The sequence below is a fragment of the Bradyrhizobium sp. CCGUVB14 genome, assembly GCF_024199935.1.
Classification (GTDB): Bacteria; Pseudomonadota; Alphaproteobacteria; order Rhizobiales; family Xanthobacteraceae; genus Bradyrhizobium.
In genome coordinates, this window is record NZ_JANADS010000001.1 from 8048286 (window position 1) to 8160992 (window position 112707).

Genomic DNA, 112707 nt, shown 5'->3' on the forward strand with positions numbered 1-112707 from the left:
GCACCACGCTCGACATGCTTGCTGATCGAGCCGCCGGCCACCATCGAGTTCTTCAGCGCCATGCCGCCGAACGCAAGCACGATCTCGGTTTCGGTCGCGATCTGCTCCCAGGTGACGTTGCGCTTGGTGATGTCCTCGTAGCCCGCCATGATCTGCGGCAGCAGCACCGAGGACGCGCCCGAGGAATAGGAATTCACCGAGCGGACGTAGCCGCCCATCGCGATGTTGAGGAAGCGGTGCACCTGGCTCTGCGCGTGATGCAGGCGGCCTGCGCTCGACCAGCCGTAAGAACCGCCGAACACGGCGCCTGGGCCGCGCGTGTCGCGGATGCGCATCAGCTCGTCGCCGAGCAGATCCAGCGCCTTCTCCCAGCTGACGGAGACGAATTCGTCGCGGCCGCGCCGGTCATCCGGCCCGGGCCCGCGCTCGAGCCAGCCGCGGCGAATCGCGGGCTGGGCGATGCGCGCCTGGTGGCGCAAGGCGCCGGGAAAATTGTCGATGATGCCGTTCGGATCGGGATCGCCCGCATAGGCCCTCACCTCCAGCCCGGCTGCGCCGTTGCGTGCGGAAAACACGCCCCAATGCGAGGTGTGCGGCTTGAATCCGTCCGACAGGTCGAGACCGGGGTCGGGGAAACCAATCGTATCATCCATCGCGTGGCCCTCATCGCGGGACACGCCGTGCAGGCGGCCCCGGTCGCAATCATCGCACCAATATAATGAGGCCAGCGCGCGGGGGGCAACGGATTACCGATGCCTGGAACCGCGCGCATGGCCGCATCCCGCGGATCGCACGGCGGCCTGCGGCGCGTTTCTCCTTCAAGCGGTCATCCCAGGCCGCGCCTTGCTCAGCCCTGGGCGTCGACCTGGCTCGTCCGATCGGATGACGCTGCCTGCTGCGCGGCATAGGCGGACGTGGCCTGTGATGCCGGCGAATATTGCGCGAAGGACTCGGTGAGCTCTTCGGCCGCCTCGGTGAGCTCCTTCATCACGGCGGCACTGTCCGATGCCTGATTGCCGGAAGAATGAATGACCTCGAACGAGAACCCGTTCGGGAGATCGACATGAATCTTGTCGATTCCGACGGTGTCGGGAGTGTCGTTGTTCTGTGTTTGGCCGGTCTCGGAGGACGAACTTCCCGGTATCTGCTGGCTTGCGAAATGCTGGACGAAATCCTCGATGGATTTTAGCGCACTGCTGTCGAAGCCGCCGCCGCCGAAATGGACGATACCGACCGACATTCCGTTCGGCAGGTTCACCTTGACCTCGTCGTAAGGCGTGCCGTCGTGCATCAGCGAGGCGAAGGTCGAGCCGTCTCCCTGCGAACCGTCAGTCGATTTCGAAGGGCTGGTGGACGACGACGAACTCGTCGCGCTTCCACCACTGATGCTGCTCATGCTGCCGACGCTCATACGCGAACTCCACTGTCATTGCGAACGCACGTTCCGCGTGCAATGGGCGTGCCAGACAAGAGCATCTTTGCCATCAAGCACTTATCGCGAGTTCATGCCGGCAGCTTCGTCACGCCGGCAAAACCGTCCCGGCAGAAGCTGCCCACTCACGCCATTCTCGCGAGCGCGTCGAAGAGCGCAAGGTTGAGCCGTTTGGTGTCGTTGCAAACGGCGACCGGCTGCGACGAGAATTTTGCGACGACCATCTCGGCGCCAGGATCGACGTAGAGCCATTGGCCGTGAATGCCGAGAGCAAAGAACGCGTCGCTATCGGAGCGCCTCTGGTACCATTTGTTTCGATAGCATCCGCCCGGCAGCCATTCGGCGAGCTTGCCTGCGCTCCACGTTCCGGCAGGGGTGCCAGTCGCAGTGTCGCGCACCCATTCCGGCGAGACGATGTTTCGCCCATTGGCGACGCCGCCCAGTCGCATCATCTCGCCGACACGCGCAAGATCGCGCGGCCTCATGCAGATGCCGCCACCGGACCGGGCCGAGCCGGCCGCGTCGACCGTGACATAGGCATCCTGCCTTGCTCCGAGCGGTTGCCAAAGACGCGTCGTGACGAGATCCGCAAAACGCTCGCCGGATGCGCGTTCGACGACCAGGCCCAGAACGTCGGAATTCGGGGACGCGTAGTGGAAGGAGCCATCGTGGTCCCCCGGACCCTTCTTCAACGAGGACAGGAATTCAATGAGCGTTTCCGCGGCTTGTCCGGGCGCGACGGGCTCCAGCAAGCCGGCGCGGCGATAACGCGCGAAATCGCCGCGCGGGTCCTGATATGTCTCTTCGAAATCGAGGCTGACCCGCATGTCGAGAACGTCGCGGATGCGCGCATCCGCATAGGCGGATGATTTCAGCTCCGGCACGTAGTGCGGCACCCGCTGGTCAAGATCGAGCAGGCCGTCGCCGTGCAGGACCCCTGCAACGATTGAAGTCACCGACTTGCTTGCGGAGAAGAGAATATGACGCGATTGCAGCGTGAAGTTCGGCGCATGGATGTCAGCAACGATGCCACCGGACTTCATCACGACGAGCGCGTCGGTCGACGTTCTCTGGAGAATATCTGCGACAGTCGTTCTTTCGCCTCCGACCGAGAACTCCTCACCGAGCAGGCTCTCGGCATCAACGGGCGGCTCCTCGACGAGACCCGGCGTCGCCGAGATGCGCGCGGTCGGAATCAGCTCGCAGACATGGCGGAACGACCAGACGTTCCAGGGCGCCTGACGCCAGTTGGACAGTCGGACATCGCTACGGGGGAAACCATATCTGGTCTCGAAGGCAGATGACGACATGATCCGTGGAAGCTCCGTCGAGGGTCAGTCAATATGCTGGAGGAAGTCGCGAAATCGCTCGCTCGGGGGCGCCGACAGCAACGCGGCGGGATTGCCGTCGTGAACGAGGTGCCCTCCATCCAGAAACAACAACCGCGAGCCGACCCTCTTGGCGAAACTCATCTCGTGGGTCACGACCACCATGGTCATGCCCTCGGTCGCCAGGGTCTGCATGACCTTGAGCACCTCCTGCCGCAATTCCGGATCGAGCGCCGACGTCGGCTCATCGAACAGCATCACCTTCGGCGCGACAGCGAGCGCACCCGCGATCGCCACGCGTTGCTGCTGACCGCCGGAAAGCTGCGAGGGATAATGGTCCATGCGCTCGGCAAGCCCGACCTTTTGTAGCAGGACCGCCGCGATCTCGCGCGCCTCGGCCTTGGTACGGCCGCGCGCCCGGATCGGCCCGAACATGACGTTCTGGATCGCGGTCAGATTTGGAAACAGGTTGAACTGCTGGAACACCATGCCGGCCTCGAGCCGGATGCGCCTGATGTCGCGCGACGCGCCGAGCACGCTGATATCATCGACGCGGAGATCACCGCCGCTGATCGTCTCCAGAACGTTGATGCAACGGAGCATGGTCGATTTTCCGGATCCCGACGGTCCGACGATGACGGCGACCTCGCCGCTCTCGATATCGAGATTGAGCGGGTGCAGAACGGTGTGCGCTCCAAATCGCTTGATCGCCTGCCTGAATTCGATCATGCTCATGGCAGGCGCGATCTCCGTTCGATGAAGCGAAGGCTGTAGGCGAGCAGACTGATCACGACGAGATAGATCAGCGCCACTGCGGTCCAAATCTCAACCGCCCGAAAATTCTCTGACATGATCTCCTGACCTCGCCGGGTCAGCTCGCCGACGCCGATGACGAGGAAGATCGAGGTGTCCTTGACCACGGCCACGACCTGATTGCCCATCGCGGGCAGTGCACGGCGAAACGCGATCGGCGCGATCACGTAAGCCAGGACCTTGCGGAAGCTCAGGCCCATGGCAAGGCCAGCCTCGCGAAGCCCGGCAGGGACGCTGTCCAGCGCGCCCCGCACGATCTCGGCAGTGTAGGCCCCCGAATTCACGATCAGCGTGATGATCGCCGCGCTGGTCGAGCTCAAGCGGATGCCCAGCATGATCGGCAGGGCAAAATAGACGAACATCACCTGGACGACGATGGGCGTGCCGCGAATGAAGGCGACGTAGGCCTGTGCCGGCGCGGTGACCAGCCAGTTCCCATAATTGAGACCAACCGCAGTCACGACGCCGACGATCGTGCCGCCGATCAGACCTGCGATCGCGATCAGGATGGTGAGCTCGAGGCCCTCCAGCAATTCGGGCAAGGCGGCCGTGATCGCGGTCCAATCGAACGACATGGCAAGGGATCCGGCGCCTTAGGTCGATTCCGGCCCGAACCATTTTTCGCGCAGCGCCTTCAGGCGTCCGTCGGCCTTCATGGCAGCGAGCGACGCATTCGCCGTCGCAACCAGAGGACTGCCCTTCTGGAAGCCAATGCCGACGTCGCGACCTTCCAGCTTCGGCTGGAGCACCCTGACTTTGCCCTTGCCGGCGTTGTTGGCGTAGTACATCAGCGCCGGCGCGTCATAGACGACAGCATCCGTCCGCCCCGCCTCGAGCGCCAGCAATGCATTGTTGATGGTCGGCATCTGCTCGATGCTCGCGCCCTTGATGTGCTCGCGGATAAAGTCGACGGCGACCGTTCCCGTTTCGGTGCCGATCGACTTGCCCGTGAGATCGTCGGGCGTCTTGATCGCGTTATTGCCGGCTCCGGTGATGGCAACCAAGCCGCTCTGATAGTAGGGCTCCGAGAAGTCGATCACCTTCTGACGCTCCGGCTTGATGAACAGCTGGGAGACGATCGCGTCGATGTTCTTCGTCTGCAACGCGGGGATCAACGCGCCGAACTGCATCGGCTGCACATGCCATTTGCGGTTCAGCCCCTTCGCTACCTCGGCCCAGACTTCGATGTCGAAGCCCGAATAGCCGTCGCCATCCTTGAAGGCAAAGGGCGGGCTGCCGACATTGGAGCCGACGATAAGCTCGGCATCTTCGGCTCTGGCCGGCCAGGACATCGAGATTGCGGGGGCGGCAATCAAACCAAGCTTGATAAAATCGCGTCGTTTCACCTTCATCTCCATGGCACGGGTGGGTTCTGGGTTCGGCTCGTCAGGTCGAAATTTTCTCGCATTCGGTCGGCTGTACGACGCCGGAGAGCCAGCAGCCGTCGATGCGCCCATCATCGAGATTGAAGCGGACCTGGATTTCAGACGGACGCTTCATCGCGCGCCCCTGGCGGACCGTGATCGCGCGATCGGAGGCTTCGACCAAACCGTTGGACAGCAGGCCGAACGACAAGGCGGATGCCGCGATGCCGGTCGCTGCATCTTCCGGATACCCCGACGAGCGCGGAAACTGACGCGCGTCGACGACCTGCCGCTCCCGGTCGGAGATCGCGTAGGGATAGAGTCCGGTGGAGGCGATGCGGGAACACAGCCGCTCGATCCTGTCGAAGTTCGGGTTCAAACCGTCGAGCACCGATACCGATCGCAGCGGAATGAGAGTCTTCACGCGGCTGGTCCGCGCATTCTGGATCGGCAGCGGCGCGATGTCGTCGGAACGGATGCCAAGCACCTCGACAATGTCGGCTCTCACCTGATCGGTATCGGAAAGCGGCTCGACATGGCCTGCGGGCTGCGAGACCTCCACGCAGACGTCCTGTCCTGCCGCCCGCCGGATCCGCGCTTCGACGCGGCCGCTCTTGGTCGAGATCTTCAAGTGATCGCCCGACACTCGGCCGAGCTGCGCGAGCAGCCAGACGGCGCCCACCGTCGCATGTCCGCACATCGACATTTCGTGGTTGGGGACCCAGAAGCGAAATTCGAAATCGCAATCCGACGCCAAAGGCGCCGGCAGGACGAATCCGCTTTCATGGCCGTAGGAGCTCGCCACCTCCTGCATCTGCGCATCCGACATTCCGGCCGCGTCGACGACGATCGGCGCCGGATTGCCGCCGTCGGGCCCCGCGGCGAACACGCGGACGAATCGAACCTGATGTCTTGACCTGTTCATCACCCATCCCGGAGCGCGAGGCTCTGACGAGCCGTCACGCAGAATTCACGCCGGTCAAATTATGACCGCCGCCGGCGGGATGCGTGTCCGAACGGGACCTAAGGTTTGATTGATCGGGCCATGCGCTTGCGGACCTCGCTGGGCGAGCGGCCGTCGGCCCGACGCATCGCATGAGCGAGAGCGGCACCGCTGTCGAATCCGACCCGGAACGCGATCTCCCCGATGGGAAGATCAGTTCCCGCGAGCAGCTCACAGGCCCTGTCGAGACGCGCCCGCTGCTGGAATTCCCCGATCGACAGACCGGTGAATTCCCGGAACAAGCGGCTCATATGACGCCGCGACACGCCAAAACGTGCTTCGAGCGTGTCGAGCGGAATGGTCCGGTCGACATGCCGGGTCAGGTATTGCTTCACGTCCTCGATCAACATCATGCCGTGCTCGCGATGCGAGGTGCCGGACACGACCTCGCCCGCCATGACTTCGGCGATGCATTGAACCAGCAGCGCCGAGGACAGGCCATGGCGAATGCGCGATTGGCCGTAAGCCTCTCCTTCGCCCCGAGCCGATAGTTCGTGCAAGGCGCGCAGCCTTGAGGTGCAGCGGAAGAAGCTGGTCGTACGGGTTCGCCTCCGGAATTCGCTCAGCGAGCCGATCTCTCTCTCAAACCTCTCGAGGATCGGTCCGGTGACATAGAGGGCGATGTGGCTGTGCGCTCCGATGCCGGCCCTGGTTTCGTGGGCGCGGTCGGGCGGCACGACCGCGAAGCGATCCTGAGACAGCCACGTCCCCGCGCGCTGGCCTTCGTGCTTGAGCTCGATCGTTCCGCGGTTCGGCAGGATGAACATCAGGCAATCATGCCAGTGCCACGGCATGGCGTATTCGCCGCTGCCGACCAGGGCCGCGTACTCATTGTCAGCAGCAACCAGGCGACCTGGATCTGCCGTTCCGCGGAGCTGATCAAATGATCTCAGCATGTCGATGCCCAAATTTGACGGCCGGAGCCTAGCAGTCTTTGACCTGCATGCCCACCGCCTGCGTCATCTTTGACGCCACGGGGCCCTAAATCCTGGGCTACAGTGCATGTAAATTGCATGGCCGGCGGCGACTTTTCTTCTGAGAGGTGGAGGTCATCTGATGGACGACAAGGACATCCGCGGCCTGGTGGCCGAGGTGCAGCAGGGCACGCTCTCGCGACGCGCGTTCATCCGGACCATGGCTGCGGTCGGGATCGCAGCTCCGCTCGCGAGCCAGATCCTGCTCTGGAACGACGTGGCGATGGCGGATGCCACGCTGGCCTACAAGCCGACCAAGGCCGGCGGCGGCGGTCCGCTCAAGCTCCTGCTCTGGCAGGCTCCAACGCTGCTCAATCCGCATTTCGCGCTCGGCACCAAGGACCAGGTCGCCTCGCGCGTCTTCTTCGAGCCGCTGGCCGGCTGGGACAAGGAAGGCAACCTGATCCCCTGCCTCGCCGCCGAGGTGCCGACCAAGGCGAATGGCGGTCTCTCCACCGACGGCACCACCGTGATCTGGAAACTGAAGCAGGGCGTGCGATGGCATGACGGCAAGCCCTTCACCGCCGACGATGTTGTCTTCACCTGGCAATACGCCGCGGATCTCGCCACTGCCGCCTACACCACGGGCTCCTATCAGAACATCACGGTCGAGAAGATCGACGATCACACCGTCAAGGTCACCTTCAAGGCTCCGACCCCGTTCTGGGCCGACCCCTTCGTCGGCTCGGTCGGCCAGATCCTGCCGAAGCATCATTTCGGCGAATATATCGGCGCGAAATCCCGCGATGCACCGGGTAATCTGAAGCCGGTCGGCACCGGTCCGTACAAATTCGTCGAGTTCAAGCCGGGCGATCTGGTCCGGGCCGAACGCAATCCCGACTATCACGTGAAGAACCAGCCGTATTTCGATACGTTCGAGATCAAGGGTGGCGGCGATGCGGTCTCCGCGGCGCGCGCCGTGCTGCAGACCGGAGAATACGACTACGCCTGGAACCTGCTGGTGGAGGACGAGATCCTCAAGCGCATGGAGACCGGCGGCAAAGGCAAGGTGGAGTTCACAATATCCGGCGGCGTCGAGTTCATCATCCTCAACACGACCGACCCGTGGACCGAGGTCGACAGCGAACGCTCCAGCGCCAAGACCAAGCATCCGACGCTGTCCGATCCGGCGGTGCGCCGGGCGCTCAATCTGCTGATCGACCGCGACGGGATCCAGAAATTCATCTACGGTCGCGGTGCCGTCGCAACCGCAAGCTTCGTCAACCAGCCGGGTCGGTTCAAGTCGAGCAAGCTGAACTTCGAGTTCAATATCGACAAGGCGAACAAGATCCTCGACGAGGCCGGCTGGAAGATGGGCGCGGACGGCATCCGCGAGAAGGACGGCAAGAAGCTCAAATACGTATTCCAGACCTCGATCAACGCGCCACGGCAAAAGACCCAGGCCATCATCAAGCAGGCTTGCCAGAAGGCCGGCATCGAGATCGAGCTCAAATCGGTCACCGCGTCGGTGTTCTTCTCCTCCGACGTCGGCAACCCCGACACCTATTCGAAATTCTATTGCGACATCGAGATGTACAACACGACGATGCCGCAGCCCGATCCGGAGCGGTTCCTGAACCAGTGCGTCTCCTGGGAGATCGCCAACAAGGACAACAAATGGCTCGGTCGCAACGTCTCGCGCTGGTCCGATCCCGAGGCCGACAAGGCTTACAAGGCCGCGCAACAGGAGCTCGACCCGGTCAAGCGCGCCGCGCTGCTGATCAAGGTCAATGAGATCTTCTGCGAGGCCAACGTGTTCCTGCCGCTGCTCTCGCGCTACATCGTCGGTGGCGCCGTCAACAACCTCATGACCGACATCTCGGGGTGGGACGTCACGACGTGGAATGTGGCGAGCTGGTATCGGAGCTGACCGCGACCGGCTGGGCACCCGGCTCCATTCTCAGCGCGCCGGGTCGCATGCCGTATTTGCGCATGATGGCTTTGCTGAGGGCGCTCTCGGACGCGTACCCGATTTCATCCGCGATCTTCGCGATCGGATCGGACGTGCCGGCCAGCCGTTTGCGCGCGATCGCCAGTCGCAGATCGGACAGGAACGTCATCGGCGCGACGCCCGCGCGCTTCTGAAAGGCCCGCACCAGCGTTGCGCGCGAGGCGATGGCCACCGCCGCCATCTCGTCGAGCGTCCAGTCGCGGGCGAGATCACCGAGGATCGCCAGCACGACGCGGGCCGTCGTACGGTCCTGCAGAAGCGAAAGCGTCCCATGGCTGGAAGCCTGCTCCGTCAGATGGTCGCGGAGCATCATGACGAACAGGGCTCTGGCGAGATCAGCCGCGACCATCTCCGATCCGGCCTTTGCTGCGTCGAGCTCTTCGCGGATGTCGAGCAACAGGCGCCGAAACCTTTCCAGCAACGGCTCTCCTGCGGTGCGCAGGATGATCTCGTCGGGAAGAGCCGCGATCAGCGGATTCTCGAGCGAGGTTTCGAACAGGAAGCGGCCGCAGAGCAGCTCGGTATCGACCGCAGCGTCCACCATCGTGCGCTGGCGGATACCGTTTCGAGTCTCGGTCGAAACCCGCCCTGCAGCGCCCCTCACTTCGCTTCGCATCAGATGACTATCACCGTGCGGCAGCAGGAGAATATCGCCGGCCTCCAGCCTCTGCGGACCCAGCCCTGGCCTCTCAACCACGCAGGCGCCGCGCGTCACCATATGGAATTGCGCCCATCCCCGGCCGTTCGGCGCGTGCAGTGACTCCCAGCTGCCACCGAACCTGCAGGAATCGTCGATCACGGGGCGGATCCTGAACAGCGGCACCATCGCATTCAACAATTCGGCTGCTCCAGCCTCCGACATTCGCACTCCTTGATCCGCCCGGACATATGTTCGAGCCGCCCGGCCATGTCCCGGCGCGGCAAGCGCGGGCACTCTAGCGGACAGAACACCGATGGAGGTTAACATGGCCATGCTCGACTGGAACACCTACCGCCGCCAGGTCGTCGCCGGCGTCGGCGAGATTGGAAAGCTGTCCCCGGAGACGGTCAAGGGCTACGCGACGCTGAGCGGCGCGGGCGCCAAGACCGCTCACCTCGACGCAAAGACGCGCGAGCTGATCGCGCTCGCCGTCGCCATCAGCCTGCGCTGCGACGGCTGTATCACCGTCCATGCCGCCGAAGCGAAGAAGCACGGCGCGACCGAAGGCGAGCTGGCCGAAGCGCTCGGCACCGCGATCTCGGTCAATGCCGGCGCAGCACTCGTCTATTCGACCCGTGCGCACGAGGCCTTCAAGGAAGCTTGAACAGCCGACAGGAGTGAGCGCGCCAACGCTCACTCCTTCTAACACAACCTAACATGCAATCGTCGCGGCCTGCGGTAAATCTCGCCGCGTGATCGCGATCGGGATTTCCAAAAAACACGATTATCGATGGGAGATCATATGACGTCCAAGACGCCAATCGAGTTGTTGTCCCGGCCTGCGAACATGTCGCGCCGTGGCTTCGTCGGAGGTTTGTCGGCGGGCATTTTGAGCGTAGCGGCGACCGAAGCGGCCAATGCGGAAACGCTGGCCGACGTTCCCGATCGCGGCCCAGGCGCTGATCTCAGCGCACACAGCGAGCGCTCCCGCTTCGCCAAGATCGACCGTATCCCGGAAGCGACGCCGGGCAAGCGTAACATCGATCCCAGCGATGCCATTAATTCCAAGACGCCGCATCAGAAGCTGGTCGGCAACATCACACCGACCGATCTGCATTACGAGCGCAGCCATTCCGGCGTGCCCGATATCGATCCCGCGCAACACCGGCTACTGATCCACGGCATGGTCGGCAAGCCGCTGATCTTCAGCGTCGACGATCTCAAGCGGATGCCGTCGATCTCGCGCGTGGTCTTCATCGAATGCACGGGCAACGGCTGGGAGAACTGGAAGAAGGCCGATCCGGACTTGACGGTGCAGAACACGCACGGCCTGGTCAGCACCAACGAATGGACCGGCGTACCGCTCAAATTCCTGATCGACCTCGTCGCCAAGGACAAGGGCTCGACCTGGATGCTGGCCGAAGGCGGCGACGGCGCAGGCGTCGACCGCAGCATTCCCCTCACCGACGAGATCGTGAACGAGGCCTTCGTCGCCTACGGCCAGAACGGCGAGCCGCTCAGGCCCGCGCATGGCTTTCCGATGCGGCTGGTGATGCCGGGTTTCGAAGGCAACCTCAACATCAAATGGCTGCGCCGCCTCAAGTTCGGCAGCGCGCCCTGGATGACGCGCTGGGAGACTGCGCGCTATACGCAGCTGCTCGCCGACGGCAAGGCGCGGCAATTCCAGCTGCGGATGGACACCAACTCCGTCATCACCCAGCCCTCGGGCATGATGCAGATCCAGCCGGGCTACAATCGCATCTCGGGCTTGGCCTGGAGCGGCCATGGCAAGATCGCTGAGGTCGAGATCTCGACCGACGGCGGCAAGACCTGGACCCAGGCGCAATTGAGCCTGCCGGTGCTGTCCAAGGCCCAGGTCCGTTTCCAGATGGATTGGGTCTGGGACGGCAAGCCGACCACGATCGTGAGCCGTTCGACCGACGAGCAGGGCAACGTTCAGCCGGACCGAAACTCCTTCATCGCGGCGATGGGGACCAACGCACTGTTTCACTACAACGCCCAGCAGACCTGGAGCATCGACGAGGCCGGGAGGGTTCGCAATGTCCTCGCATAAGCGACTTATCACGGGCGTGCTCGCGATCGGCCTGCTCGCTTCCCCCGCCTTTGCGTTCGACTTCGGTCGTCCGGCAACGCCGGATGAGATCAAGCTGTGGGACATCGATGTCGGGCCTGACGGCAAGGGCCTGCCTGACGGCAGCGGCACAGTCGTGCAAGGCAAGCAGGTGTTTTCGGATTATTGCTCGGCTTGTCACGGCGAGAACGGCCAGGGCGGCATCAAGGATCGTCTGGCCGGCGGACAGGGCACGCTCGCCTCCAATATGCCGATCAAGACTGTCGGCAGCTTCTGGCCCTACGCAACGACGCTGTTCGATTACATCCATCGCGCGATGCCATATCCGACGCCGGGATCGCTCAGCACCGATGAGACCTATGCCGTTACCGCCTACATCCTGAGCCTCAACGGCATCATTCCCGCCGACGGCAGGGTCGACAAGGACAGTCTGCCGAAGATCAGGATGCCCAATCGCGACGGCTTCGTTCCGGAACCGGAATTCGACCCGGCCCGATTGTTCCACAAGAAGTGAGCGCGCGATCATGAGGCTTTCCGCGCTGGTCAAAATCATCGCGCTGGTTGCAGCGATATGTTCATGGGAGACACAGGCCATGGCTACGGACGGACTCATCACCATCAAGAGCAATTTTGGCCCCGCGGACACGATGAAGCGGCTCGAGGCCGAGGTGAAGGCCAAAGGCCTCACCGTGTTTGCCCATGTCGATCACGCCGCCGGTGCGGCCGCCGTCGACCTGAAGCTACGGCCGACTGATCTTCTCATCTTCGGCAACGCCAAGGGTGGGACGCCGTTGATGCAACAGGCGCAGACCGTCGGCATCGACCTGCCGCTGAAGGCGCTGGTTTGGCAGGACGAGCAAGGCGCGACCTGGCTGTCCTACAACGATCCGGCCTATCTCGCCGGCCGTCATGGCGTTGGCGAGGCGGCCAAGGCGGCCGTCACCGCGATGACGGGAGCGCTGCATGCCATCGCGACCAAGGCCACCACGCCATAGCACGGCCGCCGCCGCTGCCCTCGCGCTCCAGGAGAGGCCCATGACCGGCACAGACAATCAGCCGACCGCACCATCCAGCCCCGGAGGCGGCAAGCTCGCCAGATGGGTCGTCATCGCGGTGCTGTCCGCACTGCTCATCGCCGCTTGCATTCTCGGTTATGTCGGCTGGACCAGCACGGACACCAAGGTGCCGGAGGCCGGTTACGTCGCGCTGGTGTTCGGCGTCGTGTTCTCGCTGGTCGTCGGCGCCGGCCTGATGGCACTGGTGTTCTACAGCAGTCGCAAGGGCTACGATGAGCCGGTGGTGCTGATCCAGGAATCGGAGGGCGAACCGGAGGACGAACGCGGGCCGCGCTGACAACACATGATCGCCGCGCGGAACTGGGCTGCGCTGCCGTCTCTTGGACTTCAGCCGTTGGACAGGCTAATTCTGGCCTGATCCGGAATGCTGAGAAGGCCTCGGTGTCAATCGAGGCCTTTTTTCGTGCCCGGGGGTGTCCCCGCTGCAATTGTCTGAAATGAAGCCATACGACAACAGAGCCTGGTTCCTGGTGCTTCCTGCCCTGGTCATCGTGACCTTCGTCGGAATCCTCCCTTTGATCGCCGTCACCAATTACTCTTTCCAGGACCTGTTCAGCCTGAGCAATCCCTATTGGATCGGCGTCGACTGGTACCGGAACATCGTCACCTCCGAGCGCTTCTATGCCAGCCTCGGGCGCAGCTTCCTGTTCTCGGCCATCGTGCTGTCGATCCAGCTGCCGCTCGGCATCTGGATTGCGCTCTTGCTGCAGCGATCGCATCGCTTCGTCGTCAGCACCGTCCTCGTTCTGATCACCGTGCCACTGGTGGTGCCCTGGAACATGATCCCGGTGATCTGGCTCAACTTCATCAATCCCAATATCGGTCTCGCCGGCCGGACGCTGGCCTGGCTGGGCGTCGGCTTCGACTACAAGTTCAACGCCCTGCACACCTGGATCGTACTGGTGGTGATGGACACCTGGCACTGGCTGGGGCTCGTCGTCGTGCTGGCCTATGCAGGCATCTCCAGCATTCCGCCCGCCTACTATCAGGCCGCGGCGATCGACGCCGCGTCGCTATGGCAGGTGTTTCGCTTCATTCAGCTTCCGAAGATGAAGACCGTGCTGTCGATGGCCGTTCTGCTCCGCTTCATGGACAGCTTCATGATCTATATCGAGGCGTTCCGCATCAATGCCGGCGGCCCCGATAGCGCGACCGCATTCCTCAGCCTCGACCTCGGCGAGGAGATCCAGTCCTTCAACTATGGACCGTCCGCCGCCCGCTCGATCGTCTACTTCCTGATCGTCCTGACGGTCGCCTGGGCCTTCAAGGCGGCAACGAGCACGCGAGCGCAGGTCGCCATGGAGCCTGCCAAGTGAAGTCGCTGTCATCCTTGGGACGGACCGCGCTGTTCGCAACGGTCGGTGCCTTCGTCCTGGTGCCGCTGGCGCAGACGATCATCACGAGCTTCGTGTCGACGCTGCCCAGAGCCGGGATCGCGGAAGGGCATTTCAGCCTCGTCAACTACCTGAACATCCTTCACTCACCGGTTCTGAAGGAAGCGATCCTCAACTCCATCATCTACGTCGTGCTCAACGTCGCGCTCTGCCTTGGCGTCGGACTGCCGGCCGCCTATGCGTTCGCCCGCTACAGCTTCGTCGGCGACCGGCAGCTGTTCTTCCTGCTGCTGGTGTTCCGCATCACCCCAACCGTCGTGCTGTCGCTGCCGATCTTCGTCCTGTTCGCGCAAATCGGCCTGGAGAACACCCCGGTCGGCATCGCGCTGGTTCACTGCGTCTTCAACATCCCGATCTCGATCTGGATATTGGAGGGATTTATCGGGTCAGTGCCGCGTGAGTTCGACGAGACGGCCTTTCTGGACGGCCATTCGCTTCCCAGCTTCTTCTTCCGCCATCTGGTTCCTGCGATCGCGCCGGGCATCGGCGTGACCGCGTTCTTCTGCTTCATCTTCTCCTGGGTGGAGGTGGTGCTGGCGCGCATCCTGACAACGACCGGCGGCAAGCCGATCACCATGGCCATCAACGCGCTGTTCGGCTTTCGAACCGATTTCGGCCTCGTCATGGCGATGACCGTGCTCGCGCTCGTGCCGGGGGTGGCGATGATCTATTTCGTGCGGAATCACCTCGCCAAGGGGTTTGTGATCCGGACGTAAGCACACTCGCCCCCCCCTCGTTATTGCGAGCGCAGCGACTTGTCCGCCGAAGCCTTGGCGAAGGCGGAAGCAATCCAGTCTGCCGCCGCGGAGGTCTCTGACTGGCTTCGCTACGCTCGCAACAACCGCGTATGAGGCAGCACTGGCGTAGAATGCGTAGAGCGAAGCGAAATCCATCGCGCGCTGTCAACTCGGCGATAATGGATTTCGCAAGTGCTCTACTACGCACTCAAGCCCCCCGGCTCACCCCAACTCAAACGCCCCCCGCGCCGCCTTCACCGATGATGCGATGAAGCGGTGTACCTCCTGGACCCGGCGCGTTCCGTGGGTGTCGGGATGTGAGGTCAGCCAGTAGTTTCGCACGAAGCGGATGTCGGGCAGCAGCCGGCGCAGTTCGGGATAGCGGCTTGCCGCGTAGTCATGCAGGATGCCGATGCCGTGTCCGGCACGCACCGCCTCGATCTGGGCGACGATGCTGCCGCATTCGTAGCGGCGGGACATCAGGCGGCCGAGGGCCGCGGCGTAGTCGAGGGCGCGGCTGTAGGCGAAATCCTCGATGTGGGTGACGAAGAGGCGGCCTGCGAGATCGGCTTGCGCGTCGATCGGGCCCTCGCGCTCGAGATAACTTTCCGAACCGTAGACGCTCAGCGTGTAGTCGGTCAGCTTTGAGAGGATGAGCCGGCCCTGCTTCGGCCGGTCCAGCGTGATTGCGATATCCGCCTCGCGGCGCGACAGCGAGAACGTGCGGGGCAGCGGCACGAGCTGGATGATCAGTCCCGGGTGGCGCGCGGCCAAGGCGCCGAGATGCTCCGCGAGGAAGAAGTTGCCAAGCCCATCCGGTGCGCCGACGCGCACCGTGCCGCTGATGGTGTCCGCGCTGCCGCCGATGCTGGCGCCCACTTTCAGAAACTCGCTTTCGGCGCGCTCGGCCGCCTGGACCAGGGCCTCGCCCGCGGCCGTCAGCGTGCAGCCGGACGTATGCCGCTCGAGCAGCTTCGCCTTCAGGCTCCTTTCCAACGCGGTGAGCTGACGCGCGACCGTCGTATGGTTCAGCCGCAGGTTCTTCGACGCCTTGAGGATCTGCCCCGCGCGCGCGACCTCCAGAAATATCCTCACCCGCTCCCAATCCATCGACGACTTCCTTCTGGAGTTGACTATATTTTTTGCACAATGGAGACGAAATACCGTTCATTGATGTGCAATTTTATGCGCCGTAAATCATCCGGGATCAAGCATCCAGCGCAGGTCGATACGACCTGCCGAACGATCGAGGTGATCCATGCGCCGGTCCTGTCATCTAGCCCTGTTTCTGATCTCCAGTTTCGCCGCGGCGACGCCAGCCGTCTCGGCGGAGCAACCGACGCCCGACCAGATGGTCGACGCCCTCAACGGTGTCTTCGGCCAGCATCATGCGCGCGCCGTTCACGCCAAGGGCGTCATCCTCGAAGGCAGCTTTACGCCATCGGCGACGGCGTCGCGCATCAGCAAGGCGCCGCATCTGCAACAGACATCCGTGCCCGTGGTCGTTCGCTTCTCGAACTTCGCCGGTGTCCCCTCAATTCCGGACAACGATCCGCTCGCCAGCCCGCACGGCATGGCCATCAAGTTCAAGCTGCCCGACGGGAGCGAAACCGATCTCGTCACGCACTCGTTCAACGGCTTTCCGTCGGCAACCGTCGCCGACTTCCGCGATCTCCTGATTGCATTGGGACGTTCCGGGCCGAAAGCTGCAAAGCCGACGCCGCTCGACACCTACCTGGCCGGGCATCCGCGGGCCAAGGCATTTCTGACCGCACCCAAGCCCGCGCCTGAGAGTTTTGCGACGCTTCCCTATTTCGGCGTCAATGCATTCAAATTCACCAGTGCTGCAGGTCAGACGACTTTCGGACGCTACCAGCTGCAGCCGGTCGCCGGTTCGAAGTATCTCGCGGACGACGCCGCGGCCAAGGCGCAGCCGGATTATCTGATCGCAGAAATCAGGCAGCGCATGGCGAAGGAGCCCGTGAAGTTTCGCCTTGTGCTGCAACTCGCAGGGACAGGCGACAAGGTGAATGATCCCTCGATCGCCTGGCCCGACAGCCGCGAGACCACGGAACTCGGCACGATCACGCTGACGCGCCTCGTTGCGGACGAGGCCGCCGACAAGTCGCTGCTGTTCCTCCCGAACGCGTTGGCGTCCGGAATCGAAGCCGCCGATCCAATGATCGACGCGCGTGGAGCGGCCTACCCGGTGTCGTTCGGCCGCCGTCAGTAACCCGATCTCTCAAAACCAGAAAGGAACCAGGCAATGCCCCTGCTTCGCTTCAACATGTTCGAAGGCCGAACCGACGCCGAGATCGCGACGCTGCTCGATACGGCTCATGCCGCGGTGGTTGCCGCGTTTCACGTGCCCGATGGCGACCGCTATCAGCTCGTCTCGGAATATCGTCCGGGACGTATGATCGCGCTCGATACCGGTCTTGGCATTGCGCGAACCAACAAGGTCGTCCTGATCGAGGTCAGATCCCGAAACAGGCCGCAGGAGCAGAAGCTGCACTTCTACGAGTTGCTGTGCCAGATGCTGAAGGACGCCTGCAATCTCGACAGCTCGGACGTCATCGTGTCCTTTGTCGAGAATGGCGATGCCGACTGGTCATTCGGATTGGGCCGCGCCCAGTTCGTGACAGGCGAGCTTGCGTGACGGGAGGCTTGGTAGCGGGGGGCGCTACCACCTTTCCCCACACCAGCAAAATTTGCGATATTTTCTCCAGTGGTCCCGTCCGGTTCGTAGCCGCTTCAAAATCATCCACCGACTCGACATCGGCAGCGTCAGAGGCGTATGAGCGAAGCTACGTGGCTTTCGCGTCAACAATGACATTCGGAGTATTTCCGGTCGTGGACACCAGCGGTTTGATGTCGGTCGATCTGGGGTTACGGGGCGCCGTCGTCGCACTGTGCCTGCTGATCGCAGCCATGGCGCTGCGCGATCGCCGCGACAGCACGGCCGCGCTGCTGGGAGCCGCGCTCGCGATCGGCGCCGCGGCTTCGATGATCTGCACGGCGCCGACGTTCCCGCGGCCATTTGCGTGGTGGGGCCTGTTGCTGCTGGCGTTGTCCGGCGCGAACAGTGTCGTGTTCTGGCTATGGGCACGTGCCGCCTTCGATGACGATTTCGTGCCGCGGCTCTGGCATGGCGTCTTGTGGGCGGCCGTCGCCGTCGCGCAATGGCTGGACGCCAGCGGCATGACACGATCGGCCGCGCTCGAGCTTGCGATCGAACGCACGCTGTCGTTCGCCTCTCTCGGCCTGGCGTTGTTGGCAGTGGCGCAAACGCTTCTCACCTGGCGGGCGGACATGGTGCAGGGCCGGCGTCGGCTCCGGCTGGTCGTCTTGATCGGGGCATCGGCCCAAATCGTTCTCAGCTCTTACGTGAGCTTCTTGCAGCAGCCCCCGACTCCCACTTTTTCCGTGGCTAGCGTCGCTAACGCCTTTGCTCTGTTCACGTTGGTCGGCTTGAGCGCATGGAATCTGCTGGAAGCGGGTACGCGGAAAGGTTCGATCCTTCTGCCTGCGACAAACGTCCCCTTAGGCAAGCCAGCCAAGGCGTCTGACGATCAGGGCAAGCCTGCCGCGATTGAATCGGCTCTCTTGCGCCGGTTGGAACAGCTGATGACCGTCGAGCGCATCTACCGGCGTGAGAGGTTGACCATTGGATTGCTATCCGCCGAACTTGGCGCGCCGGAATACCGGCTGCGGCAGCTCATCAATGAGGGCCTCGGTTACCGCAATTTCAATGCGTTCATCAATCATTACCGGATCGGGGAAGCCAAGGCAGCGCTGGTCGACCCCGAACAAGTGGAAGTCCCGGTGCTGACAATTGCGATGGACACAGGTTTCCAGTCGATCGGGCCGTTCAACCGCGCCTTCAAGGCCGCGACAGATTTGACCCCAACCGAATTCCGCCGTCTTGCAATGGCGGGAAATGCAGCCCCTGGGAACGGCCGACCAAAAGTCGGCCAGTCGAGTTGAGGAATCGGCCAGCCGGATTGCGGGAATCGGCGAGAACGGCATCGAAAAAATTTGACAGACTGTTGGCGATCCTTCCTCGCAATAGCTGCGACAACGGGGCTGCCCATGCGATATCAGCGATTTGCCGTTTCATTGACCGCGCTGGCGGCACTTACGCTCTGTCTGGCGGGTGTGGCGCTTGCCGACGATTTGCAGATCGTCGGCGATCCGGACAGTCTCGGCTTTTCGGCGAAACGGCTGGCGCGCATCACCTCTTGGTTTGAGGCGCAGACCAAAAAAGGCGATCCCTCCGGTTTTGTCGTTGGGATCGCCCGAGGCGGAAAGCTCGCCTATTTGCAGCCCACCGGTTTTGAGGACCACGACAAGAAAATTCCGATGCGGCCGGATTCGATCTTTCGCATTGGATCGATGTCCAAGCAGATCACCAGCGTTGCCACCATGATGCTGGTCGATGAAGGCAAGCTCGAGCTTGATGCGCCCGTGGCGCAATATTTGCCGGAGCTCAAGGACATGCAGGTCGTCAAGACCGATCCGGCCACAGGAGACGCGATCCTCCTGGAGCTTGAACCGGCCAAGCGGGCGATGACCATCCGGGACCTTCTGCGCAACACCTCCGGTCTGGTCTATGCGTCCCCCGACTATGCCGATCCAGGATTTGGCAATGCCGCGATTCACGCACTCTACGGCGCCAGGGCGCCGTTCCGACGCGACAAGCCCATCGCCTCCTTCGTCGCGAACCTCGGCACCCTCCCACTTCTGCACCAACCGGGCGAAGTCTGGGAATATTCCATAGGCTACGACGTTCTCGGACGGGTCATCGAAGTCGTATCGGGTCAAACTTTCGATCATTTTCTGCAAAGCCGGCTGTTCGCGCCGCTCCATATGGTCGACAGCGGCTTCTCGGTGCCGGAGGATAAACTCGCCCGTCTCGTCGCTGTGCCGGGCGGGCAGCCCGCAGCTCTTTCCGATGGGGACGTCACGAAGCCGCAGACGTTCTTTTCAGGGGGAGGCGGGATCGTTTCGACGGCCCCCGACGTTCTGCGCTTCTGCCAGATGCTGCTCAACGACGGCGAGCTTGACGGGGTGCGGATCCTGAAGCCGGAAACCGTCCGGCTGATGACGACAAATTCGATGCCGCCCGGCATCCACTTCGCGGGGCATGAAGCCGGTCCGGCTTTTGGAACGGGCTGGGGACTTGGCTTCGCCGTCCGCACCGATCCGGATTTCAGTCTGATCCCAGGCGCCGTCGGAAGCTTCAACTGGCAGGGAAGCTGGGGCACATTTTTCTCGGTCGACCCAGTTCAGAAGCTGATCCTTGTCATGATGATGCAGAGGTCGCAGTACAGTGAGAACGGTTTCTATTTTAATGCCATCCGCCGTCTGCCGTATGCGGCGTTGAAGGTTCCTGAAGTGCCTGCGCCCGTCGCCTCGGGGCAGTTGAATGCAGGCGCTCTCACCGACTACGTCGGGCGTTACGATTTCGGTGGGTCCGCAAGTTCGCTGGACAGACAGATGTTGGTTGCCGACGGCAACGGCTGGACCGGCCTTGCGTCCGTTGTCGCTGGCACGGACGGCCTCGGGGTGATCAAACCGGCCGAGGGAGGCCCCGCCGCGCGGGCGGGCGTTTTGGCGGGAGACCTCATCACGGCGATCGGCGAGCAGTCGACGAAGGGCCTGACCCTGGAAGCGGCATTTCGCCGGATTTCAGGTCCGGTCAACGCCGCGATCAAGCTCAAAATCACCCGGCAGGGACAGACCGATCCGCTCGTTGTTGCCTTTGCCCGGGAGGCGGTCCCCTCGCACAGCGTCGCGCTTCAAGTCCGTGTCGCGGACGGCAAGCTCGTCGTTGAAGCAACAGGCAGCTGGTCGATCCTTGATTTTGACAAGGGGCAGCCGACGCCCGTGACGGTTCTTTCGAAGGATGAATTCTACGTCGACAGTGGCGATCATACGCGGATCGCTTTCACGCGCGACGCCGCCGGCAAAGTCAACCGCGCGGTTCTCAATCCGGGACCCTGGGAGCAACGCGGCGCACGCGCCCAATAGGGCACACTGACAGCTGATGAAATGGAGGAAGCCTGCGCGGCCCGAACATTAAGGTGTCCGACGGTCGCCCAATGTGGGGCGGTCTCGACTTGGCGCGCCATTCAGAATAAAGCCACGAACTCATACATATTTGAAATTGCTCGTGATTTTCTTCGCTCCAATGATTCGGCCGTCGGCACCGATTGGGCCCGCCCGCTGCCGTAGAGAATTTCGGCACGCCTCACGACAGCGTGCGCCTTTCACTCCGGGATCGTAGTATTGTCGTCGGAAGCCGCCGACGCACGAGACTGAGGATTTTGCGTATCCACTCGATCGCGGCGCTCGACGAGATGCACTCCAGAACTAGGCTGAGGATCGCGACTGCGATCGGACGGCGCGGCAAATGGAGGACATTATGGCGTGGCGTGACGACAAGGCCCGGGCAACCCTGATCCGCGATGCAGCGGGCAGCGTACCGCCGGGCAAGAGCCCCCGGGCCTTTGCCGAGCCGTTATTCGGCTACAGCAATATCGAGGATCTCGCCAACTACGACGCCGCTTCGCTTGCCCTCCTCGCGGAGCAAGCCTGGGAGCACGTGCAGCGGCGCACGGCCGGCAGCGCTGATATCCGCGTCGTCAATCCGACGTTGCCGAACGGGCGCGAGATTTCCGTGCTCGAGATTCTCAACGAAAACATGCCCTTCCTGTTCGATTCCACCATGGCGGAGCTCGCCGAGCAGGGCATCGAAGTCACCCTCGTCGCTCACCCGATCATCGCCGTGGAGCGCGATGATCAAGGTAACCTGCTGCGGTTCTACGGCGAAGCGCTACCGGAGGGGGCCACGGGCGCGCGCGAAAGCCTGATTCATCTCCACATCACCCGCCTGGACGTCGATGCCGACCGCCAGAAGCTGGTCGCCGGTCTGACCAGGACGTTGAACAATGTCCGCGCCTGCGTCACCGATTGGCGCGCCATGCGTGACCGCGTCGAGGAAGCGATCAAGACGTTCGCGGCCAATCCGCCGCCGCTGCCGATCGAGGAGGTCGCCGAAGCCAATCAGTTCCTGCAATGGCTCTGCGCGGACAATTTCACCTTCCTCGGCGTGCGCGAATATCGCTTCTCGCCCGACAGCGATGCGTCCGACGACATCACGACCGGCAAAGGCCTCGGCATCCTGCGCGACCCCGACGTGAAGGTGCTGCGCCGCGGCAGCGAAATGGTGGTGATGACATCGGAAATCCGCGAGTTCATGCACGAGCCGACGCTGCTGATCGTCATCAAGGCCAATGTCAGCAGCCTCGTCCATCGCCGCATCCGGATGGATTATGTGGGCATCAAGCTCTATGCGCCCGACGGCCGGCTCGAGGGCGAGCTGCGCGTCGTCGGCCTGTTCACCTCGGGCGCCTACACCCGCTCGGTACGGCAGATCCCCTATGTCCGCCATAAGGTTTCGCGGGTGCTTCAGCGCGCCGGCTTCGATCCGAACGGCCATTCCGGCAAGGCGCTGATGCATATTCTCGAAGATTATCCGCGCGACGAGCTGTTCCAGATCGATGTCGACACGCTCTACAATTTCGTCATCGAGGTCCTGATCCTCTACGAGCGCCCGCGCGTTCGCGCGCTGGCGCGGGTCGACAAGTTCGATCGCTTCGTCTCCATCCTGACCTTCATTCCACGCGACAAATACGACACCGACGTCCGCACGCGCGTCGGCGCCTTCCTTGCGCAGGCCTACAAGGGGACCCTGTCCGCCTCCTACGTATCATTCCCTGAAGGCGCGCTTGCACGCGTTCATTTCATCATCGGGCGCTATGAAGGAAAAACGCCCGTCGTCGAGCACTCCGTGCTCGAAGCCGGGATCAGCGCCATTGCCGCGACCTGGGCCGACAAGCTGAAAGCTGCGCTTAACGCGTCGACCGATGGCATGCGGGCGCGCATGCTCACCAACCGATATGCCCGTGCCTTTAGCGGCGGCTATACCGAGGTGTTCGGCGCGCAACAGGCCATTGCCGATATCGCGACCGTCGAAAAGCTCACGCCGGCCCGTCCGGTGACGATTTCGGTTTACCGCATCGAAGGCGACGATCCGAAGCGCTTCGGCCTGAAGGTGTTTTCGGACGCCGCACCGCTGTCGCTGTCTTACCGCGTGCCGGTGATCGAAAATCATGGTCTGCGCGTGGTCAACGAACGCACCTACCAGATCGTGCCCGGTAACAGGCCTGAGCCGGTCTGGCTGCACGACATGACGATCGAGACCAGCGACGGCAAGCCGATCGAGATCAGCCCGGAATTGAGCCATCGCCTGGAAGCCTCGATCATGGCGGTGGTCACCGATCGCGCTGAATCCGACGGATATAATGCCTTGATCCTGCGCACAGCCCTGGGCTGGCGGGAAGTCTCGAGCCTCCGGGCGCTGTCCCGCTATTTGCACCAGATCCGCGCGCCGTTCACCCAGGACTATATGTGGGAGACCTTGCGCAGGAATGGCGCGATCACCGCCAACCTCGTCGCGTTGTTCCAGGCCCGCCTCGATCCGCGCCTCACCCTGACCGACGCCGAGCGTTCGGCGCGCCAGACGGACCTCCTTGCCGAGATCGAGGAGCAGCTCAAATCCGTCGCCTCGCTCGACGAAGACCGCATCCTGCGCCGCTTCATCAATCTGGTGCAGGCAACCATCCGCACCAATTTGTGGCAGGTCGGCCAGGATGGACATCCGCGTCCGGTTATCTCCTTCAAATTCGACGCGCGCCGGGTCGACGACCTGCCCGCTCCACGACCTCTCTACGAGATCTTCGTCTATTCACCTCGTGTCGAAGGTATTCACCTGCGCTTCGGCAAGGTTGCGCGCGGGGGCCTACGCTGGTCCGATCGGCCGCAGGATTTCCGCACCGAGATCCTGGGCCTCGTCAAGGCGCAGCAGGTCAAGAACGCCGTGATCGTGCCGGTCGGAGCCAAAGGCGGCTTCGTGCCCAAGCGCCTGCCGCCGCCTTCCAATCGCGACGCCTGGCTCGCGGAAGGCACCGAAGCCTATCGCATCTTCGTTCGCTCGCTGCTCGAACTCACGGACAACCTCGACGGCGACGACATCGTGCCGCCCGACGCCACCGTGCGGCATGACGGCGACGATCCGTACCTCGTCGTCGCCGCCGACAAGGGCACCGCCACCTTCTCCGACGTCGCCAACGCGATCTCGGCCGAGAAGCACCATTGGCTCGGCGATGCCTTCGCCTCCGGCGGCAGCCAGGGCTACGACCACAAGAAGATGGGGATCACCGCGCGCGGCGCCTGGGAGGCGGTCAAGCGCCACTTCCGCGAGCTCGGCACCGACATTCAGACCATGCCGTTCACCGTGACCGGCGTCGGCGACATGTCTGGCGACGTCTTCGGCAATGGCATGCTGCTCTCGCCGACGACAAGGCTTGTGGCGGCTTTCGATCACCGCGACATTTTCATCGATCCCTCGCCCGATCCGGCGACCAGCTTCGCCGAGCGCAAGCGCCTGTTCGACCTGCCGCGATCGAGCTGGCAGGACTATGCCAAGTCGCTGATCTCCCAAGGCGGCGGTGTGTTCTCGCGGCAGCTCAAGGCGATCCCGCTCGCGCCGGAAGTGCGTGCCCTGCTCGATCTCGACAAGCCGCAAGCCACGCCGTTCGAGGTGATGACGGCGATCCTGAAAGCGCGCACGGACTTGCTGTGGTTCGGCGGCATCGGCACCTATATCCGCGCATCGGCAGAGAGCGACGATCAGGCCGGCGACCGCGCAAACGATCCGATCCGCATCACCGGCACCGATGTCCGCGCCCGGGTGATCGGCGAAGGCGCCAATCTCGGCGTCACCCAGCGCGGCCGCATCGAAGCGGCGCGGAAGGGCGTCAAGCTCAACACCGACGCCATCGACAATTCGGCCGGCGTCAACACCTCCGACGTCGAGGTCAATATCAAGGTCGCGCTGGCGCGCCCCGAACGCGAGGGACGCCTCAGCTTCGCCGACCGCAACAGCCTGCTTGCCGCGATGACCGATGAGGTCGGCACGCTGGTGCTGCGCAACAACTATCTGCAAACGCTGGCGCTCTCGCTCGCCGAGCGCAAGGGCGTGGCCGAGACCGGCTTCCTCACCCGCCTGATGCAGTCGCTCGAGCAGCGCGCCCTGCTCAGCCGCGCCGTGGAGTTCCTGCCCGACGACGCAGCGCTCACCGAGTTGACACGGCGCGGCCAGGCCCTCACGCGGCCCGAGCTTGCCGTGCTGCTCGCGTACGCCAAACTGACGCTCTACGAGGACCTGCTCGCCACCAGCGTGCCGGACGATCCTTATCTCGCCCGCAGACTGTCCCTGTATTTTCCGCGCGAAGTTCTCGATAAATTCCCGACCGCGGTCGAGCTCCATCGCCTCCGGCGCGAGATCATCGCAACCAGTCTCGTCAATGCCGTGATCAACCGCGGCGGCCCGGCGTGTGTCGTGCGCCTGACCGACGAGACCGACGCCGATATCCCGACCATCGTCATGGCGCAGGTGGCGGTGGACGCGATCTACGAGCTCAGGCGGCTCAATGACGCGATCGACGCGCTCGACACCCGCATCGACGGCCAGGTGCAGCTCGGCCTCTACGCGACGGTCCAGGACCTCCTGATCTCCCGCATGGTCTGGTACGTGCGCAATGTCGATTTCAAGGACGGCCTCGAGGCGGTGATCGGACGTTTTGGCCCGGGTATCCGCGAGATCGCGGCCTCCCTCGACACCACCCTGCCGCCGGACCTGCAGGCCGCGCGCGGCAAGCGGCGCCAGGAACTCGCCGATGCCGGCGTCCCGGCCGGCCTCGCCGGCGAGCTCGCCGATCTCGACGCGCTGATTGCGGCTCCCGACATCGTGACGATCGCCGAGCGCACCACGCGCCCGATCGGCGATGCCGCGGCGACCTTCTACGCCGCCGAAGCGAATTTCCGTCTCGACCGTATCATCGCCGCCGCGCGCGGCGTGCCGGCCAATGATTATTTTGAACGCATCGCCGTCGATCGCGCCGTTGAACAGATCGCCGGCGCCGAACGAAGACTGGCCGCGGATATGCTGGCAACTGGCCAATGCGGCCAGCAGGCGGTCGAGACCTGGCTCGCGGCTCACCCCGAAGCGACGCGCACCCGCCGCTCGGTCGAGCAAATTGCGGCCAGCGGCCTGACTCTCGCCAAGCTGACGGTGGCGGCAAACCTGCTGGGGGACCTGGTCAAAGCCTGAGGGCGTGCGAGGCCGCGATGTGAAACCTAGCCGGCGAACGGAGGACTCCCATGATCCACGCCACTTGCCACACCGCCGACAATGTCCGCTGCATCGAGTTCGATGCCACACCGTGGTTCAGCGAGGCCGACGCGCCGAGCATTGTCGATCTGGCCCAACGAGGATGGACCAGCACGGCGATTGCAGAGTCCCTCGAGCACCGACGAGGATACGAAGGCCTGCACGACCTCGTCGAGTATGCGGCGAAGCGATTGCAATCGGAATCCCTGGAGGACCCAACCTGGGAAACCTTCGCGTGCGTCGTCGATGGCCCCGAGGCCGTTGCCTGGCTCAAGAAGAACCGGCCCAACGTTGTGGCAGGGATTTCGTAAGCCACGGGAAAATCGGCGGCATCGCAAACGAAGCCGGAATGGCGCGCCGCGGGCGGATTTGCCCACCGACCCGATTGCGGCATTCAACGGCGACGCCTATGCTGACGTCCGGCAATCACGCGGCCGCCCATCGTGCGGCGGAGGCAGCCTCACGGTGGATGGTTCACATATCCATCCGAAAGGCCATGCCATGACCATAGCCCCCACGCTCCACCGATACCTGGCTGCCGAGAACATCCAGTATGCCGAGATCCCGCACGTTTTCACCATGTCATCGGCGCGCACGGCGCAGGCCTGCCACGTCTCGGGCGATCATTTCGCCAAGGCCGTCGTGCTGCGGCATGACGGCGGCTTTATGCTCGCGATCGTACCGGCATCGCACCATCTCAACCTGCCGGAGTTGAAGGAGAGGCTCGGCGCGGATCTCGCGATGGCGAACGAAACCGAGATCAACCGGCTGTTCGCGGACTGCGCGCATGGCGCCGTTCCGGCGATAGGCCGGTGCTACGGGCTCGATCTCATCGTCGATGACAGCATCCGGGCGCAGCCCAAGATCTATGTCGAAGCCGGCGACCACGAGACGCTGCTCCAGCTGACGCAAGCGCAGTTCGAACGGCTGACGGCCAATGCGCCGCATGGACGCTTCAGCATGCGCGATTGACCAGCATGGCGCCGGGATAATCTCCGGACGCCTTGTCGCGGCGCGCGTGCGGTCGCGCCCGGTTCGTAGTATAGTCGCGTCACGGGGGCTGCGTTCGCAACGGAGGTCCTCCATGAAGGTCAAGGACGTGATGCACAAGGGCGTCGATTGGGTCAGCCCCGACACCCCGATCACCGAGATCGCGAAGTTGATGCAAGGGCACGACATCGGCTGCATTCCGATCGGCGATGACGACCACCTGATCGGGATGGTGACCGATCGCGACATCGTCTGCAAAGGCCTCGCGAGCAAGAGCTTCAACGCCGCGCGCATGACGGCGCGGGACGTGATGACCGAAGGAATCCATTGCTGCCGCGAAGACGACGATCTGGCGAAAGCCGTGCATCACATGGAGACGCTGAAAATCCGCAGGCTACCCGTGATCAACAAGAGCAAGCGGATGGTCGGCATGATCAGCCTGGGTGACGTCGGCCAATTCGCCTCCGTTGATTTGTTGACCCAATGCGTCAAGGGCGTGTCGGCCCATCATTGATGGCAACCGCCACCCTGGCGTTGGAACTTCGTCGCATGGCTCGCGGGCCCCGCTGCCGGCGAACGCGGACGCCTTGCCCCCGACCTGCGACGAGGCTGCTTCGCCGTCTTCTCGCCCCCATTGTCATTCAGGGAGCTAGCCGGGGCGGCGGTATGGTGGGCAAAGTTCCCAAAGGTTCCGTGTGATCGTCCGACATCCTCTGCAACGCAATTCTCATCATTCTCTTTCGCGCCGCGCGCTCCTGGGCGGGCTCGTGTCGGCAGGCAGCGCTCTCGCGCTCGGCGGATGCGCAGGCCTGGGCGCGACCGGCGCGCGCTACGACGCGTCGTCACTCTCCGCTGACCCCACATTGCTCATCACCACCACGCGCAAGCCCGTGAAGGGTGGTCGCGCGAAACCCTGGTTCGGGCCGGAGCGCGCCACCACAATGACGGTTGCGCGGGCAAAGCTGGTGGCGCCGGACGAGAGCCGACTTTCTCTCGCCTCGGTCGGGCTGGCCGATTGGCGCCTCGATCAGGTCGAACCGGTGCAGGCCGACATCGGCGATCTCCTTGCGCAGGGCGGCGGGGGAGGAGACGTGCTGATCTATGTGCACGGCTTCAAGCAGACATTCGAGACGGCCGTGCTCGATGCCGCCCATCTCTCCGATGGGATCAAGTTCCGCGGCCGGACCATGGTGTTCTCCTGGCCCTCCAAGGCGGGGCTGTTCGACTATGCCTACGACCGCGACAGTGCGATGTGGTCTCGCGACGATTTCGAACGCGTGCTCTCTTCCCTCGTGACGACTTCAGGCGGCGGCCGCGTGCACATCGTTGCGCACAGCATGGGAACCATGCTGACGCTCGAGAGCCTGCGTCAGCTCTATGCGAGATATGGCGACACTGTCACGAGCAAGATCGGCACGGTCGTGTTTGCCGCGCCCGACATCGACATGGACGTGTTCACGTCGGCGATCCACCGCCTCGGTCCCCTTGCCGGCAAGATCACCGTGATCGCCGCGACGAACGATCGAGCTCTCGCTCTATCGGGACAGCTCGCAGGCGGGATGACCAGGGTCGGCGCCGCCGAGAAGGCTGTCATCCAGCAACTCGGCGTGCGCGTGGTCGATGCTTCCCAGGAAGGCTGGAGCATCATCAATCACGATCTGTTTCTATCGAGCGCGGAAGTGCAGCGGGAGATCCGCCGCTCGATCAACGGTACGACCGCGTAAGAGCGAGAGCGCGCAACTAATTCCTGAACTGGTTCTTGAACTAGTTCTTGGCGTTCCGCATCTTGCTCGCACCCCTGAGCGGGGTCGCCGGTGGGCGATCCGAATTCGCCCAGCCGGCCATCTGCAGACAGGTGAGCAGGTCGACATAGCTTTGTATTCCCGCTGCCGCAGCCTCGCCTTCGCAACTTTCGCGCGCGGGACCCGGAACAGTCAGCCAGGCCGAACTCAGCTGTTGCTGGGCAAGCGTCTCGTCACGCGTGCACTCACCGGCGTCCTGCGCCAGGGCGAGCCCTGACGCCTTGTCGTCGGCGGAAACGTCCCTGCACATGGCTTCCACGTTGAAGACGGGCACGCGATCTGAAACCGGCATCGCGGGCAGGCCAAGAAGCGACAGTGCCAAAAGCGCTGCTTTCATGGGATCCTCCCTCAAATCGGGTTAGCAACCCGGGGGAGGCTAGGTCTGGTTTGTTTCCGGCTGGCTTCGTCCGGCCACCAAAAGGTTTCGTCCTTGCCGCGGCGCGCAGCGGGCACGGTCGACGACAGGCCGCGCCCACGGTCGGCACCTTGTCGGCACAATCGAGCAGGATCGACTTCGCCATATCGATCGCCTCCGGTCCGATAGGTGAAGGTTGCTGCCCACTCGCCTTCCGCAACCGCGCGGATGCCGCCGGCTGGCCCGGGCAAGCCGTCAGTCCCGAGGATCTTCACCTGATCGAGCTTGCCGGCGCCCTTGGCCGCGAGGCGCGCACCGGCGGCGCAATGGTCCTTTTTCGTCATCCCTTCAAGGTCGCACCTCCAGCATCGGCCCGCAAAGGATGTAACCGCATCCGAACGGATGTAGCCGATGTTACGTCTGCCAGACGAAGCGCCATATCCGAACTGACGACTGGGCATTCGACCTTTCCAGGATGACATTCTGTCCGGAGTGCAGAACCCGTCCGATCACGCGGAGCGATCGCGATGAGGGAGGCTACGATGGATCTTTCGCGGATGTCGGATGGAATCCGGCTGCATCACGCCTCTCATCACAACGATGGGTATGATGGCGAGGACGAACCGGGCCCTGCGCCGAGTGCCCCGTTCGTGGCTGACGCGCTGATCCGCGGTCCCGGCCCGTTTACAGATCCTGGAGCGCGCCCCGCGAGCGCGAATAGCCAGCATCATGACTCCGACCCGGTTCAATCCGAACATCTCGCATCGGCGATCGGCACGATCGGCCACCCCGGCAACCACGCTGCGGCGGGCCCGGATGTTTCCTCCACGAAGCCTGCTGCCGGCGCATCCGATCCCGGGATGGCCATTGCTTCGGTCGAGAGTGGGGCAAACTTGGCCGGGAACGGCGGGGATGGCCACTTCTACGGAGGTATCATTCACGCGTCCCTGTTGATCTATGAACCGGTCAACATCTCGGTGAGCCTGGGATACGGCTCGGTCGCCCTGGCCAGCCAGTCCAACAATTTGAATGTCGATCAATCCGCTTTTCAGATGGCCGGCGTCGGCGGCCATGGCGGCAATGACAACATCGCTTCGGGAGCGAGCGTCAGCACGTCCTTGGACGCCGGCATGATCGCGAGTGGTGACAACAGCGCCGGAAACGGCGGCAGCGGCTATTTCTCGGGCGCGATCGTGGACGCTCCCGTGGTGATCTATCATCCGATCAATATTGCGGTGGCGGGCTCGGGCGGCACTGCGCACGCAAGTCAATCCAACACGGTCGAGATCGATCAATCGGCCACCCAGATCGCGGGCGTCGGCGGAAACGGCGGAAATGCCAATGTCAGCGCCGGCGGCAGTGTCGTCACGCTCGACCCAAGTTGGGGATCAAGCAACGCAGGCGGCGTCTCGGACGTTCAAACGGGCGGGAGCCAGGTCGGCAATGGCGGCGACGGCGCCTTCTACGGCGGGCTCGTCCATACGTCCTTCGTACTGTACGACCCGATCAACATCGCAGTCGCGGGCTACGGCTCGAACGCTCATTCGGTCCAGACAAATGACGCCTACGTGGATCAATCCACGGTTCAGATCGCCGGCATCGGCGGGTACGGCGGCAACGGCAATGCCGCCGCGGGCGGCCATGCAAGCCTTCTCTCCCACGGCCTGTGGGGCGGCTCCGACGCGATCGCGACCGGTTCGAATGGCGCAGGCAATGGCGGCAACGGCTATTTTGCCGGCAGCCTGATCGACGTCAGCGTCGCGATCTATGCACCCATCAATATCGCAATCGCAGGTTCGCATTCGACGGCCGTAGCCGATCAGGTCAACAACGTGCATATCGACCAGAGTGCGGTGCAGATCGCCGGACTTGGCGGCGACGGCGGCCACGGCAATCTCGCGCTGGGTGGCGATCTTTCCGCCCATCTTCTGTCGGATCTTCACCTGCTGGGATAGCGACATGTGTGCCGCTCGCACAAGCCCGATCGCGGACCGCGTCGACGCTCCGCGCATGCAAGCTCGTCGTGCGCCCCCCCCGACGTATCGAGCTCCGGTGTTGCGCGACGAATGTCATACTTTCGTACGTAGGTCGACCAAGCCGGATGGTGTCCGATTTGACATCTATCGCCGTCGCGCGTGGCCGGATCAGACTTGCCGCGCGCGTCCGCCTGATCGGGACGGATGATGCGCGAAAGCCAACAGAGCGAGGGAGGCACACATGATGCCCAAAGCGATCCACATCTCGGACTCGATCGAATTCAAATCGATCAGCACCGGCGGTCAAAGTGTCGGAAATGGCGGCGACGGCACCTTCAAGGGAGCCATCATCAGCAAGCCGACCCTCAACTTTGATCCGACCAACAAGGCGGTCGGTGCCGACGTGCATGTGAACACCGGCGACAACGTCAAGCAGACGGCAGATTGGGATGCCGGCGGTGCCAACGCGAAGGCTTCGGTGTTTTCGAAGGCCCATGGCGGCGACGCCGAATCGAACGGAAGCCAGAAATCCTACAGCGGTTACGACACCTCCAAGGTCTACGCCAATACGGACGCGAGCCAGATCAACAAGGTCTCGGTTGACCAGCACCAGGACGTCGTGGCCGGCATCGGCGGCAATGGCGGAGACGGCAACGCCGCGTTGGGCGGAGAGGTGGACTTCCATCTCGATACGTTCTGATCACCGGCTCGTCCGACTGGCAGGACCGGTGGCCGCCGTCACCGGTCCTGACGTTCAAGCCAATACCCTGCCGATATCGCCGGCAGATGACGTTAGCCATCGGTCAAGTGCGTCAGACCTCGATTTCAGGCGGTGACGATCATGCTGATGCCGCCCATTCGGTTGCCTATCCTGCCGCAGATCCGGACGCCACTGCACGCAGCCCTCCGGTCCTGCGTGGGACCGCTCGGTCTCGTATTCGCGTATAGCTGCAGCTACAACCTGCTTCTGTTCGCGCCCTCCATCTATCTTCTCCAGATCTATGACCGGGTGTTGTCGAGTCGCAGCGGCGACACGTTGCTCCTGCTCACGCTCATCGTCGCGATCACGGTGGTCGTCGGCGGCGTGTTCGATGCATTGCGGCGCGCCGTGCTTGGACGCCTTGGCGCATGGCTCGACGATCGCCTTCGTCCTTGCGTGCTTTCGGCCGGCCTCGAATCGGCATTTCGCAGCGATTGGACGCAAGCGTCCGGCGCATATCGCGATCTCACCGTGCTGCGCCAGTTCGTCGAGTCCGGCGCATGTACGTTGCTGTTCGACGCGCTCTGGGCGCCTTTGTTCCTCCTCGTCCTCTTTCTGATCCATCCCCTGCTTGGCCTGGTGGGCGCCTGCTGCGTCGCCCTCCTGTTCGCGCTCACGATCACCGGAGAGCTGGTCACGGAAGATGTTCTGCTCAGATCCGGCGCCGCGCTGTCCCGAAGCTGCGGCCGCCTCCAGACTGCCGCGGGCAACATCCACATGATCCGCGCCATGGGAATGTTCGATAGCGCCGCACGCATGATCCACCGTGACGCGCAGCACGCGCGCAGAGAGCACGATGTGGCACTCCGGCTCGGCGAGATGGTCATGCTGGCCACCAAGCCGGTCCGCGCGCTGTCGCAGGTTTTGATCATGGGGGCTGCCGCGTGGCTCGTCCTCGATCACGGAAAGAGTCCGGCAATCATCTTTGCTTCGACACTGATGTTCAGCCGGGCGCTCGCCCCGGTCGAAAGTGCCGTCGCAGGCTGGAAATCACTCGTGGCGGCCATGAGCGCCTGTCAGCGACTCGGCGCACTTCTCGCCGCATTCCCCGCCGCCAGGCAGCAGAGCGCGGAGGTTTCTCCGCCGCAGGCGCAAAGCGGCCTCGTCGTCGACAATGTCAGCGTGAGGCTGGCGGGCACGGACCATCTTCTGCTGAACGGCGTCTCGTTCAGCCTCATGCCCGGAGAATGCCTCGGCATTATCGGTCCGTCCGGGTCAGGCAAATCCTTGCTCGGCCAGGTGATCGCCGGGCTGTCGATGCCAACATATGGCCGTGTCCTCCTCGACGATACCGTCGTCTCGCTGCTTCGCGAGGGCCAAAGCGGCGACCGCCTCGGATATCTCCCCCAGGACATCAACCTGCTCGGCGACACCATCAACGACATCATCGCACGCCTTGAAGATGCCGACCGGCGGAAGGTCGTCGAAGCGGCCAAGCTCGTCGGAATCCATGGGGCGATCATGCGCCTGCCGCTGGGCTACGACACGGTGATTCACAGTGAAACAGCCCTCTCACGCGGGTATCGGCAGCGCCTTGGTCTTGCCCGCGCTTTCTTCGGCAGTCCACGCCTCGTCGTTCTCGACGAACCTAACGCCAGCCTCGACTACGGGGGCGAGCGAATGCTCCTGGATGCCATCGAGCGCATGAAGCTCGCAGGCGTCATCCTCGTCGTCGTCACGCACAGGATGGGTCTCCTCGCCGCCACGGACAAGATTGCCATCATGGAAGACGGGGCGGTCGCCGCGTTCGGCGACAGCGAGGAGATCTTTGAACGGCACCTGAGCCGCCCCCAGGTTACCTCGCAGATTGCGCCATGATCCGGAACGCTCTCACCATCCGGTTGCTTCCCGTCGTCTCGAGACTTCCCATGATTTGGGACCAGCTCGTGCGAGCGCCGGCGAGCCCCCCGCCCGCCCGACGATCTGGCGTCGTGGTGACCGCGATCGACGATTTCGAGCCTCTGGAGTTTCCATGGTGCTCGACGCCAACGCCGACCTCTCCGCGTGGAAGGCTTCGCGGTATCACCCTGGCGGGCAATCTGCTGGTACTCTGCTTCATGCTGGGGCTCGGTACATGGGCGAGCCTCGCGCCCCTCGAGAGCGCCGCGATCGCGTCCGGCGTCGTGGAATCGGAATCGAGCCGCAAGACGATTCAGCATCTGGAGGGCGGTATCGTCAGGAAGATCCTGGTTTCGGATGGCGATATCGTGCGAAGCGGACAAACGCTGATCGCGCTGGACGACACCCGGGCCGCCTCGGAGGCGCAAAGCCTTCAAGGCCAGTTGTGGGATGCAGCTGCACGTGCCGCACGGCTTCAGGCCGAGCAACAGAGATCTGAGCGGATCGCAATTCCGGACGCGCTGGAACAGGACAGCAAGCAGAACGGAATGGCCGCCGCTGCGGTGTCGGCGCAGCAATTCATCTTTCAGACACGCCTGCAGGTTCACGAGTCGCAGCTTGCGGTCGTTCGCGAACGAAGGCGTCAGGTCGAGAAGGAGATCGAAGGCCTCAAGGCTCAGGAGAGCGCCACCGGGCAGCGGGTCGACATCGTCCGGGAGGAACTGGATATGGTCGCGAGCCTCGTCAACAAGGGGCTCGAACGGCGGCCGCGGCTTCTGAACCTGCAGCGGGAGCTGGCCGACGTTGAGGGCCGCCGCGGCGAGATCGCCGCGCAGATTTCCCGCGCCGGCCAGGTCATCAGCGAACAGCAGGCCACATTGTTCAAGCTCGAGAGCGAGAGGCAGAACGAGATCGCACAGTCGCTTCGTGAAGCACAGAACCAGATATTCCAGCTCCGCGAGCGGTTGCTTGCGGCCAGGGATCAGCTATCGCGAACAGAGGTCAAGGCGCCCGAGGACGGCGTGATTACCGATCTGCGGATTCATACGGCCGGCGGCGTCATCGGAGCGGGTGCTCCGCTCATGGACCTGGTGCCGCGGCAAGACCGCCTCATCGTAACTGCGCGCCTAAGGCCCGAGGACATCGATGTGGTCCATCCCGGCCTCAATGCCGAGGTTCACCTCGTCCCGTACAATCAGCGTCGCGTGCCTCGCCTGAAGGGAAACGTCGTGCAGGTATCCGCAGATCGGCTCCTCGACAAGCGTACCGACCAGCCATACTACGCGACCAGGATCCGGATCGACGACGCGCAGATCGCCGCAAACGACATCCAGATCGTCCCCGGCATGCCGGTTCAAGTGTACATCACGACAGGGCGCGGTACCGTGGCCCTCTACGCGCTCAGGCCCCTGCTCGACAGCTTCCGTGGTGCATTCAGAGAGGACTAAAGCGCGATGCGCGTGGGATGAATCGTCATCGCGTTCCGGGGCAGGCCCCAGGTCTCCTCGCTAGGTCTCCTGCATTGGAGCTGCGCCGGGGTCGTGATCGCGCCCCCGCGCGGGCAACCGGCCGCGCCAGCGGAGGACGGCTTCCGTGCGATTGTGCGCATCACATTTCCTCATGATATGCTGGATGTGCATTTTGACTGTGCTTTCCGAGAGGTTCAATTTGGCGGCGATCAGCTTGTTGGGCAGGCCGAGCTCCATTTCCGCCAGAACCTGTTGCTCACGAGGCGTGAGACCGATCAGGCTTCTGTCAATGGCCACTCCGGCTCCCTCGTTCATCAGGAATGCGGGCGCAAGCCCGCGCGCATCCGAGGTCTCGAAAGCCGATATCCTGTTCATCCCGGCCATGGGCAACGGCCTGTAGACGCCGCCGACGAGAACAAGGCGCAGTCCAGCTATGACGATCTCGATCGGCAACGAGGTGGAAAGAAAGCCGCGCACGCCCCGCTGCATCGCAGCCTGCACTGTCGGCTCGTCATCATGGTTCGACAGGACTGCAATTGCTGCGCCGGGACACCACTCCACGACGACGGCGAGATCGTCCTCAACCGAGGGATCGTCGATGGGCTTGTCCGCAATACTCAGCACCACCAGACGAACATCGCGGGCCGACGTGCAATCAAGGCCCTGGACCGAAGCCATGTCGAGGATATCGAGTTCGTCCAGTTCCCGCCTGAGGACGTTCAGAATGCATGTGCGAGGCAACAGGAGCGGCTCGATGATCACCAGAACAGGCAAGTGGAGCGAGTCATTCAGCCGCTTCGCGGTATTGGTTATGTCGTGCATGATTTCCTCGAGATGAAAAGAATTTCCGCGATATTCCCATTCCGTATTGCGTCCCCTGCCGCTGCATTCGTCCTGAATGCATCATCACGGGAGCGGCACAGTGCCGCCGTTGGTGCCGCATCCACTGTGGGATCACCTGGCGCCTGGGTGGAAATTCTTTCCGCTCAAATTACTTGGGTGCGTACTGCGCGATGACGCAGTCGACGCGTCCTCTAATTGCAGATATTTCGATACGCCGTTGACGCCGCCGACCCCGACTTGCCGTCGACGACATATGCTTCGTCCTCCTTCACGAGATAAAGAAACGGTCTCTCTCCGGTCTCACCGCCTGACGCGGTTCTTCCCTTCACGCGCCCGCAAATCGTATCCACGGGGCGTCCAAGCGTGTTCTTTCGCATGGTGTGCTTCATATCGGTGAATTCGGCCGATCCTGGATCCTCCATCTTCGTCGCAATGGCGACCTTCGCCTTGTCCAGGACGGGATCTGATGCTTCCGCAGGCCGTTTGGATGCCGTGACGTTGATCCTCGTCCGCGGGGACGCCGCTTTGGCCAGATCGGCCGATCCGCGTTTCTTCAGAGATGATGTCTTGCCGGACCTTCCCAGGGCTTCGGAATTCGGTTTGACGATCGCAGGATTCGACGCCAATGCCGTCGGCATTGGTTGCGCGGGTTGGGCGACTGCAACCCTGTCGAAACAGGGGCGTGACGCGCAGCCGAGGAAATACCCTCGGGAGGGCGCAAACCAGCCAAAGCCGATCAGGACTCCTGCCAGCACTCCGACAAAAAGCAGTCCCATCCGATTCCCCTCCTCGGGAGCTCGGCTCACACTTGTAACTAGGACTAATTCCGCGCTGGTGATCTATCTGTTGCGCAAAAGCGTTAAACGCCCATTAAGCGCGCGCGGTCGGGATCGGCGGATTCGGGCTCCAGACCCATGGCGAGATGACGCAGAGGGCCAACCGTGAAAGCAATCACGGCCGATCGGCCAATTGGGAGCGCCGCACCGGCTTCGCACCAGAAACGGCCTGCCGCAACGCGCTTACAGTCTCACCGGCGGCCCCGCTGAATCAGCGGCGCGCGGTCGACGCCGGGCAATCAAGATCACCGACTGTGACGGCATCGGCGCCCTCTGGACGGGGATCGCGCCGATCGATACGCGACCTTAAGACACGAATGAGATGCCCGCGCGGTCGTCCTGTCGCCACACCAAGCGACAATCGAACGATGTTCGAAAGCCGTCAAATGACAATCGGAAGTCGGTCGATAGGATCGGGGTATTTTTCGTCCTCACACAGGCGCCGAGGACGGAGAGGTTCAACATCTCGCAGGGCGTGATCGTCACTTCGTCTGGAAAAGAAAGCATAACAATCTGTTCGAGACTCTTGCGTGCGACGCGTCGCCGTTCAATACCCGTCCATTCGAGAGACACTTTCGGTCACCTCAAGGTTCGTAGCAAGGCGGGGTCGCCGCCCGAGAAAACGGCCGCCCCTCGCCGCGAAGCATCGTTACGCGAAACAAAGACGACTTCGCGACTGCATCGAGCATCGGCTTCACGTTCAGGGAGCGCAATGAGATATGGTCGTTACGGTTACTTCAACGGCTTCGTGACCGCTGAACCCTGCGCCGTTGCCTTATGCGAGGTGATCGCCTGCACCTTCTCCAACGTTTCCAAAAATTCGGACCGGAGAAGCTGTTCGTGCTTCGCGTCTGTCGGCTCCGAGAGGAATGCGACCTTCACGATGAAGCGGTTCAATATCGATGCGACGAGAAGGTCGTCCGAGTGTTGCGAGCGTAGGGCCGTGAGCTGCCGACGCATCTCAATGAGATCGATGTTCTCGCGGTCTGACTGCTTGATCAAATAAAGCTCGCGCCACTGTTCTACAGCCAAACGAAGCCGACGCGCCGAGTATATTGGCGCGACGGCTTCGCCACTGGGGACCCGGACCAAAGGGCAATGTCCGGTGCAGAGACGCTATCGCACTGTCGCCCCGGTGCAATCGAAGTCGCGGATTAAGCTTGATGTCCCCGCGGCGCGTTAATTCCGGAACTGCCTGCCACGCGTTAGCATCCCGCTTGCTGCGGGACGTCGCCCGCATTTCCAACCGCAACGGAAGTCGCGCCGCATCCGGCCATCCTCAAGCGATATGAGGCACAACTCGGCCGGCTTGAAGAGACCTCGCAAAGGGTGTCAGTGCCGCGACGGCGAAGCCGCCGAAGCCATGAGAGATCTGGTCGAGACGGTCACCGTCTTCCGGGCGCTTGGGTGGTGTGACCGTGGAGATAGCAGGCCGGTTAAACGCTCTGCTGGGGAAGAGCTTTTCCCAACCGCGTCAAAGGCGTGCGGGGAAGCGTTTGGTAGCGGGAGAGGGACTCGAACCCCCGACCCCAGGATTATGATTCCCGTGCTCTAACCAGCTGAGCTACCCCGCCACAGGGTCGCGAACGGCTGATACCGCCGATCTCGCGAACGCGCGGCATATAAGGAAGGGGGCGGCGGGAAGTCAAGCTAAGTGCGCCTGATTTTGGCGCCGGAATCGACCGCTTCCGGCGTGGACTCGCGGAGAGTCCCCTCACCCGGAATCCGCGCTTGGGCGCGGATTCCGGCCTCTCCCCGACGGGGGAGAGGCGAAGGAAGGGTGCAGCGAGATTCGCTATTTCGGCCGGACCGTTGGGTCCCCGCCAGGGCTGCCGGGAGGCGGGATCACGGGCATGGCCCCATCCGTGCTCGGTGCGGGGGCGTGCATGTCGGGGTCGACGCCGGAGGGCGGGCAGAGCACGCCGTCGGATTTCGCCAGCTTGTCGCCGAGCGGTTCCCGGGCCTGGCCGGTGGTGGTGCCGTCGGGCGCGGCGGCGCGATTCGGGCGGTCCTGCGGCACGCAGTTCGCCGTGTGCGTCGGGGATGGCGGCGCGGTCGCTTGCGGCGGCGTCGCCGGGGCGGGCGGGGCCTGCGCGATCGCGGCGCCAGAGGCTGCGATCACGAGGCCCGCAAGGATGATGTTTGATGTCGTGCGCATGAGGAGGAAACGCCCGGGTCGGCCCCGATGTTCCAGCCTCTGAACATTACGATTTGTGGTAGCGGATCAGCGAAAAGTGGCCCATCGGCGGCATCGGGCGGCGCTCGGCCAGCGTGACGCCGCCGTGCTTCGAGGCCCAGTTCACCAGGCGCTGCCACGGGAATTCCGGGCGCCAGCCGAGGCGGCGGGCGAGCGGCGCAAACGCGAGCTCGGAGAGTTTGCGAAAACCTTTTTCGGCGCCGATGTGGTTGACCAGGATCAGCTCGCCGCCGGGCTTGAGCACGCGCACGAATTCGTCGAGCGTGCCTTCGGGATCGGGCACGGCGGTGATGACATATTGCGCGACCACCGCATCGAAGGCGGCGTCGGGGAACGCCAGGTTCTTCGCATCCATCACCGAGAGCACTTCGACGTTGCTCAAGCGGAGCGCGCGCACGCGTTGTTGCGCCTTGCGCAGCATCGGCTCGGAAATATCGACGCCGCAGATTTTTGTGGTGCGCGAATAATCGGAGAGCGAAAGCCCGGTGCCGACACCGACGTCGAGGATGCGGCCGCCAATGCGATCGGCCTCGGCGATGGTCGACTGCCGGCCGGCATCGAACACCTTGCCGAACACGAGATCGTAGACCGGCGCCCAGCGGCCATAGGCCTTCTCGACCCCGGCCCGCGAGATATCTGCTGCCATGCCCCCTGCCCCGGTATTAGCTTTTTGTCTTGCGCATGATCTGGTCGGAAAACCGCTTCACACTTTTCCGGATCATGCGCTTAGCCGCGAACCGCCTCAGCGAGCGGCCTCGCCGTGCTGCTCGTCGCTGCCTTCGCCGCGGCGCTCTGGATGAAGCCGCCGCCGAGCACGCGTGCCTGCCCACCGGGCGCGTCGTAGAACACGCAGGCTTGTCCCGGCGAGACGCCCTCTTCGCCGGCGACGAGCTCGACCTCGTAATGGCCGTTCGCGCCGCGCAGCCAAGCCGGCTGCGGCGCGCGGGTCGAGCGCACGCGGACGAACAGCTCGAGGCCAGAACCGATCGCGCGGTCGATGTCGCCGCCGCCGATCCAGTTGACGTCGCGCAAGGTGATGCGGTGCATCTTCAGCGCATCGCGCGGGCCGACGACGACGCGGCGGTTGGCGGCCTCGAGCCGCACCACATACAGTGGCGCGGCGGCCGCGATGCCAAGGCCGCGGCGCTGGCCGATGGTGAAATTGGCGATGCCGTGATGCTGGCCGAGCACGCGGCCATCGAGATCGACGATGTCGCCGGGGTCCATCGCATTCGGACGCAGCCGGGTGATGATGTCGGTGTAGCGGCCCGTCGGCACGAAGCAGATGTCCTGGCTGTCGTGCTTGTCGGCGACGGAGAGACCAAAGCGGCGCGCAAGCTCGCGCGTCTCGGGCTTGGTCATGTCGCCGAGCGGGAAGCGCAGGAAGTCGAGCTGTGACTGCGTGGTCGCGAACAGGAAATAGCTCTGATCGCGGTCGCTGTCGGCCGCGCAGACCAGCGCACGCGAACCGTCGTCGCGACGGCGCGAGGCGACGTAGTGGCCGGTGGCGAGCGCCTGCGCGCCGAGCTCGCGCGCGGTCTTCAGCAGGTCGCGGAATTTGACGGAGCGGTTGCACTCGATGCACGGCACCGGCGTCTCGCCGAGCGCGTAGCTGTCGGCGAAATTGTCGATGACGGACTCGCGGAAACGGTCCTCGTAGTCGAGCACGTAATGGGGAATGCCAAGCTTGGCCGCGACGTCACGGGCGTCGTGGATGTCCTGGCCGGCGCAGCAGGCGCCCTTGCGGTGGGTCGCCGCGCCATGATCGTAGAGCTGCAGCGTGATGCCGACGACGTCGTAGCCCTCGGCCTTCAACAGCGCAGCTGTCGTCGAGGAATCGACGCCGCCCGACATGGCAACGACGACCCTGGTGTCCTCAGGACGGCCTTCGAGATCCAGACTGTTGAGCATGGGCCTTAAGCGATTGTAACGGCGGCGATCCGCGATTGCTGATGCGGTGTCCCGGTCTCTTGGACCGGGACACCGGCGGTCCCCGGGAACCTGGGTTCCCGAAGGGCACTGGCTGGCCCGGTCGAAAGCGGCTGAGAGCACCCTTTAATATAGGCGGCATTCCGGTGAAGCAATCGCGGCCGCCGCAAGCTTAGGGCAATTCTTGCCGGGGCGGCAGAAATGACGGGGTTTTCGGGGAGCCGGCTGCGGCCACCCCGATTCGACAAGATATTGATATCAATAGATAAAACGGCAATTCAAGGGATTGGCCCGCTCCTTGCTGACCTCCTGGTCCGAAGATGTTTTCAAGGGGTCGCCTGTGGTTGGTGTCACGTCAGACGTAGCGGCAAGCGCGCAGGTCTCCAGCGCGCAACAAAAGCCTGCCCGGTCGCAGAGCACCAAGGACACCACGCCGAGCGACTCCTTCGGGTCGCTGGTCGACAGCAACACCCAGGCCATCAGCAACAGCGCCTCGTCCTCGAGCCAGGACACCGGGCCGCGGCGGACCGACTCGTCGTCGTCGTCCTCCTCGTCCGACCGCAGCACGCGCGACTCGTCCTCGACCGATCAGTCCTCGCAGAGCAAGGCGAGCGACAGCACGGATTCCTCGACGCAGGCGGCGAGCGACACGACGACCGATCCGACCAAGGCTCCCGACAAGACCAAGGACAAGAGCGACACCTCTTCCACCAAGGCGAGCGACAAGTCGCAGGACTCCAAGGACGGCAAGAGCGACAAGACCGACGCCACCACCGACGGCCTCGCCGCCGCAGTCGACGCCTCTGCCGCGGCACAAGCCGCCGCAGCGCCGGTAGCGACGCCCGATCCGACCGCCGTCCCCGTCGCCGCGCCCGTGGTGCCGGTCGATCCGAACGCGGCGGCCAACCAGGCCGCCAACACCGCCTCCTCGCCGCTGACGATCGCAGCCGCCGGCATCGCCGCCAGCGCCTCGACCGCAGCGCAGATCGCCGGCGCCAAGACCGACGCGACCGGCAAGACCGCGAAGACCGGCGATGCCAAGACCACCGACGCGAAGGTCGCGGTGGCCGACGCGGCGACCACGGATGCGACCGCAACCGATGTCACCGCGAACGCCGCGCAGGTGATCGCCGTCGATCCGGGCACGCCAAAGACCTCGTTCAAGGCCGCCGCGACCGCGCAGGGCCAGACCGACGTCTCCAACATCGGCCAGGACGCGGGCAAGACCGCGCAGACCGCGGCCACCGCACAAAATCCCGCGACCGCGACGACGGCCAACGCCGCCGCGCATCCGCAGGCCGCCAAGCCGCAAGCTGACGCGGCTGCCGCCGATGCGAAGGCTGACGCGACTAATCGCACCGCCGATGCGACGCCGGCCGCGCCGACCACGCACGCGCATGCCGACACGCAAGCCGCAGCTAGCGCGACAACCGACGCCAGCACGCAAGCGGCCAACGCCGTGCAGGCGCCGCTGACCAATACGACGTCCACGGCCACCGCCTCCACCGCAACGCTGACCGCGACCGCAGCTAATCCGACCGCGGTGCCGATCAGCGGCATCCCGGTCGAGATCGCGGCCGCCGCGCGCGCCGGTAAGACGCGCTTCGACATCAGCCTCGATCCGGGCGATCTCGGCCGCATCGACGTCCGCATCAATGTCGACCGCAACGGCCAGGTCACCTCGCATCTCACCGTCGAAAAGCCGGAGACGCTGCAGATGCTGCGTCAGGACGCACCGCAATTGCAACGCGCGCTCGACGATGCCGGCCTCAAGACCGGCGGCAACGGGCTCTCCTTCAGCCTGCGCGACCAGAATTCATCGGGACAGAACTCCGGCCAGAACAACGACAATGGTAACAATTCCCGCCGCCTGATCATCAGCGAGGATGACCAGGCCGCGAGCGCCCCCGTCAGCCGCAGCTATGGCCGCATGCTCGGATCGAGCAGCGGCGTCGATATCAGAGTGTGAGGAGTATTCGCCAATGACCACCACGAATGCCGCCACCGCGCCGTCAGTCGTCTCCGGCACCACGCAGACGTCGTCATCGTCCTCGTCGAGCTCGAGCCTGGGCTCGTCCACGGGCGCGACGCTCGCCGGCAACTTCCAGACCTTTTTGACGCTGCTGACCACGCAGCTGCAGAACCAGAACCCGCTCGATCCGCTCGACACCAACCAGTTCACCCAGCAGCTGGTGCAGTTCGCCGGCGTCGAGCAACAGCTCAAGACCAACGACTCGCTGTCGCAGCTCGTCACCCTGCAGCAGACCACGCAGGCGACCCAGGCGCTGGATTACGTCGGCAAGACCGCCGTGGTCGACGGCACCACCGCGACCATGTCGCAGTCGTCGGCGACCTGGCACCTCAACGTGCCCTCCAGCGCGACGGTCAATATCTCTATCGCCAATTCCACCGGACAGACCGTGTTCAGCGGCCAATACACCGCCGGCGCCGGCAGCGACATTCCCTTCACCTGGAACGGCCAGGGCAATGACGGCACGCAATGGCCCGACGGCAAATACACGATCACGGCGACCGGCAAGGACGCCGCGGGCAACAATGTCGGCGTCGCCGCGCAGGTGCAGGGCACGGTGAGCTCCGTCGACCTGACCCAGTCGCCGCCGCTGCTCACCATCGACGGCAACAGCTACACGCTGAGCCAGGTGAAGAGCGTGGTGGCGAGCAGCAGCAGCTCCGGCAGCTAAGGCGGCGCGCTGACGCTACGCATACGGTGTCATCCCGGCGAAAGCCGGGATCCATAGCCACAGGGAGCAGTTTGGCGAAGACCGGTGGTTAGGAATTCTGTCTTGGTACTGCCACCTGCGTGTCATCGATAGATCACGCGATATGGGTCCCGGCGTTCGCCGGGACGACATTCAAAGGCCCCGGCAAGCATCACTGCGGGCCTCGTTCGTTAGTAAAGTATTTACGAAGACCCCCGCTCCGCCCGCTGAAATCGCGCTTTCAGCCCGCCGGGCCGGTCGTGTTCCCGCAAGTTTCAAGGAGAATTGTATTGAAGCCTTAGGCTTAGCGGATTTTTAAGCCCGCGTGCGTAGGGTTGTGAAGTGAGTTCAGTGGTTGAGAGTTTGTGAGTACGCCATGACAGAACCCCATCGCCCGAGGGTAAAATACGTCATCGGGCCGGACGGCAGTCCGCTGACGATCGCAGATCTGCCCGCACCCGGCACCAAACGCTGGGTCATCCGCCGCAAGGCCGAAGTCGTCGCTGCTGTGCGCGGCGGACTTCTCTCGCTCGAGGAAGCCTGCAGCCGGTACACCCTGACGGTCGACGAATTCCTCTCCTGGCAGTTTTCCATCGACCAGCATGGTCTGGCGGGTCTTCGCACCACCCGCATTCAGCAATATCGCCAGTAAGCGATCCGGAAATCTGCTGCTTTTGATGAAAATCGGCCCCGCTCTGCGAGGCCGATTTTTTTCATGTTTCGTTTTGGCGCTACTTTTGTCCGAGCTCTTAACCTTCGTTAACCATATCGAAACCATCACCTAGGCAATAATTGCCCACTCGACCGCTCAGTTGCGGGTCGAAGCTTCGGGGCGGTTGCTTGCAAGGTCTTGCGGACTTCTTAAAAGGTATCGGCGCCGCCCGCTTCGGGGCGATGATCGCGGTCACCGCCGCGCTCATCGGCTTCTTTGCCTTCGTCATCATGCGCGTCACCACGCCCCAGATGACGACCCTGTTCACCGACCTCTCGGTTGAAGATTCTTCCAGCATTATCAAGGACCTGGAACGCCAGGGCATCCAGTTCGAGCTGCGCAATGAAGGCACCATCATCATGGTGCCCAAGGACAAGGTCACCCGGCTCCGCATGAAGCTCGCCGAGGGCGGCCTGCCCAAGGGCGGCGGCATCGGCTACGAAGTGTTCGACAAATCGGACGCGCTCGGCACCACCTCTTTCGTCCAGAATATCAATCACTTGCGTGCGCTGGAGGGCGAGCTCGCCCGTACCATCCGCGCCATCGACCGGATTCAGGCCGCCCGCGTCCACCTCGTGCTGCCCGAGCGTCCGCTGTTCGCGCGCGAGGCGCCGGAGCCGTCGGCCTCGATCGTGGTCCGGGTCCGCGGCTCGCTCGAAGCCCAGCAGATCCGCGCGATCCGCCACCTCGTCGCGTCCGCCGTCAACGGGTTGAAGCCGCAACGGGTCTCGATCGTCGACGAAGCCGGCCAGCTGCTCGCCGACGGTGCCGCCACCGATCCGGAGCAGGCGCTCGGCGACGAGCGCCGCACCGCCTTCGAGAAGCGGATGCGCAAGCAGGTCGAGGACATCGTCTCCTCGGTGGTCGGTTCGGGCCGCGCCCGCGTCCAGCTCTCAGCCGATTTCGACTTCAACAAGATCACCCAGACCTCGGACAAGTTCGATCCCGAAGGCCGCGTGCTGCGCTCGAGCCAGACCCGCGAAGAGCAGAGCATGACCGCCGACAATAACGGCCAGGTCACGGTCAACAACGAGCTCCCCGGCCAGCAGCAGAACAGCGGCCCGGCGGCGAAGGACCAGAGCAAGAAGACCGAAGAGACCAACAATTACGAGATCTCCCGCACCACCAAGACCGAAGTGACCGAGGCCGGCCGGGTCAACCGCATCTCGGTCGCGGTGCTGGTCGACGGCATCTACGCCAAGAACGACAAGGGCGAGCTCGCCTACACCGACCGCAGCAAGGAGCAGCTCGACCGCATCGCCACCCTGGTGCGCTCGGCGATCGGCTTCGACCAGAAGCGCGGCGACCAGGTCGAGGTCGTCAATCTGCGCTTTGCCGACGCGCCCTCCACCGCCCCGATCACCGAGCCCTCCGGCTTCCTCGGCATGCTGCAGTTCACCAAGGACGACGTCATGTACTTCGTCGAGCTCGGCGTGATGATGCTGCTCGGCCTGGTCGTGATGTTCATGGTGATCCGTCCGCTGGTGAAGCGCATCCTCGCCTCCGACGAAGTCGCCGCCGCCATCTCCGGCGTCCTCACCGGCCCCGCAGCGTCCGAAGAGGGCGCGACCGCGGCGGCAGGCTCCGGCGGCCAGGCCCTGATCCCGGGCGGCGCCGCCAGCGCCATCGACGTCGCCACCATCCAGGGCCAGGTCCACGCCCAGTCCGTTCATCGCGTCGGCGAGCTCGCCGAGCGCAATCCCAACGAAACCGTCGCCATCATCCGTCAATGGCTGACCGAACCCACGAAATGATCGAGTGAACTGACATGGCCGGCACTCTGCAGAACGCCAACTCGAACGACATCACCAGTGTGATCTCCACGCTCGGCCAGCGCGCCGGCAGCCGCACGGGCGCCAAGGTCGAAGCGGTGGCCGGACCGAAGCGCGCCGCGATCCTGATGCTGGCGCTCGGCGAGCAATATGGTGGCAAGATCTGGTCGCTGCTCGACGACGACGAGGTGCGCCAGCTCTCGCTGGAAATGTCGACGCTCGGCACCGTCGAGGTCGACACGGTCGAGGACATGCTGCTCGAATTCGTCTCGCGCATGTCGGCCTCCGGCGCGCTGATGGGCAATTTCGACGCCACCGAGCGTCTGCTGCAGCAATATCTGGCGCCGGAGCGCGTCAACGGCATCATGGACGAGATCCGCGGCCCCGCGGGCCGCAACATGTGGGAGAAGCTGTCCAACGTGCAGGAAGAGGTTCTCGCCAACTACCTCAAGAACGAATATCCGCAGACCATCGCGGTGGTGTTGTCGAAGCTGAAGCCTGAGCACGCCGCGCGCGTGCTCGGCATCTTCCCCGAGGACCTCGCGCTCGACGTCGTCAACCGCATGCTGAAGATGGAAGCGGTGCAGAAGGAGGTGATCGAGAGCGTGGAGAAGACGCTGCGCACCGAATTCATGTCCAACCTGTCGCAGACCCGCCGCCGCGATGCCCACGAGGTGATGGCGGAGATCTTCAACAATTTCGACCGCCAGACCGAAACCCGCTTCATCACCTCGCTCGAAGAAGAGAACCGCGAATCCGCCGAGCGCATCAAGGCGCTGATGTTCACCTTCGACGACCTCGTGAAGCTCGATTCCGGCTCGGCCCAGACCCTGATGCGCAACGTCGACAAGGACAAGCTCGGCGTAGCGCTGAAGAGCGCCAACGAGGATGTCCGCAACTTCTTCTTCGGCAACATGTCCTCGCGCGCGGCCAAGATGTTGCAGGACGACATGGCGGCGATGGGTCCGGTGCGCCTGCGCGACGTCGACGAGGCCCAGGCGCTGCTGGTCAACCTCGCAAAAGACCTCGCCGCCAAGGGCGAGATCATGCTGACCAAGAACCGCGCTGACGACGAGCTGGTGTATTGATGGGCGCTCCGGCCAAATTCCTGTTCGACACCGACTTCGCCGCGCCCGACCGGACGCGCGAGAAGGCGGCGACCGCGGCCGAGATCGCGCAGAAGGTCGCGGAAGCCGAAGCGCGCGCTTATCAGGACGGCTTTGCCGCGGGCCAGCGCGAGGCCAAGGCCGAGAGCGACCGCCGCGTCGCGCTCGCCATGGAAGAGATCAACATCGCGATCCGGGGCATCGCCGCAGGGATCGGCAACATCGAGAGCAAGATGGAGACCGAGGCGGTCGACGTCGCGGTCGCGGTCGCACGAAAGCTGTGTGCCGACCTGGTCGCCGCCGAGCCGCTCGGCGAGATCATGGGTCTGGTCAAGGACTGCTTCTCGCATCTGGTCGCGACGCCGCATCTCGTCGTTCGCATCAACGACGCGCTCTACGACAGCGCGCGCGAGAAGATCGAACGGCTGGCCAAGCAGAGCGGCTTCGAAGGACGGCTGGTGATCCTGGCCGAACCCGAAATTGCCACCGGCGACTGCCGGATCGAATGGGCCGATGGCGGCGTCGTACTGGAGCGCCACGCCATCGCGGCCAAGATCGACGACATGGTCGGACGCTATATCGCGTCCCGCAGGGGGAATTAAGCCATGAGCGACAACGACGGACAGGTCCCGCTGCCCGACCTCAACGGCCCATTGCCGCCGACCGGCGCCGATGTGAGCTACAATGAGGACGAATATGCCTCGCGCGTCGCCGCCGACCTCGAGGCCGTCTTCGACGTGCCGGTACAGGTCTCGGCCGTGCTCGGCCGCTCCAAGATGGACGTCGGCGAGCTGTTGAAGCTCGGGCCCGGCACCGTGTTGGAGCTCGACCGGCGCGTCGGCGAGGCCATCGATATCTATGTCAACAACAAGCTCGTCGCCCGCGGCGAGGTGGTGCTGGTCGAGGACAAGCTCGGCGTGACCATGACGGAAATCATCAGGACTGAACGCGGCTAGCGCCAAACAGGGAATGACGCGCGGCAGCGCGAACAGACGGACAGGAGACTGACATGCGGCTTCTCATCGTTGGCACATTGAAGGGCCAGCTCACCACCGCCACCAAGATCGCGATGGAGAACGGCGCCACCGTGACCCACGCCGAGGATCACGAGCAGGCGATGCGCGTGCTGCGCGGCGGCAAGGGCGCCGACCTCTTGCTGGTCGACGTCGCCCTCGATATCCGCGACCTCGTGATGCGGCTCGAGGCCGAGCACATCCACGCCCCGATCGTCGCCTGCGGCATCACCAACGACGCCCGCGCCGCGGTGGCCGCGATCCACGCCGGGGCCAAGGAATACATCCCGCTGCCGCCGGATCCGGAACTGATCGCAGCGGTGCTGGCCGCGGTGGCCAACGATTCCCGCGAGCTGGTCTATCGCGACGAAGCCATGGCGCGCGTCATCAAGCTCGCCCAGCAGATCGCCGGCTCCGACGCCTCGGTGATGATCACCGGCGAATCCGGCACGGGCAAGGAAGTTCTGGCGCGCTACGTCCACACCCGCTCGGCCCGCGCCAAGCGCCCGTTCATCTCGATCAACTGCGCCGCGATCCCCGAGCATCTCCTGGAATCCGAGCTGTTCGGCCATGAGAAGGGTGCCTTCACCGGCGCGATCGCCCGCCGCATCGGCAAGTTCGAGGAAGCGACCGGCGGCACGCTGCTGCTGGACGAAATCTCCGAGATGGACGTCCGCCTGCAATCAAAGCTGCTCCGCGCCATCCAGGAGCGCGTGATCGATCGCGTCGGCGGCACCAAGCCGGTGCCGGTCGATATCCGCATCATCGCGACCTCGAACCGTAACCTGGCGGAAGCCGTGCGCGAAGGCACGTTCCGCGAGGACCTGCTGTTCCGCCTCAACGTCGTGAATCTGAAGATCCCGCCGCTGCGCGAGCGTCCCGCCGACATCATGGAGCTCGCCCAGCACTTCGTGAAGAAATATGCCGAGGCCAATGGCGTGCCGATGCGCCCCATCTCGGCCGAAGCCAAGCGCGTGCTCTCCACCAATCGTTGGCAGGGTAACGTCCGCGAGCTCGAGAACACCATGCACCGCGCGGTGCTGATGGCGCAGGGCGACGAGATCGGGCCCGACGCGATCCTGACCCCGGACGGCGACCGCCTCGACCTCGCCAAGACGGCACCGGCCGTGGCGCACGCCACCATGGCTGCCGAGCAAGTCACGCGCGCCCTCGTCGGCCGCACCGTCGCCGACGTCGAACGCGATTTGATCCTGGAGACGCTCAAGCACTGCCTCGGCAACCGGACCCATGCCGCGAACATCCTCGGCATCTCGATCCGCACGCTGCGCAACAAGCTCAACGAATACGCCGACGGCGGCATCCCGATCACGCCGGCCGGCACGCCGGGTGAGTATCCGCGGATGCCGATGATGGGAGCGTAGGCAACCAGCTTGCCGGTCTCGTGACGCCCGACCCCGGGCCTCACGGCCGGGACGACCCGACCGTGAGTGTTTGGCCAAGCGGCCACTACGCTCGTGTCAGATTACTTGCCTGGCGGTACGTACACACTTGCAAGCTTCGCGGCCTTTTCCGCGACAGCTTTAAATTCACTCATCTTCCAGGCGCGCACCGTCTCGATCTTGGCAATGGCGCCGCTTGCAGCGGCGGCCATTGCAATGGCGACGGCATCCGCTCCATCGGGAAATTCCGTGACGAGCAGCGCGTCATGTGGACCGGTGGTCATGAAGGCTCCCTGGAGCCTTCCGCCGGCCTTTTCCACCATCGCGCCGATGACCGCCGTGCGATCGATCGGCTTGTCTATCATTCCCTTGATCCCGGTATTTGAGTACGAGACGTACGAGATGAACAACGGCATGTTTCTCTCCGTTGAGGTTACAGCAACGAAAATGCAGTCTCGGAAAAGAAGCTCTGAAACGAGAGCGAGGCATTGCCTGCCGACGGCATGCGAGCTGCCTTGAAAAAAATCCAGCTTCGGACTTCGGCACGTCCAACTGGCAGCTTGAGCCGACTATAGCCGACTCCACAATGCAGCGCGAACGGTAAGCCAAGCCTACCCATTCGAGCCTCGACTATTCCGCCGGCCGCGACAACTTGCGCGATGCACGCGCCGCCGCTGAGTGAGGCATTTCACAAGCAGAACAGATCAAGACAGCTAGAGTCCTCGCGCAGCGCGATGTGAAGTCCGCCAGCGCCGCATCGGCCTCGCGAAACGTCCTTCAATCGAAAGGGCATGCCATGAAATACGCGTCGTGGACCATCTCCCGCTTATCGCTGATTGTAACACTGATCGCAGCTTCGACACCGCTTGCGCGCGCCGACGTGATCATGGATTGGAATGCAAAGGCCGACGCAATCGCTGCCGAGAAGCAAATTCCTCCAGCGCCGCACAGCCGCGCCTTGTCCATGATGCACGTCGCGATGTTCGAGGCGGTCAACGCGATTGATCGCCGGTACGCGCCCTACAAAGTCTCCCTGCCCGCAGACCGTTCGACGTCGCGGGAAGCTGCGGCGGCAGTTGCGGCTCACGACGTGCTGCTGTCGATCTATCCAGACCTCAAGCCGGATCTGGATGCGACGTTGACAAACTCGCTGGCGCCCATTGCCGACGGCGATTCCAAGATCGCCGGCATTGAGCTCGGAAGAGAGGCCGCAGTGAAGATCGTCGAGCTTCGCGCGAATGACGGCAGCGCCGCTCCGGAAACCTACCGCCCGCTGACGACACCGGGTGCTTACGTCCCTACCACCATCCCGAGTTTCACAACCACGGGTGCGACGACGCCCTGGGTCATGGCCTCCGGATCGCAGTTTCGCCCTGGGCCCCCGCCGGCTCTTGATTCAGAGGTTTGGACCCGGGACGTCAATGAGATCCGCGAGATCGGTAGCCGAAGCAGCCCGACCCGGACCCCCGAGCAAACGACGATCGGTCGCTTCTGGTTCTTTGTCGGCGCGCGCACCTACAATCCGATTGTGAGGCAGGCGGCGATGGCCAAGGGCATGGATCTCGTCGACTGCGCCCGGCTGTACGCGCTGACGTCGATTGCGGGCAACGATGCCATCGTCGCCGTATTTGACGCGAAGTACCATTACAATTTCTGGCGACCGATCACGGCCATCCGCAACGCCGATCTGACGTCGAATGCGGCGACGCCTCGCGATCCGTCCTGGCTACCGCTGGGGGAAACGCCGATGCACCCGGAATACCCCTGTGCTCACTGCATCGTGTCGGCGGCGATCTCGACCGTGCTCCAGACCGTCGTTGGGGATTTCGGCGAATTCTCGCTGACCAGCCCCACCGCACCGGGCGTCACACGCAAATGGTCCCGGCTCCAGGACTATAGCGACGAAGTCTCCAACGCCCGTATCTGGGCCGGCTTCCACTACCGGTTCTCGACCGAGGTCGGCAAGGACATGGGCCGGAAGATCGGTGCGTTGACCGTCGCGACGCAGTTTCGCGGTGTAGAAGCGATGGCGGAACCGAACCGTTAGGCTATTGCCGTTTGGGACCGGTCAGGCGGAATCCGCCCTGTCGCGCGTCCGAATTGGCTGGACAACTCCGCCCCTACGCTACCCGACGTGCGATTCTGCGCAGAGTGCCCGCGTTCGGCGCCTACCTCATCGTCGACAAGGGCTCTATAAGCGCAGCATCGCATCAGTTGGGGAACAGTGACGATGTCGGAGACTCAAATCACGGATTGGCTGGCATCGCAGCGGCAGGCGATGATCGATCTGCTGCGCGACGTCGTGGACATCGATTCCGGATCCTATGACAAGGCAGGCGTCGATGCGGTCGGTGCGCGGTTCGAGCGGCACTTTGCCGAACACGGCATTCCCTCGCGCCGGGAGAGCCACGGCACGTTTGGCGATGCGATCCACGCGGACGTGGCAAAGCCCGGCAGCAACGAGAAGCCGGTGCTGTTGATGGGGCATCGCGACACCGTATTCGGCAAGGGCGAAGCGGGGAAGCGCCCGTTCACGATCAAGGACAAGCGCGCCTACGGGCCCGGTGTCGCCGACATGAAGGCCGGCGTCGTGATGAACATCTTCGTCGCGACGGCCTTTCACAAATTCGGCGGCAACCCGCATCCGATCAAGCTGCTGATCACCTCGGACGAGGAGATCGGCTCGCCGTCGTCGCGGCCGGTGATCGAACGTGAGGGACGCTCTGCGCGCGCCGTGTTCAATTCCGAGCCGGGCCGCCCCACCGGCAATGTCGTCACCAGCCGCAAGGGCGGCATCTTCATGCACATGGCCGTCACCGGGAAGGCGGCGCATTCCGGCGCCAATTTCGCCGCCGGCATCAGCGCGATCGGCGAGCTCGCGCACAAGATCATCCAGATCCACGCGCTGACCGACCTCACCAAGGGCATCACGCTCAATGTCGGGCTCATCTCGGGCGGCCAGTCGGTCAACACGACCGCGCCTTACGCCGAGGGCCAGATCGACATGCGCTATGTCGATCCGAAGGATCGTGCCACCGTCATGGCCGAGATCGAACGCATCATCGCGACGCCTTATGTACCCGGCACCAGCGCGACGCTGACGATCAAAGGCGAGTTCGTGCCGGTGGTGCAGAGCGAGAGCTCGAAGGCGCTGTTCGAAAATTATCAGGCCGCCGCAAAGCAGGCCGGCCTCACCACGCTGCAGGGCGAGTTCTCCGGCGGCTGCGCCGATTCCGGATTCACCGCCGCGGTGGGGACGCCGACTATCTGCGGCGTCGGCCCCGTGGGCGGGCTTGCCCATTCGCCGGAGGAATATCTCGAGCTCGACAGCATCGTGCCGCGTGCACAGGCGCTGGCGCTGGCGATCTTGCGGGGGTAAGCGCAGGTCCCGTAGGGTGGGCAAAGGCGCACTTGCGCCGTGCCCACCATCTGTTTCAGTTGGATGAAGGTGGTGGGCACGCTTCGCTTAGCCCACCCTACGAGACTGCCCGAGTCCTACGAATAGCTCGGCGCATCCGGCTTGCGGAAAATGTGGATGGGATCGCCCGGCACGAACGGCTGGCCGCGGAAAGTCGCATAGGCGTAGAGCGCGAGATAGACGATCGCCAGCGCACCGACGGCATAGAAGGCCCAGGTCCCGACGCGCTTCATCGTTCCGCTCCGTTGCCGTCCCGGCGGGAGGGCTCAGGGCGCTTCTAGAGCGATGGGCGAGAAAAGGCCAGCCTGAGCGCGGCGATCAAACGCCGCGGCTGCTGCGCGCGGGAACGCTGACCTCGACGAGCCTTGCGGCGTCCTCGTCCTGATCCACCGCCACATACTGACCGTGCCAATAGGCGAGCGCTGCGGTCCGCACTGAATTCTTGATGTCCCTGACACGGCCGATGACGATGCCGTGCGAGTGACGCTCGACGATCTCCTCGACCTCGCAATCGACGGCAGACAGGGCGCCGACCAGCAGCGGAACGCCGGAGACCGCCGTGACCCACGTGCTGCCTGCGAAACGCGCGGCCCCCTTCAGGCCACCCTTGCCGGCAAAGCGTTCGGCCACATCGAGCTGATCGGCTGCGAGGATGTTCACGCCGAAGGCGCCGTGGCGGCGGATCAGCGGAAATGACGAGGCATCGCGATTGATGCTGACGATCAGCGTCGGCGGGTCGACCGATAGCGAGGTTACGGATGTAACCGTCATGCCGGTGATGTCCTTGCCCCGCCCTGCGGTGATGACACTGACGCCGCCGGTGAGATGGCGCATGGCGCCGCGGAAATCGGCAGACGAGACGGCAGTTTCGGTCATGAGATCGCGGGGCACTACATTCATGGCATGGTCCCCGAAACGGGGTTCCTCTTTATCTAGGTACGATCGTCCGCTGACAACAGGTGGCTCAGGATCGAGCCTTCGAGCGCAGCAAGCTCGGCAGAGCCGCGTTCACGCGGCCGGGCGGTATTAACCATGACATCGTGGGCGATGCGGCCCTCGTCGATCACCAGCACCCGGTCCGCCAGCGCGACGGCCTCGGAGACGTCGTGGGTCACCAGGATCGCCGTAAAGCCCTGGTCGCGCCAGACCCGCTCCAGCAGCCGCTGCATCGAGATGCGGGTCAGCGCATCGAGCGCGCCGAGCGGCTCGTCGAAGGCCAGCACGCGCGGACGGGAGACCAGCGCCCGGGCGAGCGCGACGCGCTGCTTCTGGCCACCCGACAGCACCGACGGCCATTGATCGCGCTTGTCGACGAGCCCGACCTCGGTGAGCGCCTTCTCCGCACGCGACTGCGCATCATCGGATGCACGATCGCGGCCGAGCCCGACCTCGACATTGGACAGTACCCGCGCCCAGGGCAGCAGCCGCGGCTCCTGGAACATCACGCGGATATCCTCCGGCTGGATCGCCGCATCGCCGAAGCTGATGCTGCCGGCGTCGATCTTTTCCAGGCCGGCGATCAGGCGCAGCAACGTGCTCTTGCCGCATCCGCTCTTGCCGACGATGGCAACGAACTGGCCGGCCGGTATGTGCAGATCGATGCCGCGCAGCACCTCGTTGTCGCCGAAGGATTTCCGCAGGCCGCGGATGCTGAGCGGCAGACCACTCACATGCAGCGGCCGCTCCTCGCGCGTCACGCGGGCCGCGGGCGCGAAATTGGCGCGGCTGGCGAGCTCGGTTTCCGGAAGGGAGGTCCGAAGGGCTGTTTGCATGTGATTCTCAGCGTTTCTGGAAAGCGGGGTGCCAGGAGAGCGTCAGGCGCTCCAGCACGCGGGAGGCGCTGTCGGCGAGCTTGCCGAGCAGGGCATAGATCAGGATCGAGAGCACGACGACGTCGATCAGCATGAACTCGCGCGCCTGCATCGCCATGTAGCCGAGGCCGGAGGACGCCGCGATGGTCTCCGCGACGATCAACGTCAGCCACATGATGCCGAGCGCGAAACGGATGCCGACGAAGATTGAGGGCAGCGCGCCCGGGAAAATGACGCGGCGGAACAGCTCGCCGTCGCTCATGCCGTAGATGCGGCCCATCTCGATCAGCTGCGGGTCGACGGTGCGGATGCCGTGCAGCGTGTTGAGGTAAATCGGGAAGAACACGCCGAGCGCCACGAGAAACAGCTTGGCACTTTCATCGATACCGAACCACAGGATGACCAGCGGGATCAGCGCCAGATGCGGCACGTTGCGTACCATCTGCAGCGTCGTGTCCGTGAGTTTTGCGGACAGCTGCGACAGGCCGTTGGCGAGCCCGAAGGCGAAGCCGATGCTGCCGCCGATCAGGAAGCCGATCGAGGCACGCCAGAACGAGACCCAGATGTTGCGGATCAGCTCGCCGGACAGCAGCAGCTTCCAGCCGGCGAGCGCGACGTCACTCGGCGCCGGCAGCACGCGTACCGGCACGAAGCCGGTGACGCTCGCCACCTGCCATATCGCAATAATGGCAAGCGGCACGATCCAATGGACCAGGCCGTCAACGCGCGGCAGACGGAAGTTGCGTGGCAGTGAGACGCTGTCGATGAGGCTCATGATTGCGACACCCGATGCTGCGGACGGTAATCGCTGCCGACCGTCTCGCCGAACGGACCGCCGTTGAAGTGCAGCTTGGTCACGTTGCTCGGCAGATCGAGCGAGAGCAGCGGGAACACCAGCTCGGCAAAGCGATAGGCTTCTTCCAGATGCGGATAGCCCGACATGATGAAAGTATCGATGCCGATGTCCTGATACTCCTTGATGCGCGCGGCGACCGTCTGGGCGTCGCCGACCAGCGCCGTGCCGGCACCGCCACGCACCAGGCCGACACCGGCCCAGAGATTCGGTGCGATCTCGAGCTTGTCGCGCTTGCCGCCGTGGAGCTGCGCCATGCGCTGCTGGCCGACCGAGTCCATGCGCGCAAAGTTCTTCTGCGCAGTGGCGATGGTGTCGTCGCTGACATGCTTGATCAACTCGTTGGCGGCCGACCAGGCCTCTTCATTGGTCTCGCGGACGATCACGTGAAGACGGATACCGAAGGAGAGCTTTCGACCGCGCGCTTCTGCAGCCGCTTTTACCCTTGCGACCTTCTCGGCAACCAGCGCCGGCGGCTCGCCCCAGGTGAGATATTTGTCGACGGCGTCGACAGCGACGTCGATGCCGGCATCCGACGAGCCGCCGAAATAAAGCGGCGGCCGCGGCGACTGCACGGGATGGAACAGCAGCTTGCCGTCCTCGACATGGATGTGCTTGCCCTCGACATTGACGGTCTTGCCGGCCAGCAGATCACTATAGACGTTGAGGAACTCGCGGGTGACCTCGTAGCGCTCGTCATGGCTGAGGAAGATGCCGTCGCCCTTGTTCTCGACGGGATCGCCGCCGGTGACGACGTTGATCAGAAGCCGGCCATTGGTGATGCGGTCGAGCGTCGCGGTCATGCGCGCCGCCACGGTCGGCGATTGCAGGCCGGGTCGGACAGCGACGAGATAGCGCAGCCGCTCCGTGAACGGCGCCACCGAGGAGGCGACGACCCAGGAATCCTCGCAGCTCCGTCCCGTCGGCAACAGCACGCCGAAATAGCCGAGCTGGTCCGCCGCCTGCGCGACCTGGCGCAAATAGTTGAAATTGACCTCGCGGCCGCCGATGCCGGTGCCGAGATAGCGGCCATCACCGTGCGTCGGCAGGAACCATAGGATGTTGGCGTTGGATTGCGTGCTTGCGGTCTTACTCATGAACCTGGCCTCCGCGCCACGTCGGAAATCTTGATTGCCTTGGGGATCAGGTTGAGCGCGAAGAACGCATCCGCAACCTGCTGCTGGTCGGCGATGACGGCATCGGTCAGCGGCTTGATGCCGTAGGCCTGCCGCTTCAGCGCGACCTCGACCACCGGGACGGACAGGCCGATCGCCGGAGCGAGCTGCTCGGCCACCGCGTGGATGTCGCCCTTGGCCCAATCGTCGACCGAACTCAGCTCGGCGAGCACGACGTCGACGACCTTCGGGTTGGCATCGAGGAATTTCTTCGAGGAGAAATAGAACTGATAGTTGGCGACAATGTCGGTGCCGTCAGCCAGCGTGCGTGCCCCGGTCGCGGCTTCCGCGGCGGCCTGGAACGGATCCCAGATCACCCAGGCATCGACCGCGCCGCGCTCGAAGGCGGCGCGCGCATCGGCCGGTGCAAGGAACACCGGCTCGATCTCGGAGTATTTGACGCCCGCCTTCTCCAGCGCCTTGACCAGGAGGTAGTGAACGTTGGAGCCCTTGTTGAGCGCGACCTTCTTGCCCCTGAGATCGGCCACCGATTTGAGCGGGCTGTCCTTCGGCACCAGGATGGCCTCGCCCTTCGGCGCCGGCGGCTCATAGGCGACATACTGGATCGGCGCGCCGGCGGCCTGCGCGAAGATCGGCGGGGCCTCGCCGGTGTTGCCGAAATCGATCGCGCCGACATTGAGCGCTTCGAGCAGCGGCGGGCCGGACGGGAATTCGGTCCACACCACCTTGTAGCCGGAGGCAGCCAGCTTCGGCTCCAGCGTGCCCTTGCTCTTGAGCAGCACCAGCTTGCCGTATTTCTGGTAGCCGATGCGCACCACCTTGTCCTGGCCGTAGGAGGTGCCGACCGCAGCCGCGACGATGCCGATCGACAGGACGATCGCCGCAATCAGTCGCTGAATGATACGCCTCATGTTCAGACCTTTTGAAATGGGGAGATTGGTTGGCACGATCAGGTCGCCGTGCTGCGCCAGACGATGTCGCGGATGACGATCGGCTTCGGGATCAGGCCGAGCTTGTAGAACCGGTCGGCGACGCCCTGCTGGGTCGCGACGATGTCGTCCGTAACGGGGCCGATCACGAAATTCGCGCGAGCGGCCGCGACGGCCTGGATATCCAGCGGAACGCCGGTGATCGCAGCCAAGGACTTGGCAACTTCGTCGCGGTGCTGTTCGGCCCATTGACCGGTCGCGGTGGTGACGTCGACGATCTGCTGCAGGATCGCGCCGTGGGTCTTCGCGAACTCGCGGTTGGCGATGTAGAAGGAGTTGGTCTTGGTGACCTCGCGCGCATTGATCAGGATGCGCCCGTTCTGCTTGGTCTCGCCGATCGCGAAATAGGGATCCCAGATCGCCCAGGCCTCGATGCTGCCATTGGCAAAGGCGGGGCCGGCGTCCGGCGGCGTCAGATAGACCGGGGTGATATCGGCGTAGGTCAGCCCCGCCTTCTCCAGCGTCTGCACCACGACGTTGTGGGCGCTGGAGCCCTTGGTGAAGCCGACGCGCTTGCCCTTCAGGTCTGCGATCGAACGGATTGATGAATCCTTGGGCACCAGGATGCCCTGTCCGTTGGTGATGGGCTGGCCGGCGGCATAGACGATCGCCGCGCCCGCGGCCTGGGCGAACACCGGCGGGGAATCGCCGACCGCACCGTAATCGACGCTGCCGACATTCATCGCCTCCATCATCGGCGGGCCGGAGGAGAACTCGACCCATTTCACGTCGATGCCCACGGCAGCGAAATGTTTTTCCAAAGTCGCCCGCTGGCGCGTGATGACCAGCACGCCGGTCTTCTGGTAGCCGATACGAATTTCCTTCAGCGCGCCTTGCGCGCCGGCACGCGAAGCGAACGCAGCTGCGGCGGCGGTTCCGGCGGACAGTTTCAGAAAATCTCGACGCAGCATTCCAAACTCCCGGCCGCGTACGGCCGTCATCATTCATGTCCGTGGAATGATGGTGCGGAGCGGGAAAGCTGTCGAGACGTGCGGGAAAATAGCGATGCACACACTGCCCCTATGGCAGCGCGCATGATTAATCTTTCAAACGGCGGAGCGAATGAAGATGGAATTTTTCTGCACGCGGATGTGAACGGCCTCGCGCGTTCGACCTCTGACTCGGAGCCGGAACAAAAAGGCGAAAACAACCCCATGCACAGTAGCCGGGCGCGCAAAAGCACCCGACTACGAATTATCCGAACTTAACTTGACGCGTCGGGCAAAACAGGCGCAGGATGGCATGATGGCGGCGCTCGGGATGGACGGCCTTGCCGGGCTATTGCAGCCATCGCACCGGCAAATTCTGCAAGCCCCGGAACGCCCAGCCGCCGATCCGCACCTCTTCGTCATCGGCAAGCTCGATATGCCCGGCACGCGCAAACACCGTCGGCAGCGCGACGTCGGCGATCATGGCGCGCGAGGCCCAGGCGCCGGCGCAGAAATGCGGACCGGCACCGAAGGCCACGCTCTTGGAGGTATCACGCCGCACGTCGAACTGGTCGGCACGCTCGAAATGCTTCTCGTCGCGATTGGCGGAACCGAACATCAGGAACACACGCTCGTCCGTCTCGAACGCGACGTCGCGGATCGACCACGGTTTTGCAATCCGCCGCGGCGACATGCCGATCGGCGAGATCCAGCGCGCATATTCCTCGAACGCCTCGAGCCAGGTCACCTCGCCCTTGCGCACCAGCGCGAGCTGCTCGGGATGGGTCAGCAGCGCCCACACCGTGCCGGCGATCGCCTTGCGCGGTTCGTTCTGGCCGCCGGAGATCGCGAGTTTGACATTCGCGCGCACGCTCGCCATCGGCATGCCGGAGGCGAGCAGCACGCCGAGAATGCTCTGATCGGGATGCTTACGCATCACCGGCAGGATGTCGTCGATCGCGGCATCAATGCCTGACGTCGCGGCGTGGCAGCGCGCCTCGACGCCCGTGTCGCCGCCATAATTGGCGATGCCCTCGATCATGCCTTGCGACCAGGCATCCATGTCGGCGAAGCCGATATTGGTGAGGCCGGTGATCGACTTCAGGCATTCGCCCGAGAACGGCAGCGCGAAGTCACGCATGAAATCGATCCGGCCGGGCTCGATGGCGTCAATGATGCGGTCGGCATGAGCCTGGAACAGCGCGGTCCAGTGCGCCTTCACCGTCTTCGGTGACACCGTCGGAAACATCGCGCGCCGCTCGACCTGATGCGCCTCGCCGTCCTTGCGCATCATGTTGTGGCCCATCAGCCGGTTCATCAGGCCGGCAGGCTGGTGCGAGGAGAACACGTCGATCTGCTTCTCGGAGATCGAGATGTCGTCGCGGCTCGCCAAAAGCGTCGAGCCGAGCTGCGGCACGTAGGCGATCGGCGCCTCCTTGCGCAGTTTTGCAAGCGTTGGATACGGGTCGGCCCAGAATGCGGCCGGGTCGATGTCGATGCGCGGCGCGGTGCTCAATGCGGCTTCCTCGGAATTCTCGTGTGCTTCGGGCCAGACTAGCGAACTCGGACGCTGGCGTCTGTCCCTAGAAATGGGGACGGCATTGGCGGGCGTCCTCATCCGTCGGATGGTCGTCGGAGCGACAGCAAGATCGGCCTTAGACTTCGGTCATATTGGTGCAGGCTGGGTTTGCTTTAAGCTGGCCCCATGCGGGGGATGATCATCATCACGATCGGCTTTTTGATAGTGGTGCTTGCGCTCTCACGAACGCATGAATTTGCAATCCAACCGACGAAGCCGCTTCCTCCTGTGAACGCACCAGCGAACTGAACCGTCCCCATCGGGCCAGCACCTGAACCACCAGAAGATGACTCCGCTCGATTTGCAGATGGTTCCTGCCAGGAACCCGGAATAGCGTTCGCTATCGGGCGGACAAAGGCGCAGTGTCGCACTGCCACCGTCCGGCCCTCAGCATCTACCGGTGGTGTGAACGCGAGTTGCGCTCCCGCTCAACCGATAGTGGAGCATTGAAGTGCCGGCGCTGGGATCCCCCTAACAGTCAATGACATTCGAATATCGCCTGATGCAAGAGGCGATCAATTTGCGCCAACAAGCGGAAGGAATGCCTGTTGGCGTCCGCCGCGCGGAGCTCTTGCAGAAAGCGCGGCAGATCGACGTTGCCTGTGAGGTCAACAAATGGCTGACGTCACCCGGGCTACCGACGCCATCCTAGCTTGAGCGTTTCTCTTCTGCGTGGCAGCAAGCGCCTCATTGACGCGAAATCGCCTGGACGACCGTGAACCAGAGCACCGCCGCCATCGTGCGAGAGGAACAGGCCTCGTGCGCGAGAGTTGATGACCATGGTGCTCATCAGCGCGCTCGAAGAATCGTTCGACATCGCCTGGAACTTTCTCGAGAAGTCCGGCGAGCTGAGAGGCGCTGCGGAGTCCGCAACTATCATCCTGGATTCAATCGAGCGGCAGCTGCGCGCCGGCGAGCGCCGAAGGCTCATGCTGGCAAACGTGGCGATCTCGTCCTACCGGGAGCAAGTTGCGAAGATTTCTACCGTCGTCCCGGATCGGGATATCATATGGCTGTGCTGACCAAGCGAACGCAACCGGACCGCAGCAAGATCAACATGAACCGCGGTCATGAGATCAAGTATTGGGTCCACGAACTCGGCATCACGCGCGCGCAGCGGCAACAGGTCGTCAACAAGGTCGGCAATTCTGCCGCTGCGGTCCGCAAGGAATTGACAAGGTGAAGCCGAACCGGGGCATGCCTGTCGGGCTCCTCCTTGTCGACGTTGCGCTCGCGATTTGCCTGTCGGGGCTTCTTGTCAGCGTTCTCAAGCTGGCCTGGTGACGCAATCTCGACCTTCCCGCGTCCGGCATGGCGGAAACACAACCCCACTCAGGAGGTCAGAAATGACCAGAAACGAAGTGAATGCCCGCTATCGACGGGAAGCCGACAACGCTTTCAAGACCATCAGCAACGCCAAGCCGATCGCCGACTACGCTAAGGCGGAGCAAACCTTTCACGAGAATCGCGAGCGCTTGAAAGCCGAGCGTCTGGCCCGGGAAGCTGCAGCGAAAGCCTCCACGAAATGGCTCGGCCTTGTCGCAAGCCTTGACCTAGAGCATCGTGAGCACGACAATTCCGTCTTCGAGCTCCCCTGAAGCAAGACGCGCTCGCGCGATCCGCTCGAACTCCGTCCGATATTTGTGCAGATAGCTGAGGGCCTGCTTGTCGGTCTGAAACGTCGTCGTAAGTCGGCAAATTTGTCGCGCTGCGCCCAGCGCAAGGGTGAATGTAATCGTTCCACCGCCGTCCGATTTTGCTCTGGGCACGGTCAGCACTCCCGGCTTGTAACTCGGTCCTCGGCAAATTCGTCGACAAGTGTCGAGGGTGTTTATCCCAGCAATCGTCTCGTGCGCTTTTTGGGAATTGGCGCCGCCAGGGTTACTGCCACTGCCGCGTCCGCGGCTTCCTTGGCCTCGCGTAACTCGCGGAGCCGCGCCATGTTCTTGCGCACCTTGATCGCCTGCCGTTCGGCATCCGCGATGGCCCGCACCCCCTCTTCGACGGCGAGGCGCTGACGATCGGCGCGCGCGATCGCTTCAGGTGACGGTACTGCCGATTTTCTGGCGCTCATCCTTCACCCGTTCAAAATAGGCAAAACCCGCTCAATCCAGGGATCGAGCGGGCAGCATAGCCGCTTCAGTACATCCGTGAAACGGCGCGACGAGATCAAGCCAGCGAGAGATTTTCGGCACTGACCTTGCCCCGCATCTTGTCAGTTTTGAGCTCGAAATTGACCTTCTGGCCCTCGGCGAGACCCGACAGACCGGCGCGCTCGACCGCACTGATGTGAACGAACACATCGTTGCTGCCGTCGTCCGGCTGGATGAAACCGAAGCCCTTTTGGCCGTTGAACCACTTAACCGTACCTGTCGTCATATTCTTCTCCAAAGCGCACAAGCGCGTTCCGCGACAATCACGCGGCGACTTCAACTTCGTCGATGTCTTTGGAAAAGGAGCCCGCGGGCGCGATCAACAAGGCACAGCGGCTAATCGAATAGAGTGAATATACATCACAATCGTCATATTACAAGGAAGCCGGACAATTTGTTTCAGCTCACCAATTGCAGCGCCCTTCGAGGGCAGTTCCAAGCTGCTACGTCGGGACGCGCGAAGGCCTTTATCGTTTGACTTGTTCACGCGGGAGTGGTCACGTCGGTCCTAGTGAACCGCATCGCCATGACGAGCAAAACTGCTCGTTCGAGGTCGGCGAGGACATGTGCGGTCGCCCTCATTCTTTCATTCGCAACGAACTCCTGCGCAATTGGCTGCGCGCAGGATCGCTCCATTTTGCAGCCAGCAAGGGAGTTCTAATGCAGGTCGTGGTCCGCGATAACAATGTCGACCAGGCGCTTCGTGTTCTGAAGAAGAAGATGCAGCGCGAAGGCGTTTTCCGCGAAATGAAGCAGCGTCGTGCCTACGAGAAGCCTTCGGAGAGAAAGGCACGCGAAAGGTCCGAAGCCATTCGCCGGGCTCGCAAGCTCGCCCGCAAGCAAGCGATCAGGGAAGGTTTGCTGCCGGCCCCCCCGAAGAAGAAGCTTCCCGAACGCAGGCCGCCGCTCCCGCAGACGGGGTCCGCTGGCTAAGGGAAGGAAGCGACGGTCACTCTGTCCCTATCAGCTGGCGGCGCTCCGCGTCATAAGGAACAGCCGGTTGCCGCTGATGTTGAAGCAGTGCGAGATGCAGTGAGGCACCGAGGTGACGCGCTATTATTTCGATATCCGCGACGACACCGGGCTTTATCCCGATGAGGAGGGCCTGGAGTGCGAAACTCAGCGCGAAGCTGAGGTCGAAGCGGCTCGGACACTAGCTGATCTGGCCCGAGACCTCGCGCCCATGGACGAACAGCGAGACGTTGCCGTCGAAGTACGAACCAATCTTGAGCGTGTGTTTCAAGCAGCGCTCATTTTCAACCGCAGCAGAGTAACACAGTAATCCACTGAGCCCTTTCCCGTCGTAGCCGGTCGCGGCCTGCTGGAAGTAGCGCGCGACGCTAGCATCGGTCCCTCGCGCGATGGTCCCTAGCGATTGGGACAGACGCCACGGACGCCCGCGTGACGCGCGTCAGGGGATAGCGCGATCCATCCGATCGGACTACCTCTCCTGCAAGGCCATGCGAACGCCGAGACCGACGTAGATCGCCCCGACGACGCGGCCTTGCCAGCGACCGATGCTGCGATGACGGGCGAGCAGGCCGGCGACCTGCCCGGCGGCGAGAGCGATCAACGCCGTGTAGATGGCGCTCATGATCACGAAGACCAGACCGAGAGCCGCGAGCTGCGCGACGACCGAGCCTTGCTCGGGATGAACGAACTGCGGAAGGAAAGCCAGGAAGAAGAGCGCCGTCTTCGGGTTGAGCACTTCGGCTAGAACCGCCTGCCGGAAGGCGAGCGGCGCGTCGACCAGACGCGACTGCGTCAATTTGAGATCTTCGCCTCGTTCCATCAATGCGCGGATGCCGAGATAGATGAGGTAGCCGGCACCGGCATACTTCACCAGGCTGAAGGCGAGAGCCGACGTCATCAGCACCGCCGACAATCCGAGCGTGGCCATCGCCGTGTGAAGCATGTCACCGGTGGCAATGCCGAGACCGGTGGCAATTCCGACGCGATGCCCGCCCACGGACGAGCGCGCGAGCACCAGGAGGACGGCGGGACCCGGAATGAGGAAGAGACCGAGAACCACCGCCATGTAGGTCAGCAAGGTATCGTAATGGATCATCGTGAGTTCCGATTTGGCTGTTGATGAGCAAGAGCCAGCCAGACACGGTCTCCCAATGCAAGTGCTGAATGGATTGGAGATGCACCGCCGCAAGGATGCGGATTATTCAATCACCTCATCGGCGATGGCGAGCATCTTGTCCGCAATGGTGAGCCGGAGCGCCTTCGCAGTCGCGAGATTGATGACAAATTCGAACTTGGTCGGTTGCTGCACCGGCATTTCGGCCGGCTTTTCGCCGTTGAGGATGCGACCGACGTATGTTGCCGCCAGGCGATACCCCTCGGCGACGCTGCTCCCGTAGCTCATCAAGCCCCCCGCGGCTGGATACTCGCGCCATTGAGCGACCGTTGGAACAGCGTACCGCGCGGCCGATGCGGCAATCTGGCGGGAGAGACCCAAATAGATTGCGTCCGTTCCAATCATGATCCCACGGACGCCTCGGGCAATCAGATCTGGAAATGAAGAATCGATTTCGTCCTGACGTTTCGGATTGGCAACATGCAGCTCCAGTCCCAGGGTCCGCGCCGCGGCTTCTGCTTCAGACCGCTCCGTCTCGCTGAATGCATTATCCGGCTCGATCAGGACCGCGAAGGTCCTCGCCGTGGGTATCAGCTGATGCAGAAGATCGAGCCTCTTTGTAACAACCGGACCTTGAAGGATGGAAACTCCCGTGATGTTTCCGCCTGGATGACCGAAACTTGCAACGAGCCCGAACTTGATGGGGTCGCTCCCTAGCATGAACACGATGGGTATCGTCTGCGTGGCAGCCTTTGCAGCGAGCGCCGTTGTTGTTGCGCCAAGCGCCACGATGACGTCAACGCGACGATCGACCAGCTCGGTCACGATGCCCGTCAATCGCTGGTAATCACCCTCTGCATATCGCCATTCTATGACGACGTTCTGATTCTCAACGTAGCCGGTTTGGGCCAGGCCTTTGCGAAATGCCTCCTCAAGATGAGCGCTTTCGCCGCGTCTCGGGACACGAACAGCACCAATGATGTGCTTCGACCGCGGCTGCGCACGCGCTGCAAGCGGCCAGGCCGTTGCAGCCCCAACAAGGCGGATGAAATCGCGCCGTTGCATGCGTCCCTCCCAGCAAGGAACACGCCTATGGGAGGAGAAGCCTAGCACCTTGTCGCCGCACGGTGGGGAACTTTGAAGGACGGCTTTGGGTCAAATAAGAACTCAACCCCAGCAAATCTGGTCCGCCCTGCCGCGCTATTTCCCCAGTGCCGCGGCGACTTCGCCAACCAGCTCCTGTGCCAGCGAGTGATAGCCCTCCGGCGTGAGATGCTGTCCATCAGGCTGATGGGGAAGTCCGTGCAGCATCCCGTTCGGAAGCATGACAACCTTGATTCCCATCGCGCTCAGGCGACTTTGGATGGCAGGCGTGTTGTCGGCGGCCAATTTTCTCCGGTCATTTCCGCCGGGTTGAAGGATCACAACACTCGTTCCTTTCGGGACCACGCGATCCAATCGGGCCAGCATGCCTCCCGTGGTGTCACCATTGACGCCGGCATTGATGACACGGACGTTGAACCCCCTCGCACGGAGAAGCGTTTCAAGCTGCGCAGGATAGGATTGACTGCGCGAGACACCCTTGCCGAAGGTGTTGCTGGCTCCGAGGGCCACGACGGTTGCAGCGTGAGCGGTGCCAAGTGCGGTGAGCACCCCGAAGGCACCTAGAACAATGATCCGGCCAAGCTTTGCAGCCACTTTTGTGTCCTCGATCGGGATGAACTTCCGCTGCATGCTTATCATCAATCGCTCATCGTGCGAATGCGGAGGTCGGCTCGGGGACAAGCGTGTCGGCTTGGCTCCCAACGACGGCATGTCCGCTGTGCTGGGGTACGCGGATGTCGCCGAATTGAGCCTCAGTTCAGGCCACGGGCCCCCGCGAGCAGCCGCAGCACGATTCCGAACAACTCGTTCTGCGCGGAAATGCCGAGCCGCTCATAGGCGCGCTTGCGGTAGGTCAGGGTCGAATGCAGGCTGATGCCGAGCTCTTGCGAGATCGCCTCGGAGCTGAGGCCGAGCAGGATGCGCCGGCAGACGTCCTGCTCGCGCGCCGTCAGCAGCGAGAGTGGCGCGCGGGTCGCGAACAGCGCGGCGAGATCCTGGTCGGGCGTCGCAGTCGCGGCCTGCTGGAAATGCCGCGCGACGCTGGCGCCGATCGCCGGCGCGATCGCCTGCAGCCGCGCACGCTGGGCATCGGTGAAACGGCCCTGGGTCGTGATGCGGTAGAAATTGACATAGAAGCAGGTGTCATCGACCCAGATCGCGGTGGCGCATTTGTCGACAATGTTGGAGTCGTTGAAGAAGATCTTGCGGTAGCGCGCGCCATACATGCGCGGCGCGAAGGACGGCAGCACGATCGGCGCACTGCCCTCGCCTTCGAACAACGCATCGCGATTGGGATCGGATTCGTGGAACTGCCCGGCATAGGCCGCGCCGAGATCGCCGCCGGTCGGGATGTTGCCGACATCGAGCAGACAGCTCGCAGCGCCCGCGCGTGTCAGTGCAAACACCATGCAATGGCCGACCCCGGCCTGCCGGCGCAGCGTGTCGATGAGGATGTTCGGGAGGTCAGCGCGGCCGATGGCGAGCACCGCCGGCGTGACGTCGCCGGCCGCTGAAGTTGGGGGCGTCTCGCGGATGCGCATCGTCTTCTCCCTGATCACTTTGTTCGCAGGATCTGGTCCATTTTCTTGCCCCGGGCCAGTTCGTCGATCAACTTGTCCAGATAGCGAATCTCCCGCATCGTTGGTTCTTCGATCTCCTCCACCCGAACCCCACACACCACGCCTTTGATCAGGGCGCGCGAGGGATTGATCTCGGGGGCCTCTGCGAAGAAGGTTTCAAAGTCCGTCTTTCTTTCAAGTTGGACTTGCAGCTCCTTCTGACCATAGCCGGTCAACCAAGAGATGATCTGATCGACCTCGGCCTTCGAACGCCCCTTCTTCTCCGCCTTCGCGACGTAAAGCGGATATACGCTCGCGAAGCTCGTCGTGTAGATCCGGTGTTTTGCCACAAGCGCACCCCTACCCCGCCGCGGCCTTCGCCGGCGGCACGTTGATGGCGAGCTTGCCGTAGCGGTCGGTGAAGGCCTCGGTGTCGATCTCTTCCAGCTTGATCTCGCCGCTCATCACGCTCCTCTTCCAGGCGGCCTGCGCCGGGTCGTTCTGGAATTCGGGCATCACCTCGCGGCCGAACAGTTCGAGGGATTCGCAGATGTGCTCGTGGCTGTTCTTGCCCGCTTGATTCAGCAGGATGACCTGGTCGATATGCGATGACTGAAAGCGCTTGAGCTTCTTGCGGATCGTCTCGGGCGAGCCGATCAGGCCACCGCGCAAGGCCGCCTCCTGCGCCTCCGGATTGTCGCGCTTCCACTTGTTGTACTCGTCCCACATGTTGACCGTGTAGGGCGCGGGACGCTGGCGGTTCTGCGAGGCGCCGTAGAAGCGCAGCGCGAACTGGAAGAAGGTGGCGCCGTCGGCGCGCGCACGGGCCTCTTCATCGGTCTTGGCGCACATGAAGAGCGACACCAGCGCCATGTTCGGATTGATCTCGTAGTCGGCGAGCTTGGAGAGCCGCTTCGTCATGGCGTTGTAGTAGGCGTGCACCCAGGCATGCGCGGCGTCGGCACTGACGAACTGGAAGCCGAGCGCGCCAAAGCCGTGGCGGCCGGCACGCTCGATGGTCGGCAGCTGCGAGCAGGCCATCCACAGCGGCGGATGCGGCTTCTGCACCGGCTTCGGCACGACATTGCGCAAGGGGATGTCGAAATACTTGCCGTGGTGCTCGGCGCCTGCGTCCTTGAACATCGGGAAGATCGCAGCGACGGCCTCCTCGAAGACTTCCTTCTTGGTCTCCATGTCGCGGCCGAACGGCGTCAGCTCGGTGATCGAGGCGCTCTCGCCCATGCCGAATTCGCAGCGGCCGTTGGAGAGCAGGTCGAGCACCGCAACGCGCTCGGCGACGCGCGCCGGATGATTGGTAGTGAGCTGGAGGATGCCGTGGCCGAGCCGGATGTTCTTGGTGCGCTGGCTCGCGGCGGCGAGGAACGACTCGGGCGACGGCGAGTGCGAATATTCTTCAAGGAAGTGATGCTCGACGACCCAGGCGTGGTCGTAGCCGAGACGGTCGGCGAGTTCCATCTGCGCGAGCGCGTTCTGGTACAAGGCGAGCTCGTCGCCGGCCACCCAGGGCCGCGGCAGTTGCAGCTCGTAGAAGATGCCGAACTTCATGACGCCGTCTCTCCCAAGTTTTCTTGCCCGCTTATTTTTTGTTGCGGGCATCTTAATGCGTGAGGCGGCGCTGTCTACGCAGTCGCAATTCCGCCGCGCGGGACACAGTCGGTGTCCAGCCGGTTCAGCGCCTCACGGCGGAATTCGGTCGGGGTGACGCCGGTCTCGGCCTTGAAGGCGCGATTGAAAGGTCCGATCGACTGGAAACCCGAATCCATCGCGATGGTCAGTACAGGCACCTCTCGTTGCGCCGCGTCTGATAGCGCCAGCCTGGCATCCTCGATGCGGTAGCGATTGAGGAACGCATTGAAGTTGCGATAGCCCAGTCCTTCGTTGATGGCCCGGCGCAGCCGATGCTCGGGGACATCGAGCCGCGCCGCCAGCGCGCCGATCGCAAGACCTTCCTGCCGGTAGGCTCGTTCCACGGTCATCAGATGATCGAGACGCCGCAACAGGATCGGGTCGACAGCCACCCGGGGATCGATGGCGCCGCGGGGATCGATCACGACCCGGGGATCGATCACGCCCCGGGGATCGACGACGACCTGGGGATCCACGGCGCCCCGCTCCGCGGCGGCGCGGTCGGCGACTCGCGCCGGCCTTCCCGCCTCGCCGGATGCGATCGCGGCCGTGGCGTCGCTGACCGCCGCCACCGGCGGACTGAGCACGCCCAGGGCCGCGAGCGTTGCCATCACGAACATGCTGAGCGCGGTCGGCAGACTGCCGGACGCGCCGGGCACGCCCACGGGAATATCGGACAAGGCCGCGACGGCGACGAGTCCGATGGTCACGACATTGATCGCGAGCACCGCCAGCCGCAGCCGGCGCCGGCGCATCACCAGATCCACGCGCCATGTCTTGACCGTCTGGATCGCGGCGGCCAGCGCGAGCCCGAGGACGACCAACGACAGGACCTTGCCGCCGCCCCTGGCCAAAGCGGGCCATTGCGGCAAACTGAGCGACACTGCAAATCCGAGGGCCACGACGGCCAGCCACAGGCCACCATGCCATCGCCTCAGAATGAAATCGTCATCGAACGCCGCACGCGCCCATAACCAGAAGAGGGCGGGGAGCGAGGACACGATGGGCATCGTCCACCACCAGGATGCCTTGGGAAAGGACGGCGCGGTCACGATCGCATAGAACATGCCTCCCGCGCACATGGCGATGCCAAGGAAGCTGTTCTGATTGGCGGCACGGCGCTGCAGCGCCACCAGGACGATCAACAGGAATACGCCGCTGGCCGCGCCGCGAAACCCGAGGTCGATGGCCGTCAGCCCGGTCACACTGATCGTTCTCCGCTCACGGGCCCAACTCTCGCATCGCCTTCGCGCTTGCACAATCCAAACTTGCGCTTGCGGCCTTGGCGTTTTCCGGTTTGGCGGCTGCGACGATCGCAACTTGATCGGTTGATCCAGATCAACGCGTCAGCCGCCCTGTTGCATCTAAAGTGCACCAAGGCAACGGCCCGGATGCCGTCCCGATTCCCCAGACCATTTCAGAGAGACCGAATATGTCGGCCCCTGACGACACGATGTCGCGCGTGCGCCGTAAGCGCATGGAGATCTTTGCGTTCCTGTTCCTGACCGCAGTCGTGATGCCCGTCCTCGCGGTCGGAACGGTCGGCTCTTACGGGCTTGGCGTCTGGATCTACCAGATGTTCGCCGGCCCTCCGGGCCCACCCTCCTCCCCGCATTGATCCCGACAAGCGAAAGACAGGCATCATGGCCCACACCACTCTCAACCGCCGTGCATTGATCACCGGCCGGGTGCTCAGCACCGAGCGCGTCATCCCCCCGCCGGGCTGCGAGATCGCCAGCATCATCGTGCAGGCGCGCCCCGAGCGCCTCGCCGCGCTGGAGGCCGAGATCGCCGCGATTCCGGGCTGCGAAATCCATGGCCGCGACGCGCGCGGAAAACTCGTCGTCGTGACCGAAGCGCCGGACGCCGGCAGCCTCGGCACCATCCTCAACACCATCCAGTCGCTGGGAGACGTCTATTCCGCAGCGCTGGTCTTTCACGCCATCGAAACGACCTGACGGCAGGGAGAGCCATCATGACATCGCCAAAGCTCGACCGCCGCCAGATGCTGAAGCTCGAGGCCGCCGCCATCGCGGCCGCCGCAGCCGGAATGCCGGCACCTGCGCTCGCCGCCAATCTCGTCGCCGAGCGCGACGCATCCGAACTGAAATGGGACAAGGCCGCCTGCCGCTTCTGCGGCACCGGCTGCTCGGTGATGGTCGCGACCAAGGACAACCGGGTCGTCGCCACCCACGGCGACATCAAGGCCGAGGTCAATCGCGGCCTGAACTGCGTCAAGGGCTACTTCCTCTCCAAGATCATGTACGGGCATGACCGCCTCACCCAGCCGATGTTGCGCAAGACGGGCGGCAAATACGACAAGAACGGCGACTTCACGCCGGTGTCGTGGACCGAAGCCTTCGACATCATGGAATTGAAGTGGAAGGAGGCCTTCAAGAAGCGCGGCCCGAACGGCGTCGCCATGTTCGGCTCCGGCCAGTGGACGATCTGGGAAGGCTATGCGGCGTCAAAGCTGTTCAAGGCCGGCTTCCGCACCAACAATATCGATCCCAATGCACGCCACTGCATGGCCTCGGCCGTTGCCGGCATGATGCGCACCTTCGGCATCGACGAGCCGGCCGGCTGCTATGACGACATCGAGGCCACCGATGCCTTCGTGCTGTGGGGCTCCAACATGGCGGAGATGCACCCCATCCTGTGGACGCGCCTGGCCGACCGCCGGCTCTCCGCGCCGCATGTCCGCGTCGCCGTGCTCTCGACCTTCGAGCATCGTTCGTTCGATCTCGCCGACATCGGCATGGTGTTCAAGCCGCAGACCGATCTCTACATCCTCAACGCCATCGCCAACCACATCATCACAACCGGACGCGTCAACAAGGATTTTGTTGCCGCCCATACCATCTTCAGGCGCGGCCAGACCGATATTGGTTATGGATTACGACCCGAGCATCCGCTGCAGAAGAAGGCGACGGGCGCGGCGAAGGCGAACGACTCCACCGACATGAGCTATGACGAATACGTCAAGTTCGTCTCGGACTACACGCTGGAGAAGGCGGCGCAGATGTCCGGCGTGCCGCTCAATCGCCTGGAGGCGCTGGCCGAGCTCTATGCCGATCCGAAGACGAAAGTGGTCTCGTTCTGGACCATGGGCTTCAACCAGCACACCCGCGGCGTCTGGTGCAACAATCTCGTCTACAACATCCATCTCCTGACCGGAAAGATCTCCTCGCCCGGCAACAGCCCGTTCTCGCTGACCGGCCAGCCCTCGGCGTGCGGCACCGCGCGCGAGGTCGGCACCTTCTCGCACCGCCTGCCCGCCGACATGGTCGTGACCAACAAGGAGCATCGCGACAAGGCGGAGCATCTCTGGCTGCTGCCCGAGGGCACCATTCCCGACAAGAACGGCGCCCACGCCGTGCTGCAAAGCCGGATGCTGAAGGACGGCCTGATCAACGCCTATTGGGTGCAGGTCAACAACAATTTGCAGGCCGGCCCGAACGCCAACGAGGAAACCTATCCGGGCTTCCGCAATCCCGACAATTTCATCGTGGTCTCGGACGCCTATCCGTCTGTGACGGCGCTGGCCGCCGACCTGATCCTGCCGACCGCGATGTGGGTGGAGAAGGAAGGCGCCTACGGCAATGCCGAGCGGCGCACGCAGTTCTGGCACCAGCTCGTGCAGGCGCCGGGCGAAGCCAAGTCCGATCTGTGGCAGCTCATGGAGTTTTCAAAACGATTCAAGATCGAGGAAGTCTGGCCGGAGGAGCTGATCGCAAAGAAACCGGAGGTTCGCGGCAAGACGCTGTTCGACGTGCTCTACAAGAACGGCCAGGTCGACAAGTTTCCTGTTACGGAGATCGAGGAAGGCTACGCCAACGAGGAATCCAAGGCGTTCGGCTTCTACGTGCAGAAGGGGCTCTTTGAAGAGTACGCCTCGTTCGGCCGCGGCCATGGCCACGACCTCGCGCCGTTCGAAAGCTATCACAAGGAGCGCGGCCTGCGCTGGCCGGTGGTGAACGGCCAGGAAACGCGCTGGCGTTTCCGCGAGGGCAGCGATCCCTATGTCAAGCAGGGCACCGACGTGCAGTTCTACGGCTACCCGGACGGCAGGGCGCGCATCTTCGCGCTGCCCTACGAGCCGCCGGCGGAATCGCCCGACAATGAATACCCGTTCTGGCTCTCGACCGGCCGCGTGCTGGAGCACTGGCATTCCGGCACCATGACGCGCCGCGTGCCCGAGCTCTACAAGGCATTCCCCGAAGCCGTCTGCTTCATGCATCCGGACGACGCCGCGGAGGCAAAGCTTCGCCGCGGCGACGAGGTGAAGGTGGTCTCGCGCCGCGGCTTCATCCGCGCCCGCGTCGAGACCCGCGGCCGCGACCGGCCGCCGAAGGGACTCGTGTTCGTGCCGTGGTTCGACGAGTCCAAGCTGATCAACAAGGTGACGCTCGACGCCACCGATCCGATCTCGTTGCAGACCGACTACAAGAAATGCGCCGTGCGCATCGAGCGGGTGAACGTGTCATGATGAAACGCCTCGGCATAGCCCTGCTCGCCTGCGCGATCGCAGCCGGCGCAAGTTCGCTGACCGCGCAGACGGTGAATTCGGGCCTGCGCGGCCCGACGCCCCTCAACGACGAAGGCCCGGCGCCGCCGATGCTGCCGAACCGCAACACGTCGGAGCGGGAGTCGCGCAACTATCCGGAGCAGCCGCCGGTGATCCCGCATACGATCGACGGCTACCAGATCGACCTCAACGGCAACAAATGCCTGTCCTGCCACGCGCGGGCGCGCACCGCGGAATCGCAGGCGCCGATGGTCTCGATCACCCACTTCATGGACCGCGACGGCCAGTTCCTGGCCTCGATCTCGCCGCGCCGCTTCTTCTGCACCGAATGCCACGTGCCGCAGAACACCGCGGTGCCGCCGGTGAGCAACGATTTCACGGATATCGATACCTTGCTGTCACGCGCAAGTCCGGGTGGCCGGCGATGACGACGACTGCTGACGAGCCAAAAGCCAAGCGCGGCTTCATCCTGCGTTGCTGGGATTTCGCGCTCGAGCTGTGGGGCGTGCTGTCGCGGCCGAGCACCGTGTTCGCGCTCGGCACGCTGGTGCTCGCAGGCTTCGCCGCCGGCGTGATCTTCTGGGGCGGCTTCAACACCGCGCTGGAACTGACCAACACCGAGAAGTTCTGCACCGGCTGTCACGAGATGAAGGACAACGTGTTCGCCGAACTGAAGTCGACCATCCACTTCACCAACCGCTCCGGCGTGCGCGCGACCTGCCCGGATTGCCACGTGCCGCACAACTGGACCGACAAGATCGCGCGCAAGATGCAGGCCTCCAAGGAAGTCTGGGGCAAGATTTTTGGCACGATCGACACAAGGGAGAAATTCCTGGATCACCGGCTCGAGCTCGCCGCGCATGAATGGGCGCGGTTCAAGGCCAATGATTCCCTGGAATGCCGCAACTGCCACAGCGCCGATTCCATGGACATCACAAAGCAGTCGCCGCGGGCCTCGGTGGCGCATCAGCGCTTCCTGTTCACCGGCGAAAAGACCTGCATCGACTGCCACAAGGGCATCGCCCACCATCTGCCCGACATGCGTGGCGTGCCGGGCTGGCAATAGGGCCGCGGGCGACCGGATTCACCCTGCTTGAACCCTTGGGGCGAATGGTTAGTTTTGGGGGGTGGCGAATCGCCTCGTTTCGCCCCTCCTCAAGACAGATATGACCAATTTCTCTCCGCATCAGGATGCCGCCCTCAAGGCCGTCGGCGATTGGCTGAAGGCCAAACCCGGCCGCAACGGCACGCCGCCGATTTTCCGCCTGTTCGGCTTCGCCGGCACCGGCAAGACCACGCTGGCGCGGCACATCGCCGAGGGCGTCGACGGCGAGGTGAAGTTCGCCGCCTTCACCGGCAAGGCCGCGCTGGTGATGCGCAACAAGGGTTGCGACGAGGCCTCCACCATCCACTCGCTGATCTACCGCGCCCGCGAATCCGGCGAGGAGCAGCCGAGTTTCGAGCTGTGGGACGATGCGCCGGCCTCCAAGGCCAAGCTGATCGTGATCGACGAATGCTCGATGGTCGACGCCGAACTGGGTCGCGACCTGATGTCGTTCGACTGCCCGCTGCTGGTGCTCGGCGATCCCGCGCAGCTGCCGCCGATCCAGGGCGGCGGCTTCTTCACCAACACCGAGCCGGACGCGATGCTCACCGAGGTGCACCGCCAGGCCCAGGACGATCCGATCGTGCGGATGTCGATGGACGTCCGCGAGGGCCGCGAGCTCGACATCGGCCGCTACGGCGAGAGCGAGGTGGTGTCGCGCAAGGAGCTCGATCCCGATCGCGTCATGGGTGCCGACCAGGTGCTGGTCGGCCGCAACAACACGCGCCGCGCCTACAACATGCGGGTGCGTCAGCGCCAGAACATCGAAGACACCTTCCCGGTCGCCGGCGACAAGCTGGTCTGCCTGCGCAACAACCGCAAGAAGGGCCTGTTCAACGGCGGCCTGTGGCGCGTGAAATCACGCAACACCTCGCGCTCGAAATCGCGCATCCTCAGCATGCGGCTCTCGCCCGACGAGGACTTTGGGCACAAGGTCACGAAAGTCTCCGTGCGCGCCGACTGCTTCGAGGGCGGCATCGAGCAGATCGCCTGGGAGCAGCGTAAGCCCTATGACGAGTTCGACTACGGCTACGTGCTGACCGTGCACAAGTCGCAGGGCTCGCAATGGGACGACGTCGTGCTGTTCGACGAGAGCTTTGCGTTTCAGGACAGCCGGGCAAGATGGCTGTACACGGGCATCACGCGCGCGGCGAAGCGGCTGAGCATCGTGGTTTGACGTCAAACCCCGCTCGTCGCCCCCGACCAAGCATCAAGGTTGCGGACCCGATAGACCCGGCTCGCGCTCGGCCCGGAAAACATTGCTGTAGAGATTTGCGATCCATTGCCGGCCGCTCGAGGTGATGTTGAGATAACGTATCGCGGCCTGGATCTGTGGAGCAACGTTGTTCCAGTAAAACTGCGGATATTTGTAGACGACGTCGGCAGGCGTTTCATAGCCGAGCTTCTTGTTCAGGCCGATTTCCTCGAACTCGTGGAACAGAGCGTTCGACTTCCTTAAATAGTTGGGATCGCCAAGCTGGCCGATCAGGTCGGCGGCGCGAAGCAACATACCCTCCTCTTCCATCAGACTGTCGTTTGAGGATTCCGAATAGGGAAAGCGCGTGAATTCTATGGCTCGGGCAATTCGGCCTGCCTCGATCTCTTCGACGTCGTCGAAGCGTTCCAGGACGAACAATTTCGAGCGGTCCACATGATAGGGAGCGAGCGCGGCGTCGGAGGCGCCCCGTGGAAGACTGATCATGCGGCCTTCCAGATCCGCGACATAGGAATCGTCGCTGTCGCCTTGAACGACTCCGCGCACATACCCGATGTCATGGGTGAGACACGCCAGGGTGAAATTCGCATAGTCGGCGACTGTCGTTGGCCGCAACAGCATTCGCCCCATCAGGATGTCGTGCCCGGCAAGGGTGACGAGCATCGAGTGCTCGATGTTGTGATACAGGGCGTCGCTGTTACCGATGCACTCCAATGTGAGCCTGGCCGCAAACGGAAGAACCTCGGCCAGACGGGCATGCGAAGAGCCAAACCGATCTCGTGTGTCCGAAGTCAAGAACGACGCGAGAGTCTGCGCGACCAGTTCTGGAATTGTGATCATCTGAACACCCATCTCAATGTGCGCTGTGGGTTCTGACGAGCTCCTTCGTGACCCCAAAATAGCACATCGCCGCTCGCTGAGTGGGGCGAATGTTCACATCCGTGCGGAAACTGACCTCAACGGTCGGCGAATCTGATCCATTTGAGGACGGGAGGTTGCGGTCTTCCGTCGCACCTTACACGCAGCCGTCACTTCCCCGCCACAAAATAGAAATCTTCACGCCCCGGCGGCGAGCCGTACGAAAACGGCTGCTGCTCGTGCTTGGTGGCGGACCAGACGTCGTCGCGGACGATGTCGAACAATTTCCGGATCTCGACCTTCGGCACCTTGATCTCGCGGGCGAGCGCGGTGGAGAACGGGCTGTCGGCGCCATTGTCGCCGTCGATCGCGGTCTCGCCGTGCTTGGCGGCGTAGACCACCATGAACCCGGCGCCGGGCTCGATGTTGGAAAAGCCCTTGTCGACCAGTTTCAGCGACAGCGTGTGCTGCATGGTCGGCGCGAACGGATTGTCGCGGCAGGCATCCAAAATCACCAGACGCACTTTTCGCGCGGCGCCGACGGCGGCGATCACCTGCTCCAGGGCGACGGCCTGGGTCTCGGCATCGCGGTCGACGGCGAGCTTGGCGTCGACCGGAACGAGGTAGTTCACCCCGCCGATCTCGAACCCGTGGCCGGCGTAGTAGACCACCGCCCAATCGGCCTTCTCGGCTTCCTCGGCGAAAGTCTTGAGCGCGTCGAAGAACTTGTCGCGGGTGAGGTCGCTGACGGAGATCACGGTTTGGAAGCCGACATCCTTCAGCACGCTCGCGATCATCTTCGAATCGCGCGGCGGATTGGGCAGGGCATGGACGTTCTTGTAGGCGCCGTTGCCGATCACCAGCGCAACGCGGCGCCCGCTGGGCGCGGCGCCCGGCGTTTGCGGCGTCAGTGCGGCGAGACGCTCCTGCGCGATGGTGCGGGCGCGCGCGACGTCGAGCTCATCGAACTTCGTCAGCGAATACGCAGCCGAGCGATAGTCGGCGCGGGCCTGGCCGAGATCCTTTTTGCGCTCGTAGACCTGGCCGCGGCCGGAATGCGCGCGGATGTTGTTCGGGTTGATCTGGAGCGCCGCATTGTAGTCCTTCAGCGCGGCGTCGAGATCGCCCTTCATCATGCTGACATCAGCACGATTGTTGATCGCGCCCGTGTTCTTCGGTTGCTTTTCGATGATGCCGTTGCAATCGGCAAAGGCCTGGTCGAACTTGCCCATCAGGCCATAGGTGATGCAGCGGTTGCTGGCGATCTGCGGCGCGGTCGGATCGATCTTCTCGGCCTCCGCGAAATCGGCGAGCGCACCGTCATAATCCTTCATCAACGTGCGCACGCGCGCACGATTGGTCCAGCCAAGGATGAACTTCGGCGTGTATTTGATCGACAGGCTGAAATCATCGAGCGCGCTTTGCAGCGCGTTCCGGCGCAGCTGGATGACGCCGCGATTGTTGTAGGGAACGCCGTAGGTCGGACGCTTCTGGAGCGCAAGATTGAAGTCCGCCATCGCAAGGTCGTCCTGGCCCGTGCGCTCGTAGGCGATGCCGCGCAAATTGAGGATGATGGCATTGTCGGGATCGAGATCGACGCCCATGGACAGGGTCTCGATCGCATGCAAATTGTCGCGCTTGTTGATCAAATTATTGCCGCGCACGGACAGCGCGACCGCCTTGTCCTTGCCGGTGACGCGATCGGCGTTGAGCAGGTTCTCGCAGGCCGTGGTCCGCGCCTGGGCGTCGGCCTGGCGGTCACGACAAATGGCGAGGTCGTCGCCGGCTTGCGGCTCGGCGGCGGCGATCGCGACGCCGGAGACGAGGATGACTGATATCAGGGGGACGACGCGCAGCATGTTGTCAGATCAGCTCCAGCCACCACATTTCTAAGTCGATCAGCGATCGCGCCGGTTCATCTAGCCGGAGTTCCCCAGCCCGCCAAGCCGGCCCGGGGGCTACGGCTTTTTTTCACGGACTCGTGTCTCTCTCCCCGTAACAATCGCCCGGTCCGTCCGTATCTCCGGTGTCTGAAAACGCCGGGCAGGCTGTTCGCCCGCCCTCAACCGCCCTAAACTGTCAGGCCTTCCGAAAGAGGATCCGCCATGCGCCGCTCCGTCCTGTCCCTGCTCGCCGCCACCACCGCCTTGACGCTGGCCTTTGCCGCACCGACCCGGGCCGCCGAAGACGCCGTTGTGATCCCCGCCCCCGCAATGGACGCGGCCCCCGCGAGCGGCATCCAGACCGCGGTGATCGCCGGCGGTTGCTTCTGGGGCGTGCAGGGCGTGTTCCAGCACACGGCCGGCGTCGTCAACGCCGTCTCCGGCTATGCCGGCGGCACCAAGGCGACCGCCGACTACCAGACCGTCTCGAGCGGCCGGACCGGCCACGCCGAGTCGGTTGAGATCAAGTTCGACCCGAAGAAGATCTCCTACGGCAAGATCCTCCAGATCTACTTCTCGGTGGCGCACGATCCGACCCAGCTCAACCGCCAGGGACCGGACGGCGGCACGCAATATCGCTCGGCGATCTTCACCACCTCCGACGAGCAGAAGAAGGTCGCGGAGGCCTATATCGCCCAGCTCGACAGCGCCAAGGTATTCAGCAAGCCGATCGTGACCAAGGTCGGCGCGCTGGAGGCGTTCTATCCGGCCGAGGGCTATCACCAGGACTATCTGACGCTGCACCCGAACCAGCCCTACATCGCCTATAACGACATCCCGAAGGTCGAGAACCTGAAAAAACTGTTCGCGGATAACTACATTGAGAAGCCGACGCTGGTGAGCGCCAGCAAGCCCACCAACTGATCGCGAGATCATCGACAACAAGATCATCAGACAAACGGGAGACCCATGCCCGACACCAAGACGAAATCCACCGACGACAAGGTCATCAAGAGCGAAGAGCAGTGGCGAAACGAATTGTCGCCGATGCAGTACGCGGTGCTGCGCGAGAAGGCGACCGAGCGTCCCTTCTCCGGCGAATATGAGCACGACCACCGTGCCGGCACCTATGTCTGCGCCGGCTGCGGCAATGTGCTGTTCGAGTCCGACGCCAAGTTCGACTCCGGCTGCGGCTGGCCGAGCTTCACCGCGCCCGCGGTCGAGAGCCATATCGACGAAGAGCGCGATACGACGCACGGCATGATCCGCACCGAGGTGCTCTGCTCCAAATGCAGCGGCCATCTCGGCCATGTCTTCCCGGACGGACCGGGGCCGACCGGCCTGCGCTATTGCATCAATTCGGCAGCGCTGAAGCTCGAGCCGAAATAAGATAGCGCGCCGCCGGGTTCCCTGATGGAACCCGGCGGCGCGTTGTGCTTTTCTTGTCTGGCGGTGCAGCCGTTGAGCGTCATCCGGCGGCCGCCAGGGAGGACGCCATGTCACTCGGGACCATCCTGATCATCCTGGTGATCATCTATCTCTTGGGCGGCTGGTCCGGCCGGATCGGCGGTTACGGCTACGGCATGGGCCATTCCGGCATGGGGATCGGCGGTGTCGTTCTGGTGGTGCTGCTCGTCCTGCTGCTTCTTGGCAAATTGTAAACCATACAAGCCACTGAAATTATTTAACTTTCTGCGGCTGCGGACCTGCCATGCATGGATTCATCATCTCCCATCGCAGGGGTCGCATTTCTGTCAAAACGGCCTATATTAGTGGACGAAAATGATGTGCGGCGGGCCCGCTTGATTGCGGCCTCCGCCCTCCCAAACCCCACGCGCTTAAAGCCCCAGACAAGATCACGAGGTCTTTGACCATGCGTCCACTGCGTCCGTTCAACTTCAACACCTCCGCCGAGCTCTTCCCCGCCGCCATCCGCAAGAAGAAGCGCGCGGGCTTTACCTATCGCCGGTTCGGCACCGCGGCCGAAGCCGTGCAGTTCGCGATGGAGCAGTTGCCGACGGATTCGCTGAATGGCGCGTATCTCCAGGTCGAGGAAGCCCGTTTCGACCAGAACGGCATCCGCTCGCTCTATGAGAGCGAGGCCTTCCCGCTGCCGCGCCACCGCAAGCCGGAACCGGTCGCCGAGACCGACGCCGACGCGGCGTAAATTTTCTGAAAACCTCCGATGTGCGCGGAAAGCGCGATGGCCGAAAGGCTGTCGCGCTTTCGGCGTTTGGAGCGCGCTCCGTCTTCTCCCTCGCCCCGTTCTTACGGGGAGAGGGTTGGGGTGAGGGGCTCTTTCCGCATAGGCAGTGAGAATTGGACTCGCGGAGAGTCCCCCTCACCCGCCGCGCGCGGGACGATGCTCCGCATCGCCCGGAGCGCGTCGGCCTCTCCCCGCAAGCGGGGCGAGGCGAAGAAGCACCGCACTCGCTGCTAAATCCGCGGCTGCTTGTCGAGCCAGCGGCGCAACAGGCGCACGTTGCGCATGTTGGCGCGGAACATGACGTCGAAGGCGTCGCCCACGAACGGCACGATGCCGACCACGCCGTCGACCGCGACATTGCCGAGCATCCGCGCGGTGATGTACCAGGGCGCCCCCAGGGCGCGGGCCTCGCGCACCAGCCACAGCGAGATCGCGGTGGTGATGATGTCGCCGACAACGGGGATCAGGCCGATCAGCCCGTCGATGCCGTAGCGGATCTTGGTGCCCGGCAGGATGAAGGCGACGTCGAGCAGCTTTGCGAGCGCCTCGAGCCGCGCGATGCGCTGCTCGCGCGTCAGATTGCCGAACGGGTTGCCGGCGAACTGACCTTCTTTGCCGAATTCGAAGCGAAACTCCTGAAACCCCTGCTCCAGGCTTTCGGGGCGGATCTCACGGCCGTCCTGATCGATGATCGGCCCGTGCGCCTCACGGTCCGAAAAACCGGCGCGCGACTGCGTCCCCGAGCGGGACCTGCGTGGCGTGAGAATGTCATCGTCGGGCATGGTCATGGCCATTGGAGGAACGCACGAGCGCCGCAGAGGTTGCTGCACCGCGACCGAAGGTCGCGCGCTCAGCTCGCCGCCGCCGCCGGTTGCGGCTCCTCGATATAGTGATGCACGAACCAGGATGACAGCACCGCCGGCACGAAACCGACCAGACCGTACAGGATGAACTGCACCGTGCCGGAATCCGACCCGCGCGAACCATAGGTGATCGCGGCGAGGATAAAGGCGAACAGGCCGACCAGCAGCATCCGCAGCACCGGGCCGATCCGCCTGACATGGATCAGGATGTCATCGACCGCGCCGATCATCAGCGACGGCAGGAAGCCGAACAGATAGCTGTATTGCAGCGTCTTGAAGAACACGACGAACAGCTTGCCGACCTCGCCGAGACTGGTCTGGGTCCAGTAGCCGGACTGGTAGGTCGTCGTCAGCAGCAGCAGGAAGCCGCCCACGAACGGACCGACGAGCGCGAACACCAGATAGCGTTTCATCAAGAACTCCTCATACGCAGACGCATTTATAGCAGCGCGGCGGGAACCTTGGATAGCAGGACTGCGGGCGGTTTGGGGGGAACAAGTGGCAAGGCCGCGGGTTCAGACAGGACTTGAAATTCACCTGTCAGATCTGGAGCCGCCAATGTCTCGTAAACTGTTCTTGCTGGCGACGATCACGCTTGCGGCCGCCGGCGGCCTGTCGAACGCGCCCGCCTTTGCACAAGGCCATATGGGCACGCCGCAAGAGCAGAAGGCCTGCTCGCGCGACGCCTCGCGGCTGTGCCGCAAGGACCTCGGCAATGACGGTGCGGTACAGGGCTGCCTGCAGGCCAACCGCGCCAAGCTGTCGAAGTCGTGCAGCAAGGTGTTCGAGAGTCACGGCATGTGAGATCGCATCAGCATTTTGCGTGACGGTCTCGCAACATTTGCGAATTCCTTCGCGTCGCCCATTGCAGCTTCGTAACAATCGCGCATACTCGAATCGGGCGGCGCAGCACTTTTCGATTCGAACATCAAGAGATCGAGCGACCACATGCGGGATTGAGCTCCCGGCGTGAAGGCTGAGACATGCGGCAGATCAAGCCGCGTGCGGCGCCCCAAAACCAAGTGGTTCAAACCGCGGAACTCGGGGACGCATTCTTCATGACACGCTACCAAACCATCGCTTCGCTATTCGCCTTCGCCGTCACGGTCTTCACCCTCCAGACATCACCCGCCCTCGCCTTCTCGTCCGAAGCGCAGCAGATGTGCTCGGGCGATGCGATGCGGCTGTGCTCCAGTGAAATCCCAGACATCCCGCGCATCAGGGCCTGCATGGTGCAGAAGAAGGCGCAGGTCAGCCCCGGCTGCCGCGCCGTGATGGATCGCGAAGCCGCCGCCGCAGCAGCATCGCGCAAGCGGGAAGCGGCCGCACAATAAGCGGCTTGGCAAATCTTCGATTGACCGCGCTGCCAGTTGGAGGGGTCGGTTCACCTCTCCCGTAGGGAGAGGTCGGAGCGCATCGCAGATGCGATCCGGGTAAGGGGTTACGGTCTCACGGAACGTTGCGGCCCCTCACCCGGATTGCTCAGGCGCGCAATTGCGCGCCAAAGCAATCCGACCTCTCCCCGCTGGGGAGAGGTGCACAGGCCTAGTCGCCCCACTGCGCGAAGGCGTCGTTGAAGGCGCGCTCGCCGGGGGCGCCCTTCTCGATGGCGATGATGGCGCGGCGCTGGTTGGCATAGACCAGCGGCACGTCGAACCACGAGCGCTCCTTCAGGAGCTGGACGTTGCGGGCGCGGTCGGCGTCGACATTGGAGAGGCCGACCAGGAAGAAGCCGTCGGTGACCTTGACGGCAAGGCCCGCGAGCGGCGTGCCGCGCGCCTGCTCGTTCGACTTCATCAGAATGCCCGGCACGTTGGAAACGCTGCCGCCCGGAAAGTCCGGCGGCAGGATGAAGGTCAGCTCGGCCGTGTGGCTCGCCGGCAGCGACGAGTCGGTATTGCGGCGGAAGGACATAGTCATCTTGAACTTGCGGTCGGGGATCTCGATGTCGGCACGCACGGCGATGTCGGCCTTCTGGTTGCCCGACGCCTTGATCGGCTCGAGCCGCCATACCACCGAACCGACATATTGCTTGCCCTTCGGGTCGGACGGATCCTCGTCATAGAGCACGACCTTCTGCGCCACCGGCGCGGCCGGCTGGTCGCTGGCCGAGGGCTGGCCGACGCGATCCGGAATCTTCGGCTTGCTCTGCGGCTGCGAGGCATCCTTCGGCGCTTCCACCACCTGGGTGGGCGAAGGCTTGAACAGATTGGTCGCGGTCTGCACCAGCTGCTTGCCCCAGAGGATGCCGGCGCCGACCAGGATCAGCACGATGCCGATGGCGATCGCGCTCTTGAACGGGAAGACCGAGCCGCTGCGCTTGGGCTTCTTGGCGCCGCGGTCGGGCGCAATGCGCGGACGCGGCGACGGCGGCTGCGGCGCGTAGCGCTCGGCCTCCTCGATCGACTCGTCATAGGAATAGGGCGCGTCGGGTTCGGCGGCGCGGTTTTCCAGGCTCGGTTCGAGCCGGTCGAATTCCGGCGAGGGCGACGGCACGTTGGCGTAGGTGCGGCGCGCGGCGCGATTGGCCTGCGCGGCGGCACCGCCGAGATCATTGACGTCGGCCGTGATGTCGCGGAAGCCGCGCACGCCCGGTGCCGGCGGCAATGGCGGCGGCGGTCCGCTGTCCTGCGGGCGACGCGGAGGCGAGCGTCCGGCCGGCGGCTCCGGCGGGCCGGGCTGGCGCGGCGGCGCATCGAAACGCGGGGCACGGGGCGGACGCGGCGCGTCGTTCTGGTCATCGCCGCCAAGCGGCGGGCGATCGTTGCGCGGCGGCGGTGCGGCGGGACGGGCCCGTGGCGGTCCGGCCGGCTGAGGAGATGCTGGCGGAGTGTTGTCGGCCGCACGCGCGCTGGCCCGGCGGAAGGCGTCGCCGCTGCCGCCCCCGCTGCGGGGGCCGCCACCGGGGCGCGAGGCCTCGCGGGCCCGCTGGGCGGCTTCCGATTCGACCTTGCGGACGGCCTCTTCCAGCGACAGCCGCTCGCGGGTGATCTCGGATTCGGAGAGCGGCGGCTGCACGCTGCGCAGCTGCGCGATCAGGGCCGTGCGCGCCCGTTCATAGAGCGCGCGCCGGCTTTCGCCGGGAGCGTTGGGGTCCAGGGCGGCAATAGCGCGGGCGATCAGCGGATAGTAATCAGCCATTTCTACTCAACTATACCCGCGTCCCGGTAAGAGATCGTTAAGCCTCAAACGGATTTTGCACCAGGATAGTATCTTCGCGTTCGGGGCTGGTGGAAAGCAGGGCCACCGGGCACCCGACCAATTCCTCGATCCGGCGGACATATTTGATGGCCTGGGCCGGCAGGTCGGCCCAGGACCGCGCGCCGGCGGTCGGCTCCTTCCAGCCCTCGATGGTCTCCCAGATCGGCTCGACCCGGGCCTGCGCCCCCTCGCCGGCCGGGAAATAATCGATCTCCTTGCCGTCGAGCTTGTAGCCGACGCAGACCTCGATCGAATCGAAGCCGTCGAGAATGTCGAGCTTGGTCAGCGCCAGGCCGTTGATGCCACAGGTGCGGACCGTCTGGCGGACCAACACCGCGTCGAACCAGCCACAGCGGCGCTTGCGCCCGGTATTGACCCCGAACTCGCGGCCGCGACGGCCGATCTCCTCGCCGATCTCGTTCAGCAGCTCGGTCGGGAACGGCCCCTGACCGACGCGGGTCGTGTAGGCCTTGCAGATGCCGAGCACGTAGCCGACCCCGCTCGGACCGATGCCCGTTCCGGTCGCGGCCTGCGCCGCCACCGTGTTGGACGAGGTGACGTAGGGATAGGTGCCATGGTCGACGTCGAGCAGCGCGCCTTGCGCGCCCTCGAACAGGATGCGCTTGCCGGCACGCCGCTCGGCATCGAGCAGGCGCCACACGGTCTCCGCATAGGGCAGCAGCTGCGGCGCCAGCGCGCTCAGCTCCTTCAGGATCTCGTTGCCGTCGAACTCCGGCAAATTGAGGCCGCGACGCAGCGCGTTGTGGTGCGCCAGCAGCCGGTCGATCTTGTGCGGCAGCGTGTCGAGGTCGGCGAGGTCCATCAGCCGGATCGCGCGGCGGCCGACCTTGTCTTCGTAGGCCGGACCGATGCCGCGGCGGGTGGTGCCGATCGCGGTCGCGGAATTGGACGATTCGCGCAGCGCATCGAGCTCGCGGTGCAGCGGCAGGATCAGGGTCACGCTCTCCGCGACGCGCAGATTCTCGGGGCCGACCGCGACGCCCTGGCCGCGCAGCTTGGTCACCTCGTCGAGGAAGGCCTGCGGATCGAACACGACGCCGTTGCCGATCACCGCCAGTTTCGACGGGCGCAGCACGCCCGAAGGCAACAGCGCGAGCTTGTAGGTCTCGCCGTTGATGACCAGCGTATGGCCGGCATTATGCCCGCCCTGGAAGCGCGCGACGATGTCCGCCTGCTCCGACAACCAGTCGACGATCTTGCCCTTTCCTTCGTCGCCCCACTGGGCGCCGACGACGACAACATTGGCCATTCGCGGGTAATCCTTCGAAGAATTTAGATGCGCCCAGCCCAATTCCCGGCCTGGAGCCGTTCGTATGCGGGGCAGCCAACCGGATAAAGGAAGCAGCCTCTCTAAGCAAGCAAGAACGGGGCTTTTTGAGGACCCAACGCCCGATCCAAGCCTTTGATATCCCCGGAAAATCCGGACATGTTCCCAGACCACGGGCCGACCTCGACCAAAGCGCTAGGCACAGCGTCGGCCGCTGCATGGTCGCGATGCGCCCGCCCCCGTTGATGCAGCCGCGATTTCCGTGTCTTTGAACGGGGCCGGGCTATGAGCCGGCCCGGACAGAGCCGGGCCGGAGGCCTTGGTGTAGTCCACCGCGGGGCCATAACAATCACAATGTCCGCCACCGGCCAGACCACGAGCGCCGACACATCCGGCCACAACTGGATCGCCAACCAGCCTTATCTCCTGCTCAGCATCACCGCGCTGTGCTGGGCCGGCAATGCGGTCGTGGGGCGGCTCGCCGCCGGCCATATCCCGCCGGTGACGCTGTCCTTCCTGCGCTGGACCTTCGCCTTCCTGCTGGTGCTGCCGTTCGCCTGGAAGCATCTCGCCCAGGACTGGCCCGCGATCCGCGACAAACTCGGCCTGATGATCGTGCTGTCGATCACCGGCATCGGCGCCTTCAACACCCTGCAATATTGGGCGCTGGAGCACACCCAGGCGCTCAACACCCTGCTGCTGCAGTCGGCCGCGCCGCTGGTCGTGGCGCTGTGGTCGCTGGTCATCCTCGGCATCCGCCTCACCCTTGCGCAGGCCTTCGGCGTGGCTCTTTCGATGTGCGGCGTGCTGATCATCCTGCTGCATGGCGATATCACCACGCTGTCGAACATCGCCTTCAACAAGGGCGACCTGATCTTCATCGTCGCGCTGATCATCTTCGCGCTCTATTCGGTGCTGACGCTGAAGCGGCCTCCGATCCACGGCCTGTCGTTCCTCGCCTTCACCTTCGGTGCCGGTGCGGCCTGCCTCATCCCGCTGGAGATCTGGGAATTGTCGGCGCGCCCCGTCATGAAGCTCGACGGGCCGAACCTGCTGACGCTGTTCTACGTCTCGGTATTTCCCTCGACGCTTGCCTATCTCTGTTTCAACCGCGGCGTCCGCCTGATCGGCGCCAACCGCGCAGCGCCGTTCTTCCACGTCGTGCCGGTGTTCGGCTCGATCATGGCGATGGCCTTCCTCGGCGAGCACCCGCAGGCCTTCCACTTCATCGGTTTTGCCCTAGTGCTGTCGGGCGTGTTCGTCGCGTCAAGGAAGCAGACGAGTTAGGGCTTGCGAGCTGGCTCTGCTCTTCCTTCTCCCCTTGCGGGAGAAGGTGGCGCGAAGCGCCGGATGAGGGGTATCTATCCGAGGACACGCTTCAAGAGAGTCGCGCGCGCGGATAGAGACCCCTCACCCGTCTCGCCGCTATCGCGGCGAGCCACCCTCTCCCGCAAGGGGAGAGGGGACGAAGCGCGCGCCGTGCGACCGAGGGCGCCTACTACATCTTGAACTTGCTGTAGGCCTCGCTGGTCGCGATGATGACGTGCTCGGCGCAGCCGTTGACGCGGTGCGGATCGGCATCGCGCTCGTAGGCTTCCGAGGTCATCATGTCGAGGAACGCGGCGACCGACGGATAGAACACCAGCGCGACGAAATCCCAATTGTTGCCGGCGTGCGGACCGAGCGCGATCGTCCTGGCCTCGCCGGTCCACAGCAGCGTGCCGCCGCGCGCCCTGATCATGGGCACGGTGATCGCGCTGTAGCGCAGATACGCATCCCAGCCGGAGCCGTCACCGTCGCGCGAGCGCGCGTGAAAACGCATCAGGTTCAGCATCACCACCGGCGCATGCCGGTCGAGCTGCTCCAGGCCCACAATGTTCAACATATTGACCGCCAATGGCACCTCCTCAGGGCTCGCCTGCATTGTAGCATTGCGGCGGCGTGACTTGTGTCACGACGGCGATCCGGCGCAAGGTCGTATGTGACGCCAATGACGATCGCATCGCCCGCGCCACCTGCCTCTCACCCGGTCAGCTGGCTCAACAACCAGCCTTATCTGCTGCTCAGCCTGAGCTCGCTGTTCTGGGCCGGCAACATCGTGCTCGCGCGTCATGTCGGCGCACATGTGCCGCCGCTGACGGTGACGACGATCCGCTGGTTCGGCGTGTTCCTGATCCTGCTGCCGTTCTCATGGCCGCATCTGAAGCGCGACTGGCCGGCCTTGCGCAAAAGCCTGCCGCTGATGCTGTTCCTGTCGCTGGTCGGCTTCGCCTTCAACAACGCGATCTCCTACTGGGCCCTGCAATATACCGAGGCGCTGAACGCGCTGCTGATCCAGTCGGCAGGTCCCCTGTTCGTGGCGCTGTGGTCGCTGGTGCTGTTCGGCGTGCGGCTGACCGGCGGCCAACTCGCCGGCATCGCGATCTCGCTGGTCGGCGTGCTGGTCATCATCCTGCGTGGCAATCTCGCGGCGCTGGCCAGCATCTCGTTCAACAGGGGCGACATCATGTTCGCCTCCTCGCTGGTGGCGTTCGGCATCTACTCCGCCTTCATCCCGCGTCGGCCGAAAGTTCATCAGCTGTCGTTCCTGTCCTTCACCACCTGCTGTGGCGCCTTCATGCTGCTGCCGACGGCGATCTGGGAGACGTGGAGCGGCAATGTCATGCAATTCGACACGGTGACGCTGCTGACGCTCGGCTACATCCTGATCTTCCCCTCGACGCTCGCCTATCTGTTCTTCAACCGCGGCGTCGCGCTGATCGGGCCGAACCGTGCCGCGCCGTTCTTTCATCTGGTGCCGGTGTTCGGCTCGGCGATGGCGATCCTGCTGCTCGGCGAAAAGCTCCAGCCGTTTCACTTGATCGGCTACGCGCTGGTGCTCGCCGGCGTCGTCATCGCCTCGCGCCAGGGCTCGGCCGTGAAGTAATTCCGCGTTGCGGACGCGGTGCGCGTCCTTGCCGTCTTCCGGTTTTGATGTGGACCGGCTAGGTTCCCCGCCAACGAAAAAAGAGGGAACGTCCGAACATGCTGTCATCGCTCATGCGCGCCTTGCGCACCGTCGGCGCCGCCGTGCTGTGTCTTGCTGCCGCATCCGCCGCGCAGGCCGATAATTGGCCGAGCCGCAACATCACGCTGGTGCTGCCGTTTGCGGCCGGCAGCGGCACCGACACCACGACGCGGCTGATCTCGCAGCATCTGTCGCAGGCGCTCGGCGTCGGCATCGTGATCGAGAACAAGGCGGGCGCCAACGGCATGATCGCGGCGACCTATGTCGCGCGCGCGGCGCCCGACGGCTACACGCTGCTGGTGACCACCAACACGACCCATTCGGCCAATCCCTATCTGCTCAAGAGCCTGACCTACGATCCGGTGAAGGACTTCACCCCGATCGCGCGCACCGGCGATCTGCCCTTCATGCTGGTGATCCACCCCGACGTGCCGGCCAAGACCGTCGCCGAGCTCGTCGCCTACGGCAAGGCCAATCCGGGCAAGCTGAGCTACGCCTCGGGCTCGTCCTCGGCGATCGTGTCGGGCGCGACCTTCGCGCACAATGCGGGGCTCGACCTCTTGCACGTGCCCTACAAGAGCTCGCCGCCTGCGCTCAACGACGTCATGGGCGGCCGCGTCTCGATGATGTTCGTCGACATCCTGACCGGCCTGCCGCATGTCCAGGGCAACGCGCTCCGCGCGCTCGCCGTCACCACCAAGGACCGCACGCCGCTGATCCCCAGTCTTCCCTCGATGCAGGAGGCCGGCGTGCCTGATTTCGACATCTCGTCATGGCAGGGCTATTTCGGCCCGGCCGGCATGCCGAAGGAGATCGTGACGCGGCTCAACGCCGAGATCCGCAAGATCGTCGAGAAGCCGGAGATCAAGGCCCAGCTCGCCACGCTCGGCATGGACGCATTTTCCGGCACGCCGGAACAGCTCGGCACGTTCGTCAACGAGCAGCTGGTGCTGTGGGAGCGGCTGATCCGGGACGCCGGGATCGAGAAGCAGTAGGGCTCTCGTACGACGATCACGTAGGGTGGGCAAAGCGAAGCGTGCCCACGGAAACTTCATCGCGCACTCAAAAAGAAAAGGTGGGCACGACGCTTTCGCGTCTTTGCCCACCCTACGAATTCAGCGCCAAGAACTTCGGCGCCAAGAACTCAGCGCAAGAATTTACGCCGCGCGCACCTTGGCGAGGAAGCCGTCCACCGCGCTGCGCAGCGCGCCGGACTGGCTGTCGAGCTCGCGGGCGTTGGTCAGCACGTCGCTGGCCGCACTGCCGGTCGCTTCCGCGGCCGAAGTGACGCTGCCGATATTGGCGTTGATCTCGTTCGAGCCGGCCGCGACCGACTGGATGTTGCGGGCGATCTCGCGGGTGGCCTCGCCCTGCTGCTCGATCGAGGCCGAAATGCCGGCGGTGATCTCGCTCATCTCGGCGATGGTCTGGGTGATGCCGCCGATCGCTGCAACCGCATCGCTGGTCGAGGTCTGCATCGCCGCCACTTGCGCGGAGATTTCCTCGGTGGCCTTGGCGGTCTGGTTGGCCAGCGCCTTGACCTCGGAGGCGACGACGGCGAAGCCGCGGCCGGATTCACCGGCACGTGCCGCCTCGATGGTGGCGTTGAGCGCGAGCAGATTGGTCTGCGCTGCGATCGAATGAATGAGCTTGACGACCTCGCCGATCTTCTCGGCGCCGGTTGAGAGCTCCTGCACCGTGGCGTTGGTACGCTCGGCGTCGCTGACGGCGCGGCTCGCCACTTCGGTCGAGCGCGTCACCTGGCGGGAAATTTCCGCAACCGAGCTCGACAGCTCTTCGGCGGCCGCCGCGACCGTGCCGACGTTGCCGGACGCCTTCGACGAGGCCGCACCGACCGTCGCCGCGCGCGACGAGGCGTCGCTGGCGGTTGCGGTCATCGACTGCGCCGTCGACTGCATGCCGGCTGCGGCCGAGGAGACCGAACGGACGATGCCGTTGACGCTGCGTTCGAAGTCGTTGGCGATATTCTCCATCGCGCTGCGACGCTCCGCCGCGGCACGGTCCTTGGCCGCCGCATCGGTCTGCTCGAGGTCGCGGATGCGAACGGCGTTGTCCTTGAAGATCTGGACGGTCGCAGCCATCGCGCCGACCTCGTCGCCACGACCGACGCCGGGGATGTCGCCCTCGAGCTTGCCGTCGGCAAGATCCTTCATGCGCGTGCCGAGCAGCGCCAGCGGACGGCTGATGCTGCGGCCGAGCAGCCAGGCAACGCTGCCGGCGACGATGACGATGCCGAGCATGGCAAGGCCGAGCAGCCAGTAGACCGGGCCCATCTTCTGGTCGATGTCCTCGAGATAGGCGCCGGTGCCGAGATACATGTCGAAGCCGGGAACGGCGACGGCGTAACCGATCTTGCGGATCGGCGTTTCCTGACCGGGCTTCACATATTCATAGTACAGCAGGATCGAGCCGTTGGCCTTGACGCCGTCCATCAATTCGACCGACAGCTTGCGGCCGTTGGTCACGACGTCCATGCGGTTGGTGCCGATCTGCTTCGGATCGGGTGCGAGCTGGGTGATGCCGTCATAGGACGTACCGAACAGATAGCCCGAGCCGTTGTCATAGGTCATCGAATTGCCGTAGCGGCGAAGCTCGGCCATGGCCGCATCCTTCGTCAGCTCGCCGGCATCGACGCGCTTCTTCAGCGCGGCCGCATAGTTGCGACCGAGATCGACGATCGCCTTGGTCTGGTCGATGCGGGCGTCGACCATGGCGCGCTTCATCAGGTAACCGGCCAGGACTCCGGAGATGCACAGGCCGAACAAGGTGACGCCGACAAGAATGCCAAGCTTGGGCGCGATTTTCAGATTGCTCAACTTCACGGGGTGGGCTCCGGAAAAAAGGGATGCGGGCGCGCGAGTGAATCGATCGAAATTGAATCAACTTTTAGTGTGAGACCCCTTAGCAAGTTACTTACGTGCCTCCGTAGAAGCCCGTACGATGCCGGGGATTTCGGCAAATATTCGCCGGGTCGACAACCGGGAATTGTACGCGACCGGATCGATTTCGCGTAAAAGACGCAAAGGCCCGATCGAGAAGGCCGGGTCGCAACAAGAACCGACAAACCAAATCGGGAGCAGGAAATGCCGAAATACAGGGTGGTGACGCCGAAGGGCGCGAGTTTCACGGTCGCGGGCAGCGATTACTCCTACGAGCGCGAAGCGCTCGATCCGATCGATGCCGAGATCGTCGAGGCACCGGCCAACGAGGCGGAGTTCATCGCCGCCGCCAGGAATGCCGATGCGATCTACGCCAAGGGCATCCCGATCACCAAATCGATCATCGACACTCTCGAGAATTGCAAGGTCATCACGCTCGGTTCCGTCGGCGTCGACAGCGTCGATGTGAAGGCGGCGACCGCGCGCGGCATTCCCGTCACCAACATCCCCGATACCTTCATCGAGGAAGTCGCGGACCATGCCATGATGCTGCTGCTCGCCGGCTTCCGCCGCCTGGTCGAGCAGGACAAGATGGTGCGCAGCGGCCGCTGGGCCGAGGGCAGGCCTGCGCTCCTGAAGGTTCCGCGGCTGATGGGCCAGACGCTCGGCTTCATCTCGTTCGGCCGCGTCGCGCGTGCGGTTGCGAAGCGCGCCGCGCCGTTCGGTCTGCGCATGATGGCCTATGATCCCTTCATCCAGGAAACGCTGATGTGGGACCACGGCGTCATCCCGGCGACGCTGAACGAGGTGCTGTCGCAATCCGACTTCGTCTCGATGCATGCACCTGCCCGGCCCGAGGTGCATCACATGCTGACCGAGAAGCATTTTCGGCAGATGAAGAAGGGCTCGATCTTCATCAACACCGGGCGCGGCGCGACCGTGGATGAGGAGAGCCTGATCAAGGCGCTACAGGAGGGCTGGATCGCGCATGCCGCGCTCGACGTGCTGGAGAAGGAACCGCCGTCGCACAACAACCCGATCCTGGGCATGGAGAACGTGACCCTGACCGCCCATGTCGCCTCGGCCTCGGCACGGTTCGACGAGGCGCGCAAGCGCCGCGTGGGCTACGAATTGTCACTGGTGCTTCAGGGCATGTGGCCGGTAAGCTGTGTCAATCCGTCGGTGCTGCAAGACACCGCGCTCCGCCGCTGGCAGCCTGTCGGCATGGATCGCGGCCCGAACAGCTAGGGCGGCCGGCCGCAAATCGCGCGCCGAAAGAACGAAACGGCCCTTCACCGGCGATCAACGCCGGGAAGGGAGACATCATAGGGAGGAACTGATGAGGAACGACATCACACGTCGTGATGCCTTGGCGCTGGGCCTGTCTGCTGCGACGTTCGCCGCCACTGGTGCTGCAGCGCAAACATCGAACATCAAGGCCGCCGACGTCCCCGCGCCGAAACTGCCGATCGAGAAGGGCGCAACGCTCCGCATGCTGCGGCCGGTGCGCTTCGTCCAGGCCGACGAGGACGTGTTCCGCGCCAATGCGGCCAAGTTCACCAAGGAGACCGGCGTCGAGGTCAAGGTCGATTTCGTCGGCTGGGAGGACATCAACCAGCAGACCGCGGTCACCGCCAATTCCGGCGCCGGCCCCGACATCATCATCGGCTTCTCCGACGCACCGCATATCTATATCGACAAGCTGATCGAGCTGACCGACGTCGCAGACTATCTCGGCAAGAAGTATGGCGGCTGGCAGAATCTGGCGAAGGCCTATGGCAAAAAGGCCAAGAGCGATTCCTGGATCGGGCTTCCCTTCGGGGCCTCCGGCGGACCGCTGATCTATCGCAAGTCCGTTCTCAAATCTGTCGGGTTTGACAAGGCACCGGACGACCTTCCTGGTTTCCTGGACCTCTGCAAGAAGCTGCAGAAGGCCGGCAAACCCGCCGGCTTTGCACTGGGCAATGCCGTCGGCGATGGCAACGGTTTTGCGGACTGGATGATGTGGGCGCACAACGCCGCGTTGCTGGACGAAGAAGGCAACGTCACCATCAACAGCAAGGAGACGATTGCGGCGCTGAACTACGTGAAGGAGCTCTATCCGACCTTCATCGCGGGCACGCCGTCGTGGAACGACGTCAGTAACAACCGCGCCTATTCCTCGCAGGAAATCGCGCTGACGGCGAACGGCGTCTCGCTGTACTTCTCGCTGAAGAACGATCCGGCGACCGCGGCAATCGCCGAGGATTCCGAACATCAGGCGTTGCCGAAGGGTCTTGCACCGGTGTCGCCGATGTCCGGACTGACGCTGAACGCCATGGTGTTCAAGCACAGCCAGTACCCCAATGCTGCAAAGGCCTTCCTGCAATACATGCTGGAGAAGGACCAGTACGAGCCGTGGCTCAACGCCAACAGCGGCTACTGGTCGCAACCGCTTGCGGCCTATGCCGACGCGGCGGTGTGGAAGGGCGATCCCAAGGTCGCGATCTTCAAGGACACTATGAACAGCAAATACTACGCCGGCTATAAGGGTCCGATTTCGACCGCCACCGGCGCTGTTCGCGCGGACTATGTCACGGTGCAGATGTTCGCCTCGGTCGCAACCGGCGCCGCGACACCTGAAGCAGCGGCCGCGGAGGCGGAGCAGCGTTGCAAGCGATACTTCCGGCGGCAGAAGTAACGACGACAAAGCACCCGTCATTGCGAGCGAAGCTCCTCGCAATGGCGGGTGTGGTGACCCTTAAGGACAGGACAACGCCCTGATGTCCGTGACCACCCTCTCCCCTCCCGTGCTGGCCCACCGGCAGCCGAACTGGCTGGTGCGGCTGTTCGACTACAAGCCGTTCCTGATTGCCATGTGCCTTGCGCCAGCGATCGGGCTGCTCGCGGTGTTCCTGACCTATCCGCTCGGCCTCGGCATCTGGCTCGCCTTCACCGATGCCACGATCGGTCGAAAGGGCGAGTTCATCGGCCTCGAGAACTTCCAATACCTGCTCACCGACCCCCTGTGGTGGAACGCGGTGTTCTACAGCGTGATCTACACGGGCATCGCGACCTTCGGGAAGTTCGCGCTCGGCTTCTGGCTCGCGCTGCTGCTCAACAACCATTTTCCGTTCAAGAGCCTGCTGCGCGCGATCGTGTTGTTGCCCTGGATCGTGCCGACGGTGCTGTCGGCGCTGGCGTTCTGGTGGATCTACGATCCGCAATTCTCGATCATCTCTTATCTTCTGGTCGACGTGCTGCATTGGCGCACGACCAATATCGACTTCCTCGGCTCGCCCTGGCCGGCGCGGTTCTCGCTGATCGCGGCCAACATCTGGCGCGGCATTCCTTTCGTCGCGATCTCGCTGCTGGCGGGCCTGCAGACCATTTCGCCCTCTCTCTACGAAGCCGCCATGCTCGACGGCGCCAGCGCCTGGCAGCGTTTTCGCTACATCACCTTCCCGATGATGATGCCGATCCTCGCCATCGTCATGACGTTCTCGATCATCTTCACCTTCACCGACTTCCAGCTGGTCTACGCCATCACCCGCGGCGGCCCGGTCAACTCGACCCACCTGCTCGCCACGCTCGCCTTCCAGCGCGGCATCGCCGGCGGCGAGCTGGGCGAAGGTGCCGCGATCGCGGTGTCGATGATCCCGTTCCTGGTGTTCGCGACGCTGTTTTCCTATTTCGGCCTGGCGCGCCGCAAATGGCAGCAGGGAGAGGCCAATGACTGATACCGTCGCACAAGCCTCCGCCGTCGCCGACGCAAAAGCGGCGCCCGACACCATGGCCTGGGATTCCGGGCTGCGGCGGCTGATGATGATCTATCTGCCGCTCGGCTGCTTCGTGCTGATCCTGCTGTTTCCGTTCTACTGGATGGCAATCACGTCGTTCAAGCCGAACGCCGAGCTATTGAATTACAAGGAGCATAATCCGTTCTGGATCACCTCGCCGACGCTGGCGCACATCAAGCATCTCTTGTTCGAAACCGCTTATCCGCGCTGGCTGTGGACGACGATGATGGTCGCGGTCGGCTCGACCACACTGTCGCTGATCGCGAGCACGCTGGCTGCCTATGCAATCGAGCGGCTGCGCTTCCGCGGCAGTCCGTATGTCGGCCTCGGCATCTATCTCGCCTATCTCGTGCCGCCGTCGATCCTGTTCATCCCGCTCGCGACCGTGGTGGTGCAGTTCGGCCTGTTCGACTCGCCGCTGGCCCTGATCCTGGTCTATCCGACCTTCCTGGTACCGTTCTGCACCTGGCTGCTGATCGGCTATTTCAAGTCGATCCCCTACGAGCTCGAGGAATGCGCGCTGGTCGACGGCGCGACGCGGCTGCAGATCCTGCGGCGGATCACGCTGCCGCTCGCGGTGCCCGGACTGATCTCGGCCGGCATCTTCTCGTTTACGCTGTCCTGGAACGAGTTCATCTACGCGCTCGCCTTCATCCAGAGCGGCGCCAACAAGACCGTGCCGGTCGCGATCCTGACCGAGCTCGTCACCGGCGACGTCTATCAGTGGGGCGCGCTGATGGCGGGCTCGCTGCTCGGCTCACTGCCGGTTGCGATCTTCTACTCGCTGTTCGTGGACTATTACGTGTCTTCGCTGACCGGCGCGGTGAAGGAGTAACGGGCCACCGCAAGCGTAAGCGATCGTGCGGTCCTGATAGACTGTGGTCTGCCCTGGTCGCACCTTGCCGCGGCAACGGCGGAGCGACCGTGGCCGCAATTGTCCTCGCTCCAGAAAGCGAGCATCGCATGGGATCGCCAAAGCTCCAGTCAATGTCCCGACGCGGCTTTTGCCTGTGCTGCGTCGGCGGCGCCGCGTTCGCCGCAACGGGGGGATGGCTCAGCCCGCGGCAGGCCTACGCGGAAGCGCGCGGCCTCGTCAGCCTGATCAAGGACAGCGCGGCGACGTCACCGATCAAGACCTACAAGCTGCGCAACAATATCAGCGCGCTCGAAGGATCCGGCGGCAACATCGCCGTCCTCACCGGACCGGACGGCAAGCTTCTGGTCGATGCCGGCATCGGCGTCTCGCGCCCACAGCTCAGCAAGGCGCTTGCCGAGCTCGGCGGCGAGCCGATCGCGCATCTGATCAACACACACTGGCACTTCGATCATGCCGACGGCAATGAATGGCTGAGCGCAGCCGGCGCGAAGATCATCGCCCACGAAAACACCCGCAAGCATCTTTCCGTCGTTCAACGGGTCGAAGACTGGGACTACAATTTCCTTGCGTTGCCCGCCAGCGCGGTCCCGGCCGAGGTCTTCACCAAGGAGCAGAACCTCAAGCTCAACGGAGCGTCGGTCGCGCTGAGATATTACGGGCCCGCTCACACCGACGGCGACATCTCGGTCATGTTCGCCGAGGCCAATATCCTGCATGCCGGCGACACCTTCTGGAACGGCATCTATCCCTTCATCGACCATTCGACCGGCGGCAGCATTGACGGCATGATTGCGGCCTCCGATGCCAATCTGGCAGCAGCCAACAACGACACCATCATCATCCCCGGTCACGGCAAGCCCGTCAGCAACAAAGCCGAGCTTCAGGGCTTCCGCGACATGCTGGTCGCTATCAGGGACAATGTCGGCAATCTCAAGAAGCAGGGAAAGACACGCGACGAGACGGTTGCGGCCAAGCCAACCGCCGCGTTCGATGCGAAGTGGGGACAGTTCCTCGTCGACCCCGGCTTCTTCACCAGACTGGTCTACGAAACCGCGTGAGACGCCGCGTGCGGTAAGGGAATAAACCGCGCCTGCGGCGTTTGGCCCGGCTTCACAAAACTGCAATATGCGATCCGCATAAGGCGTCGTCCGCTAACAGGAGACGCACATGCGCGCGACTTTTCTCTGCACCGTCGCAACGATCGTTCTTACCGCGAGCACCGCGCTCGCACAGAGCGAGGGTGAATTCCCGGCCAAGCTCGCCGGCCACGTGGTGATGCCGGCTGCGACCTTCATCGATGCCCCGGCCGATGCGCCGGCCGATCTCAAGACCTCGGGAAAATACACCACCGGCAAGCGCGTCGACGCGCTCGGCACCGTGATGGGCAAATCCTTCGAACGTTCGACCGGCGTCTCGCTGCCGTTCAAGGGGCAGCCGCTGCAGGGCCATTCCGGCATCAAGAAGATGCCCGACGGCAGCTTCTGGGTCATCACCGACAACGGCATGGGCGCGCGCGCCAATTCGATGGACTCGATGCTGTACCTGAACCACTACAAGATGGATTGGGCGGGCGGCAAGATCGAGCGCGAAGGGACCGTCTTCCTGCACGACCCCGACAAGAAGGTACCGTTCCGCATCGTCCACGAGGACACCGAGAAGCGCTATCTCACCGGCGCCGATTTCGACACCGAGGGCTTCCAGATCATCGGCGACACCTTCTGGATCGGCGACGAGTTCGGCCCCTACGTCCTGAAGGCCGACAAGACCGGCAAGATCCTCGCCGTGTTCGAGACCATCGCCGACGGCAAGCCGGTGCGCTCGCCCGACCATTGGGCGGTGGCGACACCGGGCGCGCCGGGCGCGACCTACACCAACGTCAATCTGCGTCGCTCCAAGGGCTTTGAAGGCTTTGCCTCGTCGAAGGACGGCAAATTCCTCTACGGTCTGCTCGAGGGCCCGCTGTGGGATGCCGACAAGAAGGATTGGGAGCGGGTCGACGGCAAGGAAGCCTCCCGCATCCTCGAATTCGACGTCGCCGCCGAAAAATTCACCGGCCGCTACTGGCAGTATGTGTTCGAGCAGAACGGCAACGCCATCGGCGACTTCAACATGATTGACCCCTCCGCCGGCCTCGTCATCGAGCGCGACAACGGCGAAGGCACGCCCGACAAGGCCTGCCCGGCCGGCACCCGCGGCGAGAACTGCTTCCCTGATGTCGCCAAGTTCAAGCGCGTCTACAAGATCGAGCTCAACGACGCCAATGTCGGCAAGCCCGTGCGCAAGATCGGCTATATCGACCTCTTGAAGATCCAGGATCCCGACAAGAAGGCGCGCAAGCCGCTCAATGACGGCGTCTACACCTTCCCGTTCTTCACCATCGAGAACGTCGATCGCGTCGACGACACCCACATCATCGTCGGCAACGACAACAACCTGCCGTTCTCGTCGAGCCGCGATCCCAACAAGGCCGACGACGACGAGTTCATGCTGCTCGACGTCGCCGATTTCCTGAAGGCGAAGTAAGCAGAGCTCTCTCCTCTCCCTCTCCCCGTTCTTACGGGGAGAGGGTTGGGGTGAGGGGCCTCTCTCCACACGTAAGATTGTCGTGAGACCTGTACCCCCTCACCCGGATTGCATCTTCGATGCAATCCGACCTCTCCCCGCAAGCGGGGCGAGGTGAAAAAAGCCTACCTGATCGCAAACGAGATCGGCACGGTAAAGCCCATCGAGGCCTGCGCGATCTCCGGCGGGAACGGCGGGAATGGCTGGGCGCGGCGGACCATCGCCATGGTCTCGGCGTCGAGCGCGGCATAGCCGGACGAGCCGGCAAGACGGCTGCCGAGAACCTGGCCGCTGCGGCTCAGCGTAAAGCTCAACCGCGCCACGCCATGCTCGCCGGCCGCCTTCGACGCCGGCGGAAATTGCTTGAAGCGCTGCAGATGCGCCGCCACCATCTGGTTATAGGAGGCGATCGCCACCGCCGATGCGCCGGTGCTGACGGCCGATGCGGCCGGCGCCTGCCGCTCCGCGCGCGGCGAAGCGGTGGTGCGCGGCGCGGGTGTCGTGTGGCTCGGCTTCTTCGCTTCGGGACGCACCACCTTCGGCTTGACCGGCTCGGGCCTGGTCTCGGCGAGGACCCTCGTGGGCTCGGCGTCCACCGGCTTCAACCTCTGTTCGGGCGGCGCCACCACGTCCGGCTTGTCCTGCGGCGGCGTCGGCGCGATGGTCTCCTCGACGGCCTGCGGCGCGGCCTGATCGGGCGGAGAGGCATCGGCCTGCTCCATCACCGGCCCCGGCGCGAGGTCGAGCGGCGTCGATTGCGGCGCCGACGTCATCGGCGCCATGTCGACCATGATCGCCGGCAGGGTGACGCCCTGCTCCGGCTGCGACCTGAGCCAGTGCATCGTGAGCAGCGCGGCAGCGATATGCAACGTGATGATGACGGCGGCCGATACGCTCCAGCGCGTCGTCTCACGCTCGCCAAGCGGCTGATGCAGCGCAAAGGCGTTGGCCGCGGTCATCAACTGCGTCCGTCGAGGCCGACGAGAGCGACCTTGAGATAGCCGGCATTGCGCAAGGTGTTCATCACCTCCATCAGGTCGCCATAGGAAACGGCCTTGTCGGCGCGCAGATAGATGCGCTCGTCCTTGCGTCCCTTGGTGGCGGCGTCGAGCGAGGCGGCAAGCGCGTCGCGGGCCACGACGTCTTCGCCGACGGCGATCGCGAGATCCGGCTTCACCGTGACGAAGACCGGCTTGTCCGGCCGTGGTGCCGGCTCGGCGGCCGTCGCCGGCAGCTCGACGCCGATGTCGACGGTGGCGAGTGGGGCTGCCACCATGAAGATGATCAGTAGCACCAGCATCACGTCGATGAACGGCGTGACGTTGATCTCATTGACGACGTCGAGATCGTCAGGGACGCCGCGCCTGAGCGGCGATCCCGTGCGCGTGCCGAGCTTCGCGGCCATGGCCTACTCCGCCGCCCGCGCCAGGCGGAAGTCCCTGTGATCGCGCTGCCGGCTCACCAGCAGCATCAGCTGCGCGGATGCGTCACCGAGCAACGCCCGATAATTGGCGATGCCGCGGACCAGATGATTGTAGATCACGACCGCCGGAATCGCGGCGACGAGACCGAGCGCGGTGGCGAGCAGCGCCTCCGCGATGCCGGGCGCGACCACGGCGAGGCTCGTGGTGTGGCTCTCCGAGATGCCGATGAAGGCATTCATGATGCCCCAGACGGTGCCGAACAGGCCGACGAACGGCGCCGTGGCGCCGATGGTCGCGAGCACGCCGGTGCCGCGTGCAATCTGCCGCGACATCGCCGCCTCGACCCGCTCGAGCCGCAACGCCACGCGCTCCTGCAGGCCGTCGTCGACGATGCCGCCCGACAGCTCCGCCTCTTTCGCACAGGACTGGATGAGCTGCGCCACCGCATCGTGCGCCTCACCCGCACGTTCGGCCGCCTCGGCCAGCTTCATCTTGCCTTCGAGCGCACGCGTCCGCTGCACGGCGAGCGCGCTCTTGCGGCGCAGCTCGATGGTCTTGGCGAGCCACACCGTCCAGGTCACCAGCGAGGCGCAAGCCAGCCCGATCATCACCGCCTTCACGACGATGTCGGCGCCGATGAACATACCCCACGGCGACAGATTGCGCGGCAGCAGCGCCTCATCGATCGCGAAGACCGGTGTCGGCGCGAGCGCCAGCGCGATGGTTGCGATCACATGCCGAAGCCGAAGATTGCCCTGCATCCTGATCTCCTGAATGACGTTACACCGCGATCCGGTCCGCCAGCTGCCGGAACCTTTGGAGCTGATCCGCACGCAACGCCCGGGTCTCGTCACGACCGACGAACACCTTGAACATGATGCCGCCGTCGGCATTGATGAAGGCGACGAAGGCGGACGTCTTGCCCATGAAGGGCCGCTCGACGAAGGCGATGCCGGCGCAACGCTCGTGGCGGAGATGGCCGTGCAGGCCCTTCGGCTGCATCAGGTTGAAATAGCCGCGGCCGATCTCGCCAGCCGGAATGCTGCCGGTGAACTCGAAGATCGCGTCATCGGTGTGGACGATCAGCGTGACCTCGCCCCATGCGGCGATGTCCTGCATCGCGGCGGCGAAATGCTCGCCGCCGCCCATGCGCAGCATCGACAACGGCAGCGCCTCGATCACGGCGCGCGGCGTGACCTTGCGCTCGCGCGCGACGTCCTCGATGACCGCGCCGGGATTGTCGGCCATGTACGCCCTGAGATCGGCGAGATCTGTGCTCAGCATGTCCGGCTCCTCATCTGCGCCGCCTTAGGCCGCCGCAGCCTTGCGCTCGCTCTGGATCACCTCAAACCCCTCGAACTTGGGATGACCGAGATAGAGGCTCTCGCCGGTCTGATTGTCGGCGCGGGCATGGGCGCGGCGAAACTGGTCCGAGCGGGTCCAGGCTTCGAACGCGGCCTTGTCGACCCAAAGCGTGTGCGACGAATAGAGCGTGTGGTCCTCGGCTTCAGGGCCCTTCAAGAGATGAAACTCGACGAAGCCCGGCATGCTGCCGAGATAGGATTCGCGGGTGGCCCAGACGGTTTCGAACGCGGTCTCCGCGCCCTTCTTCACCTGGAACCGGTTCATGGCGATGAACATAAGAGTCTCTCCTTCTCATTGAAACGAATACACGCCGAAGCCGCGCTGGAGCATCAGCGCGGCCCGGCGGACGTGGGTGACGTTGCGACGCGCGGCTTACGCACCTCCGAAGTGGATCTTCAGGCCGGCCTTGTAGACCCGACCCGCGCCCGGGCTCGACCACAGCACGTCGTTCTGCGTGGTGCCGTCGACCGAGCTGCCGGGAATGGCGTAGGGCCGGTAGTACTGGTTCAAGAGGTTGTCGATCGAGGCCGAGAACACGATGTCCTTGGTCGCGTTGTAGGTCAGGTACAGATTGACCAGCTCGTATCCCGTCGCGGGCAGATAACCGGCGGGCACGTCGTTGTTCGGACCGTACGAGGCCCACTGCGCGGTCAGGATCAGCGTGCGATCGAGCAGGCGGACACCGCCCGTGGTGACGACCTTGCGCGGCGTGATGGTCGCAAGCCCGACATTGGTCGCGACGTTCTTGCCCTGGATGTAATGACCGGAGACACCGACGAACCAGTCGCCGGCATCGTACATCGTCTCCGCCTCAAAACCCTGGATCCGGGCGCTGGCGATGTTCTGGTACTGATAGTACTTGGCGAACGAGCCAAAGCCCGGGAACGCCACGAAGCCGAACGGCACGAGGTCGATGTAGTCGCTGACATCGTTCTGGAACAGGTTGATCTTGCCGCGGAACGAGTCGGATGCGCGGAAGATGTTGTCGTATTTCAGATTGAAGCCGACTTCCTTGTTCTTGCCGACCTCGGGGCGAAGGTTCGCATTGGGCAGGAAGCAGAACACGCCGGAGGTGCCGTCCGGACAGGCAAACAGGGCCGGTCCGCCCCCGGTCGCATGGGCGCCGGAGATGACCGTTTCCGTGATCGACGGGGCGCGGTAGCCTTCGGCGTAGCTCACATAGGGCTGGAAGCCCGGGACCGGCGTGACGCCGAGGGTGATCTTCGGCGAGAAGCGATCACCGCCCGTGTTGGTGCCGCCCGACTGCAGATTGTAGCGGTCGTATCGGACCGCGCTCACCGCCTCGAACCAGGTGCCGTAGTTCTGCTTCAACTGGAGGAAGCCGCCCGACACGGTGCGGATGCCGCTCGGCGTGGTGACGTTGGAATTGCCGCGGCTGTCGGTCGTGATGACGTCGTCCTGGAAGGCATCGACACCCCACGTCAGTGCATTGCGCCAGTCGGCGACGTCGAAACGCGTGGTGTTGTTGGCATCGAAGCCGAACGTATTCAGCTTGTAGGCACGACTGGTACCGACGCAGCCCGAAATGTTGTTTCCGAGACCGCCGTTGCAATAGGCCGTGGGGTTGCCGTAATCATAGGTCTTGGTCTGGTCGTTTTCGGTGCGGTTCGCGTAGGCCGACATGTGCCAGTCCCACAGATTGTCGCTCGGCAGCGCGTAGTTCCACGTTACGGTGCCGGTGTAGTTCTTGGCATCGGAGGCGTAGACCGACGAACCACGGTTCAACGCGATCAGCGCCGCCGATGTCGTCGGACCCCGGTTGATCTGGCCGATGCTGTATTGATAGTCCTGGAACGTGGCGCCGAACTTGACCTCGTGACCGAGCGCGGGGCGCACCGTCAGCTTCATCAACCCGGCCTCGACCTGGTTGCCGGTGTTGCCGATCTCGGTGCCGTTGCCGTCCTTGTAATTGCCCTGCGTGCGGTAGACCGCGCCGCCGAAGATATCGACGTCGGGCGTCGCGCGCACGCCGCCGAACACCGAGCCGAGGCCGCGGCTGTTGTTGGAGCCGTAGGAGCCTGAGAGATCGACACCCCAGCGCTCGCCGGGACGCAGCACGTCGTTGATGTCCTTGGTCCGGAACGAGACCAGGCCGCCGATCGCGCCGGAACCGTAGATGTTGGCGGTCGGTCCGCGCACCACATCGACGCCGCCGATCAATTCAGGATCGAGGAAGAAGGAGCCGTTGGCGTTGTGACCGGTGCGCTGATAATTCTGCCGCGCGCCGTCGACCACGACGGCGACGCGGCCGAAATCCTGCAAGCCGCGGACATTGATGACGGTCGCGGGATCATCGCCGCGCTCCTGGAACGACACGCCGGGGACGTTATAGAAGATGTCCGACAGCCGGTTCGGCTGCAAACCCTGGATCTTGTCGAGCGAGACGGAGGAGACCGGCGCGAGCGAGTCGATCGCGCGCTCCTCGGTCTTGGTCGCGGCCACCGTGATGGTGTCGAGCGTCTGCACCGGCGCCGCGCCGCCGGCCTGGGCACGAGCGTTCATGACTTCAGGCTTGGCTTGCTGCGCAGGCTTGGCTTGCTGCGCAATTTGCGGCTTGGCCTGCTTGCGCTTGGCCTGCTTCGATCCTGCCGCCGAATCCTGTTCGGCCTGCGGCTGCGCCGTCTGCGCAAGACTGCTCTCCGCCGCCATTGCCGCGATTGAAACCACCGACGCGCCCAAAATCAAGGCGCGCGAATACCTAGCCCCGTCAGCCATAACCCCAACCCAATCATCTTGTGTCTTGTTGGCTGGCGTGCGCTAGCGCGAGGCGAGCGACTGGCTGGCTATTTGTGTGCGGGCCCCCGGCCCGCATCGTCCTGTTTGGTAACGTGGCAACACTCTGACGGTCAATGACGTCGGGTTGCAGTTTATATCGATTGTAAGTTGCTGCGGTTGGAATGCGCCTCACGCCGCTTATACAAACAAGCAGCACCTGAAATTTCGAAAGCGCATCACCAGACCCATGTCAGCCGCATCCGGAGACAGCATCAACGACGCCGGAGGGCACGTGGAAAACCCTTCTGCAACAACGCGAACCCTGATGATGCGGGGCAATCGCATCGACAGCCGCGAGCTGTTTGCCACCGAGCGCGAGATCATGATCGCACACGGCGAGGACAACTATCGCCTTCGCCTGACCTCGCAGAACAAGCTGATCCTGACGAAGTAGACCGCAATGACATTTTGTCGCACCCTGCTGTATCTGCTGCTGGCCGGTACGATCACACGCGCGCCCGCCGCCAACGCGGCCGGCATCGTCGTGCATGACGCACGCAACCGTGACGTCGCGGTCAACGACATCGCGCGCACGGTCGCGATCGGCGGTGCCATCACCGAGATCCTCTATGCACTCGGGCTCGAGAGCCGGCTGGTCGGCGTCGATACCACGAGCCTCTATCCGGCGACGGCGCTGCACGACAAGCCGAACGTCGGCTACATGCGCCAGATCTCGGCGGAAGGCGTGCTCGGCCTCAACCCGACGCTGATCCTCGCGATCCAGGGCTCGGGCCCGCGCGAGACCATGGATCTCCTCGATACCGCAAAGGTGCCGCTGGTGCTGGTGCCCGAGACCTTCTCCGAGGACGGCCTGATCGAGAAGATCAGGCTGGTCGGCCATGCCATGGGTGTCGATGCCCGCGCCGAATGCCTGAGCACTGCGGTCAGTACCGACCTCGCCCAGCTTCGTGCGCTGCGCGCCAAGGTGACCAGGCCGGTGCGCGTGATGTTCGTGATGTCGCTCCAGAACGGGCGCGCCATGGTCGCGGGCCACAAGACGGCGGCCGACGAGATCATCCAGCTCGCAGGCGCCGCCAACGCCGTCGACGATTACGACGTCCACAAGATCATCGGCGACGAGGCGATCGTCGCGGCCAAGCCCGACGTGGTGCTGTCGATCGAGCGCGGCAAGGACTCGCTCCAGGCCGACGCGGTCTACACTCATCCCGGCTTCGCCCTGACGCCGGTCGCGGCCAACAAGAGTTTTGTGACGATGGACGGGCTCTATCTGCTCGGCTTCGGACCGCGCACGGCGGCGGCGGCGCGCGATCTCTCGGTCAAGCTCTATCCGGCGCTGGCTGATGGCGCATTCACGTCGGCTTTGTCGGCGGCGAATTGCCGGCAATGAGCGCGGCGGTCGAGACCGAGGCGCGGGGACCTCGACGTCGCAAAGGACGGCGCTCCGCATCGCTGGCGATTCCGCTTCTGCTCATCGTGCTCACCGCCACCGCAATCGTCGCGCTGACCGTCGGCGCGGCGGGCATTCCCCTCGCCCGGCTGCCGGCCGCGCTCGGCCTTGTCGCGGACGGCGCCGCGACGACCGTCACGGCGCGCGATCAGCTCGTGCTGTGGTCGATCCGCATTCCCCGGATCGCCGCGACCGCGATGGTCGGCGGCCTGCTCGCGGCAGCCGGCGCGATCATGCAGGGGCTGTTTCGCAATCCGCTCGCCGATCCGGCGCTGGTCGGCGTCTCCAGCGGTGGCGCGCTCGCGGCTGCATGCGCGATCGTCTTCACCGATTCGCGCTTCGGCGGGACGTTTCGTTTCCTCCAGACCGAGCTGTTGCCGCTCGCGGCCTTTGCGGGGTCGCTGGTCACGACCGCGATTCTTTACGGCATCTCCAGCCGTGCCGGCAGAACGTCGATCGCGATCTTCCTACTCGCCGGCGTCGCCATCACCGCCATCACCAACGCCGGCATCGGGCTGTTGGTGTTCATCGCCGACGACCGCCAGCTTCGCGACATCACGTTCTGGATGCTGGGCTCGATGAGCGGCGCAACCTGGACCAAGGCCGCCGTGCTCGCGCCGGTCCTCGCGGCCGGGCTCGCGGCCTGCGCCTTCATCGCGCGCGGCCTCGATCTGCTGGTGCTCGGCGAAGCCGATGCCTTTCACGGTGGGGTCGATGTCGAGCGCCTGAAACGGATTGCGATCGTGATGGTCTCCGCCATGACCGGCGTCGCGGTGTCGATCAGCGGCGTCATCGGCTTCGTCGGCATCGTCGTGCCGCATCTGTTGCGCCTCGTCATTGGCCCCGCGCATCGCCTGCTGCTGCCGGCCTCGGTGCTGCTGGGCGCGATCCTGATGGTCGGCGCCGATACGCTGGCACGCACCATCGTGGCGCCGGCCGAGATGCCGATCGGCATTTTGACCGCGGCGGTCGGCGCGCCGGTCTTCCTCGGCATCCTGCTGCGGCAGCGTGGGCTCGCTTCACTATGAGCGCCGTGATCGAGGCGCGTGCTTTAAGCAAACGCGCCGGCCGCGCGAGGCTGCTCGATGACGTCAGCCTCGGCGTCACAGCCGGCGAGATGGTTGCCATCATCGGCCCGAACGGTGCCGGCAAGTCGACGCTGCTGCGACTGCTCTCCGGCGATCTCCGCCCGAGCGAGGGCGAGGTCAAGCTGAAGCAGCGCGACATCAACCTCTATACCCCCCGCGAACTTGCCGCGCGCCGCGTGATGCTGTCCCAGCACATCAACGTCACCTTCCCCTTCACCGTCGAGGAGATCGTGCTGATGGGCGCGGGCGATCGCAGCCCGCGCGAGGCGGGCCGGCTGGTCGACGCCGCGCTCGATGAAGTCGGCCTGTCGCATTTCCGCGAACGGCAATTGCCGACGCTGTCGGGCGGCGAGCAGCAACGCGCCCATTTCGCCCGGGTGCTGGTGCAGCTCGCCTGTGGCGAGGCGGAGCACGGACCCGGGCTGCTGCTGCTGGACGAACCGACCTCGAGCCTGGATCTGCGCCACCAGATCGACCTGGTCGAAGCCGCGCGCCGCCGCGCGGCCGCCGGCACGGCGGTCATCGCGATCCTGCACGATCTCAATCTCGCGATCCGCTTTGCCGACCGGCTGATCGTGCTGAACGGCGGCAAGCTCGCCGCCGATGGCCCGCGCGCCGACATCGTCACCCGCGAAACCATCCGCGAGATCTTCGAGATCGACGCCGTCGTCCATCAGGCCGACGGCGGCGTGCCTTATGTGCTGCCGCAGTCGATGCGGGCGGCCGCGCCGCCACGGTGAAGGTGCGCTCCCTCGCCCCGCTTGCGGGGAGAGGGTTGGGGTGAGGGGGAGTCTCCGCGGGGACGATGAGAGTTGCACTCGCGGAGAGTCCCCCTCACCCGGAATACGCGCTTTCAGCGCGCATTCCGACCTCTCCCCGCAAGCGGGGCGAGGTAAGGCAGCGCCGCCGACCGCGAGAAACTAGCCCGACGGCACGATCACCATGTTCTTGTCCTTCGGCCAGCGGGCGCGCCAGGCGAAGTTGATGTCCTTGACTTCACCGGGCTTGGCGTCGAACGACCATTCCAGCACGCCGCGCTTGTCACGGATATCCTTCGCCGTGGGCGGCGTGGTCGCCGGCAGCATCTCGACGACGATCTCGTCGTTCTCACTGACCGGCAGCTGATCCTCGATCGCGACGTGAATCGGGAAATCGTGGCCGTTGCGGACGGTGGTCTTGAACGCACGCTCGTCGGTCTTCGACGTCGTCACGATCAGGCCTGCCGAGCCCTCATTGCGCTTGAGCACCGCACGCTCGATCTTGACCTTGTCGTCGGCGCCGAAGCCGAGCCGCACGATGTCGTCTTTGGCGGAAGCCGAGAGCTTGCCACGACCGACGAAGATGCCGTCGCGGTAGATCGCGACCTTGCCCGGCAGCAACGTCGCATCGTCAGTCTGCTTGAAACTGGCTTCGAGGAACGCGGTGGGATCCAGCACCGGCGCGGCACGCACCGCCAGATCGGCGGGCACGCTCATCGAAGCAATGCGCAGGCTCTTGGCGCCTTCGGCGGCACCGAGGCTGACACGGCCCGGAATCTTGAAGGTAGCCTGGAAGTCGCCGATCTCGGCGGCCGCCTGCTGCTCTTCCGCGCGTACAGGCATATCGGCCTGCTCGGGGGGCACGGCGGCTGATTGCATCTTTCGCAGCATTGGCGCCGCCGCGGGCGCCGGCATGGCAGTATCCGCGGCCGAGCCAAACGCGCGCGGCTTCGGCAGCTGTGGATATTGCGCCACCAGCGAGCCCAGCTCAGGCGCGCTGCCACCGCGGGCGATGCGGACGGTGGAAACACCGAGCGTGACGTTGGACCAATCCTCGCCGGTCGACTGCGTGACCTCGGCGCGGCGGACCAGTTCGAGTTGCGGCTTGCGGTCCTTGGCGCCGGTATCGAGCCGGGCGTCATAGAGCGGCAGCCAGCGCGCATTGCGCACGGCATAAGTGACCCGCAGCGTTGCCTTCGTCGCGGCTGCGGAGGCGATGTCGATACGAACCTCGAGCTTGCTGGGCGGCTTGGCCGACCGGTCGGCTTCGAGTTGCGCGATCTGGCGATCGATCTCGCGCTGCTTTCGCGAAGCATCACGGATCGCCGTTTCTGCCGCCGCGACTTCCTCGGCCACCGCGGTAAAGGCCGCACGCCATTCGGTGATCGGGCGCGCCTCGCCCTTCTCGCCGAGACCGGCGGGTGAGGCTTCGGCGAAGCGCTGCGCGAATTTGCGCCGGGCGGCCGCGGCATCGATCGCGCCTTGCAAATCGGCACGCTCGTCCTTGAGCGCCTCGATGCGCTTGTCGAGCTCAGGGAGATTCACCGGCGGCGCCGCACGCGGCGGCCGCGCATCGATCGTGCCGATGGTGAGTTTTGCACCCGCCTCACCCTCGACGCGGAGCGAGGACGGGTCGAGCGAGAGCGGAAAATCCTTCGCGACCAGGGTGCTGTCGCCGGAGGCGAGATCGACCGCGATCACGCGGGTGACCGTGGCGCCATCAGGATAGACGGTGACGGTGTCGATGGCCGATGTGGCGTCCACATCGGCGGCCCATGAGGGCGCGGCGAGCGCCGTGGTTACCAGGACCAGGCTCGTCGTCGCCAGACATCTTGCGATCGTGCGCATAAACTTCTCCCTGCCGATATCGCCGCGCCGCCAGCCGGACGCTGCGAAAACATGCCACGCCATCGTGGTGAGACGCGGCAGGGAAGGAACTGGTTCGATTGGGGTTTCCGTTGGGCGCGGCTGCGGCAGCACCATGGCCGCGGAACGCGTCACCGCGCCGCGGCACAACCGGGACTCAGAAGCCGAGTTCAGGCCGGCTCGTTCAGGCTTGGCTTGTTCAGGCTTGGCTTGTTCAGGCTTGGCTCGGCGAACCCTGGCCGAAGATGCGGCGGAGCAAATCGGTCACGTTGCGGGCGCCGGCCTTCTTCAAGATGCTGGCACGATAACCCTCGACCGTGCGTGCGCTCAGATGCATGCGACGGGCGACCTCCTTGTTGGTCAGACCGGCGGCAAGATGCACCAGCACGTCGTTCTCCCGCGCGGTCAGGGGTTCGCAACTGGGCAGCCAGCGGTGCCTGGTCGAATCCGGCTGGGCCGACTCGTCGATCGCGGCATCGATCCGGTCGACGACATCGCGGGTGCGAAACGGCTTCTCGATAAAGTCGGCCGCGCCGCTCTTGATCGCGTCGACCGCCATGGCGATGCTGCCGTTCGCCGAGGTCACCAGGACCGGCGCCATGCAGTTTTCCTCGCGCAGGCGCTTGAGCACCTCGAGGGCGGAGCGATCCGGCGGCATCTCCAGCAACACGCAAGCCGGCATCCGCGCCTTGGCTTCCGACAGCAGCGACGCGCCGTCGGCGAAGCAGATCACGTCATAAGCACTCTGCTGGAGCGCGTTGGACAATTGTTCGCGGGAGGCGGCGTCGGTTTCAATGACGAATACCTCACCCTTGGAAAGCATGTTTCCCGGCATAATCCCGATCCAGTAATGTCTTGGTCAAATGATTTGAGACGGCCGGGGGCCCCATCGCGCCCCGCCGTCATGAGCACGGCATTCACGCCGGTGCTTCGCTTTCCCTTATGTATGTTCCGCCCTGTTCCCGGATTTGACGGATCGGGACAGAAACTTTACATTTCGGGACATCTGCGGGAATGGCTGACAGGAACGGGTCGCATGACCGACCTCATTCGCAGCGCAGGCTTGAGTTGTTACCCGGAGGTCGCCCGGTCGGTCGGGCTCGACCCCAGGCAGATGATGCGCAAGGTCAGACTGCCGCTGACCGTCCTCGACAAGCCCGATACACCCATCGCGGTCCCGGCCTTGCGTCGCTTGCTCGAATTGTCGGCAGAAGCCTCCGGTGCCGAAGATTTCGGCTTGCGGCTCGCCGAGCGCGGCGGCCTGACCAATTTCGGCGCGGTCGGCCTGATCGTGCGGGAACAGGCGACCGTCGGCGAGGCGATCGAAGCGTTCTCCCGCTTCATCCATGTTCATCACGACGGCATGAAGCTCGACGTCGTCAGGGACAAGCAGACCGTGACCGTCACATTGCATCTGCGCGGCCGGCAACCGACGGCCCCACGGCAGTCGATCGACATGGCGCTCGGCAGCGTCCATCGCATCATCCAGTCGCTGTTCGGAAGCGACTGGCGGCCGCAGGAGGTGCACCTGCACTACCCGCCGCCGCACGACCGCAAGCGCTACCGCGACTTCTATGGCTGCCGCGTGATCTTCAACGCGGAGGAGGACTCGATCCTGTTGTCGGCGCACGACATGGAACGGCGGATCCCGAGCGCGCATCCCCTGATCGCAAGCTATCTGCGCAAACGCATCGAAGCGATCGAAACCCGGCCGGCAAGCTGGGAGCAGAAAGTCGACGAGGTCGTGCGCAGTCTGCTCGCGAGCGGCGATTGCACGGTCGAACGCGTGGCCGCGCATCTTGCCTGCACCCGCCGCACCATTCACCGGCACCTCGCCGAAGCCGGCACCAGCTTCTCGGCGATCCTGGATGCGCAGCGCGCCGATCTCGTGATCCAGCTGATCGAGGACCCCGGCCGGCCGCTGGCGGATATCGCCGCACAGCTCGGCTTCTCGGCGCAGAGCGCGATGGCGCGCTGGTTCCGCGGCCGCTTCGGCTGCACCATCACCGACTGGCGCAAGGGCGTACGGCCGCCGACGGCGAACGCAGCCTGACTCAGCGTGCCGGGGCCGGCACGCCCATGATGGCGAGTGCACGCCGGGGGCTGCCGGCAAGCAGCGGTCCGAACGCGGCGGCAAAGCCGAGGAACGCGACGATCCAGCCGCAGGCGGCAATGTGCAGCAGCACATCGCCATGCGCCGGCAGTATTACGGCAGCAACCCGCGCCAACGCCGCGACGATGATCGCGACATAGATGACTTGCGTCGCCAGTGATGCCGTCAGCGCCTGCCCGGTATGGCCAAGGCTCGCGCGCGTCATCACCGCGAGCGTCATCACTCCGGCGGCGCCCGTCATCCAGGCGTGAATGCCGGCACTCGGCGGCAGCGCGCCGAAACCAGCCAGGGCGTTCAGGAGGAAGCCGAGCGGCACGAACGCGTAGCCGACATGCAGGATCAGCAGCAGCCGCTCGCGCGTGGTGCGATCGCCGGCCCAACGCGCGAGCCGCACCAGATGCAGCAAGCCGACAAGTGCCATCGCGACAGCGGTGATCGCATTCAGCGGCGCCACGATCCATGCGATGAGCGTCAGCGCACTCAACCCGACCACCACGCCGTCAAACCGCCCGAACGGCACCGGCAGGCGG

Annotated in this window: 117 protein-coding genes and 1 tRNA gene (2 of these 118 running past the window's edge); 62 read left to right on the forward strand and 56 right to left on the reverse strand. The window is 64.0% G+C overall.

The genetic code is table 11. From position 1 onward, the window contains the following. The 8 genes from NLM32_RS37595 to NLM32_RS37630 all read right to left on the reverse strand — a co-directional run. Positions 1 to 653, reverse strand: the start of a protein-coding gene (locus NLM32_RS37595; protein WP_254133729.1) for a molybdopterin guanine dinucleotide-containing S/N-oxide reductase. Its footprint begins 1669 nt before the window's first position; only the first 653 of its 2322 coding nucleotides appear in the window; it begins with the start codon at positions 651 to 653; its stop codon lies beyond the left edge, outside the window. 194 nt (positions 654 to 847) lie between these two features. Beyond that, positions 848 to 1411: a hypothetical protein gene (locus tag NLM32_RS37600; RefSeq protein ID WP_254133730.1), complete on the reverse strand. Its 564-nt coding sequence runs from the start codon at positions 1409 to 1411 to the stop codon at positions 848 to 850. 146 nt (positions 1412 to 1557) lie between these two features. Beyond that, positions 1558 to 2742, reverse strand: coding sequence for a serine hydrolase (locus tag NLM32_RS37605; protein WP_256568330.1), 1185 nt, complete (start codon positions 2740 to 2742; stop codon positions 1558 to 1560). Between the two features lie 24 nt (positions 2743 to 2766). Then, entirely contained in the window at positions 2767 to 3495 is a 729-nt protein-coding gene (gene glnQ / locus NLM32_RS37610; protein WP_305884105.1) for a glutamine ABC transporter ATP-binding protein GlnQ, read from the reverse strand. Next, positions 3492 to 4148, reverse strand: a complete 657-nt coding sequence (gene glnP / locus NLM32_RS37615) for a glutamine ABC transporter permease GlnP (RefSeq protein ID WP_254133731.1) — start codon at positions 4146 to 4148, stop codon at positions 3492 to 3494. Before glnP ends, glnQ begins: the two co-directional genes overlap by 4 nt. An 18-nt stretch (positions 4149 to 4166) precedes the next feature. Continuing rightward, positions 4167 to 4919 (reverse strand): transporter substrate-binding domain-containing protein, encoded by a 753-nt coding sequence (locus NLM32_RS37620; RefSeq protein WP_254133732.1) that lies wholly within the window; start codon positions 4917 to 4919, stop codon positions 4167 to 4169. 40 nt (positions 4920 to 4959) lie between these two features. Next, the gene (locus NLM32_RS37625; RefSeq protein ID WP_254133733.1) at positions 4960 to 5862 is read right to left on the reverse strand and encodes a PhzF family phenazine biosynthesis protein; all 903 of its coding nucleotides are present in this window, start codon (positions 5860 to 5862) and stop codon (positions 4960 to 4962) included. A gap of 98 nt (positions 5863 to 5960) precedes the next feature. Continuing rightward, the gene (locus NLM32_RS37630) at positions 5961 to 6848 is read right to left on the reverse strand and encodes an AraC family transcriptional regulator (RefSeq protein ID WP_254133734.1); all 888 of its coding nucleotides are present in this window, start codon (positions 6846 to 6848) and stop codon (positions 5961 to 5963) included. 148 nt (positions 6849 to 6996) lie between these two features. On the opposite strand from NLM32_RS37630, the gene NLM32_RS37635 reads away from it, so the two are divergent. Beyond that, a complete protein-coding gene (locus NLM32_RS37635) occupies positions 6997 to 8784 on the forward strand; it encodes a peptide ABC transporter substrate-binding protein (RefSeq protein ID WP_254133735.1) in 1788 nt (595 codons plus the stop codon). Here the strand turns inward: NLM32_RS37635 and NLM32_RS37640 are convergent. After that, the gene (locus NLM32_RS37640) at positions 8747 to 9727 is read right to left on the reverse strand and encodes an AraC family transcriptional regulator (RefSeq protein ID WP_254133736.1); all 981 of its coding nucleotides are present in this window, start codon (positions 9725 to 9727) and stop codon (positions 8747 to 8749) included. The genes NLM32_RS37635 and NLM32_RS37640 overlap by 38 nt on opposite strands. Before the next feature lie 103 nt (positions 9728 to 9830). Here NLM32_RS37640 and NLM32_RS37645 point away from each other — a divergent pair, with 103 nt between their 5' ends. The 7 genes from NLM32_RS37645 to NLM32_RS37675 all read left to right on the forward strand — a co-directional run bounded on the left by NLM32_RS37645 (position 9831) and on the right by NLM32_RS37675 (position 14783). Then, a complete protein-coding gene (locus NLM32_RS37645) occupies positions 9831 to 10169 on the forward strand; it encodes a carboxymuconolactone decarboxylase family protein (protein WP_212329942.1) in 339 nt (112 codons plus the stop codon). Positions 10170 to 10307: 138 nt separating this feature from the next. Then, complete coding sequence (soxC, locus tag NLM32_RS37650) at positions 10308 to 11579, forward strand: sulfite dehydrogenase (protein WP_254133737.1); 1272 nt, start codon at positions 10308 to 10310, stop codon at positions 11577 to 11579. After that, positions 11566 to 12111, forward strand: coding sequence for a c-type cytochrome (locus tag NLM32_RS37655; RefSeq protein ID WP_254133738.1), 546 nt, complete (start codon positions 11566 to 11568; stop codon positions 12109 to 12111). The genes soxC and NLM32_RS37655 overlap by 14 nt, the downstream gene beginning before the upstream one ends. Positions 12112 to 12121: 10 nt before the next feature. Then, on the forward strand, positions 12122 to 12592 hold the full coding sequence (locus NLM32_RS37660; RefSeq protein ID WP_254133739.1) for a DUF302 domain-containing protein: 471 nt from the start codon (positions 12122 to 12124) through the stop codon (positions 12590 to 12592). 40 nt (positions 12593 to 12632) lie between these two features. Further along, the gene (locus NLM32_RS37665; RefSeq protein WP_254133740.1) at positions 12633 to 12950 is read left to right on the forward strand and encodes a hypothetical protein; all 318 of its coding nucleotides are present in this window, start codon (positions 12633 to 12635) and stop codon (positions 12948 to 12950) included. Positions 12951 to 13110: 160 nt separating this feature from the next. Beyond that, the gene (locus NLM32_RS37670; RefSeq protein ID WP_254133741.1) at positions 13111 to 13989 is read left to right on the forward strand and encodes a carbohydrate ABC transporter permease; all 879 of its coding nucleotides are present in this window, start codon (positions 13111 to 13113) and stop codon (positions 13987 to 13989) included. Further along, positions 13986 to 14783, forward strand: a complete 798-nt coding sequence (locus tag NLM32_RS37675; RefSeq protein ID WP_254133742.1) for a carbohydrate ABC transporter permease — start codon at positions 13986 to 13988, stop codon at positions 14781 to 14783. The genes NLM32_RS37670 and NLM32_RS37675 overlap by 4 nt, the downstream gene beginning before the upstream one ends. A 243-nt stretch (positions 14784 to 15026) precedes the next feature. On the opposite strand, the gene NLM32_RS37680 is transcribed toward NLM32_RS37675, so the two are convergent. After that, a complete protein-coding gene (locus NLM32_RS37680; RefSeq protein WP_254133743.1) occupies positions 15027 to 15914 on the reverse strand; it encodes a LysR family transcriptional regulator in 888 nt (295 codons plus the stop codon). A gap of 148 nt (positions 15915 to 16062) precedes the next feature. Here NLM32_RS37680 and NLM32_RS37685 point away from each other — a divergent pair, with 148 nt between their 5' ends. From NLM32_RS37685 to NLM32_RS37725, 9 genes are all read left to right on the forward strand, one after another. Continuing rightward, positions 16063 to 17037 carry a catalase family peroxidase gene (locus NLM32_RS37685; protein WP_254133744.1) on the forward strand — a complete coding sequence of 325 codons (975 nt, stop codon included), beginning with the start codon at positions 16063 to 16065 and terminating at the stop codon, positions 17035 to 17037. Between the two features lie 33 nt (positions 17038 to 17070). Continuing rightward, on the forward strand, positions 17071 to 17463 hold the full coding sequence (locus NLM32_RS37690) for a tautomerase family protein (protein ID WP_254133745.1): 393 nt from the start codon (positions 17071 to 17073) through the stop codon (positions 17461 to 17463). A gap of 194 nt (positions 17464 to 17657) precedes the next feature. Continuing rightward, the gene (locus tag NLM32_RS37695) at positions 17658 to 18791 is read left to right on the forward strand and encodes an AraC family transcriptional regulator (protein ID WP_254133746.1); all 1134 of its coding nucleotides are present in this window, start codon (positions 17658 to 17660) and stop codon (positions 18789 to 18791) included. A 105-nt stretch (positions 18792 to 18896) separates the two neighbouring features. Further along, the gene (locus NLM32_RS37700) at positions 18897 to 20837 is read left to right on the forward strand and encodes a serine hydrolase (protein ID WP_254133747.1); all 1941 of its coding nucleotides are present in this window, start codon (positions 18897 to 18899) and stop codon (positions 20835 to 20837) included. A gap of 382 nt (positions 20838 to 21219) precedes the next feature. Beyond that, a complete protein-coding gene (locus NLM32_RS37705) occupies positions 21220 to 26043 on the forward strand; it encodes an NAD-glutamate dehydrogenase (protein WP_254133748.1) in 4824 nt (1607 codons plus the stop codon). Between the two features lie 50 nt (positions 26044 to 26093). Beyond that, complete coding sequence (locus NLM32_RS37710; protein WP_254133749.1) at positions 26094 to 26414, forward strand: hypothetical protein; 321 nt, start codon at positions 26094 to 26096, stop codon at positions 26412 to 26414. A 190-nt stretch (positions 26415 to 26604) separates the two neighbouring features. Further along, positions 26605 to 27075, forward strand: coding sequence for an aminoacyl-tRNA deacylase (locus tag NLM32_RS37715; protein WP_254133750.1), 471 nt, complete (start codon positions 26605 to 26607; stop codon positions 27073 to 27075). 112 nt (positions 27076 to 27187) lie between these two features. Continuing rightward, on the forward strand, positions 27188 to 27607 hold the full coding sequence (locus tag NLM32_RS37720; protein ID WP_254133751.1) for a CBS domain-containing protein: 420 nt from the start codon (positions 27188 to 27190) through the stop codon (positions 27605 to 27607). A 253-nt stretch (positions 27608 to 27860) separates the two neighbouring features. Beyond that, a complete protein-coding gene (locus NLM32_RS37725; protein ID WP_254133752.1) occupies positions 27861 to 28817 on the forward strand; it encodes an alpha/beta fold hydrolase in 957 nt (318 codons plus the stop codon). A 40-nt stretch (positions 28818 to 28857) separates the two neighbouring features. On the opposite strand, the gene NLM32_RS37730 is transcribed toward NLM32_RS37725, so the two are convergent. Both NLM32_RS37730 and NLM32_RS46445 read right to left on the reverse strand, forming a co-directional pair. Then, positions 28858 to 29232 carry a hypothetical protein gene (locus NLM32_RS37730; RefSeq protein ID WP_254133753.1) on the reverse strand — a complete coding sequence of 125 codons (375 nt, stop codon included), beginning with the start codon at positions 29230 to 29232 and terminating at the stop codon, positions 28858 to 28860. A gap of 11 nt (positions 29233 to 29243) precedes the next feature. Then, positions 29244 to 29594 (reverse strand): hypothetical protein, encoded by a 351-nt coding sequence (locus NLM32_RS46445; RefSeq protein WP_254133754.1) that lies wholly within the window; start codon positions 29592 to 29594, stop codon positions 29244 to 29246. Positions 29595 to 30200: 606 nt separating this feature from the next. On the opposite strand from NLM32_RS46445, the gene NLM32_RS37740 reads away from it, so the two are divergent. The 4 genes from NLM32_RS37740 (at position 30201) to NLM32_RS37755 (ending at position 35273) form a co-directional block, all read left to right on the forward strand. Then, positions 30201 to 31205, forward strand: a complete 1005-nt coding sequence (locus NLM32_RS37740) for a hypothetical protein (RefSeq protein WP_254133755.1) — start codon at positions 30201 to 30203, stop codon at positions 31203 to 31205. Positions 31206 to 31467: 262 nt separating this feature from the next. Then, positions 31468 to 31926, forward strand: a complete 459-nt coding sequence (locus NLM32_RS37745) for a hypothetical protein (protein ID WP_254133756.1) — start codon at positions 31468 to 31470, stop codon at positions 31924 to 31926. Between the two features lie 141 nt (positions 31927 to 32067). Further along, the gene (locus NLM32_RS37750; RefSeq protein ID WP_254133757.1) at positions 32068 to 33804 is read left to right on the forward strand and encodes a type I secretion system permease/ATPase; all 1737 of its coding nucleotides are present in this window, start codon (positions 32068 to 32070) and stop codon (positions 33802 to 33804) included. A 116-nt stretch (positions 33805 to 33920) separates the two neighbouring features. After that, the gene (locus tag NLM32_RS37755; protein ID WP_254133758.1) at positions 33921 to 35273 is read left to right on the forward strand and encodes an HlyD family type I secretion periplasmic adaptor subunit; all 1353 of its coding nucleotides are present in this window, start codon (positions 33921 to 33923) and stop codon (positions 35271 to 35273) included. A gap of 60 nt (positions 35274 to 35333) precedes the next feature. On the opposite strand, the gene NLM32_RS37760 is transcribed toward NLM32_RS37755, so the two are convergent. The 8 genes from NLM32_RS37760 to mnmA form a co-directional block, all read right to left on the reverse strand. Continuing rightward, positions 35334 to 36116, reverse strand: a complete 783-nt coding sequence (locus tag NLM32_RS37760) for a response regulator transcription factor (protein WP_254133759.1) — start codon at positions 36114 to 36116, stop codon at positions 35334 to 35336. Positions 36117 to 36328: 212 nt separating this feature from the next. After that, on the reverse strand, positions 36329 to 36913 hold the full coding sequence (locus NLM32_RS37765) for a hypothetical protein (RefSeq protein ID WP_254133760.1): 585 nt from the start codon (positions 36911 to 36913) through the stop codon (positions 36329 to 36331). Between the two features lie 366 nt (positions 36914 to 37279). Beyond that, positions 37280 to 37546 carry a PilZ domain-containing protein gene (locus tag NLM32_RS46450; protein ID WP_375143605.1) on the reverse strand — a complete coding sequence of 89 codons (267 nt, stop codon included), beginning with the start codon at positions 37544 to 37546 and terminating at the stop codon, positions 37280 to 37282. 159 nt (positions 37547 to 37705) lie between these two features. Beyond that, a complete protein-coding gene (locus NLM32_RS37770) occupies positions 37706 to 38065 on the reverse strand; it encodes a hypothetical protein (RefSeq protein WP_254133761.1) in 360 nt (119 codons plus the stop codon). A gap of 405 nt (positions 38066 to 38470) precedes the next feature. Further along, positions 38471 to 38547, reverse strand: a tRNA-Met gene (locus NLM32_RS37775). 221 nt (positions 38548 to 38768) lie between these two features. Further along, positions 38769 to 39131 carry a hypothetical protein gene (locus NLM32_RS37780; protein ID WP_254133762.1) on the reverse strand — a complete coding sequence of 121 codons (363 nt, stop codon included), beginning with the start codon at positions 39129 to 39131 and terminating at the stop codon, positions 38769 to 38771. A gap of 46 nt (positions 39132 to 39177) precedes the next feature. Then, positions 39178 to 39816 (reverse strand): class I SAM-dependent methyltransferase, encoded by a 639-nt coding sequence (locus tag NLM32_RS37785; RefSeq protein WP_254133763.1) that lies wholly within the window; start codon positions 39814 to 39816, stop codon positions 39178 to 39180. An 80-nt stretch (positions 39817 to 39896) separates the two neighbouring features. Further along, entirely contained in the window at positions 39897 to 41081 is a 1185-nt protein-coding gene (mnmA, locus tag NLM32_RS37790; RefSeq protein ID WP_254133764.1) for a tRNA 2-thiouridine(34) synthase MnmA, read from the reverse strand. A gap of 358 nt (positions 41082 to 41439) precedes the next feature. On the opposite strand from mnmA, the gene NLM32_RS37795 reads away from it, so the two are divergent. The 8 genes from NLM32_RS37795 (at position 41440) to NLM32_RS37830 (ending at position 49804) form a co-directional block, all read left to right on the forward strand. After that, positions 41440 to 43068, forward strand: coding sequence for a flagellar hook-length control protein FliK (locus tag NLM32_RS37795; RefSeq protein ID WP_254133765.1), 1629 nt, complete (start codon positions 41440 to 41442; stop codon positions 43066 to 43068). Positions 43069 to 43081: 13 nt separating this feature from the next. Continuing rightward, positions 43082 to 43801, forward strand: a complete 720-nt coding sequence (locus NLM32_RS37800) for a flagellar hook assembly protein FlgD (RefSeq protein ID WP_254133766.1) — start codon at positions 43082 to 43084, stop codon at positions 43799 to 43801. Positions 43802 to 44195: 394 nt separating this feature from the next. Next, positions 44196 to 44471 (forward strand): DUF1153 domain-containing protein, encoded by a 276-nt coding sequence (locus NLM32_RS37805; protein ID WP_002714638.1) that lies wholly within the window; start codon positions 44196 to 44198, stop codon positions 44469 to 44471. A 188-nt stretch (positions 44472 to 44659) separates the two neighbouring features. Then, complete coding sequence (gene fliF, locus NLM32_RS37810) at positions 44660 to 46285, forward strand: flagellar basal-body MS-ring/collar protein FliF (RefSeq protein WP_254133767.1); 1626 nt, start codon at positions 44660 to 44662, stop codon at positions 46283 to 46285. Between the two features lie 14 nt (positions 46286 to 46299). Further along, positions 46300 to 47391 carry a flagellar motor switch protein FliG gene (fliG, locus tag NLM32_RS37815; RefSeq protein ID WP_254133768.1) on the forward strand — a complete coding sequence of 364 codons (1092 nt, stop codon included), beginning with the start codon at positions 46300 to 46302 and terminating at the stop codon, positions 47389 to 47391. Next, on the forward strand, positions 47391 to 48011 hold the full coding sequence (locus NLM32_RS37820; RefSeq protein ID WP_254133769.1) for a FliH/SctL family protein: 621 nt from the start codon (positions 47391 to 47393) through the stop codon (positions 48009 to 48011). The genes fliG and NLM32_RS37820 overlap by 1 nt, the downstream gene beginning before the upstream one ends. Positions 48012 to 48014: 3 nt before the next feature. Beyond that, complete coding sequence (gene fliN, locus NLM32_RS37825) at positions 48015 to 48365, forward strand: flagellar motor switch protein FliN (RefSeq protein ID WP_254133770.1); 351 nt, start codon at positions 48015 to 48017, stop codon at positions 48363 to 48365. A 53-nt stretch (positions 48366 to 48418) separates the two neighbouring features. Next, the gene (locus NLM32_RS37830) at positions 48419 to 49804 is read left to right on the forward strand and encodes a sigma-54-dependent Fis family transcriptional regulator (RefSeq protein WP_254133771.1); all 1386 of its coding nucleotides are present in this window, start codon (positions 48419 to 48421) and stop codon (positions 49802 to 49804) included. A gap of 101 nt (positions 49805 to 49905) precedes the next feature. Here the strand turns inward: NLM32_RS37830 and NLM32_RS37835 are convergent, their stop codons facing one another. Then, the gene (locus NLM32_RS37835; protein ID WP_254133772.1) at positions 49906 to 50238 is read right to left on the reverse strand and encodes a GYD domain-containing protein; all 333 of its coding nucleotides are present in this window, start codon (positions 50236 to 50238) and stop codon (positions 49906 to 49908) included. 470 nt (positions 50239 to 50708) lie between these two features. Between NLM32_RS37835 and NLM32_RS37840 the strand changes: the two genes are divergently transcribed. Next, the gene (locus NLM32_RS37840; protein ID WP_254133773.1) at positions 50709 to 51869 is read left to right on the forward strand and encodes a vanadium-dependent haloperoxidase; all 1161 of its coding nucleotides are present in this window, start codon (positions 50709 to 50711) and stop codon (positions 51867 to 51869) included. Positions 51870 to 52052: 183 nt separating this feature from the next. Then, positions 52053 to 53201, forward strand: a complete 1149-nt coding sequence (locus tag NLM32_RS37845) for a M20 family metallopeptidase (protein WP_254133774.1) — start codon at positions 52053 to 52055, stop codon at positions 53199 to 53201. Positions 53202 to 53317: 116 nt separating this feature from the next. Here the strand turns inward: NLM32_RS37845 and NLM32_RS37850 are convergent, their stop codons facing one another. The 8 genes from NLM32_RS37850 to NLM32_RS37885 form a co-directional block, all read right to left on the reverse strand. After that, positions 53318 to 53473 carry a hypothetical protein gene (locus NLM32_RS37850; protein ID WP_254133775.1) on the reverse strand — a complete coding sequence of 52 codons (156 nt, stop codon included), beginning with the start codon at positions 53471 to 53473 and terminating at the stop codon, positions 53318 to 53320. Between the two features lie 85 nt (positions 53474 to 53558). Next, positions 53559 to 54140, reverse strand: coding sequence for a flavin reductase family protein (locus NLM32_RS37855; RefSeq protein ID WP_254133776.1), 582 nt, complete (start codon positions 54138 to 54140; stop codon positions 53559 to 53561). Between the two features lie 32 nt (positions 54141 to 54172). Beyond that, positions 54173 to 55012 (reverse strand): ATP-binding cassette domain-containing protein, encoded by an 840-nt coding sequence (locus NLM32_RS37860; RefSeq protein ID WP_254133777.1) that lies wholly within the window; start codon positions 55010 to 55012, stop codon positions 54173 to 54175. A 7-nt stretch (positions 55013 to 55019) separates the two neighbouring features. Beyond that, positions 55020 to 55826, reverse strand: coding sequence for an aliphatic sulfonate ABC transporter permease SsuC (gene ssuC, locus NLM32_RS37865; RefSeq protein WP_254133778.1), 807 nt, complete (start codon positions 55824 to 55826; stop codon positions 55020 to 55022). Then, a complete protein-coding gene (gene ssuD / locus NLM32_RS37870; protein ID WP_254133779.1) occupies positions 55823 to 57001 on the reverse strand; it encodes an FMNH2-dependent alkanesulfonate monooxygenase in 1179 nt (392 codons plus the stop codon). Before ssuD ends, ssuC begins: the two co-directional genes overlap by 4 nt. After that, on the reverse strand, positions 56998 to 57951 hold the full coding sequence (locus NLM32_RS37875) for a sulfonate ABC transporter substrate-binding protein (protein ID WP_254133780.1): 954 nt from the start codon (positions 57949 to 57951) through the stop codon (positions 56998 to 57000). Before NLM32_RS37875 ends, ssuD begins: the two co-directional genes overlap by 4 nt. A gap of 38 nt (positions 57952 to 57989) precedes the next feature. After that, positions 57990 to 58940: a sulfonate ABC transporter substrate-binding protein gene (locus NLM32_RS37880; protein ID WP_254133781.1), complete on the reverse strand. Its 951-nt coding sequence runs from the start codon at positions 58938 to 58940 to the stop codon at positions 57990 to 57992. 367 nt (positions 58941 to 59307) lie between these two features. Continuing rightward, a complete protein-coding gene (locus NLM32_RS37885) occupies positions 59308 to 60474 on the reverse strand; it encodes a cytochrome P450 (RefSeq protein WP_254133782.1) in 1167 nt (388 codons plus the stop codon). A gap of 836 nt (positions 60475 to 61310) precedes the next feature. Here NLM32_RS37885 and NLM32_RS37890 point away from each other — a divergent pair. From NLM32_RS37890 to NLM32_RS37900, 3 genes are all read left to right on the forward strand, one after another. Continuing rightward, entirely contained in the window at positions 61311 to 61559 is a 249-nt protein-coding gene (locus NLM32_RS37890) for a hypothetical protein (RefSeq protein ID WP_254133783.1), read from the forward strand. Continuing rightward, a complete protein-coding gene (locus NLM32_RS37895) occupies positions 61547 to 61720 on the forward strand; it encodes a DUF3606 domain-containing protein (RefSeq protein WP_254133784.1) in 174 nt (57 codons plus the stop codon). Before NLM32_RS37890 ends, NLM32_RS37895 begins: the two co-directional genes overlap by 13 nt. A 163-nt stretch (positions 61721 to 61883) precedes the next feature. Then, entirely contained in the window at positions 61884 to 62135 is a 252-nt protein-coding gene (locus tag NLM32_RS37900) for a hypothetical protein (protein ID WP_254135577.1), read from the forward strand. On the opposite strand, the gene NLM32_RS37905 is transcribed toward NLM32_RS37900, so the two are convergent. From NLM32_RS37905 to NLM32_RS37915, 3 genes are all read right to left on the reverse strand, one after another. Beyond that, complete coding sequence (locus tag NLM32_RS37905; protein ID WP_254133785.1) at positions 62091 to 62315, reverse strand: hypothetical protein; 225 nt, start codon at positions 62313 to 62315, stop codon at positions 62091 to 62093. The two genes, NLM32_RS37900 and NLM32_RS37905, sit on opposite strands and share 45 nt — an antisense overlap. A 53-nt stretch (positions 62316 to 62368) precedes the next feature. Next, a complete protein-coding gene (locus tag NLM32_RS37910; RefSeq protein ID WP_254133786.1) occupies positions 62369 to 62611 on the reverse strand; it encodes a transcriptional regulator in 243 nt (80 codons plus the stop codon). A gap of 95 nt (positions 62612 to 62706) precedes the next feature. Next, complete coding sequence (locus NLM32_RS37915) at positions 62707 to 62916, reverse strand: cold-shock protein (RefSeq protein WP_254133787.1); 210 nt, start codon at positions 62914 to 62916, stop codon at positions 62707 to 62709. 434 nt (positions 62917 to 63350) lie between these two features. On the opposite strand from NLM32_RS37915, the gene rpsU reads away from it, so the two are divergent. Continuing rightward, positions 63351 to 63623 (forward strand): 30S ribosomal protein S21, encoded by a 273-nt coding sequence (gene rpsU, locus NLM32_RS37920; RefSeq protein WP_254133788.1) that lies wholly within the window; start codon positions 63351 to 63353, stop codon positions 63621 to 63623. A gap of 112 nt (positions 63624 to 63735) precedes the next feature. Then, the gene (locus NLM32_RS37925; RefSeq protein WP_254133789.1) at positions 63736 to 63972 is read left to right on the forward strand and encodes a DUF6894 family protein; all 237 of its coding nucleotides are present in this window, start codon (positions 63736 to 63738) and stop codon (positions 63970 to 63972) included. Between the two features lie 159 nt (positions 63973 to 64131). On the opposite strand, the gene NLM32_RS37930 is transcribed toward NLM32_RS37925, so the two are convergent. From NLM32_RS37930 to NLM32_RS37960, 7 genes are all read right to left on the reverse strand, one after another. Beyond that, positions 64132 to 64758 (reverse strand): LysE family translocator, encoded by a 627-nt coding sequence (locus NLM32_RS37930; protein ID WP_254133790.1) that lies wholly within the window; start codon positions 64756 to 64758, stop codon positions 64132 to 64134. Positions 64759 to 64860: 102 nt separating this feature from the next. Then, the gene (locus NLM32_RS37935) at positions 64861 to 65841 is read right to left on the reverse strand and encodes an ABC transporter substrate-binding protein (protein ID WP_254133791.1); all 981 of its coding nucleotides are present in this window, start codon (positions 65839 to 65841) and stop codon (positions 64861 to 64863) included. A gap of 135 nt (positions 65842 to 65976) precedes the next feature. Further along, on the reverse strand, positions 65977 to 66519 hold the full coding sequence (locus NLM32_RS37940) for a GDSL-type esterase/lipase family protein (protein WP_254133792.1): 543 nt from the start codon (positions 66517 to 66519) through the stop codon (positions 65977 to 65979). 113 nt (positions 66520 to 66632) lie between these two features. Beyond that, positions 66633 to 67421 (reverse strand): helix-turn-helix transcriptional regulator, encoded by a 789-nt coding sequence (locus NLM32_RS37945; protein ID WP_254133793.1) that lies wholly within the window; start codon positions 67419 to 67421, stop codon positions 66633 to 66635. Positions 67422 to 67435: 14 nt separating this feature from the next. After that, entirely contained in the window at positions 67436 to 67789 is a 354-nt protein-coding gene (locus NLM32_RS37950; RefSeq protein ID WP_254133794.1) for a DUF2200 domain-containing protein, read from the reverse strand. Between the two features lie 10 nt (positions 67790 to 67799). Continuing rightward, the gene (locus NLM32_RS37955) at positions 67800 to 69005 is read right to left on the reverse strand and encodes an LLM class flavin-dependent oxidoreductase (protein WP_254133795.1); all 1206 of its coding nucleotides are present in this window, start codon (positions 69003 to 69005) and stop codon (positions 67800 to 67802) included. A gap of 74 nt (positions 69006 to 69079) precedes the next feature. Then, positions 69080 to 70297: a helix-turn-helix domain-containing protein gene (locus NLM32_RS37960; RefSeq protein ID WP_254135518.1), complete on the reverse strand. Its 1218-nt coding sequence runs from the start codon at positions 70295 to 70297 to the stop codon at positions 69080 to 69082. A 221-nt stretch (positions 70298 to 70518) separates the two neighbouring features. Here NLM32_RS37960 and napE point away from each other — a divergent pair, with 221 nt between their 5' ends. From napE to NLM32_RS37990, 6 genes are all read left to right on the forward strand, one after another. Next, positions 70519 to 70704, forward strand: coding sequence for a periplasmic nitrate reductase, NapE protein (gene napE / locus NLM32_RS37965; RefSeq protein ID WP_254133796.1), 186 nt, complete (start codon positions 70519 to 70521; stop codon positions 70702 to 70704). Positions 70705 to 70729: 25 nt separating this feature from the next. Continuing rightward, on the forward strand, positions 70730 to 71044 hold the full coding sequence (locus NLM32_RS37970) for a chaperone NapD (protein ID WP_254133797.1): 315 nt from the start codon (positions 70730 to 70732) through the stop codon (positions 71042 to 71044). 17 nt (positions 71045 to 71061) lie between these two features. Next, positions 71062 to 73575 carry a nitrate reductase catalytic subunit NapA gene (napA, locus tag NLM32_RS37975; RefSeq protein WP_254133798.1) on the forward strand — a complete coding sequence of 838 codons (2514 nt, stop codon included), beginning with the start codon at positions 71062 to 71064 and terminating at the stop codon, positions 73573 to 73575. After that, positions 73572 to 74042, forward strand: a complete 471-nt coding sequence (locus NLM32_RS37980; protein ID WP_254133799.1) for a nitrate reductase cytochrome c-type subunit — start codon at positions 73572 to 73574, stop codon at positions 74040 to 74042. Before napA ends, NLM32_RS37980 begins: the two co-directional genes overlap by 4 nt. After that, positions 74039 to 74680, forward strand: a complete 642-nt coding sequence (locus NLM32_RS37985; RefSeq protein ID WP_254133800.1) for a NapC/NirT family cytochrome c — start codon at positions 74039 to 74041, stop codon at positions 74678 to 74680. The genes NLM32_RS37980 and NLM32_RS37985 overlap by 4 nt, the downstream gene beginning before the upstream one ends. 100 nt (positions 74681 to 74780) lie before the next feature. Then, a complete protein-coding gene (locus tag NLM32_RS37990; RefSeq protein WP_254133801.1) occupies positions 74781 to 75896 on the forward strand; it encodes an ATP-dependent RecD-like DNA helicase in 1116 nt (371 codons plus the stop codon). 33 nt (positions 75897 to 75929) lie between these two features. Here NLM32_RS37990 and NLM32_RS37995 read toward each other — a convergent pair whose 3' ends face one another. Further along, positions 75930 to 76775 (reverse strand): metal-dependent phosphohydrolase, encoded by an 846-nt coding sequence (locus NLM32_RS37995; RefSeq protein ID WP_254133802.1) that lies wholly within the window; start codon positions 76773 to 76775, stop codon positions 75930 to 75932. 188 nt (positions 76776 to 76963) lie between these two features. Beyond that, positions 76964 to 78652 (reverse strand): caspase family protein, encoded by a 1689-nt coding sequence (locus NLM32_RS38000; protein WP_254133803.1) that lies wholly within the window; start codon positions 78650 to 78652, stop codon positions 76964 to 76966. Between the two features lie 246 nt (positions 78653 to 78898). On the opposite strand from NLM32_RS38000, the gene msrA reads away from it, so the two are divergent. From msrA to NLM32_RS38020, 4 genes are all read left to right on the forward strand, one after another. Further along, positions 78899 to 79600, forward strand: a complete 702-nt coding sequence (gene msrA, locus NLM32_RS38005; RefSeq protein WP_254133804.1) for a peptide-methionine (S)-S-oxide reductase MsrA — start codon at positions 78899 to 78901, stop codon at positions 79598 to 79600. A gap of 45 nt (positions 79601 to 79645) precedes the next feature. Then, the gene (msrB, locus tag NLM32_RS38010; RefSeq protein WP_254133805.1) at positions 79646 to 80065 is read left to right on the forward strand and encodes a peptide-methionine (R)-S-oxide reductase MsrB; all 420 of its coding nucleotides are present in this window, start codon (positions 79646 to 79648) and stop codon (positions 80063 to 80065) included. 107 nt (positions 80066 to 80172) lie between these two features. Then, positions 80173 to 80337, forward strand: coding sequence for a DUF3309 family protein (locus NLM32_RS38015; RefSeq protein WP_187436663.1), 165 nt, complete (start codon positions 80173 to 80175; stop codon positions 80335 to 80337). Positions 80338 to 80549: 212 nt separating this feature from the next. After that, positions 80550 to 80843, forward strand: a complete 294-nt coding sequence (locus NLM32_RS38020) for a hypothetical protein (protein ID WP_027532521.1) — start codon at positions 80550 to 80552, stop codon at positions 80841 to 80843. Between the two features lie 269 nt (positions 80844 to 81112). Here the strand turns inward: NLM32_RS38020 and NLM32_RS38025 are convergent, their stop codons facing one another. Next, the gene (locus NLM32_RS38025) at positions 81113 to 81670 is read right to left on the reverse strand and encodes a DUF4112 domain-containing protein (protein ID WP_254135519.1); all 558 of its coding nucleotides are present in this window, start codon (positions 81668 to 81670) and stop codon (positions 81113 to 81115) included. Positions 81671 to 81732: 62 nt separating this feature from the next. Next, a complete protein-coding gene (locus NLM32_RS38030) occupies positions 81733 to 82158 on the reverse strand; it encodes a DUF5413 family protein (RefSeq protein WP_254133806.1) in 426 nt (141 codons plus the stop codon). A 145-nt stretch (positions 82159 to 82303) separates the two neighbouring features. On the opposite strand from NLM32_RS38030, the gene NLM32_RS38035 reads away from it, so the two are divergent. Together NLM32_RS38035 and NLM32_RS38040 are read left to right on the forward strand one after the other, a co-directional pair. Beyond that, entirely contained in the window at positions 82304 to 82549 is a 246-nt protein-coding gene (locus tag NLM32_RS38035; RefSeq protein WP_254133807.1) for a hypothetical protein, read from the forward strand. 179 nt (positions 82550 to 82728) lie between these two features. Next, complete coding sequence (locus NLM32_RS38040) at positions 82729 to 83079, forward strand: hypothetical protein (protein WP_254133808.1); 351 nt, start codon at positions 82729 to 82731, stop codon at positions 83077 to 83079. Positions 83080 to 83290: 211 nt separating this feature from the next. On the opposite strand, the gene NLM32_RS38045 is transcribed toward NLM32_RS38040, so the two are convergent. Both NLM32_RS38045 and NLM32_RS38050 read right to left on the reverse strand, forming a co-directional pair. Further along, complete coding sequence (locus NLM32_RS38045) at positions 83291 to 84886, reverse strand: hypothetical protein (RefSeq protein WP_254133809.1); 1596 nt, start codon at positions 84884 to 84886, stop codon at positions 83291 to 83293. Between the two features lie 37 nt (positions 84887 to 84923). Beyond that, positions 84924 to 86216 (reverse strand): adenylosuccinate synthase, encoded by a 1293-nt coding sequence (locus NLM32_RS38050; protein WP_254133810.1) that lies wholly within the window; start codon positions 86214 to 86216, stop codon positions 84924 to 84926. A gap of 372 nt (positions 86217 to 86588) precedes the next feature. Here NLM32_RS38050 and NLM32_RS38055 point away from each other — a divergent pair, with 372 nt between their 5' ends. Next, positions 86589 to 87521, forward strand: coding sequence for a DMT family transporter (locus NLM32_RS38055; RefSeq protein WP_254133811.1), 933 nt, complete (start codon positions 86589 to 86591; stop codon positions 87519 to 87521). 211 nt (positions 87522 to 87732) lie between these two features. Here the strand turns inward: NLM32_RS38055 and NLM32_RS38060 are convergent, their stop codons facing one another. Further along, on the reverse strand, positions 87733 to 88119 hold the full coding sequence (locus NLM32_RS38060) for a DUF1330 domain-containing protein (RefSeq protein ID WP_254133812.1): 387 nt from the start codon (positions 88117 to 88119) through the stop codon (positions 87733 to 87735). 105 nt (positions 88120 to 88224) lie between these two features. Between NLM32_RS38060 and NLM32_RS38065 the strand changes: the two genes are divergently transcribed. Continuing rightward, complete coding sequence (locus tag NLM32_RS38065; RefSeq protein WP_254133813.1) at positions 88225 to 89160, forward strand: DMT family transporter; 936 nt, start codon at positions 88225 to 88227, stop codon at positions 89158 to 89160. Between the two features lie 98 nt (positions 89161 to 89258). Then, positions 89259 to 90236 (forward strand): tripartite tricarboxylate transporter substrate binding protein, encoded by a 978-nt coding sequence (locus tag NLM32_RS38070; protein WP_254133814.1) that lies wholly within the window; start codon positions 89259 to 89261, stop codon positions 90234 to 90236. A gap of 162 nt (positions 90237 to 90398) precedes the next feature. Here the strand turns inward: NLM32_RS38070 and NLM32_RS38075 are convergent, their stop codons facing one another. Further along, a complete protein-coding gene (locus NLM32_RS38075; protein WP_254133815.1) occupies positions 90399 to 92084 on the reverse strand; it encodes a methyl-accepting chemotaxis protein in 1686 nt (561 codons plus the stop codon). 261 nt (positions 92085 to 92345) lie between these two features. Here NLM32_RS38075 and NLM32_RS38080 point away from each other — a divergent pair, with 261 nt between their 5' ends. The 6 genes from NLM32_RS38080 (at position 92346) to NLM32_RS38105 (ending at position 99320) form a co-directional block, all read left to right on the forward strand. Further along, the gene (locus NLM32_RS38080; protein WP_254133816.1) at positions 92346 to 93389 is read left to right on the forward strand and encodes a C-terminal binding protein; all 1044 of its coding nucleotides are present in this window, start codon (positions 92346 to 92348) and stop codon (positions 93387 to 93389) included. A 91-nt stretch (positions 93390 to 93480) separates the two neighbouring features. After that, the gene (locus NLM32_RS38085; RefSeq protein WP_254133817.1) at positions 93481 to 94821 is read left to right on the forward strand and encodes an ABC transporter substrate-binding protein; all 1341 of its coding nucleotides are present in this window, start codon (positions 93481 to 93483) and stop codon (positions 94819 to 94821) included. An 82-nt stretch (positions 94822 to 94903) separates the two neighbouring features. Beyond that, positions 94904 to 95860 carry a carbohydrate ABC transporter permease gene (locus NLM32_RS38090; protein WP_254133818.1) on the forward strand — a complete coding sequence of 319 codons (957 nt, stop codon included), beginning with the start codon at positions 94904 to 94906 and terminating at the stop codon, positions 95858 to 95860. Next, positions 95853 to 96755: a carbohydrate ABC transporter permease gene (locus NLM32_RS38095; protein ID WP_254133819.1), complete on the forward strand. Its 903-nt coding sequence runs from the start codon at positions 95853 to 95855 to the stop codon at positions 96753 to 96755. Before NLM32_RS38090 ends, NLM32_RS38095 begins: the two co-directional genes overlap by 8 nt. 128 nt (positions 96756 to 96883) lie before the next feature. Continuing rightward, positions 96884 to 97855 (forward strand): MBL fold metallo-hydrolase, encoded by a 972-nt coding sequence (locus NLM32_RS38100; protein WP_254135520.1) that lies wholly within the window; start codon positions 96884 to 96886, stop codon positions 97853 to 97855. Positions 97856 to 97964: 109 nt separating this feature from the next. Then, positions 97965 to 99320 carry an esterase-like activity of phytase family protein gene (locus tag NLM32_RS38105; RefSeq protein ID WP_254133820.1) on the forward strand — a complete coding sequence of 452 codons (1356 nt, stop codon included), beginning with the start codon at positions 97965 to 97967 and terminating at the stop codon, positions 99318 to 99320. Between the two features lie 164 nt (positions 99321 to 99484). Here the strand turns inward: NLM32_RS38105 and NLM32_RS38110 are convergent, their stop codons facing one another. The 6 genes from NLM32_RS38110 to NLM32_RS38135 form a co-directional block, all read right to left on the reverse strand. Next, positions 99485 to 100318, reverse strand: coding sequence for an energy transducer TonB (locus NLM32_RS38110; protein WP_254133821.1), 834 nt, complete (start codon positions 100316 to 100318; stop codon positions 99485 to 99487). Beyond that, positions 100318 to 100764 carry a TonB system transport protein ExbD gene (gene exbD, locus NLM32_RS38115; protein WP_254133822.1) on the reverse strand — a complete coding sequence of 149 codons (447 nt, stop codon included), beginning with the start codon at positions 100762 to 100764 and terminating at the stop codon, positions 100318 to 100320. Before exbD ends, NLM32_RS38110 begins: the two co-directional genes overlap by 1 nt. A gap of 3 nt (positions 100765 to 100767) precedes the next feature. Then, positions 100768 to 101544: a tonB-system energizer ExbB gene (exbB, locus tag NLM32_RS38120; RefSeq protein ID WP_254133823.1), complete on the reverse strand. Its 777-nt coding sequence runs from the start codon at positions 101542 to 101544 to the stop codon at positions 100768 to 100770. Between the two features lie 19 nt (positions 101545 to 101563). Further along, positions 101564 to 102067, reverse strand: coding sequence for a heme utilization cystosolic carrier protein HutX (hutX, locus tag NLM32_RS38125; RefSeq protein WP_254133824.1), 504 nt, complete (start codon positions 102065 to 102067; stop codon positions 101564 to 101566). Between the two features lie 24 nt (positions 102068 to 102091). Beyond that, the gene (locus tag NLM32_RS38130) at positions 102092 to 102424 is read right to left on the reverse strand and encodes an antibiotic biosynthesis monooxygenase (protein WP_254133825.1); all 333 of its coding nucleotides are present in this window, start codon (positions 102422 to 102424) and stop codon (positions 102092 to 102094) included. A 96-nt stretch (positions 102425 to 102520) separates the two neighbouring features. Further along, complete coding sequence (locus tag NLM32_RS38135; RefSeq protein WP_254133826.1) at positions 102521 to 104884, reverse strand: TonB-dependent hemoglobin/transferrin/lactoferrin family receptor; 2364 nt, start codon at positions 104882 to 104884, stop codon at positions 102521 to 102523. Positions 104885 to 105131: 247 nt separating this feature from the next. On the opposite strand from NLM32_RS38135, the gene NLM32_RS38140 reads away from it, so the two are divergent. Genes NLM32_RS38140 through NLM32_RS38155 form a run of 4 tightly spaced genes read left to right on the forward strand, consistent with a single transcriptional unit; the run spans position 105132 to position 108180 of the window. Next, positions 105132 to 105338: a hemin uptake protein HemP gene (locus NLM32_RS38140; protein WP_254133827.1), complete on the forward strand. Its 207-nt coding sequence runs from the start codon at positions 105132 to 105134 to the stop codon at positions 105336 to 105338. A 6-nt stretch (positions 105339 to 105344) separates the two neighbouring features. After that, positions 105345 to 106292 (forward strand): hemin ABC transporter substrate-binding protein, encoded by a 948-nt coding sequence (locus tag NLM32_RS38145; RefSeq protein ID WP_254133828.1) that lies wholly within the window; start codon positions 105345 to 105347, stop codon positions 106290 to 106292. Then, a complete protein-coding gene (locus NLM32_RS38150) occupies positions 106289 to 107380 on the forward strand; it encodes an iron ABC transporter permease (protein WP_254133829.1) in 1092 nt (363 codons plus the stop codon). Before NLM32_RS38145 ends, NLM32_RS38150 begins: the two co-directional genes overlap by 4 nt. Continuing rightward, complete coding sequence (locus NLM32_RS38155) at positions 107377 to 108180, forward strand: heme ABC transporter ATP-binding protein (RefSeq protein WP_254133830.1); 804 nt, start codon at positions 107377 to 107379, stop codon at positions 108178 to 108180. Before NLM32_RS38150 ends, NLM32_RS38155 begins: the two co-directional genes overlap by 4 nt. Before the next feature lie 180 nt (positions 108181 to 108360). On the opposite strand, the gene NLM32_RS38160 is transcribed toward NLM32_RS38155, so the two are convergent. Together NLM32_RS38160 and NLM32_RS38165 are read right to left on the reverse strand one after the other, a co-directional pair. Beyond that, positions 108361 to 110046, reverse strand: coding sequence for a mucoidy inhibitor MuiA family protein (locus NLM32_RS38160; RefSeq protein ID WP_254133831.1), 1686 nt, complete (start codon positions 110044 to 110046; stop codon positions 108361 to 108363). Positions 110047 to 110278: 232 nt separating this feature from the next. Further along, the gene (locus NLM32_RS38165; RefSeq protein ID WP_254133832.1) at positions 110279 to 110899 is read right to left on the reverse strand and encodes a response regulator transcription factor; all 621 of its coding nucleotides are present in this window, start codon (positions 110897 to 110899) and stop codon (positions 110279 to 110281) included. A gap of 201 nt (positions 110900 to 111100) precedes the next feature. Between NLM32_RS38165 and NLM32_RS38170 the strand changes: the two genes are divergently transcribed. Continuing rightward, on the forward strand, positions 111101 to 112117 hold the full coding sequence (locus NLM32_RS38170; protein ID WP_254133833.1) for an AraC family transcriptional regulator: 1017 nt from the start codon (positions 111101 to 111103) through the stop codon (positions 112115 to 112117). 1 nt (position 112118) lies between these two features. Here NLM32_RS38170 and NLM32_RS38175 read toward each other — a convergent pair whose 3' ends face one another. Then, positions 112119 to 112707, reverse strand: the 3' portion of a protein-coding gene (locus NLM32_RS38175) for an NnrS family protein (RefSeq protein WP_254133834.1). 623 nt of this gene lie beyond the right edge of the window; only the last 589 of its 1212 coding nucleotides appear in the window; its start codon lies beyond the right edge, outside the window; its stop codon occupies positions 112119 to 112121.

Coding starts and splice junctions, on each gene's coding strand:
- NLM32_RS37600 (WP_254133730.1), bottom strand. CDS start 1,411: ATGAGCGTCGGCAGCATGAGCAGCATCAGTGGTGGAAGCGCGACGAGT.
- NLM32_RS37605 (WP_256568330.1), bottom strand. CDS start 2,742: ATGTCGTCATCTGCCTTCGAGACCAGATATGGTTTCCCCCGTAGCGAT.
- glnQ (WP_305884105.1), bottom strand. CDS start 3,495: ATGAGCATGATCGAATTCAGGCAGGCGATCAAGCGATTTGGAGCGCAC.
- glnP (WP_254133731.1), bottom strand. CDS start 4,148: ATGTCGTTCGATTGGACCGCGATCACGGCCGCCTTGCCCGAATTGCTG.
- NLM32_RS37625 (WP_254133733.1), bottom strand. CDS start 5,862: ATGAACAGGTCAAGACATCAGGTTCGATTCGTCCGCGTGTTCGCCGCG.
- NLM32_RS37635 (WP_254133735.1), top strand. CDS start 6,997: ATGGACGACAAGGACATCCGCGGCCTGGTGGCCGAGGTGCAGCAGGGC.
- NLM32_RS37640 (WP_254133736.1), bottom strand. CDS start 9,727: ATGTCGGAGGCTGGAGCAGCCGAATTGTTGAATGCGATGGTGCCGCTG.
- NLM32_RS37645 (WP_212329942.1), top strand. CDS start 9,831: ATGGCCATGCTCGACTGGAACACCTACCGCCGCCAGGTCGTCGCCGGC.
- soxC (WP_254133737.1), top strand. CDS start 10,308: ATGACGTCCAAGACGCCAATCGAGTTGTTGTCCCGGCCTGCGAACATG.
- NLM32_RS37655 (WP_254133738.1), top strand. CDS start 11,566: ATGTCCTCGCATAAGCGACTTATCACGGGCGTGCTCGCGATCGGCCTG.
- NLM32_RS37660 (WP_254133739.1), top strand. CDS start 12,122: ATGAGGCTTTCCGCGCTGGTCAAAATCATCGCGCTGGTTGCAGCGATA.
- NLM32_RS37665 (WP_254133740.1), top strand. CDS start 12,633: ATGACCGGCACAGACAATCAGCCGACCGCACCATCCAGCCCCGGAGGC.
- NLM32_RS37670 (WP_254133741.1), top strand. CDS start 13,111: ATGAAGCCATACGACAACAGAGCCTGGTTCCTGGTGCTTCCTGCCCTG.
- NLM32_RS37680 (WP_254133743.1), bottom strand. CDS start 15,914: ATGGATTGGGAGCGGGTGAGGATATTTCTGGAGGTCGCGCGCGCGGGG.
- NLM32_RS37685 (WP_254133744.1), top strand. CDS start 16,063: ATGCGCCGGTCCTGTCATCTAGCCCTGTTTCTGATCTCCAGTTTCGCC.
- NLM32_RS37690 (WP_254133745.1), top strand. CDS start 17,071: ATGCCCCTGCTTCGCTTCAACATGTTCGAAGGCCGAACCGACGCCGAG.
- NLM32_RS37700 (WP_254133747.1), top strand. CDS start 18,897: ATGCGATATCAGCGATTTGCCGTTTCATTGACCGCGCTGGCGGCACTT.
- NLM32_RS37705 (WP_254133748.1), top strand. CDS start 21,220: ATGGAGGACATTATGGCGTGGCGTGACGACAAGGCCCGGGCAACCCTG.
- NLM32_RS37710 (WP_254133749.1), top strand. CDS start 26,094: ATGATCCACGCCACTTGCCACACCGCCGACAATGTCCGCTGCATCGAG.
- NLM32_RS37715 (WP_254133750.1), top strand. CDS start 26,605: ATGACCATAGCCCCCACGCTCCACCGATACCTGGCTGCCGAGAACATC.
- NLM32_RS37720 (WP_254133751.1), top strand. CDS start 27,188: ATGAAGGTCAAGGACGTGATGCACAAGGGCGTCGATTGGGTCAGCCCC.
- NLM32_RS37730 (WP_254133753.1), bottom strand. CDS start 29,232: ATGAAAGCAGCGCTTTTGGCACTGTCGCTTCTTGGCCTGCCCGCGATG.
- NLM32_RS46445 (WP_254133754.1), bottom strand. CDS start 29,594: ATGACGAAAAAGGACCATTGCGCCGCCGGTGCGCGCCTCGCGGCCAAG.
- NLM32_RS37745 (WP_254133756.1), top strand. CDS start 31,468: ATGATGCCCAAAGCGATCCACATCTCGGACTCGATCGAATTCAAATCG.
- NLM32_RS37750 (WP_254133757.1), top strand. CDS start 32,068: ATGCTGATGCCGCCCATTCGGTTGCCTATCCTGCCGCAGATCCGGACG.
- NLM32_RS37760 (WP_254133759.1), bottom strand. CDS start 36,116: ATGCACGACATAACCAATACCGCGAAGCGGCTGAATGACTCGCTCCAC.
- NLM32_RS37765 (WP_254133760.1), bottom strand. CDS start 36,913: ATGGGACTGCTTTTTGTCGGAGTGCTGGCAGGAGTCCTGATCGGCTTT.
- NLM32_RS37780 (WP_254133762.1), bottom strand. CDS start 39,131: ATGCGCACGACATCAAACATCATCCTTGCGGGCCTCGTGATCGCAGCC.
- NLM32_RS37785 (WP_254133763.1), bottom strand. CDS start 39,816: ATGGCAGCAGATATCTCGCGGGCCGGGGTCGAGAAGGCCTATGGCCGC.
- mnmA (WP_254133764.1), bottom strand. CDS start 41,081: ATGCTCAACAGTCTGGATCTCGAAGGCCGTCCTGAGGACACCAGGGTC.
- NLM32_RS37800 (WP_254133766.1), top strand. CDS start 43,082: ATGACCACCACGAATGCCGCCACCGCGCCGTCAGTCGTCTCCGGCACC.
- NLM32_RS37805 (WP_002714638.1), top strand. CDS start 44,196: ATGACAGAACCCCATCGCCCGAGGGTAAAATACGTCATCGGGCCGGAC.
- fliG (WP_254133768.1), top strand. CDS start 46,300: ATGGCCGGCACTCTGCAGAACGCCAACTCGAACGACATCACCAGTGTG.
- NLM32_RS37820 (WP_254133769.1), top strand. CDS start 47,391: ATGGGCGCTCCGGCCAAATTCCTGTTCGACACCGACTTCGCCGCGCCC.
- fliN (WP_254133770.1), top strand. CDS start 48,015: ATGAGCGACAACGACGGACAGGTCCCGCTGCCCGACCTCAACGGCCCA.
- NLM32_RS37830 (WP_254133771.1), top strand. CDS start 48,419: ATGCGGCTTCTCATCGTTGGCACATTGAAGGGCCAGCTCACCACCGCC.
- NLM32_RS37835 (WP_254133772.1), bottom strand. CDS start 50,238: ATGCCGTTGTTCATCTCGTACGTCTCGTACTCAAATACCGGGATCAAG.
- NLM32_RS37840 (WP_254133773.1), top strand. CDS start 50,709: ATGGATTGGAATGCAAAGGCCGACGCAATCGCTGCCGAGAAGCAAATT.
- NLM32_RS37845 (WP_254133774.1), top strand. CDS start 52,053: ATGTCGGAGACTCAAATCACGGATTGGCTGGCATCGCAGCGGCAGGCG.
- NLM32_RS37850 (WP_254133775.1), bottom strand. CDS start 53,473: ATGAAGCGCGTCGGGACCTGGGCCTTCTATGCCGTCGGTGCGCTGGCG.
- NLM32_RS37855 (WP_254133776.1), bottom strand. CDS start 54,140: ATGAATGTAGTGCCCCGCGATCTCATGACCGAAACTGCCGTCTCGTCT.
- NLM32_RS37860 (WP_254133777.1), bottom strand. CDS start 55,012: ATGCAAACAGCCCTTCGGACCTCCCTTCCGGAAACCGAGCTCGCCAGC.
- ssuC (WP_254133778.1), bottom strand. CDS start 55,826: ATGAGCCTCATCGACAGCGTCTCACTGCCACGCAACTTCCGTCTGCCG.
- ssuD (WP_254133779.1), bottom strand. CDS start 57,001: ATGAGTAAGACCGCAAGCACGCAATCCAACGCCAACATCCTATGGTTC.
- NLM32_RS37875 (WP_254133780.1), bottom strand. CDS start 57,951: ATGAGGCGTATCATTCAGCGACTGATTGCGGCGATCGTCCTGTCGATC.
- NLM32_RS37880 (WP_254133781.1), bottom strand. CDS start 58,940: ATGCTGCGTCGAGATTTTCTGAAACTGTCCGCCGGAACCGCCGCCGCA.
- NLM32_RS37890 (WP_254133783.1), top strand. CDS start 61,311: ATGACCATGGTGCTCATCAGCGCGCTCGAAGAATCGTTCGACATCGCC.
- NLM32_RS37895 (WP_254133784.1), top strand. CDS start 61,547: ATGGCTGTGCTGACCAAGCGAACGCAACCGGACCGCAGCAAGATCAAC.
- NLM32_RS37900 (WP_254135577.1), top strand. CDS start 61,884: ATGACCAGAAACGAAGTGAATGCCCGCTATCGACGGGAAGCCGACAAC.
- NLM32_RS37910 (WP_254133786.1), bottom strand. CDS start 62,611: ATGAGCGCCAGAAAATCGGCAGTACCGTCACCTGAAGCGATCGCGCGC.
- NLM32_RS37915 (WP_254133787.1), bottom strand. CDS start 62,916: ATGACGACAGGTACGGTTAAGTGGTTCAACGGCCAAAAGGGCTTCGGT.
- rpsU (WP_254133788.1), top strand. CDS start 63,351: ATGCAGGTCGTGGTCCGCGATAACAATGTCGACCAGGCGCTTCGTGTT.
- NLM32_RS37930 (WP_254133790.1), bottom strand. CDS start 64,758: ATGATCCATTACGATACCTTGCTGACCTACATGGCGGTGGTTCTCGGT.
- NLM32_RS37935 (WP_254133791.1), bottom strand. CDS start 65,841: ATGCAACGGCGCGATTTCATCCGCCTTGTTGGGGCTGCAACGGCCTGG.
- NLM32_RS37940 (WP_254133792.1), bottom strand. CDS start 66,519: ATGATAAGCATGCAGCGGAAGTTCATCCCGATCGAGGACACAAAAGTG.
- NLM32_RS37945 (WP_254133793.1), bottom strand. CDS start 67,421: ATGCGCATCCGCGAGACGCCCCCAACTTCAGCGGCCGGCGACGTCACG.
- NLM32_RS37955 (WP_254133795.1), bottom strand. CDS start 69,005: ATGAAGTTCGGCATCTTCTACGAGCTGCAACTGCCGCGGCCCTGGGTG.
- napE (WP_254133796.1), top strand. CDS start 70,519: ATGTCGGCCCCTGACGACACGATGTCGCGCGTGCGCCGTAAGCGCATG.
- NLM32_RS37970 (WP_254133797.1), top strand. CDS start 70,730: ATGGCCCACACCACTCTCAACCGCCGTGCATTGATCACCGGCCGGGTG.
- napA (WP_254133798.1), top strand. CDS start 71,062: ATGACATCGCCAAAGCTCGACCGCCGCCAGATGCTGAAGCTCGAGGCC.
- NLM32_RS37980 (WP_254133799.1), top strand. CDS start 73,572: ATGATGAAACGCCTCGGCATAGCCCTGCTCGCCTGCGCGATCGCAGCC.
- NLM32_RS37985 (WP_254133800.1), top strand. CDS start 74,039: ATGACGACGACTGCTGACGAGCCAAAAGCCAAGCGCGGCTTCATCCTG.
- NLM32_RS37990 (WP_254133801.1), top strand. CDS start 74,781: ATGACCAATTTCTCTCCGCATCAGGATGCCGCCCTCAAGGCCGTCGGC.
- NLM32_RS37995 (WP_254133802.1), bottom strand. CDS start 76,775: ATGATCACAATTCCAGAACTGGTCGCGCAGACTCTCGCGTCGTTCTTG.
- NLM32_RS38000 (WP_254133803.1), bottom strand. CDS start 78,652: ATGCTGCGCGTCGTCCCCCTGATATCAGTCATCCTCGTCTCCGGCGTC.
- msrA (WP_254133804.1), top strand. CDS start 78,899: ATGCGCCGCTCCGTCCTGTCCCTGCTCGCCGCCACCACCGCCTTGACG.
- msrB (WP_254133805.1), top strand. CDS start 79,646: ATGCCCGACACCAAGACGAAATCCACCGACGACAAGGTCATCAAGAGC.
- NLM32_RS38015 (WP_187436663.1), top strand. CDS start 80,173: ATGTCACTCGGGACCATCCTGATCATCCTGGTGATCATCTATCTCTTG.
- NLM32_RS38020 (WP_027532521.1), top strand. CDS start 80,550: ATGCGTCCACTGCGTCCGTTCAACTTCAACACCTCCGCCGAGCTCTTC.
- NLM32_RS38025 (WP_254135519.1), bottom strand. CDS start 81,670: ATGACCATGCCCGACGATGACATTCTCACGCCACGCAGGTCCCGCTCG.
- NLM32_RS38030 (WP_254133806.1), bottom strand. CDS start 82,158: ATGAAACGCTATCTGGTGTTCGCGCTCGTCGGTCCGTTCGTGGGCGGC.
- NLM32_RS38035 (WP_254133807.1), top strand. CDS start 82,304: ATGTCTCGTAAACTGTTCTTGCTGGCGACGATCACGCTTGCGGCCGCC.
- NLM32_RS38040 (WP_254133808.1), top strand. CDS start 82,729: ATGCGGCAGATCAAGCCGCGTGCGGCGCCCCAAAACCAAGTGGTTCAA.
- NLM32_RS38045 (WP_254133809.1), bottom strand. CDS start 84,886: ATGGCTGATTACTATCCGCTGATCGCCCGCGCTATTGCCGCCCTGGAC.
- NLM32_RS38050 (WP_254133810.1), bottom strand. CDS start 86,216: ATGGCCAATGTTGTCGTCGTCGGCGCCCAGTGGGGCGACGAAGGAAAG.
- NLM32_RS38055 (WP_254133811.1), top strand. CDS start 86,589: ATGTCCGCCACCGGCCAGACCACGAGCGCCGACACATCCGGCCACAAC.
- NLM32_RS38060 (WP_254133812.1), bottom strand. CDS start 88,119: ATGTTGAACATTGTGGGCCTGGAGCAGCTCGACCGGCATGCGCCGGTG.
- NLM32_RS38065 (WP_254133813.1), top strand. CDS start 88,225: ATGACGATCGCATCGCCCGCGCCACCTGCCTCTCACCCGGTCAGCTGG.
- NLM32_RS38070 (WP_254133814.1), top strand. CDS start 89,259: ATGCTGTCATCGCTCATGCGCGCCTTGCGCACCGTCGGCGCCGCCGTG.
- NLM32_RS38080 (WP_254133816.1), top strand. CDS start 92,346: ATGCCGAAATACAGGGTGGTGACGCCGAAGGGCGCGAGTTTCACGGTC.
- NLM32_RS38085 (WP_254133817.1), top strand. CDS start 93,481: ATGAGGAACGACATCACACGTCGTGATGCCTTGGCGCTGGGCCTGTCT.
- NLM32_RS38090 (WP_254133818.1), top strand. CDS start 94,904: ATGTCCGTGACCACCCTCTCCCCTCCCGTGCTGGCCCACCGGCAGCCG.
- NLM32_RS38095 (WP_254133819.1), top strand. CDS start 95,853: ATGACTGATACCGTCGCACAAGCCTCCGCCGTCGCCGACGCAAAAGCG.
- NLM32_RS38100 (WP_254135520.1), top strand. CDS start 96,884: ATGGGATCGCCAAAGCTCCAGTCAATGTCCCGACGCGGCTTTTGCCTG.
- NLM32_RS38105 (WP_254133820.1), top strand. CDS start 97,965: ATGCGCGCGACTTTTCTCTGCACCGTCGCAACGATCGTTCTTACCGCG.
- NLM32_RS38110 (WP_254133821.1), bottom strand. CDS start 100,318: ATGACCGCGGCCAACGCCTTTGCGCTGCATCAGCCGCTTGGCGAGCGT.
- exbD (WP_254133822.1), bottom strand. CDS start 100,764: ATGGCCGCGAAGCTCGGCACGCGCACGGGATCGCCGCTCAGGCGCGGC.
- exbB (WP_254133823.1), bottom strand. CDS start 101,544: ATGCAGGGCAATCTTCGGCTTCGGCATGTGATCGCAACCATCGCGCTG.
- hutX (WP_254133824.1), bottom strand. CDS start 102,067: ATGCTGAGCACAGATCTCGCCGATCTCAGGGCGTACATGGCCGACAAT.
- NLM32_RS38130 (WP_254133825.1), bottom strand. CDS start 102,424: ATGTTCATCGCCATGAACCGGTTCCAGGTGAAGAAGGGCGCGGAGACC.
- NLM32_RS38135 (WP_254133826.1), bottom strand. CDS start 104,884: ATGGCTGACGGGGCTAGGTATTCGCGCGCCTTGATTTTGGGCGCGTCG.
- NLM32_RS38140 (WP_254133827.1), top strand. CDS start 105,132: ATGTCAGCCGCATCCGGAGACAGCATCAACGACGCCGGAGGGCACGTG.
- NLM32_RS38145 (WP_254133828.1), top strand. CDS start 105,345: ATGACATTTTGTCGCACCCTGCTGTATCTGCTGCTGGCCGGTACGATC.
- NLM32_RS38150 (WP_254133829.1), top strand. CDS start 106,289: ATGAGCGCGGCGGTCGAGACCGAGGCGCGGGGACCTCGACGTCGCAAA.
- NLM32_RS38155 (WP_254133830.1), top strand. CDS start 107,377: ATGAGCGCCGTGATCGAGGCGCGTGCTTTAAGCAAACGCGCCGGCCGC.
- NLM32_RS38160 (WP_254133831.1), bottom strand. CDS start 110,046: ATGCGCACGATCGCAAGATGTCTGGCGACGACGAGCCTGGTCCTGGTA.
- NLM32_RS38165 (WP_254133832.1), bottom strand. CDS start 110,899: ATGCCGGGAAACATGCTTTCCAAGGGTGAGGTATTCGTCATTGAAACC.
- NLM32_RS38170 (WP_254133833.1), top strand. CDS start 111,101: ATGACCGACCTCATTCGCAGCGCAGGCTTGAGTTGTTACCCGGAGGTC.